Below are 111241 nucleotides of genomic sequence, written 5' to 3' on the forward strand. Positions count from 1 at the left end.
ACCGCGACGTGCGGCGGTGGCACCAGCGCGGTCGACACGACCTGCGTGAAGCTCGACTTGGCGGCGGTGGAAGCCACCGACTGCGCCATCGAGGGAACTGTATGTTGGGAACGGCGCGAAACGCGAGGCACGCGGGCGGGTGCAGGCAGGACGACAGGCGTCGCCGGAGCGGGTGTGGGGGCAGCAGCCGTTTTTTTCATGGGCGTCGTGACAGGAGCAAAAGGGTCGCGCATCCAGGTCCCGCCGCAGCCGTGCCGAGGTGTCAAGCAAGAAAGTGGCGAGCCAGGATGACTAACAGCGCCGAAGTCCAGAACGTCGCCATCGTAAACCTCATGACAGTAAAAAGTTCACCTTTGATTGTGCTCGCGAACCCTGCGCGGCAGCGCCGCGCGCTACTACGACTACAACTGACCGACTACCTCGGGTGCGGTCGGCCGGGCCCACCCTCGGCAGCGACGGTTGCCCAACACAACCCAGGGTCAGCCGCGGGGCGGGTTCTCTGCGAAAGAATCGCTGCAGCCCTGCCGTGCGATGCTCGGCGTGCAATCGGACGACGACAGCGCCTTCATGAGCCAGTACGTCGACTGCTGCAAGGAACACGGTCGTGAGCAACCCGCTGGCACGACTTCCGGCAATCTCCGTTCCGCTCAGTGTCCAACAGGCTCAATGCCCGGCCGCGCCAATGAGAAAGCCGCCCGAGGGCGGCCTATTTGTGACTGCGGCCCGGCGTGCGACTCACAGGCCGATCCAGCGATCGTTACTTCTTCTTCGCAGCCGCCTTCTTGGGCGCCGTCTTCTTCGCAGCGGGCTTCGCAGCCGCTTTCTCAGCCTTGCGCTTTGCGGCCTTCGGATCGACGGCCGCCTTGAATGCAGAGCCGGGCACGAACTTCGGCACCTTCGTTGCTGCGATCTTGATCTTTGCGCCTGCTTGCGGATTGAAGCCGGTGCGCGCCGCGCGTGCCACCTGCTTGAAGGTGCCAAAGCCAACGATTTGGACGGAATCGCCCTTTTTCACTGCGTTGATGATGGAGTCGGTGACGGTTTCGACGACTCGCGCGGCTTCCGCCTTGCTGAGGTTATGAGCGCTGGAGATTTTCTCGACCAATTCGATACGGTTCATCTGGTTTCCTTGGATTGATACTCACCGCGTTGCCTGCGGCGACCCCACTGAACACTGGGGCGTGCGAAGTGTACCGGGGCAGATACGGCCATGGATCGTCGTCAAAGGCCCGTGGTTCGATCGGCTCGTAGCAGTGGCGCGACGTGAAGGGCAGGGGCACGAACACGCAAGGATGTCCATACAGCCATGCGCCGCAACTTCGGGCCATGCTTTGGCCACCGTCCCGCCAACGAGGGTGCGGGCCCCCGAACAGACGGTCGTAGCACGGAATGCTCAGGGGCAATGGGGCTCTGGTCCCTTGAGCAGTGCCATGAAACTTGGCGCCTGTGCGAACATCCGGGCCAGGCGATCAGGCTTGCCCTGCGTTCGCGCGGGGGCCATGCGCAGGGTACTGCAGATGGAGAGGTCCGGATGTCGCGCAGATCAGGCGGCATCAACCTTCCTGGGGATTCGGAAGGTCAAGTCGAAGTTCGGTGACACGCCATCCGCCGCGAGGAAATTTGAAGGGTGGGGTGTTGCGCCAACCGCGGAGGGGCGGAGCACGCTTGACGGAAGGATCGTAATTCTTTCAGAAAGACCGGGTCTATCAGGCGGGCGACTCCAGTTGCGATCCAAGGGCTTGGTCCTTTGCCCCTCCCATCCGATGCTCACAAAAAATCAGTCGACCTTGACGTTCGCGCCCTTCACGATGGCGCCCCACTTCGGCACTTCCTTGGCCAGGTAGCTGCCGAAATCAGCCGGCTTCATCCACTCGGCGGCAAAGCCCTGCGCCGCCAGCTTGTCCTTGATTTCCGGCATCGCAAGGATCTTCTGCATGTCCGCGTTGATCTTGTCGATGACCGGCTTGGGCGTCGCGGCCGGCGCCATCATGCCGATGAACGCGACTGCTTCGAAGTTCGGGTAGCCCTGCTCGGCCACGGTCGGAACGTTGGGCAAGGCCGGTGAGCGCTTCTTACCGGTGACGGCCAGGGCCTTGAGCTTGCCCGACGTCACAAAAGGCGTGGCCGAGATCATGGTGTCGAGCATGTAGGTGGTCTGGCCGCCCATCACGTCGGTAAGGCCGGGGCCGCTGCCCTTGTAGGGGACGTGAATGGTCTTGATGCCGGCTGCGCTGTTGAGCATTTCGCCACCGAGATGCGTCGACGAACCGTTGCCCGAAGAGGCGAACGACAATTCACCGGGCTTTGCTTTGGCCGCTGCGACGAGTTCTTTCAGGTTGCTGGCCGGGAAGTCGGGCCGCGTCACCAACACCAGCGGACCGGTCATGATCATCGAGACCGGCGCCAGATCTTTCAGCAAGTCGTACTTCAATTGCTCCTTCGGGAACAAAGTCATGTTGATGGCATGCGAGGTCGCAGCGATCAGGAAGGTGTAGCCGTCGGCCGGCGCCTTGGCGACGAAATCGGCGCCGATGTTGGAACCTCCGCCCGGCTTGTTCTCGACGATGAAGGACTGCTTCTCGATCTCTCCGAGCCTGGCTGCGAGCAACCGGGCCACGATGTCGTTGGGACCGCCCGGCGCATAGGGCACGATGATCTTCACCGTCTTGGACGGGTATTTGTCTTCGGCGTGCGAAAGCAAAGGCGCGGCGAAAACGGCCGTGGCGGCCAGGGCGAGGGCGAGGGGCTTGAACATGGTTGTCTCCGGTTTATTGAATGGGGTGAGCGTTCAGCCGCTCAGGTCTTGTACGAAGGGTCTTCGCGATCGAGTTGGCGCAGCAGCGCAGGCCATTCCATCGGCGAAAAGTTGACCTTGCCTTGCGGGCCGTAGCGCTTCGCCATTTGTGCGGCCAGTTCGGCGCTGGGCATGCTGACTTCAGCGCCGCTGGCCAGCACGTCGACCTGCACCTGGCACGCGGTCTCCAGCCAGTACATCAGGTTCCAGGTGTCCTGCACGCTCGGGCCGCAGGCCACCAGGCCGTGGTTGCGCAGGATCAGCGTGCTGTGCGGGCCGAGGTCGTGCGCGATACGGTCGCGCTCGCTCATGTCCACCGTGGGCTGCTCGTAGTCGTGGAAGCCGATGGCGCCATAGAAGCGCATGGCCGATTGCGTAAGCGGCAGCAGTCCGTGCTTCATCGCGGAGACCGCCATGCCGGCACGAGTGTGGGTGTGCATCACGCACTTCAGGTCGGGACGTGCGCCATGGACAGCGCTGTGGATCATGAAGCCCGCGCGGTTCACCGGGAACTCGCCGAACTCGCCATCGGGCTTGTCGACGACGTTGCCGTCGAGGTCCAGCGTGTAGAAGCACGATGCGGTGATCTCCGTGTACAGCAGGCCGAACGGATTGATCAGGAAGTGCTTCGCATCGCCCGGCACCTTGGCCGTGATGTGGTTGTAGATGAGGTCGCTCATGCCGTACTTCGCCACCAGCCGGTAGCAGGCGGCAAGGTCGGTGCGGACCTTCCATTCCTCGTCGCTCAAGCGGTCGCGGACGGAAGCAGGGCGGGTCTGGACAGCAGCGTTCATGTGGATGGTGCCTCGGGATAATTGGTCAACGGGATTCGGGGCGACCGGCGAGCATGCGGCGCGCCGTGTAGCGCAGCACGGCTTCACCGCGCTGGTTGAAGACGTCGATGTTCGAATCGACGATGGCGCGGTTGCCTTTCGATGTGGGCTTGACGCCGGCGACCTCGACCACCGCGTGGATGGTGTCGTTGACGCGCACCGGGGCAAGCACCTTCTGCGTGCATTCGAGCATGGCCATGCCCGTGCCCTGGATCATCGTTTGCAGGATGAAGCCTTCGATGAGCGAGTAGGTGAGGGCGGCCGGCACCGGGCGTCCGCCGATGGCGCTGGCGGCGCCTTCGGCGTCGATGAAGATGATCTCCAGCATGCCGGTGCATGAGATGAAGTTGACCAGGTCGGTCTCGGTCACGGTGCGGTTGAAGGTCTGGAATTTCTGGCCGACCTCGAGGTCTTGCCAGAAGAAGCCGTGGCCCAGCAGCGGGTGTTTGGCTGTTGTGGGTGCGCTCATATCGGTGCTCCTTGCAATGCGGGTTGTTCGTTGCCAATGGGTGCGATGCCGGCTTCGCTCAATACCTGGTGGGTGTGTTCGCCGAGGCGCGGGGCCATGCGCACCGGCAGTTGTTGCCGATCGATGCGCACCGGCGCGCCGGGGAAGTGCAGCTTGCCCATCTTCGGGTCGTCGATGGTCTTGAAGAAGCCGGTCGCCTTGAGGTGTTCGTCGTCGGGCAGGTCTTCGAGGCGGTTCATGCGCGAGGCCGGCACTTCGAGGCGGGCGAACACTTCGAGCCATTCATCGGTGCCGCGCGTTTCGATGACCTGCGCGGCGAGCGTGTAGAGCGCATCGATGTGCCGCGTGCGCTCCGTGATGTTGGCAAAGCGCGGATCGGCCGCGGCCTCGGGCATGCCGCCTTCGGTGAAGAAGCGCTTCCAGTGCGCGTCGGTGTAGGGCATGGCGCAGAGGTAGCCATCGGCCGTGCGGTAGGGCCGGCGATGCTTGGCGAACAGGCGTGGGTAGCCGGTGTCGGCCAGCGGCGGCGAGAAGTGATGCCCGTAGAAGTGCTCGACCAGATTGAAGGACACCATCGATTCCAGCATCGGAACCTCGACATAGCTGCCCTTGCCGGTGCGCTCGCGCCGGAACAGCGCGGCCAGGATGGCATGGGTGGCGACCAGGCCGGAGGTCTTGTCGGCCGCGATCGTCGGGAAGTATTGCGGTGCGCCGGACTGGCGCTCCATCAAGGCCGCACAGCCCGACAGGCCCTGGATGATGTCGTCGTATGCCGGCATGCCGCCGTAGGGGCCGTCTTCCGCGAAGCCATGCAGGCCGACGTAGACCAGCCGGGGGTTGCGCGCCAGCAGGGTGTCGGGGTCCAGGCCGATGGCCGCAAGCTTCTGCGGACGGATGCTGTGCATCAGCACGTCGGCGGTGTCGACCAGGGCGAGCAGGGCGGCGCGGGCGTCGGCGCGCTTGAGATCCAGCACCACGCTGCGCTTGCCGCGGTTGACGCCAAGAAAGATGGCCCCCATGCCGGGTTCGGTGCTGGGGCCGGTGCGTCGCGTGGAATCGCCTTCGGGCGGCTCGATCTTGATGACGTCGGCGCCGAACTCGGCCAGGTTCTGGCTGGCGTAGGGGCCGAGCACGACCGCGCTCAGGTCGAGGATGCGGACGCCTTCGAGGGGCAGGTTCGACGCAGGAGTGGTCATGGTGGCTGGCGGTGTCTCGGGCCGCTCGTCTGTTGGGGTATGCACGGATCGTAGAACCGGCGCCCTAAGGCGTCCAATACCGTTCATGTCATTTGCCATACATACAAAGTAAGCCTCATGGAGCTACGCCAACTGCACCAGTTCATTGCTGTGGCCGAAACGCTCAACTTCAGTCGAGCTGCCCATCGCCTGCACATGGCGCAGCCGCCGCTGTCGGTGGCGATCCGCAAGCTGGAGGAAGAGGTGGGCGCGCCGCTGTTCGAGCGCCAGGCGCGCGGCGTTGCTTTGACGGCGGCCGGCATCGCTGCGCTCGTCCTGGCGCGCCGCTGCGTGAACGACGCGAAAGCCTTGCGCGATGCGGCGCTCGCTGCGGCCGGTGGCGAGCGGGGAACACTCCGTGTGGGCTTTGTCGGGTCTGCCACGTACGCGCTGCTGCCAAGCCTGCTGCCCGCTTATCGCGCCCGCTATCCGCAGGTCGAACTGGTGCTGCGCGAGTCAGCGAATCTCGAACTGCTGGCGATGGTCGAAAGCGGCGAACTGGATGTGGGCCTGGTCCGCTATCCGACGGGATCGGCCAGCACGCTGCTGATGGAGATCGTCGAGCGTGATGTGTTCTGCGCGGTGCTGCCTTCAACGCATGCGCTAGCCGCAAAGAAGCGCCTGACCTTGCGTGACCTCGCGCGGGAGCCTTTCGTGGACTACGCTTCGACCCACGTCCCGGGCCTGCACGCCATGGTGATGCTCGTGTTCCAGCAAGCCGGGCTAACGCCGCACGTCGCCCAGGAAGCGACCCAGGTACAAACCGTGATCAGCCTGGTGCAAAGCGGCATGGGGGTGGCGCTTGTGCCTTCGGTCAGTGCGCGACTGGCGGCGCGCGATGTGGTGTTTCGGCCGATCCAGCAGCTGCCGGCATCGGCGGGCATTTCATTGGCGATGGCCACGCGCACCGACACGCACAACCCGGCGGTGCTTCGGTTTCGTGAGTTGGCACTGTCTCAAGCTTCGCCGAAGCGAACCGCAGACGAACGGACCCTTGTGCGACAGCGCGCAATTCAAGGCCCCCGGAAAGGCGCGTAGGGTACCTTCAGCGAGTGGGCACGAGTCGACCCTGCAACCTGACCTTTTTCGTTACGCCGCTGCAGCTCGCCAAGTGTGCAGCCCTCCTACGACATTCCCCGCCTGTTGCCGCTGCACGTTCTGTTTTGGTCCATGTGTGTTTGTGCGAGGGGCTTGCCTTTTTTGTCGAGGGCACTCGCAAATATGTAAAACGCCGTTGGGTACGCGCGCGCTGCCGAGCGAGGAGGGGAGTCGGCTACTCCATCAGCGTTACGAGCGCCAGCTGTGCTGCTTGAGCCATAGTTCGATGTCGCGCTTGGATTTCGGCAGTCGGCCACAACCGGATGTTCATCCCGACGCTCTGAACGCTCGCTTTCGAGGCGAGCGGACTTTGGTATCGCCCGCAAACGGAATCTCCTGTGGCAGGCACGCCGTGTTCCGAGTACGCTCTGCGTCCACCAGAAAGCGGGCGGACCAAGGGGCGGGCGCGTCCGTGATGTGAATTTCGCTCCGTCGATTCACTCGAGGAGAAAAGCGTGAGCAATCAAGCGAAGCCGAAGAGTCAAGATTCGGATGATGGGAAGATTCGTACGCATCTCCCGATGCGCAACACGTCGAGGCCCGGCCTCATCACCTACGACGCGCGGGACCCCGACACCCGGTTTCCGCCAATCGATCAATTGCGCCCGCCCACGGGGGCGCCCAACGTGCTGATCATCCTCGTCGACGATGCCGGCTTCGGATCTTCAAGTGCGTTCGGCGGCCCTTGCCAGACGCCGAACGCGGAGAAGCTGGCAGCGGCCGGCCTGAAGTTCAACCGCTTTCACACCACCGCCCTTTGTTCGCCGACACGTCAGGCCTTGTTGACTGGCCGCAACCACCACTCCTGCGGCATGGGCGGCATCACCGAGATCGCCACGGGAGCCCCGGGCTACAGTTCGGTGCTCCCCAACTCCATGTCGCCCCTGGCCCGTACGCTGAAGCTCAATGGCTACTCCACCGCGCAGTTCGGCAAGTGCCACGAGGTGCCGGTGTGGGAGACGAGCTCGGTCGGCCCCTTTGACGCGTGGCCGACTGGCGGCGGCGGCTTCGAGTATTTCTACGGTTTCATCGGGGGCGAAGCCAACCAGTGGTATCCGAGCCTTTATGAAGGCACCAACCCGGTCGAGCCGAAGAAGACGCCCTCGGAGGGCTATCACTTGATGGAGGACATGACCGAAAAGGCGATGTCATGGATCGGGCAGCAGAAAGCCCTCGCACCCGACAAGCCGTTCTTCGCCTACTTCGCGCCGGGCGCCACGCACGCGCCCCATCACGTACCCAAGGAGTGGGCCGACAAGTACAAGGGCAAGTTCGACCAGGGATGGGACAAGCTTCGCGAGGAAACCTTTGCAAGGCAGAAAGCGTTGGGCGTGATCCCGGCCGATTGCGAACTCACCGCACGTCACGAGGAAATTCCCGCATGGGACGACATGCCGGAAGCGCTCAAGCCAATCCTGCGCCGGCAGATGGAGGTCTACGCAGGCTTTATGGAGTTCACCGACCATCATGTGGGCCGCCTGCTCGACAGCCTGGAGAAGCTCGGCATCCTCGACGACACACTCGTCTACTACATCGTCGGCGACAACGGGGCCTCCGCCGAGGGCACGCTGAACGGTGCCTACAACGAAATGGCCAATTTCAACGGACTCGCCGCACTTGAAACGCCCGAGTTTCTGATGGCACGCTACGACAAGCTCGGCGGACCGGAGTCTTACAACCACTATGCCGTGGGGTGGGCCCACGCGATGAACGCCCCTTACCAATGGACCAAACAGGTGGCCTCCCACTGGGGTGGCACACGCAACGGAACGATCGTCCATTGGCCGAAGGGGATTGAGGCCAAGGGGGAGATGCGTTCGCAGTTTCATCACGTGATCGACATCGCGCCGACGATTCTCGAGGCGGCGGGCTTGCCCGAACCGGTCGAGGTCAACGGCGTGGCGCAAGACCCGCTCGAGGGCGTCAGCATGCTGTACACGTTCAACGACGCGAACGCGGCAGAGCGGCACGAGACGCAATACTTCGAGATGTTCGGCAACCGTGGCATCTATCACAAGGGCTGGACCGCGGTCACCAAGCACGGGACGCCGTGGGTCCTCATGGGCCGCAAGACCGTGGCGCTCGACGACGATGTCTGGGAGCTCTACGACACAACCAAGGACTGGAGCCAGGCCCGGGACCTGTCGAAGCAGATGCCCGAAAAGCTGCACGAATTGCAGCGCCTGTGGCTGATCGAGGCCTCGCGCTACAAGGTGTTGCCCATCGACGATCGGGTGGTGGAAAAGATGAACCCCGACACCGCAGGCCGGCCCGTCCTGATCAGGGGAAAGACGCAGTTGCTGTTCGGTGGCATGAGCCGGCTGTCGGAGAATTGCGTGCTCAATCTCAAGAACAAGTCGCACTCCGTCACTGCCCAGATCGAGGTCCCGGGCTCCGGCGCGCGGGGCGTGATCATCGCGCAGGGGGCGAACATCGGCGGATGGTCCCTCTACGCGCACCAAGGCAAGCTCAAGTACTGCTACAACGTGGCAGGCGTGAACCACTATTTCGTCGAATCAGCGGATCCGCTGCCGACTGGCGAGCACCAAGTGCGTATGGAGTTTGCCTATGCGGGCGGCGGCCTCGGCAAAGGCGGCCAGGTCACGTTGTTCATCGACGGCAAGAAAGCCGGCGAGGGTTCTGTTCCGATGACCCAAGCCATGGTCTTCTCCGCGGACGACGGCTGCGATGTGGGCGAAGACAGCGGCGCGCCAGTTTCCCCCGACTACGGGCCCAAGGACAACGCGTTCAACGGGCGCGTCAAGGGCGTGCAGCTTGCCATATCCGACGCCGCAGAGAGCGTAGATCATCTGGTCTCGCCGGAAGATGCCATGCGAATTGCGATGGCGCGGCAGTAGGCGCATGGGCCCCCGGGCCTATGGCCGGGCCAACCAACGGCTTGGCTGCTCGAGAGGCTGCCTGTACTCGCGATGCGGTCGTACGCGAGCGCGCAGCGGAATGCCGCAACGGGCCCTGACCTCCAGTTGGGCGGCCAATAAAGCGGTCGTTCAACTCTGCGATAACGGGGTGGCCGTCGGGACGCAGCCGAGCTACGACTGCAATACCTTGGAAAGCACCATGCGTACTGCGTGCCTTCCGATGCTAAACCGCTGGTTTCGGCATCTGCCGGTACTTCGAAGGATAAGCAATGCACTTCCCCCTGCATAACCGTGTCCTCACTGGCTCTCTTCTATTGCTGCTGCTCCTGGGCGGCTGCGGCGGAGGTGGTGACAGCGCAGGGAGTTTCCCTGCCGCAGTCGCCCAGAGCACGAAGCCCGCGATAGCGGCGTCGCAGTCGGATCCTTCATGCACCGCGATCACTGCGAGCGGTTCCGTCGTCGTCGGCTCAGGCCTTCCTGGTGACCCGGCGGCGCCGGAACTCGCGTCGGGCTACCGCACCGGCATGCAGGCGGTTTCTGCCAAGAGCTTCATGGTGGTGGCGGCCAACCCACTCGCCAGCAAGGCCGGCTGCGACGTGCTCAAGTCCGGCGGCACCGCGGCCGATGCCGCCGTCGCGGTGCAGGCGGTGCTCGGTCTGGTCGAGCCGCAGTCCAGTGGCCTCGGGGGCGGTGCCTTCTTGCTGCACTATGACGCCCGGACCCAGGTTGTGCAGACCTACGACGGGCGCGAAACGGCACCGGCCGCTGCTACCGAGAACCACCTCCGCTGGATCGATGACGTGGCCGACCGCACCACGCCACGCCCGAGCGCGCGCGCGAGCGGCCGGTCCATCGGCACCCCCGGCGCGGTCCGGATGCTCGAGCTGGTGCACCAGGAGCACGGACGTAAACCCTGGAAGAACCTGTTCGATGCCGGCATCGACCTCGCGGACAACGGCTTCAAGATCCCGGGGCGGATGGCAGATGCCATCGCCGGGGCGCGAACCAACCTGACTAGAGACGCCGAAGCGGCAGCGACCTACCTGAATCCGGACGGCTCCGCCAAGGCACTGGGGACGGTGCTCACGATTCCCGCGTATGCGCAGACGCTGAGGGCGCTCGCGCAGGGTGGCGCAGACGCGCTCTACACCGGCCCGATCGCCCAGGACATCGTGGCCAAGATCAACATCACCACCAGCGTCGACGGCAGCACGCCGATCACGCCGGGCAAGACCACGCTGGCCGACCTGGCGAACTACCGGGCCAAGAAGCGCGATGCGGTCTGCACCACCTACCGTTCGTATTGGGTCTGCGGCATGGGCCCGCCGTCTTCCGGTGGCATCGCGGTTGCACAATCGCTGGGCATCCTGGAGAACTTCGACCTGCGCCGATACCCGCCTACAAACGTGGACAACGACGGTGGTCGGCCGCAGACGATGGCCGTGCACCTCGTCTCCGAAGCTCAGCGCCTGGCCTATGCGGACCGCGACAAGTACGTCGCCGACACCGACTACCAGCCGCTGCCTGGCAATGGCGTGCCCACCATGGTCGACAGGGACTACCTGCGCGGCCGCGCCGGCCTCATCAACCTTGCCACCAGCATGCACACGGCGCAGCCGGGCAACCTCGGCCCGATCCCTGCCGGCATCATGCCGCCCTCGCCCGAGAACGGCACCACGCACATGACGATCGTGGACCGGGACGGCAACGTCGTGTCGATGACCACCACGGTCGAGTCGGGCTTCGGCTCGTATCACATGGCGCGCGGCTTCATGCTCAACAACCAGCTGACCGACTTTTCCGCCGCGCCGACCGACGCCAGCGGACTGCCGATTGCCAACCGTGTTCAATCAGGCAAGCGCCCGCGCAGCTCGATGGCGCCCACGCTCGTGTTCCGCAAGGCGGCGGACGGCTCCCGCGGCGATTTCGTGATGGCCACCGGCTCGCCCGGCGGCTCCGCGATCATCCAGTACGTGACGAAGACCTTGGTAAGCGCGCTGGACTGGAACTTCGATGCGCAGCAGGCGGGCGCGATGGTGAACTTCGGCGCCTCCAACAGCCCGACCACCTCCATCGGCGGCGAGCATCCGAAAATCGATGCCACCAACAACGGCGCCAACGATCCATTGGTGACGGGACTGCGCGCGATGGGGCATACCGTGAACGTCGGTGCGCAGTCCAGCGGCGTCGCCACGATCATCCGGCTCCAGGATAGGAAAGGTACGTTGCAGGGCGGCGCCGACCCACGTCGTGAAGGCTTGGTCCTGGGGGACACGTTCACGCCTTAGACCGGTCTGCCGGGGGTGGTCAATCGGAGGGCCGTTGGGACTCTGCCGAAATCGGGTTCGCTTAACGCAAACAGGCAAGCGGTCACGCGAAGGAGTGGCCAATGTCGGCCGGGTAGCAGCTGACAGGAGCGGCCACTGACGCTCGTCGGGAAGATTTGGCCGACTCGATCGAGGTCGCTGACCAAGCTTGGTTACGGGAAGGCAATCCGTTCAAGCCCGCCAGGCACCGCGCGCTTGGCGACTTGCTCGACCTTCGGCTGTCTATGGCGATGCAGCCATCGTTGTCTGAAGAGCAAGGCAATGCAGTCGTGCTCGGGTGCCTGGTCGAACGTCGGCTCTCGCTGCGTAGCACTCCGCAGACGCAATTCAAGCTTGCCCCAGCCGCTCGGCGCGGCGACCTGCATGTCCACCAAATCACTGCCGGCGCCCTGGCTCGCCTGTAGAGTTCGAGACTGGCTCTGACGGCGGCTATGTGTCCAGGGGATCCGGAACGATTTCGATCTTGACCATATTCAATCGATGGCAGTACGGGGGTTCTGACAATGAAGGCCCGGACCAAGGGGGAGAGAGGAACGATCGTCGAACCTGATTCGGACGGTACAGAACTGAGGCTGGCGTGATGGAAACGGTCGCATCTTTCGCGGATCACCTCGCGCGGGAGATGATCCACAGCGAGCGCATGCGCATGGCCATCCTCGCCGGCATGCTAGGCACGCTGCTTGTTTTCTACGGCCTGGCTACGCGCTGTTCCGCAACGTCTCCATGCTTCGTTTCCTCCCGCCGGGCGTGTATCTTTACATCCTGGCGGTCATCGCCCTGCTGCTCTGCTACGAGCTTGCCATCCGCTACCTGCTCGGCCGCTGGTTGCGCCGGGGCAAGAGCGTGCCGGGCGCGCTCAGGTACCTGAACGCGTTCGTCGAAACGAGCGTTCCCAGCATTTTGATCATCCTCGTGTCGCGCGAAATCGACCTTCTCTACGTGCTGCAGAGCCCGCTGGGCCTTCTCTGCGCCATTCATCGTGCTCTCCACGCTGCAGCTGGACTTCAGGTTGTCCGCGTTCACCGGCCTGGTCGCGGCGGCGGAGTACGTGGCACTGTCGTTCGCCTACATCGGCGCGGGGAGCGGCCTGCTCGGCGATGCCGCGCGCGCCGCGGCGAGCACGCCGTTCGAGGCGCCGCCGTTCTACGTCGCTAAGGCGGCGATCCTGCTGCTCGCCGGACTCGCCGCGGGCTTCGTTGCCGACCAGTTGAAGCGCCGAGCCAGTAACGCATTCCGAGCGTGGGAGGAGCGGCAGCGCATCGTCAGCACCTTCGGCCAGCAGGTATCGCCGGCCATCGTCGAGGCGCTGCTCGGGGCCGGCACGGAAATCGCCAGCAAGTGCACGTTCGTGTGCGTGATGTTCATGGACATCCGCAACTTCACGCCGCTGGTCGAGAACAAGCCACCGGAGGAGATCGTCGCCTTCCAGAACGTCGTCTTCGCCGAGGCGGTCGAAATCGTCAACCGCAACCACGGCATCATCAACCAGTTCCTCGGGGACGGCTTCATGGCCACCTTCGGCGCGCCCCTTACCACCGGGCACGACTGCGCCAACGCGCTGGCCGCGGCGCGCGAACTTGTCGCCGGGATCCGGAGACTGTCGGAAGCCGGGCGGATTCCGCCGATCAGGATCGGGGTCGGCCTGCGCGCGGGCGAAGCGGTCTGCGGCAACGTCGGCTCGGCGCTGCGCAAGCAGTATTCGATCACCGGCAACGTCGTGATCCTCGCCTCGCGCATCGAGCAGCTGAACAAGGACCGCGGATCGCAGATCCTGGTGTCGGGCGAAGTGCTGGCCGCCGCCGGCCAACCGCCGGGCGGTGCGCAGGCGCTCGGGCCGGTGCATGTGAAGGGCCGGGAGGCGCCGATCGAGATCTACCGGCTGGCCTGAGGCCAGCCGGGAATCAGACGCCGGGTTCGGTGATCAGTCGCCGGATCTTCGGGAGAAGCCGCTAGCCGTCGAAGCAAAAACTGCGATTCAGCAATGTGCATCCTTGATCCATCCCCGTGCACCGTGCTCATGGGTGTTCGCAGCAGTGACCGGGCGTTTGAGGGGGCCGGCCGTACTTCCGCTTTCGCTGCCGTGCCGAAATTGACGTAAGGAAGTCGGAGTTCAGCAACGGGCCCAACAGAGACATACGTGGCGAGGCCGGCCGTGCTCTCGTCGCTGACAATCTGGCAATGAGGTCCAACGCTATTGGTTGTGGCGCGCCCGCCTTCAATTCATAGCGCCTTGGACTGCGGCAGACGACGCTAAACCGCCCCCATGTCGGCACGACGAGCCGCCATCTACAGGCCAGCAATAGATCTCAAACGCTGCGCCGCCTTCGAGTAGAAGTGCAACGCAAAGCCAACTTTGCTGGCGAGGAGTGCTTGCAAGTCCACGGGGCTGATCGACGTGAAAACCGCCCCATTGGCCGCCGGTTGCGCCTCGGCATTTTCGTAGGCGCGAATGACACCCCGGAGCCGCTCGCACTCGCGCTCGAGCGAGGCGACCCAAGCGCGCGCGTGCCGGGCTTCGTTGAAGGCCTGCTCGTGCAGCGCCGACATGCCCCAGCGGCTCTCGAACCAGAGCGCGAGCTGGACCGGGCGCGGCGCGTGGCCGGCGGCGATGTAGCGCTGCAGGGTGCGCAGGCTCACGCCAAGGTGGCGCGCGATGTTCTTGCGCGGCTCGACCTGGTCGGCCAACAAGAAGGCCAGCGGCGGCAGGCGCGCCCCCGACGGACAAAGAAATCCCATGGAAACCTCCTGGCGCAGAAGCCTCCTGAGGGGAGCGGCGGCCACCGCGCCGATCCGCAGATTCGCACGGGGCCGTGTCAACGTGTCGCGCGGCTGCGCAGCCCTCCCCTGCTCCTTGGCGGGTCTGGCTTTTCAGGGGGGTGGGAATGAAATGAACATAACCCCCAAAAATTCATTCGACAACAACAGGAAATCGACAACCACGGCACCAAGGTCCGTCGTTTGTGAACGGCTGAATCCGCATGTTGCGTTCTGGTGGTCAGGGCCCGTTCCCGTCGCTCGTTCTCCTGCGCTCAACGGCAGGTATGCGATTCGTAGCGGTCTTCGCGACGCCTAATCGAGCGCCCATATCGACTTGCGTCATCGGTCGTATCGAGACGAATTTGGAAGGCCGCGGCCGTGGTCGGTCCGTCGGATCAACGCAGCTTTGCGCCTTGGTTCAGCAAGTTCGCCCGCAGTTCGTCAATGGATACGGCGCGGATCGAGCCAGCGGCGCTCGCGCCAATCCGAGTGGCCAACGCGGCAGCGCACCCTGCCGCGTGGCCCACAGCCATCGAAATCGTCATCACGCGGATCGCGGCAAGCGCACTGTGGGTTGCCGAGATGCCGCGCCCCGCGACCAAGGCGTTGTCAAAGTCCAGCGGAATGAGGCTGCGGTACGGGATTTGGTAGGCGTGGTCGTCACCGAGCCCCTCATATCGCAGCTCGCCGCCCGCAGCTGGATGGATGTCGATGGGATAGGCACCAGCCGCGATGGCATCGGAGAACTGTTCGGGACGTCGCAACTCGTCCGCAGTCAACACATGATCGCCCGCGATCCGACGCGTCTCGCGCACGCCGACCTGCGTTGCGAAGGCGCGCAACTGCCCGTCTTCACAGCCTGGTACCGCTTTCCGCAAAAAGGCAGCTGCTTTCCAGGCCTGACGTCGTCCTTCGATCTCTGCCCTTCCGAGCGCCGTCGCGTCGGTCGCGTCGATGCCCAGGCGGCTGATGTTGAACCACCCATCGGACGACACCGGGTCCCGGCTCGAATGGAGCGCCGCTCGGGCGAGATGCCCCTCATCGTAGCCACGCCTGGCCAGTTCGGACAACTCGTGCACTGGTGTTTCCTCCAGGCGCTTGAAGTCGACCGGACCGAAGCGAAACATCATGGTCGCCGGTTGCAATGCCTCGCCGCGTTCCAGTTCAAGGAACCGTGCCCCGGCGCGTCGCAGCGCATCAATATCGCCGGATGCGTCGATCAGCACGTGGGGTCGCACCTCGACGATGCCGCTCTTGGTGAGAACCCGCACGCTTTCGATGATTCGGTCAGTGCGTGTGACGTCAAGCACATTGGCATGCAGCAGCGGTCGCACGCCTGCCTCGTCCAGCATGTCGTCCAGGACGAGCTTGAGCACCTCGGGCGAGTATTCGACACGGTCCATCCGATGACCGGTAGACATCACAAAGGTCGCATGCGGGCTCGCACCGCCATATGCGGCCAGCCGCGCAACGACTTCGTCGGCCACCCCGCCACGACCCGGCGGCCGTTGCCCGTCTGCCAGCTGTTGAACTGCGCCACGGCGCCTGCCGTCGCGTTGCCACCGAAGAAGCCGTAGCGCTCGATGATCACGACGGACGCGCCGCCGCGTGCCGCGGCCACCGCGGCCATGACGCCGGCGACGCCACCGCCGCAAACCACGACGTCCGTGGCAATGATCTTCTCGACGCGATAGGTGGCCGAAGGAGTAGTTGTGGTCGACATTGAATCTTTACCTTGTCCCGGGGGCCTTGAGGGTTCGCTACCAGCGCCCACCCTGTCCTGCCAGGAGTTGGTCGTGCAGCTGTTGGAAGTTCGAGAAACTGGGCCGCGAACCCGCACTGCTTACGCAGCGCTCGGTGCAGCGAGTGCGTCGGTCGTCTCGGCAGTGCGGCGCAACATGCCTGACAGGACGAATGCGCAGACCGAACCGATCACCGCAGGCGCCGCAGCGGCGATGAACAGGTCGCGTGTCGGCCAGCCGAGGCCTATGAGGAGGCCCCCAACGCTCGGGCCAAGAATCGCGCCGGTGCGCCCGATGCCCAGCGCCCAGCCGACGCCTGTCGAACGCAGGCTCGGCGGGTAGACGAACGCGCTGACGGCGTTCGCGCCCGTTTGCGTGCCCACGACGAAGAAGCCGGCCACGAACGAAACAAGCGTGAAGTACGCAACGGATCCCCCCGAGAACGCCAGCAGCACGAGCATCAGCGCCCCGCAGAGATAGCCGACCCCGATCACGGAGAACGTATCGAACCGCCGCACAAGGGCCGCCAGCGACAACGTGCCAAAGATGCTGCCCACATGGCTGATGGCAGCGGCGCGTACCGCGTCCTCCAGTTGCAGCCCGGACGCGTTTGCAAGCGTTGGCAGCCACGAGACCATGAAATACAGCGCCAGGATGTTCGTGAAGAACATGATCCAAAGGACGACCGTGCGTATCGCCCTGTGCTCGGTAAAGAGTCTGGCGACCGGGAAGCCAGCTTCGAGCTCGCCGAGCTTGACCTTGGCAGCTGAATCGACGGACACGTCGGGCGCAATCCGTTTGATTGTCGCGGCGACGAGATCGGAACGGCCTTGCCTCGCGAGATCGCCGATCGACTGCGGCAACAGGAAGTAGATGGCGACAAGCAGCGCCAGGGGTGCGACGGCGCCGAGCACGAAGACCGATGGCCATCCCAACGTCGGGATCATGTGGGCAGCGATAAACCCGCCGCCACCTGCGCCGACCGGAAAGCCGCAGGCAATGATCATCGTGGCCGTGCCGCGAATGCGGGCGGGACAGAATTCCGCGGCGTAGGCGACCGCAATCGGCGTCACGCCGCCGAGCCCAAGCCCACCCAGGAACCGCCATGCGATCAGACTGGTGATGCCGGAGGCTGTGATCGTTCCGAGGGAGCAGAGCGCGAACAGGAGGATGCATCCGCAAAGCGTGCGCTTGCGCCCGATTCGATCGCCCAATACTCCGAAGATGAGCGCGCCCAGCGTTGTGCCGACCAGTCCGCTGGAAAACACGGGGCCCAGCATCGACCGGTCGACGCCGAATTGCTTGGTAAGGACCGGCGCGACATAGGTGATCACCTGGATGTCATAGCCGTCGATGATCATTGCAAGGCCGCAGAGGATGAGCACGCAGATGCCGACTGCGCCAAGCTTGCTGCGATCGATCACCCCGGTGACGTCGAGCGTCCCGAGCGAGATGGATCGTGTGGGTGTCTGTTTCACGGAAGTCTCCTGTTTGTCGGCCGCTGCTGGCCATGGCTCCGCCCAACGTCTGCTCTGCGGCGACGCGCGGACAAGGTCACGTGGGACTGAAGAGGGGCGACTTGCGCAACCTTTCGAGTCATCCCCGACCGCGATCCGGGCGGATCGTGGTTCGCCGCGGCCGACCCGGCTTCGCGGTTGATTCCGAGGCGAACGTCGACGATCGCCTCAGCGGGGTGTCAGGCAGGCTCCCTCAAGGGAAGTTCAGGGCGGCTCCACCCTTCGCCTGCGCTACTTATTGAGGAACGTAACCGACCTGCTTGGTCACCTGCTCATACAGCGCTTTGTCGGCCTTCACAGCACTCAGCAACTCCGCAGGCGTCGATCCGATCGGATCCACGTTCGTCGATGCCTTGAACTTCGTGCGGAACGCGGGGTCGCGCGCTATCGCTGCGATGGCGCCGCTCATCTTGTTCACGATCTCGTCCGGTGTCGTCTTGGGCGCCCACATCGACAGCACCGAGGCGGCATTCAGTTTGTCGAGCCCCTTGACGTCCGCCGCCGTCGGCACGTCCGGCAAGGCCGAATACTTGACGTTGCTGGTGTTGAGCAGCGGGCGCACGGTCCCCGCCTGGATGTGCTGAACGTAGTTGGGAACCGTGTCCAGATTCATCTGGACCTCACCGGAGATGAGTGCCTGAAGCGACGGGCCGCTTCCCTTGTAGGGGATCGCCGTGAACTTGAGGCCGGTGCGGCTGGCAATCGCGTACATCACCATCGTGCTCAGCGGCGCCCCGTCCGCGAAGTTCACCGCATCCGGGTTCTTCTTCGAGTAGTCCACGAGCTCCTGGAACGTCTTTGCCGGCACCTTGCTGTTCACGACCACGAAGAACGGTGACGAGAGCACGAGCGACACGGGCTTGAGCTGCGTCGTGACGTCCACAGCATTGGTCTTCACGAACACGGGGGATGCTGACATCACGCCGCCATAGAAGAAGGTGTAGCCGTCACCGGGCGCCTGGACCACGGCGTTGGCGCCGATCGTGGTGTTGGCGCCGGGCCGGTTGTCCACGATCACCGGCTGGCCGAGCTTCGCGCCCAACTCGGTGGCCAGCTGGCGAGCCGACAGATCGATCAATCCGCCCGGGGCGACGCCCAGAATGAGTTTGATCGGCCGGGTCGGCCAGCTTTGCGCCTGCGCGCTTGCGAAAGTGAGCGTCGCGCCTGCCACGGCTGCGAGCTTCACCAACTTGCGAATGAACTTGGTCATTTGATGTCTCCTTGGGTATTGCCCGGGAATAGGTGTTGGAGGGCTGGCCGCGCTCAGGACAGCGCGATTTCGCGTTTCTCGCGGATCGACTGATAGCCTGCGGTGCTGACCTCCTGCACCAGGATGTTGAGGTCGAGGCTGCACAGGGGATCGACTTCACTTTCGCCGCGGATCACGGCCACGAAATGTTCGGCGCCATCCTTGAACTTGACCGGCACCTTGCTGCAATCGATTCGTTTGCCTTTGGGGAACTCGGCGTTGACGAGCACAACGTATCCCTTGCTGCTGCTGGTCCGAATCACGCCGTCGGTACCGTAGACGATGAGGCCACGGTTGGTCGGATCGACTTCTTCGTCAGCGCCTTCGTCCCATTGCGTCCAGCTGCCTTCGGCCTGGCCGAGCGCGCCCGGCCACTTCATCGTGACCACCGCGTTGTCTTCCATCTCGGCCGGAATGTGCACCTTGACGAAATGACCTGCCATCGCCGATACGCTCTCAGGCCGCCCGAAGATGTGGCACAGATAGCTGATGCCGTAGTAGCAGTAGTTGATGAGGATGCCGCCGCCGTTCTTCTCCATGTCCCAGAGCCAGTCGGTGAAGAAGTGCGACGCGCCAGCCTTCTCGGTGCCGGCGTTGGCGTTGCGCCATTTGGCCCAGAAGGGCTTGCCAATGGCGCCTCCCTCGATGAGCTCGAAGCCCTTGCGCAGCGCCGCCTTCCAGATCGACAGCGAATTGACCACCAGCTTCACGCCGGTCTCATCGACGATCTTCTTCATCTCCCAGGCATCGGCCATCGTGGTGCACAGCGGCTTGTCCATCAGGATGTGGAGGCCCTTCCTGGCAGCGGCACGCACGGGCTCGACTTTGGCGTTGCTTGGCAGGCCGATCAACACCGCATCGAGTTGCTCCTTCTCCAGCATCTCGTTGTAGTCCGTGTAGATGCGCTCGATGCCGAGGTCGGACCGCAGCCTGGCCTGCAGCTCGGGGTGTTCCTCCGTCGCAGCCACCAGCGTGACGCCGGGATGGTCCTTGAACTCATGGAAGACCCCTTTGCCCCAGACGGGCCAGAAGTGGTCGTGCACGGCGCCGATGATGCCGATGCGGATCTCTTTCTTCGCGTTCATGTTTGCCTCGTTCGATGGATGGTTACTTCGGGTCCGACGCGTACTTGCCTACCGGGGCCAACTGGGAGCCGCCGGCCACATAGAGCGTCTCGCCAGTCACGAAGCCGGCTTCCTCCGATGCGAAGTACGCCACCGCGCCGGCGATGTCCTCGCGGGTCGCCAGGCGCTGGATGGGCGTGCGGCTGATGGCCAGGCGATTGCTGGCCAGTTGCTGTTCCGGCGTCCGGTTCAGGATGTCGAGGCCCGGTGTCACCTTGATCGAGGCCGGCGCGACGGCGTTGGCCGTGATGTTCCACTCGCCCAGTTCGCGAGCCCAGGAGACGGTGAGGGCATCGAGCCCTGCCTTGCTGGCGCCATAGGCAGGCATGCCGCCGGCCAGGCTGTTTCGCGACGTGATCTGGACAAGGCGACCATGGCCCTGTGCCTTCATGGTGGGGATGACGGCGCGGCCGACGAGGAAGGGTCCTTTGAGGTTGATCCTGACGATGCGATCGAAGATCGCCTCGTCCATCTCCCAGTGGTCCTCCTTCACGAGCACGCCGGCGTTGTTCACCAGGATGTCGATCCGTCCCCAGCGCTCCAGGACACGGGCGACCGCTGCCTTCACGGACGCGTCCGAGGTCACGTCCATCTCGACGCCAAAGGTGTCGTTCCCAAGCTCCTTTGCCGCATCTTCACAGGCCGCAGCGTTGATGTCGGCCAGCACAATGCGGCAGCCATCTTTCATCAGTCGGGCGCCAATGCCTCTGCCAAGCGCTCCAGCGCCGCCAGTTACCAGTGCTACGCGTTTCAAATCCATTGCTATCTCCAAGTTGTGTTGATCGATGCAATGAATGATGCCGAGGGGAGCTCTACCTCGTAAGCCCATGTAGACTCATACGAACTGTGAGCGCGCGGATCAGATAGTCAGGGAAAACCATGAGTGCTGATCGATTCCGGGAGTTCGAAACCTTCGTTGCCGTCGTGGAGTCGGGCAGCTTTTCGGCTGCGTCGCGCAAGCTCGGGTGCACCCCTTCTGCGGTCAGCAAGCTGATCGAGCGCATGGAGAACCGCTTGGGCGTGCGGCTGCTGCAGCGGACCTCGCGCAGCCTGTCGTTGACGCAGGAAGGCCGGAACCTTCATCGATCGGCGATCCGCGTCCTGGAAGCGATCAGCGATGCCGAGTCGACGTTGTCGGAGGTGAATGCCCCGGCCACCGGGTTGCTTCGGGTGCACACGACACTGAACTTCGCGCAGACGCAACTGGCGCCCGTTCTCCCCGGGTTCCTGGCCCTCCATCCGCAGCTCCGGATCGAGTTCATCCTCAACAGCGAGCCCATCGACCTGGTCAACGCGGACATCGACCTTTCGCTGCAGGTCGGGCCCGTGACCAACCCGTCACTGATTGCCAGGCGGATCGCCACGACCCGCTGGTTGCTGTGTGCCGCCCCCGAATACTTGAAAACGGCTGGCGTACCGCGGGTGCCCGAGGACCTGCTCGATCACAACTGCTTGAATTTCCTGCCCCAGACGTATCGCAGCGTCTGGCCACTTCGGACCGACGAAGGCGAGCAGGGTTCCAGCGCGCCGACGCGCTATGAGGCCGTCGGCAACGTCGCCAGCAACTCGGACAACTTCCTGCGTGTGCTGGCGTGCCAGGGCATGGGCATCGCCAGGCTCGCTGCGTTTCACATCAGCCAGGACTTGAAGGACGGCCGTCTGCTGACCGTGCTGGGCGGCAGCATTCCCGACCTCCCTGAGCCAGTGTTCGCGGTTTATCAGAGTCGCCGCAATCTGAGCTCGCGCGTCAAGGTGTTCCTGAAGTTCCTGGAAGAGCGGTTGGCGGAATCGATGGATTGGAGAAGCAGCATGGATCCGCCGCTGCCGATCGAATCAGCGTCGCGTGGCTCCTAGCGATCCTGTTGCGATCCCTTCGTTCGTGACCGGATCTCCGTCACCAGGAAGTCGTGGAGCAGTCTGGTGGCATGCGGTGCTGCGCCGTCGGCCTTCGCGATCCACACCTCCGCGCGCGGAAGCAGTGGAAAGCCATCGTCTGGCCCCAGGATGCGCAGCCGGTCCGAGATGCTTTGGGCCATGAAGACCCCCACGCCGAGGCCGGCGCGGACGGAGTTTTCGAGCGCCGTGAGGTTCCCGCAGCAGCAAGCCTGGCGCCAGGGAATGCCCGCGCCATCGAGCGCGGTGATCGCCCACGCGCGCACGCCAGAGCCTTCTTGCTGAAGCGCGAGCGGCAGCGGCCGCTGGCGCCAGGTGTTGTGTTTGGGCGAACAGACCCAGACGGCATCCGAACGTGCCAAGACGGTCGTGCCTGGAACGCCACTGCTGGCAGCCACGCCCTGCGGCCCCATACCGATGACGAGGTCGTAGTCCATGCCCAGTCGAGGCCTCATCGTGGAGGGAATGCCGATCTGCAGATCGAATTGGACCTCCGGGTACTTGCCGCAGAACTGCGCCAGAAGCGCTGGTAGAACTACCGTGGCGTAGTGCTCGGCAGCGCCGATTCGCACGAGGCCGGCCACACGGGCCAGCTTTCTCTCGGCAAAGACGTCGTCGTTCAGCGCCAGCAGCTGCTGCGCCTTCGGAAGCAGCCACAGGCCGTCGGCCGTAGGAGTTACCCCCTCGCGCTTGCGAAGCAGCAAGGTGCAGCCAACCTGCTCCTCCAGACGCTGCATCTGCATGCTGATCGCCGACTGCGTCCTATGCAGCGCATTGGCGGCCGCGGTGATGCTGCCGTTGTGCACGACCGCAACGAAAGTCCTGAGCAGATCGAGATCAAGTAGTCGAGGCATTGGAACGGCCTGTTCAACGAGCGCTGCAGGGACAGCGCGAAAGTCTGACATCAAGGTTGTTGATGCCCAGCATAAACAAGTATCGATTGTCTGAATACCCGGTCAAACCTACATTGCCTCCATGCGCCGCCTGTCGCGGCAATTGCAAACAACTCAGGAGACAAGCATGAATCGATTTCTCGCTGCTACCGCGGCTCCGTGGAAGCTTTTGGCGTCACTCACCATCGGCATCGTGCCAATGGTCGCCGGGGCACAGGACAACTATCCCGCCCGACCTGTCAAGATCATCGTCGGCGTCGCGCCAGGTGGCTTGATCGACGCGACGGCGCGACTCACCGCCACGAACCTGGCGACGCGGCTCGGCCAGCCCATCATTGTGGAAAACCGTCCTGGCGCCAACACGACCATTGCCGCCAACGCCGTGCTCAAGGCGGCGCCGGATGGCTACACCTTCTTCTACGGCGGCGCGATGTCGGCCTCGCCCATCTTCGTGAAGAACGGCGCCGTCGATTTCGTCAAGCAGATGAAGCCGGTCTCGCTGCTTGTCTCCGCCCCGTTCTTCATGCTGGTCAACAACAAGGTGCCGGCCAAGACCATTCAGGAACTGATCGACTACTCCAGGAAGAACCCGGGCAAGTTGAACTTTGCCGATGGTGCACCTGCGAGCACCCTGGTGATGCACGCCATCGCCGAGCGCACGGGCATCACCTTCACCCCGGTCCCGTACAAGGGAAGCGCTCCTTCGTTGATGGCGGTCATTGCCGACGAGGTCGACATGACGATCGACACGGTTCCCAACTACCTGCCGCACATCAAGTCGGGCAAGGTGCGCGCCCTGATGAACACCGGCCAGGCCCGGGCCTTGGTTCTGCCTGACGTGCCGACCGGCACGGAAGCCAAGGTGATCGACTTCAACGCGGCATCGGTCCTCGGGTGGTGGGCACCGCCCGGCACGCCGGACGCCATCGTCCAGCGCGTGAGCAAGGAGATCGCGGCCATCTCGAAAACGCCGGAGTTCCGCGACAAGTTCCGGGTCACGACCCAAACCGATCCGGTCGGCTCCACGCCCGCCGAGCTGCTGAAAGTGATCGAGTCGGACAACGCGCTGTTCAGCGGCGTTGCAAAGCGCATCGGCTTTCAACCCCAATGACCGCAACAGAGTTCGATGCCGGAGATCGCAAATGACGAATCGTGACAATGAGCGCTACGACGTGGTGGTCGTGGGCGGGGGTGCGGCAGGCGTTGCCGCCGCACTGGGTTCGGCACGCCAAGGTGCGCGAACCCTGCTGGTGGAACGCTACGGCTTTCTGGGTGGCTGCGCAACCAACTCGCTGGTGCTGACGTACTGTGGTTTCTACGTGGCCGGTGAGCAGGCCAGGCGCGCCATCGGGGGCGTCGGCTGGGAATTGCTACTGGAACTGGAGCGCCTGGGCTGTGACCCTGCGCCGGTCCGCAGCAAGAGCGGCAACTGGCTGGTGATGCTCGACGTCGAGGCGGTCAAGTTCGCCTTCGACAACCTGATCTCGGCGCCGAACCTGGACCTGCGCTTTCACACGCGCATGATCTCGGCCGAGGTGGCGCAAGGGCGCATCACGAGCGTGCGACTGGCCGACCATGCGGGTTTGCGTGACATCGAAGCGGGTGCCTTCGTCGACGCAAGCGGTGACGCGAGCCTGTCGGCCTTCGCGGGCGCTCCCTTCTCGCAGCCTGGCGGCCCGGGAGCCCATGTGCAGCCAGCATCGCTGCCCGTGCACATCGGCGGGGTACCGCCCGACGTGCCGATCGACCGGGAGCAGCTCGCTGCCATCACGGCCCGCTACAACGCCACGGCGGCGACGCCCTTGGCACGCACCGACGGTGGCGTGCTGGTCCGGTTGCCGGTGTCCGAGGGTGTGTGGTGGATGGGGGTGGACCTGTCCACCCAAGGTCTGCATGGCAGCGACCTGGCTGCCGCGGAGATCGCAGCCCGACGCCAGGCATGGGATTTCCTTCCCTGCCTGCGCGAGTTGCCGGGCTTCGGGAAGGCGCACATCCTGACGACCGGCCCCCAACTGGGTATCCGCGAAACGCGGCGCCCCCGTTCAATGGGCGATGTGACCGCCGAAGACGGCCGCGAAGGCCGCCGCCGCGCGGACGGCGTCGGCCGCGGCTGCTGGCCCATGGAGGTGCACGAGGCACCGGGTCGCGCAACGTTCGTGCCCATCGGTGGCGAGGGGTTCTTCGACATCCCCTACGCGGCGATCCAGGCGGAGACCCTCGGCAACCTGCGTCTGGCCGGTCGCGTGACGGGTGCCGACCGGCAGGCCTATGGCTCGACACGGGTCATGGGTACGGCATTCGCGACCGGCCATGCGGCCGGCGTGTCTGCGGCGCTGCAATGCGAGCAAGGTTCGGTGCCTGGCGCAGAGGCAGTGCGGAGGGTTCTTGCCGCACAGGACGCCATCGTCTAGCCAGCCTGCACACGACTCAAAAGGGCCTTGGCGCGCGCATGCGGCTCGCAATGAGATCGCACAGTGCCTTGGCCAGCATCGGCGCAGGGCGTTCCTTGTTCAGGACCGCGTGCACGCCGAACTTGGTGCTCTCGCGTGCCGGCCTGAACACCAGCCCGAATGGCGCGAATGCCCTGGCCGTGACGTCATCGACGAAGGCAATTCCGCCACCGCTGGCCACGAGCGAACAGGCCATCTGACCTGCTCGGACTTCGATCCCGGAAGCGGGCTGGATGCCCTTGCGTTCAAACCACTCTCGAATCACGCGACCCTGCATCGTGTCCTTGTGGAAGGCGATGAGAGGTTCGCCCGCCACGTCGGCGATGTCGATCACGCGTCGCGCCGCAAGAGGATGGTCGGCGCGCATGATGCACACGAGCTTCCACTGTCCCACGATGCGCGCGGCAAGCAGCGGATGCTCGAGCGGCACCGCAGAAATCCCGATGTCAGCCTGCTCCGTGACCAGCAGATCACTCATCTGCACGGCGCGCTGCTGAACGTCCAGCCAGATCCGCGCTGCCGGGTAGCGCCGGGATAGCTCGACCACCGCGCCCGGTACGACATCCAGGCCCAGGTTCGGGCTGGTCACGATTCTCAGCACGGTCTTCGCGCCTTCGCGAAGCTGGCGTGCGAAGTCCTGCACTGTCTCCATGCCGCGGTAGGCGCGCTCCACTTCGACGTGCAGCGCATGCGCCTCCGGAGTGGCCGCGACCCTGCCGTGGTTCCTCTCGAAAAGCGTGACGCCCAGCTGCAATTCCAGGTGCCGCATCATGCGACTGATGCCCGGCTGAGACACATGCAGCAACTCGGCGGCACGCGTGAACGAGCCCGTGTTCATGACGGCGCGAAACACCTCGATCTGACGCAGGTTCATGGCGCTACCCCGGCTTCCAATGACATAACCTCATGTTACCGGCCTGGTGCGTCTTGGTATTTGATTGTTCGATCGTCCGTTTCTACGATTGCCTCACGTTCAATTGGCCGCGAGGCACGGAAAGAGACATATGAGAAATGAAGTCGTCGCAACGGACCTCACGGTCATCGGGGGTGGGCTCGCGGGGGTGTGCGCCGCGATCGCCGCAGCGCGCATGGGTCGCCGCGTGGCCCTTGTTCAGAACCGGCCGGTACTGGGTGGAACGTCCAGCAGCGAGATCCGGGTGTGGGTCGGCGGCGCAAACGGCCTGAGCCATAACCGTTACGCGCGTGAGTCGGGGATCATGGGCGAGCTGCACCTGGAGAACCAGTACCGCAATCAGGAAGGCAATCCCTACATCTGGGACCTGGTCATCCATGAAGCCGTCAAGGCCGAGCCGAACATCGAGTTGTTCCTCAACACGGACGTGCGTGAACTCGACGCGGTCGGCGAGGACAGCAGCCGTCGCATCCGTTCGGTGACCGGCTGGATGATGGGCTCCGAGCGACTGATCCGCTTCGAGAGCCCGCTGTTCATGGATTGCACCGGAGATGGCCTGGTCGGCTTCCTGGCCGGCGCGAAGTACCGAAGCGGCCGCGAGCCCCGGGCCGAGTTCAATGAGCCGTGGGCGCCCGCGAAGGCTGACGAGATCACGCTGGGCAGCACCATCTTCTTTCACACCAAGCGCTCGAACGTCCCGGTTCCGTTCGTGCGGCCATCCTTTGCCAGGGACATCACACAAACCTCGATTCCGGTCAGCCGCATCCTGTCAACCGGAGATTCCGGTGCCAAGTATTGGTGGATCGAGTTCGGCGGCGAGCTGGACACAATCCATGACGACGCGCGCATCCGCGACGAACTGTGGTCGGCCGTCTATGGAATCTGGGACTACATCAAGAACTCAGGAAAATTCGACGCGGATCACCTGACGCTCGAATGGGTCGGTGCGGTTCCGGGAAAGCGCGAATCGCGTCGCTTCGTCGGCGACTACATCTTCACGCAGAACGATGTGATCCAACAGAAGACCTTCGAGGACGCGGTCGCGTACGGCGGTTGGATGGTGGACCTGCACCCGCCGAAGGGCATGTATACCGAACAGGGCGCGGCGCAGAACATGTACGCCAATGGCGTGTTCCAGATCCCGTATCGCTCCCTCTACTCCGTCAACGTCGACAACCTGCTGTTTGCCGGCCGCAATATCAGCGCAAGCCATGCGGGCTTTGGTGCCACGCGGGTGATGGCCACCTGTGCGGTGATGGGTGAAGCGGCGGGGACCGCGGCGGCCATGTGCCTGGATCTCAAAGCATCGCCACGCACCTTGGCACAACAGCACATCCAGGCCTTGCAGCAGCAACTCCTGGCACAAGACGCAAGCATGATCGGCGTGCGCAACAGCGACGCCAGGGACCATGCGCGGAATGCCACGGTCAGGGCATCGTCCTCGTTGCAGCGCTTTGAAGTCGATCAATCCGATGCCGTGCGCAGCCTCGAGCGCGATCTCGCATTCCTCGTGCCGGTGGATCCGCGCCTGGACGGCATCGAACTCTTGATCGACGCCGAGATGGACACGGAACTCGAGATCGAGCTTTGGGCCGCGCAGCGCCCGGAGAACTACCTGCCGCACCAAAAAGTGTCGGAGCACAAGGTCGCCGTGAGCGCTGGCTCCCGTCAGTGGATCACTGCTCAGCTGTCCTGGAACCCCAAGGCTCCCGCCAACGCCTGCGTGATCGTCCGTGCGAAGCCGGGCGTGTCCGTCCACCTTCAGAGTCAAACGCGCACCGGCACGCTGACTTACGTGCACAAGCCAGAGCGCGTCCCCAATCAGTTTCACATCGACAACACGGATGCGTATCCGCCCGCAGCGCTCGAATGGGACATGAAAGAGCTGCCGCGTGCATCCGTGTGCTTCCGCTTGAAGTCCGAGACGGCCGCGTTTGATCCTGGCAAGGCGACGAACGGGTATGCGCGCCCTTACGGCGGTCCGAATTGCTGGAGTTCTGCGCCGATCGAGGGCGAGGAGTGGATCGCCCTCGAATGGCCGCAAGCTCTGGCGCTGTCGAAGGTCACCTTTACCTTCAATGACGACGTCAACGAGCACCTGAACAACCTGCACAAGTGGATCACGCCCTACCGAATCACACCCGAGATGGTGAAGGACTATCGAATCGAAGCCCGCGTGGATGGCGCATGGCTGGTCGTTGCACGCGAAACCGACAACCGGCGTCGCCATCGCGTTCACACCTTCGCCTCCTCGGTCAAGACCGACAGCATTCGCCTGGTGATCGAATCGACCCATGGTGCACCTTTTGCGGAGGTGTTCGAGATTCGCGCGTATTGACCTGACAAGACTCTTTTCGGCTGCAAGAACCCGGCGCGCGGAGCGCGTCAATCGGAGACATCATGAAACCCAACTTCAACATGCGCAAGGCTGCCAATGCCCTCATCCTGGTGACCCTCGCCGCGCTCTCAGTCAGCGCGATGGCACAAGGCTATCCCTCCAAGCCCATTCGGCTGTACGTCGGTTTCGCGCCGGGCGGCCCCGCCGACGGGTCCGCACGGATCATTGGCGACGTGATCGCCAAGACGCTCAAGCAACCCGTCGTGATCGACAACAAGCCGGGTGCGGGTGGCACGATCGCCGCGGCCGCGGTAGCGCAGGCGCCCGCTGACGGGTACACGCTGTTGATGGCATCGAGCGGACACGCGGGCAATGGGGCGTACTACGGCAACCTGAGTTTCGACACGGTCAAGAGTTTCAAGGCGGTAGCAGGCGTTTCAGCGACGCCGGTAGCGATCCTGGTAGCGGCCGACTCGCCCTACAAAACACTGGCCAATTTGCTCGACGATGCGCGTGCGAACCCCGACAAGATCAGTGTTGCGACAGGTGGAGGGGCGACCCTGACCAACCTGGCTGCCGAGGTCTTGAAGAACTCGGCGAAGGTCCGCATGGTCGCAGTCCCCTACAAGGGCACCGGCCCGGTGTTGACAGCTGTTATCGGTGGCGAAGTACCGGTCGGCATAGACACCGTCTCAGGTGCGATCGGGCTCATTCGATCAGGCAAACTTCGCGCGCTCGCCGTCACATCGGCAAAACGCTCCTCCGTGCTGCCGGATGTACCGACCGTGGCAGAGACGAAGGCGCTTTCAGACTTCGATGTCACCGGCTGGTACGGAGTCCTGGCGCCTTCGGGCACGCCGGCGGAAGTCGTGACGACGCTCAACCGGGAAATCAACAAGGCGCTTGCCACGTCCGCCGTCATAGAGAAGCTGGCCCTGCTCGGAGCGGATCCCCTGCCGGGCAGTCCAGAGCAGTTCAATAGCCTGTTGGTTTCGGAAACCTCGCGTTGGACGGCCGTTATCAAGAAGCTGGGGCTGAAGAGCGAGTGAGAGGGTAGCCCACCGCCCCACTTTTCGTCGCTCACGCCGATCACGGCGCACTCCTGCACGCCAGGAACTGCAGCGATCAGGCCCTCCACCTCGATCGGGGACACCCACTCGCCACCGGTCTTGATCACGTCCTTGATGCGATCGACGATCTGGACGAACCCGTCTGGCGTCATGACCGCGATGTCCTGCGTGTGCAGATAGCAGATAGCCTCCGGCCCACAGTTCCTCGGAGGCTTCGGGCCTCTTGAAGTAGCTTTGCGTGAGGAATGGCGCACGCAGGACGATCTCCTCTTGGCCCTTGCCGTCGCGCGGCATGTCGCGCATCTCTTCTTCGACCACACGAAAGTCCACCAGCGGCACGGGACGACCGGGCGAGCACCGCATGCGTACTTCTTCGAGCGGATCCGTGGCAGTGAATCCAGGCGGAAGCTGTGCCAGCGAGACGATGGGTCCGGTCTCCGACATGCCGTAGCCGGCGAAGACATCGATACCCCGTGCCAGCGCCGCCTCGCAAAGGACTGGCGAGAGCGCGGAGCCGCCGATGATCATTTTCCAGCCCCACGAGTCCTTTTGGCTATCCTGCGAGGCTTGCAACAGCATCTGCAGGATGGTCGGCACGCAGTGCGAGAAAGCGACCTTCTCGGACTCGCGCAACTTCAGGAGCAGGTCAGGGACATAGCGGCCCGGCAGCACGGTCTTTAGACCCAGCATCACCGCGACATAGGGCAGCAAGCCCCATGCGAGCATGTGGAACATCGGCGTGATGGGCATGTACACGTCTTCGCGGTGCAGGCGCTGGCACTCCTTTTGTGCACCGAGGCTTGTGGCCGCGACCAGCGTATGCAGCACGATGTCGCGATGACTGTAGCTCACGCCTTTCGGATCGCCGGTCGTCCCGGTCGTGTAGAAGGTCGCCGCCTTGGTCTGTTCGTCGAACGCGGAACTCGAAGTCGGGCGAGGCCTGGCCGAGCAGCGCCTCGTATTCGCCTGCCACTTGCAACTCCGTTGGCGGCATGGCTTGCCCACCTGCCACCACCACAATCTGGCGCACGCCCTTGAGGCCATCCTTGATCTGCTCGAGCACGGGGAGGAAGTCCGCATGCACCAGCACGATCTGCGCGTCCGAATCGTTGAGCGTGTAGAAGATCTGCTGCGGCGACAGGCGCACGTTCACCGTGAACAGCGTGGCGCCCATCATCGGAATACCGAAGTAGCTTTCAAGATAGCGATGGCTTTCCCAGTCCATGACGGCCACCGTCGTGACGTGGCGCGCGCCCAAGGTGTCGAGGGTTGATGCGAGTCGCCGCGATAGCTGATCTCCTGGTCGCCATGCAGGCTCAGCGAATTGATTAGCAGTTGCTTGATGAGCAGCGGGTAAGCGTAGGCGGAAGGGGTGGTGGTGATGAGGTTGGGTCCAACCTGACATCGATCGACCGCGTCCACCTCAAATTCGCCGCCTGATCAGACCTTCCCTAGCGCTCAGGTCCTCGCGCGATGATTCGCGATCCCGTATGAAGCGGGCGTGCCTTGGTGCGTTCAAGCCTTCAAGTCGGCCGCTTGAGGTGGTCGACGATTGGACCCTCTGTGCAGGGACGCAGTTGGTCGACCGTCAATCGGAAATGCATGCGTCGGACGGAATTCCTCGGAATCAATGCGATAGGGCCAGGCGTGCGACGCGCAGTGGGCACGCTGGATGCCCCGCATTGCGTCAGTCCTCTGCCTTCGTTCGTTCCGTTCTTCGAGTGGCCTCAAGGTCGGCGCTGTAGGTGCCTTGGAAATAGCCGTTGGTTCCCGTGGCAGTACCGGAGAAAACATCGTGCTCGACCTTGTATTTGGTCTTCGAAGTGTCGGTGGTAATGGTTCCCCTGCCGGTACTTGAATCTCTGTAAGTGCCGTTCGGCCCACCGGACAAGTTAATCACGATTGCGCTGTCCGATGTGCTGACGCAGCTTGGATCCTTTAACGGATCCACTGTCACGTTGAGCGTGAATTTGAGGGTCTTTTCGTCATACTTGAGCATGTCCGCGTACAGCACTCCAGAGCAACTTATCTGTTGGCCAAAATGACTTCCGTTGCTTAAGCTGGCCCGGATTCTCCCTTGGCGCTCGCCGCTGAGGAGGTCGTCAAAAATTTCGGCGGAGTAGGAGGCGCAATACACGCCGTCGCAGCCGGAGATCCCTTCCACCTTTACCGACTCCGTTTTGAATTTGACGGGTTTCATCCTGCGCACGTCTGGAGGTTCGGCGAAGACAGTCGCAGAAAACAGGGTCGCGGCGCATATGGACCAAGGCGCAAAAGTGCAAAGTCTCATGATGGGCTCCTGCAGAAATGCCGCTGGCTTTGGTTCATTGATGCACCAACCGAGTGCCAGAACGCCAAGGTAGCCAGCGCTTGGATCCTTGGGTGCTACCTTCTACGCGCCGGGCTTCAACGAGTCAATGATCTGGGCGCATCCAGCGAGGCCGAGCTTGATCGGTTCCAAAGCGCTGCAATTTTGAGTCCTTGCGGAAGTCCCCAATCGTCTTGAAATCAGGGGTTTTTTTGGCAGGGGCCAGCCACGTGGCCGCTATCGAGTCCGCACGCGCCCCGGAAACACAAACCAGCTAGAGGCATAAACAGTGCATTGCGATAACTCTTCCTATCCCGATAGCGACGTGTTCCTCCCAATCTGGAGGGCATGGAAGCAGCACTCGGAGGCACACGAAGTGACGGGGCAGGGGTTCAATGAATCCCGTCTATAGGGCGGACGTCGATGCCAGAGTGATGCGATGTCAATCCGGTTGCTGGCAGCGATGACGCCAAGTCCGAGCCATCGCGTGATGCAGGCCCCTTGTTTCGACATCGATTCACGCCGTGGCACTGAATGAGCGAGCTGATGTGCCCCTCGAACCGTCACGGCGCGCCCTGTCGAGGGCCTGATTGCCAACGCGGGCCATGGACACCCTGTACCTGCTGCACAAGATCGGCGCCAGCATGCGCGCCGACGGCCGGGGCAATGTCTTGGTGACAGATTCAATCGCGGCTTTCATGCGCGGCGTTTCCAAGTGGTCTACAACGGCACCAAGGCCTTCATCGACGTTTTCGTCGGATCGTGGGCTTCTGTTGGATGAAGTCGGTTTCCCTTGGAGGGCGTTCGGCTTAGAAAGCGACGTATGGCCCGGGGCCAGCCGATGTTCGGCCGCCTTCCACTGCGATGAAGACCTTGCGTCCGAAGAAGAATGGCAGCCCCCAGTTGAAAATGTCCGCGTCCGCTGTGCTCGCGCCAATGTTGTTGAACGCACTCGCACCGGGGTTGCTTGCGCGCTGGGCGGACACGTTCGCGATGCTGAAATCGACGATGCCTGTAGCGCCGTTGGCGCCCTGCACCAACGCGCCCAGCGCGCTCGGCGATGCAGGGCAATAAGAGCGGCCACCGCTCGCGTTGGGGCAGGTGGTCAACGCGGAGGACTGGAAGAACAGGTAGTTGGAACCGCTGTCGACAAAACTGTCCGTGTAGCGCCGACCATCGACCACGGTGGTGAAGCTCCCCCGTGAATCGAGCGCGTAGACCTTTGCACTTCCCAAGCCATTGTTGCCACGCGTCCCCACACCCAACACCAGCTGGCCGGCGACGTCGCGGGCTCCGCCGGCGTCGATCGCCGGAAGATCAATCAGCAACCCGTTGTTGTCATTGGCAAGAAGCGCCACGGGTTGGGTCACTTGCTGTGCAATCGGAATGGTCGACGATATGCATGTACCCTCCCGCGGGCATACGTAGTAGGTGCCAGCCATGGCGTTCTCGACGCAGGCGCTTCCACAGTCCTCGCGAAATGAATCGACACCCAGTAGGCCGTTGCCGCCAAAATTCTCGACCGTGTCCCACGCCATGGCGCCGTTCGGACAGGAATCAGGCACTTGCGAAAAGCGCGGATCGCCGATCACCTGGATCGGCACCGAAGAAGCACGTTCGCCCGCCAAGTAAACGTCGGCGACCTTGACGGGACCCCACGCGTAACCCCTGTTGAACTGCGCACATTCCACGTAGGGGTCGCCTGAAGCATCGGATTGCTGCTTCAGCGCCGGCATGTCCTGCAGCGCAGAGGCGACGAGGCGCAAGCCCGTGGAGCCGGTATCCAGGATGACGTGATCGATGACCCGACATGACGACGAGGCGTCGCCCGGCGCGCAAATCTTTACGCTGACGAAAGGTACGTTCGTCTTGGTGTTGGCGCCTGCCGGACCGTCACCAACTCGAATGACCATCGCGTTCGCTTCAAGTGTCGTCTCGACTCCGGCGGGGGCGATCCCGGCGGCGCGCGCCTGCACAGGCTCGTCCGAGGCGAGGTCCGCGCTCCCACCGCCGCAAGCGGCCATGGCCAAGGCGCTGAGGAACGCAGCAAGCCAACGCACACTGCAACGCACGCCTGCCGACTCAACGCGCATACAAATCCACCTTCTTCAACGAATCAAGCTCGGCATCGCACTTCTGGAGCGCAAACCGCCGCGCGCCATCCTCAAGCCCACCCTGCTGCTGACGATCGCCAGAGGCCCGATGACGCGAAGCGAAGGCGGAACGAATCCCGTCTTGCACGCCCGAACTGGAAAACACTCTGAGCCCGATAGATCGATCTGAACGGCCAATGCGGACACGCGAACCAGTTTGCTTCTTCATGCTTGAAGCCTAAAGAGGGCATCGCGATCGTCTTGTGAGCGGAATGCCCGTCGGGCAGTGGGAGAGGCTGCGCACATTGCCGCCCTGCGAACGAGGCGGTGCTCGGAATGCGCGTAGGCGCACAGGGCAAGTCGAGGGCAGCCAGCACCTGCAGAGGGGCGATCCGTCCGTACGAGAAATTCGTGCTGCCGCGGGCGCTGGACGGAAGTGCAACGGTTTCGCTTCCGCAGCAACCGACGAGACGGCCCGGCGGGTTTTTCAGAACTTTGAGCGCATGGCCGACGGCGCCGGCGAATCCGTGATGCGCCAGGGTCTTCCTGGCATTGCAGCTGGGTCTGACCGATCTGGCGTCTCGGGCGTGCCAGCGCGCATCCGACGCACAACCCGGGGTTCTGCCGCCAGACGATTGGCTGCGCGTGCGCTCATCGCGGCTTGATAATCATGGGGTACAACCAGAACATCACCGGTGCCATGACGGAGCACGCCCTGCGCCACGCTTTCAAACAGGAAGTCCACGGCTGCCGACGAAGGGTGCTTGCCGACAACGATGAGCTCAGCCCCGCTTCGTTGCTGCTGCACAACCACCTGCCTCGCCGGGTTTCCGTGCCCGATGGTGGACTGCACACGATTGCGGCGCGCATCGCAGGAGTCTGTCAGCCAGAACATGCGGTCCTGTGCGTACCGTCGGCACTCCTCGCGGTACGCCTTGATGGCCTGTTCCGCAACCTCTGCATAGCGAAGCTTGCCCTCATTGGCGGTGCTGACCGCATGGAACAGCTCGACCTGTGCATCCTTGCCGAGCGCGAACCCGAGCTCGACCAGGCAGCGCGACGCTTGCGAGAAGTCGACAGCGACGACCAGGCTGCGATACGGCCCGTTGGCTGCCTCCCGCACGACGAGAACCGGGCGCTGGCATTTCCGAAGCACGCCTGCCACCGGCTGACCCCGGAAGAATGGCCGAATCCCCCTGACCGGCGCAGTGCCCCAGACCAAGAGGTCGGCGCATCGAGCTGCCGGGAGGATGTCCTCGGGCGCGAACGCTGCTCGGCTCACTGAGTGCACGCGGATGGCATGACGCTGACCGAGCTGCAGCGCATGGTGCGCGAGCCGGCATTCCGCATCGGGGGGCGGAGGTTCACCGGGGTATGAGAAGTAGATGAGCTTGAGTGTCGCACCGTGCTCTGCGCATAGCTGAGCTGCGCGAGAGAGGGCGTTGTGGCCGCGTGCGGAGAAATCGGTGACAGCAAGGATGGAACGTGGGGTCATGGCAGAACGACTTTCGAACTGGTTTGCGCCACGCTTCGGCGCCGGGGGACGAAGCCTGGGAGCAGCGCGGTGAAGGGGAGCCTCGAATGCGAAGCGGGGGCATGGCCCAACTGCGTTGAGCAGTTGCCCGACTACTTTTGGTAGTCGCCCGTGGCCTCAGGCTGAAAGAGGATGGCCGTGACTTCAGCAGCGCAGTCGTTGCCATTCGGCGATTGCCACCTCGCGATGTCCCCGACCTTCAGGCCCAGCAGGCTGCTGCCAACCGGAGAGAGCACCGAAATGAAGCCGGCCGTGGGCTCGGCATCCCCTGGATAGCAGACAGTGAGCGTTTGACGCCGGAGGGTATGCACGTCGACGAGCTCGACTCGCGAGTACATGGTCACGACGTCGGAAGGCACCGCGCGGGAGCTCGTCACCTCTGCGCTTGCCAGCAGTTCGGCCAAGTGTGGTGGAAGCTCGCGCCCGAGCAGTTTTCCAAGACGGGCGAAGTCAAGGTCGGTGAGCGTGCGCTCGCCGTAAATCGTTGCATGCATTGACGCACTCCATCGAATGCGAGCGAAGTCCGGGCAGGACGGCGCTCGCTACCGCGCGAGGCTTTGTGCCCGGCGGTTGATGGTTGCGCTGAAAGGGGAGAAAGCGAACCGCCGGGCTCAGGAATGTGCTGGCGTCAGCTGGCGACGCACCTTCTTTGCGACCGCACGTGCGCAGGTCGCTGCAAGAAGCAGTGCGGCCAGGGCAACGTGGGTGCAAACAAGGGTGGTGGTCATGCAGCGAGTGTAGGCCGTAGCGTGTCGTCATGGCGATTGCACCGGCAATAGCCTCACGCCGTTTGCCAGATTGAAGCCGCCACCGAGCGGTAAGCGCAGATGCGGGCGCCGCGGGTTCGACGCAGGCGGACCTGCCCGGCTGCTTTTTGGAGGCATCTGTACAGCTGGCGTGGACCCCGAACGCCGGTTCGCGAAACGTCAAAGAGGCCGTTCGACGCCGTTGCGTTGGCCGCTGCATGCGACCTGCTGTCGGAGTCAGGTTCCGAGGGACACTGGTCATACGGCAACGGTGTCGAAGTCAGCTTGCAGCCTCCGCCGCCGTTCGGCTTCCAACCTTGAAGTGGGGTCAGTCTGGACTCGAAGCACGATTGGCGAATGCAGGGACGGTTCATCAACCGATTCGGGGTTCAGGGCCGCTCGCATTGAACAGCAACTGCAACTGGGTTGCAATTTGTTGCCAGCTACGCCCATGATCTTGCGCCAGGCATGCACCCTTGGGCGCGGTGGCGTGCGGCCTGCCCGTACGCTGCTGTTGGCACGCAAGCAAGCGCGCACAACGCACCCTGCACTTTGGACGCATCCACCATCGCCGTGTGCTGCCTCAACGTGGGCGCGGCGAACGGAAGCGGCCCGGGCGTGCGGCCGAGCTTGATCGCCGCGTGGTAAAGGTCGACTACGGCCCGTCTTTGCAGTTCGCGCGTGCGCGTGAAGACAACAACCAAGCCTGAACATGCGGTTCATTCAACACACATCCAAAGTCCAAGTGGGCTCAGGCGTTGCCAGGCCAGCCACGGCGTGGACACTCAGTACAACGACGCAAGACCCTTGCGAACGGCTTCGGGCACGTTGGGCTCGGCCGCAATGTGCTCCAGGAAGTTCGGGTCATCGGCCACCGTGAGGGGATCCAGTTCAAGGGGCACCAGGATGCTGGACAGCTTCGGCGCCGCGAGACCCACCGTTTGCATGGCCGGGCCGGTGAAGTCCTGCGGACCGTTGAACGGAAGGCGAGGGCGCTGGTCCATGCCCGTGTTGCTGATCTCGTCCAGAGCCAGTGTCCACACGAGTGGCCGCGGTGCATCCAGGGCACCCAGCGCGGCTCGTGCTGGCATGGCCTGAGGGTTCTCGATTTCGCGTGCGAGTTCCGGCAATCTGGCGAAGGCTTCTTTCAGCGCAGCTTTGGCGGAGCCGAGCGAAACCTTGGCGACGTCCGGATCGCCGCTCGCCTGTTCCAGAAAAATGGTGCGGTCGCGTCCACCCACCGTGAGTGACTCGCCACTGGCGCCCAGTGCCTTCATGGTCGCCGGCAGACCATAGCGCGCGATGCCGTTGATCATCACGAGGTTGATGGACGTCTCTTTGGCTTTGATGAGCGCCTCGTAGGGCTCGCCGCTGGTGCCGTTGACGACCACCAGGTCTGCGCGTTTGCCGGCTTCCAGCGAACCCAGCGCACCCTGCCATTTGAGGATGGCCGCAGCATCGCGCGTGGCCATGGCCACCAGGTCCCTGGCGCTGAAGGCGCCACTGAGCATGTGCTGTGAATACAGCCATGCAACCTTGAGTTCGCCGAGCAGGTTCTTGCTGCCCGAAGGCGACCAGTCGCTGCCGATGCCGATGCGCACGTTTGCAGCGCGCGCGGCATCCACCTGCGCCGTCCCGCCATACAGCAGCAGGTTGCTCAGGGGTGACCAGATCATCGAGCCGCCGAACTTGCCGAGCACCTTGAAGTCGTCAGCCGTCAGTCCCGCGGAATGAATGGCGGCCAGGCGATCGTTGATGGCCCACTCGTCCGGCGCGACCTCCAGTGCCAGAAAGTGCTTTCGTGCCTCGGAAGTCGTGGCGCCCGCTGGCGTGACGCCTTCGCTCATGTGCAGCAGAAAGCAACTGTCTTCCTTGCCCAGGCGTGCCATGAACGCGCGTGCATCCTTGGCGTCCACGTCGGCGATGCGCGCCTGTGCCTCGGACAACGCGGGGTCATCGGTCTTCTCCACGTTGCGCAGGATGCCCCGGTAGTAGCGCTGCACACCCGCGTTGCTGTTGAGCATGATCCCCTGGCTGGTCGTGACACCACCGAGAAGGCACTTGCATTCGACATAGCGCACCAGAGGTGCGAGCAGGGCGGCTTGGCCCTGTGGATCGCGGTACTGCCCGACGACGGTCATCGGTCCGCTGATGAGTTTGCGGTAGTCCGGATGCTGGGGCCACTGCCCGCGGTTGTTGAAGAGCTTCGGTACCGGACTCCACAAAGCCAATGCGTTGTAGCTCAGGTGGTTGTGCAGTTCGATCAGGCCCGGATAGATGGTTCCCCGCGTCGCGACGACGGGAACATTTTCAAAACCCGCCGGAGGCGCGTCGCCCTTGCTTTGGATGGCCACGATGGATCCATTGCCGATGTAGACGACGCCAGCCTTCTTGACGCTGAAGCTGTCGTCCATGGTCACCACCCGACCGCTGATGGCGATCCGGGGGCTCGTGAGCGGGTCGATGGGTACAGCAGCCTGGGCTGCGGCGGCACGCAAGGCAGACGAGGGCGCTACCGCCTTGCCGCCCTTGACCCTGCTTCCGGCGAGCGGAAACCAGCTTCGCTTTCTCTCGCTCATGCAAGCACCCCCCTGGTCACCGTGATCGTGATGTTGCGGCGCTTGGCCAACTCGTCCGCGCCTTTGCGCGTGGCCCAGCCATCGTTGTCGCGCATCCAGGCGGGAAGGCCGGCGGGATAGTCGATCTCCGGAATCGGCAGGCGATCGCCTTCTGCCCATGCGGCGCCGTAGGGCACAAGGGGCGTCGGCGCGTCCGGATGCGCCAGGCTCGAATGCACCGCCTGCAGCGCTGCGTTCCAGTTGCCCAGCATTTTGGTGGTGGCGAGCGCAAGCTTGGCCCGGTCGCCACCGGACGAACTCTCCGGCTGCGTGGGGTGCGTCACCGCGGCGTAGGCCACGTCAAGCGCCTGTCCCTGGGGTGTTGACTTCCAAGCGGTCCACGCAGCATCGGCCGCCTGCCCCAGCGCAACGACGACTTCGATTTCTTGCCCAACCAGCAGGGCCTGCAGCCAGCGGTTGCGGTAGTCGATCAGCGCGGGGTTCTTGCGCGTCGCGGCCTTGACGCTGCCGTACACGCTGTAGAGGTAGGTGTTGATGAACACGTAGCTCGCGGTGATGCCGAGCTTGGCCAGCAGGCCCTGCACCCTGCGCCCGGCCTCGCCGACGAGGATGCGCCGAATGATGGTCTCGTGCTGGGCAGGGTCCTGACCGATCACGAGCACGCGCGCCGAGCCATCGAGCCGGCCACGGTGGAAGATCGGACCCCACTCGACCCGGAACTGGTCGACCGGATAGACGGTGGCGTCGGGATAGTCCGAGCAGAGCGTGAGGAACGGCTCGGCAACGTATCCTGGATCAAACGGGTGTGACATGCGCTTCCCTCCTGACGACCGCGGCGGAACGCGCGCACCGCAAGGGTCGCGGGCGGGCGTCTGGCAAGCGTAGTCCGCAGGTCGGAACGCGGCAATACAACTTTCTGGGAGGGAAAGCATATGTCGTCCGGATCGCCGCCTGGGCGTCCGGTTTGTGGGTGCCGCTGGCGTCCCTCGCTGCGACAAGCAGTTTTGGCCGCCATGGTGAACCTTCTTGACAGGGCCGGGAAGTGACCATTCAGCGACCAATCCTCTCGCGCAATCCCGGCGGCGTCCTCGCTCGTTGGAAGGCTGCACCAGCCAGGCGCACGCCCGGGATGATCCCGGCTCGACGGCCGAGCACCTTGCGGCCAAACGCGCCTCAGCCAGTCACCAGTGAAGAACACCGGAAGATCGCGTGCTTCACGGCCACCCGGGACGACGAGAGCCGGCCCGATTCACGCCAATGTGAACCTGGAGCAACGCCTTCCCGATGCCTGTGTCATGACTCGCACGGAAGTTGTGGCGTGTCTCCTCCAGAGTGTTTGATCCCCACTGCTTTTCAAACGGTGAAAGCCAAGTATGGACATCCTCGTCGATTCGTTCCCCGTTCACATCATGGCGGTGACCGGCTTGACCGACGTGGCGCGCGGGTTCGAAGCCGGCGCGCGCGAGGTCCGTGCTGATCCATTGGCGCGGGCTGCGTGTGCACCTCCGATCGGGGCGCTTGCTGGCGTTCAAAGTTGCCCTGAAGAAGAGGTGGTCCGCCGACACTCCCGGCCGCTGGGATCGACGCGACCCGATGGCGCCCGCGCGATGCGCAGCCATCCCGCATTTGCCACGCGTGTCGGGCTGCCATACTCCGCGCTGGATTTTTCACGCGCCCAAGAAAGAGAGTATTCATGTCAGGTCACGGTTTTCATGTGCACGGTCCGCACGATCACGAGTTGGAGCACGCAGCGTCGGGTGCACATCACGCTTCGGCGCCAGAAGGCCAACCCGCCCATGCCGGCATGACGAGCCAGATTGCGGTGTGCACCGCGATCATCGCCACCGTCGGGGCGATCTTTTCGTACATGGGTGGGGCCACCCAGGCCAATGCGGGCCTGTACAAGAACAACGCCGCGATCAAGAAGACCGAGGCGTCCAACCAATGGAACTACTACCAATCCAAGAGCACGAAGCAATCGCTCGCCGAGTTCGCGCGCGATACCTCGAGCGACGACCGCAAGCAGGCCTGGCAGGAGAGGGCCGCGCGCTACGAACGGGAGAAGGCAGAAATCCAGAGCTCTGCCCAGAAGCTGGAAGGCGAGGCCGAAGACTGGGACCGCAAGTCCGAAGCCCAGATGCACGAACACCATCGCTGGGCCCAGGCCACCACAGTACTGCAAGTGTCGATTGCGCTCGCAGCGATCGCCTTGCTGACGCGCAAGAAATGGCTTGAGCGCAGCATGTTCGGTGTTGCCGCCGCCGGGCTGGTGGTTGGCCTGCTGGCCGCGCTGCACATCTGAGTTTCGGCCGTTCATTCGGCGCTGAACGCTACATTCATCGACGCCGCCGGACGTCCCCGGATTGGCCGTGCGACCGCTGGTGCCCAAGGGATGGCTGGTGGTTCAGGACATCGACCGCATCCTATCGGCTCTTCGGGCCCCCATTGGCAATACCGACATGCCGGATGGCAATCTGTCGTTCGGACCGGTCCATCAAAGCCAGGTCCATGTGCTGCAGCTGGCGCCCCTCTACGACATGCTGCCGATGGCATGCGCACCTGTGCGCGGCGGCGAATTGCCGCCTCGCCGCCATGCGCCACGACTGCCGCTGCCAGCCGAAGCATCCGCCTGGGCCGCGGCTTCGCGCGCAGCGCTCGCCTTCTGGAGGTTGGCGGGGCCTGACCGGCGCCTCGGTTCAGGGTTCCGTCAGGCCTGCAGGGACAACGCAGCGCTGCTCAGCGAGTTCGCCAAACGCTGAGTCGCTGCGCCTGCGGGGCAAAAGACAGCAGCTCGCGCCAGCGCCGGCCGCAGAAAAGGTTCATCCGTTCCAAACGGGCGGCAAAGTGGGACGTCCCATGTGCCTGGCGCACCTTGCGGTCAGGCCGCATGCAGCAAGGGATTGGCCCTTCCGGAAAGCAAACCTGATTCCGCTGGCGCGGTGCGACCAAGTTTCACCGATGGCGGCGGGTGTCGCGGCCGCGCCCGCTCCTGGCGCAACGCATCTGTAGACCGTTGGCCGCGCACAACCGCGCGAGGAACAGCAACTGGGGTGGTGCTTGCCGCGAAAGGGTACTCCAGCAACTGTGCGTCGAGCTGAAGTCCGATGATGACCGCAGCGCCGACGAACGGAAGCCCGTCGATAGTGACGTCGGAAGAGTCGATCCTGAAAGTTGGTGTCACGCTGGCAAAAGGGGCAGGGGCAAGGGCGCACCCCCTCCCACCCGCCCAATTGGGTATGCGCACCGCCGCGAGTCGAATTAGACTGATCACGCGTTCCCTGACCGTGCAATGCCGGTGAGGGTGCGCGATGGTAAAGGCCTGCCCTGCCCATGGAATGGAGTCGCAACTACACGCCATGGCAGCCGATAGCTAAGCTAGCACGCGCCGCTGTACGCGATGCACGGCGTCGACAGCGACGCAAGATCGGCATTGAACGCCGTCGGCCGCGGCCCGACCGCGTTCGCCGCGAGGCCGCGCGCCCCGACCTGAGCGGCCTGTTCGTGTGGCTCAACGAGATCATCTTCAAGCGAAACACGCGGACGGTGGAGGCGGCGATGCCCGCACAAGCCCGCACCCGGCTGACACGCTTCTCTTCAGGAAAAACCTGCTTCGCCCCCGTTCCGAAAGGAAGGACTTCATGTGGCAAATCCATTTCAACGCAACAAACCTGGTCGCGCGCCATCGAGGCACGCTGCCCGTGCTCATCACCTGTCCGCACGGCGGTGTGGCCGATGTTGCGGGCGTGCTGCCGCGCAGCGGCCGCCAGGGGTGCATCTTCGAGTCGTCGCGCGACGTCGACACCAACCTGGTCGCCGCAGGGGTGGCGCAGCGCGTGCTGGAGATCTTCGGCGAGGCGCCCTATGTCGTGATCGCCGAGTTCCATCGCAAGTTCATCGACGCCAACCGGTCGCGGGAATGCGGCTTCGAGGTCGACGCGGCAGCACCGTTCTACGACGAGTACCACGACACTGTGCGCGCCTTCGTCGACGAGATCCGCGCCGACAACGGCGGGCTGGGCCTTCTGTTCGACATCCACGGAACGCAAGGTATTGCGTCGGATCCGGCACAGATCTTCCTCGGAACGGCGCGAGATGAGGAGGACGGCATCGCGCGGTTGCGCGCTGCGGACCCGCAAGTGTTGGCGCGCAGGCGTAGCTTGCGCGGCTTCCTTGAGGCCGGTGGCTACCGCGTCTCGCCGCCGGACCCCAACGGCACCGAGGTGCCGCAGTTCAACGGCGGTTTCACAATCAGGACGTACGGCAGTTCCCATCCCGACGGGCTCGACGCGATGCAGCTGGAAATCACGAGGCCGTTGCGTATCGATCCCACCGAACGCGGGCGACTGATCGAAGTGCTGGCCTTCGCGTTCGGCAACCTCGTGGGCCGCTATGCCGATTCGCACACCTTGACCACGGCGCTCGTCTCGCGTTTCGGCGCTTTCGGTTCCTGACCCGCGACCCACGCACAGGAGCAGTGCAATACCACGGTTTCCATCACGTCGCATGACGCCGTCCAGCAGTCCGCCACCGCGGATCTGCAGGTGGTGCTCAGGCGAACGATTGTGCGGCCATCAGAATGGCACCGGTGCCAAGGCGGGCGGCCGCCGACGAACTACCTCGGGTACCTTGCCGTTTCAGCGCGCTGCCATCCAGGGAGGCCAGTTGATAGGCCTGGTGCAGAGCGGACTGCTGGTCATCAAGAAGCCGTGGCCCGCCATGATCCGCACCATCTGGGGCGACGATGCGCGCTACCGCGCGAGTTACTTCCCGCAGGAGCTGCGCGGCTACTACCTGGCCGGCGACGGCGCCGCACGCGACCGCGAAACGGGCTACTTCACCATCGGCGGACGCATCGACGACGTGCTCAACGTGAGCGGCCACCGCATGGGCACGATGGAGATCGAATCGGCGCTCGTGTCATGCACTGAGTTGGGGGCCGAGGCGGCCGTCGTCGGCCGGCCCGACGAGACGAGCGGTGAGGCCGTGTGCGCCTTTGTCGTGCTCAAGGGCCCGCGCCCGACGGGCGGGGCGGCCGACAAGCTCGCCGCGCAGTTGCGCAACTGGGTCGACAAGGAGATCGGTCCCATTGCCAAGCCCCGCGATGTGCGCTTTGCCGACAACCTGCCCAAGACGCGCAGCGGCAAGATCATGCGGCGCCTGCTGCGCCCGGTGGCCAAGGGTGAGGCGATCACGCAGGACATCTCCACGCTGGAGAACCCCGAGATCCTCAACCAGTTGTCAGAAGTGCACTGAGCGTTCTGTGCCCTCTCAAGGAGACTCGAGCATGAAAATCCTGCTGGCTGTGGACGGCAGAAAATTCACTCGGCGCATGTTGTCTTTCGTGACCACGCACAAGAGCTGGTTCGGCGAAGGGGCCAGCTGCACGTTCTTTCATGGCGTGTTCGCCGTGCCACGCCGCGCGGCGGCCCTGGCCGGGCCGGACCTGGTCCATGCCTACTACGAGGACGACGCGAAGGCGGTGCTCGACCCGGTGCGCGAGTTTCTGGTCGGGTGGCATCGAAGCGCAGTACCTTCACAAGGTAGGCCACCCCTCCGCCGCGATCGCAAAGCTGGCGCAAGAAGGCGGCTTCGACCTCGTCGTGATCGGTTCGCACGGCCAAGGTGCCTTCGCCAACCTGGTGCTCGGCTCGGTGGCCACCCAGGTTCTGGCCAGTTGCAGCGTCCCGGTGCTGGTGATTCGCTGAAGCCGGGCGCGCGCGCCCAGCGCTTGATGTGCATCAAGATCCCGCGCCCCGCGACGACCGACACTGGCACCACTTCATCCACGCCTCCGGAGTGCCCCATGTATCAACGCATTCTCGTTCCCATTGACGGCAGTTCGACGTCGCGGCAGGGCCTGGACGAGGCGTTGCGGCTGGCCCGGCTCAGCGGCGGCAGCGTGCGGCTCGTGCACATCGTCGACCAGCTCAAGTACGTGACGGGCTTCGAAACCTTCTCGGCCTACGACTCGGACCTGCTGCCCATCATGGAAGAGGCCGGCGAGCAGATCCTCCAGGAGGGCCGCGAAATTGCGAAGGCGGCCGGTATCCAGGCTGAGACTTTGCTGTTCACATCGCTGGCCGACCGTGTCTGCGATGTCGTCATCGAGCAGGCCAAGGTGTGGAAGGCCGACCTGATTGTCATCGGCACGCACGGCCGCCACGGCGTCGGCCGGCTCTTGCTCGGGAGCGATGCGGAACAGATCCTTCGCCTGTCCCCGGTGCCTGTGCTGCTGGTGAGGGCGCCCCAAGCGGATGCCGGGGCTGCGTCCGCCGCAGCAGGCGTCCCGGAACGTGTCACGGTGCTCATCTGAGGTCGGGGCCAAGATTGCCATGACGACTCAAACCATCCGCCAACTGATCGCCTTCGTTTTGCTCACGCTTTGCGCGACGGCGTTGCTCGTCGCGGCCGGCCTGAATAGCTCGTGACGGTGGCACGGACGCAAGCGATGCGCATACAGATCTGGAGCGCCTTCCTGTTGGGCTGCACGCTGATCAACTATTCGATGTTGATTGCATGGTTCGTCGCATTCAGCTTCGCGCATGAATGGATGTTCCGTCTGCACGGTAATTTCTTTCACATCTCCCGTGAGCGCTTCGATGGCATTCACTATGCGGGCATGGTGGCTTACAAGGTCGCGATACTTCTTTTCAATCTCGTGCCATTCGTGGCCCTGCGCCTCCTTTGACCGCATGCGCAGTGATGGGTCATGACACGAGGGTCAGCAACCGTTCGACAAACACCTGTTGCCCTTCGTGAATGCGGACGCGCGCCGCCTCGATCGTGAACCAGGCGGCGCGATCGACTTCGGGAAATGTCCTGAGCTGCCCCGAGCGTGGCGGCCATTCGATGTCGAAGGTGTTCGAGACGATCCTGGACGGGTCGGCATCGCCTTCGAAGGCCCAGGCATGGATCAACTTGCCGCTGCGCAGCCGCGCTTCGCCGAGGCTTGCGCAATGGGTGCCGGGTGCGAACCCCGTCTCTTCAAAGAACTCGCGCCTGGCGGCGTCCAGCCCGGCTTCGGCGCCGGCAACGAACTCACCCTTGGGAATGGACCACGCGCCCAGGTCACGCCTGACCCAGAGGGGGCCGCCCGGATGCACCAGAAAAACCTCGACGGCAGAACCCGTGCGCCGGTACATGAGCAGACCGGCGCTCTGGGTGGCGGATCGCCGGGGCGTTGCTGGTATGCGAAGGATCGTCCGCCGCGTGGCGGCTGGCGCAAGACCGGCATTCGGCATGGCGCCGGATGGCTTGCTCATTCCATTGCAAGCGCAGCCGATGGGAGACTGACCCGCAGCGCTGCCTGCTCGGCCTCGATCACCGAGACGGCCCCGGGCGTGCGCACCAGTAGCACCGGCACCGGTGCGGTGCGAAGAACGTTTTCCGCGCCGCTGCCCATCACGAATCGCCCGATGCCGCGGCGGCCGTGCGTGCCGAGCACGATCAGGTCGGCGGCCCACTGCACTGCTTCCGACGCGACCGAGTCGGCCAGCTTCCCGTTGAACTTGTCGTGCAGCACTGTCTCCGCAGGAACGCCGGCCTTTTGGGCCGTGGCGCTGGCCTGTTCGAGCAGCCGCATGCCATTGGAGCGAAGCGTGTTGAGCCAGTCGCCGGCGTAGCCCGCGTAGGCATCCATCGACATCGCAAAGGAGAGTTCGTCGATCACGTAGAGCAGGCGCAGTTGGCCCTTTGTCATCTGCGCGAGGCGAATGGCTTCGGCAAGGCCGAGGTTCGACGTTTCGCTGCCGTCGACCGGAACGAGGATGCGTTGGTACATGGAGGGCTCCGGGGGGTGTGGATGCCGCCAGTATGTAAATGCCGCCGGGCTTTCGACTTGATCTGGCGCAATCCAGAGCGATGTCGCGGGGCAGTCGCTTGCCTTGATCTGCAACAAGGCCGCCGCCGGGCGGATGCGCGACGCTGGAGCCCTGAACAGGAGCACATCAAATGCACGAGACAACCCGCATAATTCGCGACGAGCACGCAGCGCTGTCGGCCATGCTGCGTTCCATCCTCATGTTGCTGGCCGAGCACCGCCGCAAAGGCACCATGCCGGATTTCGCATCGCTTCGGGCGATGCTCTTCTACGTGGACGAGTTTCCGGAGAAGCGCCATCACCGCAAGGAGTCGGAATTGCTCTTTCCCAGGCTGCGGGCGCGCACCCCAATCTCGCGCGAACTGCTCGACCGGCTGGACGACGACCACGAACGCGGCGAGCGAAAGATCCGCAACGTGGAGCACGCCCTGCTGGCCTTCGAGATGCTGGGTGAATCGCGGCGTGACCAGTTCGAAACAGCGGTGGAGCGCTACGCCGACTTCTACCTCGCGCACATGGCGCTGGAAGAACGGGAGATCCTCCCGCTGGCCGAACGCGTGTTGACCGAGGAGGACTGGGCCGAACTCGACGACGCTTTCCGCAAGAACTGCGACCCGCTCACGGGCTGCGAGCCGGAAGAGGAATACCGGGCCTTGTTCACGCGCATCGTCAACCGGGTTCCCGCGCCCATCGGGCTGGGGTCGCAAGCCTGAGGGCTTTCAACCGCCATTCAGGCTCAACACCACGCGCCGCTGGTCGGACGCCGCAGCCTCGCTGCGGTCGTCTTCAAAACCAGCGCTGCGCGAGAGCTTCAGCATGCGCGTGTTCTCCCGCAGCACATTGCCGACCAGCCGCTCGATGCCGCGGCTGCGCGCATGCTCGATCAACTGGTTCAACAGGAGCTTGCCGAGCCCTTGTCCCTTGAGGTCCGAGCGCACGAGAAGGGCGAACTCGGCCTCTACCCCATCCGGGTCGCTCACGGCGCGGCCAACCCCCAGCGTTTCCTGTTGCCCCTGCGTGTTGACGCCCACTCCATTGCCGGCGCGGCCGGCTTTCACCACGATCACCGGTTTGTTGCGGGCTGCGGCGCGCGCGGCCGACATGAACTTGCGCGGTGACTGGATGGATTCGATGTACAGCAGGATGGCGCGGGTCTTCGCGTCGCTGGCCAGGTAGTCCAGGAGGTCGCCGAAATCGACGTCGCAATGGTCGCCGAGGGAGACGAGATGCGACAGGCCGATGCCGCGGCCCTTCGCCCAGTCCAGCGTGGCCGTGGCCAACGCGCCGGACTGCGACACGAAGGCCACCTCACCGGCCAGCGCATCGGCCTGTGCAAAGCTCGCATTGAGGCCAATGTGCGGGCTCAACAGCCCGATGCAGTTGGGCCCCAGCAGCCGCACGAGCCCCGGCCGTGCCGCATCCAGCGTGGCCTGCTTCTGGCGCGCGTCCAGTCCCGCGGTCACGATGAGCACCGCGCGGGTGCCGAGTGCGCCCAGTTCCACCACAAGATGCGTAATGGTGTGTGCCGGCGTGCACAGGATCGCCAGGTCCGGCGGGGCGGGCAAGTCGGCGGCCTTGGCGAATGTGCGCACCCCTGCGACCTGCGCATGCTTCGGATTGACCGGGTAGATGGCACCGGTGAAGCGCCCCGCGCGCACGTTGCGCCAGACGGTGGCGCCCACGCTGCCGGGGCGCTCCGAAGCGCCAAATATCGCGACGGATGCGGGCGACAAAAGTTGATCGAGATGGCGAATGCTCAAGGCAAGCCCCCGGAGGATTGTTGAGCGTCATCATCCGTGCTCTCTCCGGGCGTCACTTGACGAAGATCAACCCGGATGGCCGGCGAGGTGTCACGCTGCACTCATCAAGGAGACAGGTCCATGCGCATCCAGTTCATCGGCGGCACCGGCACCGTCACCGGCTCCAAATACCTGCTGGAACACGGCGGCAAGCGACTGTTGGTGGACTGTGGGCTGTTCCAGGGCCTGAAGCAATTGCGCTTGCGCAACCGGGAGCCGCTGCCGTTCGACGCCGCCAGCGTCGACGCGGTGCTGCTCACGCACGCCCACATGGACCACAGCGGCTTCATCCCCCGGCTCGTCCAGATGGGTTTCAACGGACCGGTGTATTGCACACAGGCCACGCATGCACTGTGCGAACTCCTGTTGCCCGACTCTGGCCGCCTGCAGGAGGAGGAAGCCGACTTCGCGAATCGCCATGGCCATTCGAAGCACCAGCCCGCGCTGCCGCTCTACACCGAAGACGATGCGCGCAAGGCGTTGAAGCACTTCGAGCCCATCGGCTTCGACACCGTGCACGTGCCGTGGCCCGGCTGGAAATGGCGGTTGCGCCGCGCCGGTCACATCCTGGGCGCGGCCAGCGCACGCATCGTCTGGCCGGGCGGCAGCATCCTCTTTTCAGGCGATCTCGGCCGCAGCGACGACCTCGTGATGCGCGCGCCGCAGCAGCCCGAGCCTGCCGACTACGTGGTGATCGAGTCCACCTACGGCGACCGCATCCACCGAGACGTCGACGTGCTCGCTGCGCTGGCGGCGGTCATCAACCGCACGGCCGCGCGGGGTGGTGTCATCGTGGTTCCCTCCTTCGCGGTGGGGCGCGCGCAAACCATCCTTTATTGCATCCACCTGCTCAAGGAGGCGCGGCGCATCCCGGATGTTCCGGTTTACCTCAACAGTCCCATGGCGGCGGATGCCACGCGCATCTTCCGGCATCACTTGGACGAACTGCGCCTGGACGCCGCGCAATGCGCGGCGATGAGCCAGGGCATCACCTTCGTCAACACGCAGGAAGAGTCGAGGCGGCTCAACGCGCTCGATTACCCGTCGATCATCGTGTCGGCCAGTGGCATGGCGACCGGCGGGCGGGTGCTCCACCACATCAAGGCCTATGCGCCCGATGCGCGCAACGCCATCCTCTTCGTCGGGTTCCAGGCGGCGGCCACCCGTGGCGCGGCCATGGTGGCCGGCGCCGCCTCGGTCAAGATCCATGGCGAGTACGTGCCCATCCGCGCCGAGGTGGCCAACCTCGACAGCCTGTCGGCGCACGCGGACCGCGAGCAGCTCCTGGCCTGGATCGGCGCCCTGCCTGCGCCGAAGCGCGTGTTCGTGACGCATGGCGAGCCCGTGGCGGCCGATGCACTGCGCCTGGCGATCGAGGAGCGCCACGGCTGGGCGGTGACTGTGCCTGAGTACCTGGAGTCGCGCGAACTCTGAAGGGCCGCATGTCCAGGCCCGCCAATCATCTGCTGGCGCGCCGCGCCGGCATCGACACCTACCAGCAGCCGGTGGTGTACATGCGCAGCGACTGTCCGGTCTGCCGTGCCGAGGGCTTCCAGTCGCAGGCACAGGTGGAACTGGTGTCCGGCGGCCGCCATCTGCTGGCCATCCTGCACCACGTAGATCGCGAGTGGCTCGGCCGTGACGAGATCGCGCTGTCGGAAGTGGGCTGGACGCTGCTGGGCGCCTGCGACGGTGATCCGGTCGTGGTGCGCCATCCGCCCTTGCTGGAGTCGCTGGCACACCTGCGCGCGAAGGTACATGGCACCCGTTTTGGCTACGAGGGCTTGCGGCCGTTGATGGATGACGTGAGCCATGGCCGTGTGTCCGACATCCACCTCGCGTCCATCGTGACGGTGTGCGCCGGAGGCGGACTGGACATGGGCGAAACGGTGGCCCTCACGCGCGCCATGGTGGACGTGGGCGAGCGCATCGACTGGGGCGTGTCGCCGGTGGTGGACAAGCATTGCATCGGCGGGCTGCCCGGCAACCGGACCCCGCTCATCGTGGTGCCCATCGTGGCCGCCTGCGGCGTGACCATGCCCAAGACCTCGTCGCGCGCGATCACCTCGGCGGCCGGCACGGCCGACGCCATGGAAACGCTCGCGCCATTGAACCTGGACGTGGCCGCCATGCGCCGCGTCGTGGAACGCGAAGGTGGCTGCATCGCGTGGGGTGGCGCCACGCGCATCAGTCCCGCAGACGACATGCTGATCCGGGTGGAGCGGCCCCTCAACATCGACAGCGAAGGCCTGCTGGTGGCCTCCATCCTGTCCAAGAAGGTCGCGGTGGGATCGCAGCGCGTGCTGATCGATATTCCTGTGGGACCGCTGGCCAAGGTGCGCGGCGTGGCGGCAGCAGGGCAACTGTCGCAAAGCCTCGTGGCGGTGGGCGCCGCGCTGGGCCTGCTTGTCGTCACGGCCTTCACGGACGGCCGGCAGCCGGTGGGCCGCGGCATCGGCCCGGCGCTGGAGGCGGCGGACGTGCTGGCCGTGCTGGAACGCCGCGCCGACGCGCCCGCCGACCTGCGCGAGCCGCCGAAGGCGGCCCATCGCTTCAGCGTGGAGGCGCGGCACGCGGGCGTCGTGCGCGGCATCGACACGCGCCTGGTCACACGCGCGGCCAAGCTCGCCGGCGCCCCGCGCGACCCCGCCGCCGGCGCCACGCTTCAGGTGCGCGTAGAGGACTCACAGGCGCCTGCGTTTCAGATCGACATTGAAAGACAGCGATGAGCCCTGTGCCGCTTGCTCCCCTCGACCCCTGGATGTCGGGTTCCATCGCACTCGACGTCGCGATGGCGTCGCATGCCTCCCCCGAAGCACTGGCTTCCCGGCGCACCACGCGACTGGCCGAATTGCTGTCGTCTGCAGCCCGGAATTCACCGATGTACCGCGAACTGCTGGGAGGCCGCGACCCGGCATCGCTGCGCCTGCAGGACCTGCCCGTCATGCACAAGGCGCACCTGATGCGCCACTTCGATGACTGGGTGGCCGACCCGCATCTGAAACTGGACGCGCTTCGGCGCTTCACGGACGACCGGGCACGCCTGGCCGAGCCGCACCTGGGCCGCTATGTGGTGTGGGAGAGTTCGGGCAGCACCGGCGAGCCGGGCATCTTTGTGCAGGACGCGCAGGCCATGGCGGTCTACGATGCGCTGGAGGCGCTGCGCCGCCCGGTGCTTCGCCCCCTGCAGCGCCTGCTGGACCCGTGGAGCCTGGCGGAGCGAATTGCCTTCGTGGGCGCGATCGGCGGTCATTTTGCGAGCACGGTGTCGATCGAGCGGCTGCGGCGCCTGAACCCTGCCATGTCGGGCCAGTTGCACAGCATTTCCTTCTTGCAGCCCGTGGGCGAGCTGGTGGCGCAACTCAATGCACTCGCGCCCACCGTGATCGCCACCTATCCCAGCGCGGCCGTGCTGCTCGCGCAGGAGCGCGCCGAAGGCCGTCTCGAAGCCTCGCCGCACGAGGTGTGGACCGGTGGCGAGGATTTCTCGCCCGCGAAACGTCGATTCGTGCAGTGCGCCTTCGGATGCGCGGTGGCCAACAGCTATGGCGCCTCCGAGTTCCTGGCGCTGGCGTCTGAATGCACGCGGGGGCGACTGCACCTGAACAGCGACTGGGCCATCCTGGAATCGGTCGACCGGCACGGCCATCCCGTGCCAGCGGGACAGGCGGGCGCGACGGCGCTGTTGACCAACCTGGCCAACCATGTGCAACCACTGATTCGCTACGACATCGGCGATCGCGTGACGCAGCATGCGGCGCCGTGCGAATGCGGCTCGTCTTTGCCGGTGATCGAGGTCCAAGGCCGTAGCGAAGAAACACTGGACCTGGGCGCGGCTGGCTCCAAAACCGTGAGCCTGCTGCCCCTGGCGCTGAGCACCGTGCTCGAAGAAGAGGCCTCGCTGTTCGATTTCCAGCTCGTGCAGCGGGGCGCCACGGATCTGCTGTTGCGCACCGGGCTGCAGGGCTCAACGGGCGAACTCGCGCTGCGGCGCGCCCGCCGTGCGCTCGGGTCTTTCCTGGAGGCCCAGGGGGCGCACGGCGTGCAGATCCACTGCCAGTTCGGGGAGCCCATTCACTGCAGTCGCGGCGGCAAGATCCAGCGGGTGGTCGTGGCCCTTCACTGACTTTCAGGCGCGCGAGAGGGTGTCCACCAGCACCGCCTGCATCACGCTGCGGTGGTTGTCTGCGCGTCGCCCTTCGTCGAGCGGGGCGCCACGCGCATGCATCGGCCAGGTGAGCGGGTGCGTGGCGTCGACCACGAAGGTGGCGTCGTTGCAGGCGGAGGGGTGCGCCTCGCCGGCCAGCACGTCGAAGCCGATCTGGTGCGCCGCGGACATGAAAGCGCGGCCCCGTGATGCATCCGGGTCGCCCAGCAAGCGGATGGACAGGGGTGTGGCGGGTGGCAGGGGATGCTCGTACAGCGTCATCAGGTCGGCGATGGCGTGTACCGGATGGTCGTCCTGATCCAGGCCGTCAAAAACGGGGACGCCCGCCGAGTGCGCGATCTCGCGTACCGTCGGTGCAGGCAATGACTCGCAATCGATGGCGTCATACATGCGCCCCAGCGCCCGGCCCAGTGCCCTGATGTCCAGCGGCATGCCGGTATCAAGAAAGCGCACCCACGCCACGCGGACGCCGAGTTCCTGCGCGGCCCGCTGCAAGGGGGTCGGCCTGGACGGCGGGTCGGCGGCAGACATGAGCGCCATGTTCTTGCCCGCCAGGGGCTTGAACGAAGCGCTCGCGCGAAAACTCGCACCGATGCGACGCGCCGCGGCGAAGAGCTCCAGAATGCCTGCGGCCGCAAGCGGCTGGCTTGACGAAACAAGAACGGGGGCAAGGGACGGCGTCGTGATCACAGGGGCAACCTTAGGGCCTGCGCCGCGGGCAACGGCGGGCGATGGCAAAGCCGTCTTCGCCCGGCAATCCAAGATCGAGCAGCACGAGCTTGGAAGGGTCGCACGCCATCAGGTCCATCAGGGCCGCGCCGAAGTGGACCTGGCTGACGCGAAAGCCGTTGCTTCCAAGATAGGCTGCCAATAGTTGTGTTATGTCCGGCTCGTCATCGAGCACGGCAAGGTGGGTCGTCGTGTTCACGGGCGAAATCGCAGCCCTGCGCTTGCGCCACAACAACAAGGCAATACGAGGAGCACGATGCCCGCCCGGGCCGGTCACCGGTGCTGCTTTTCGGACACTCTTTGGCACGCTGCGCAACGCGTGGCGATGGGCTGTGCGAGCAGTCGCTCACGCCCTATCTCTTCTCCACATTCGTCGCACAGGCCGTAGCGCCCCGTGGCAAGGCGCTGTTCGGCCTGCTCGATGTCATGAAGGCGCTGTCTGTCGATCTCGATCTCCGCCTGGAGCATTTCGCTTTCGCGCTCGATTTCTGCGTCATCCGGGCGGGAGTGGACTTCGCGGTCGGCGACGAAGGTGCTGGTGTGGGCCATCGGGGCGCTCTCGCGCAGTTCGTCCAGCACTTCGCGTTTCATGGTTCCAAGACGCGTTGCCAATGCGGTTCTGTCTGCGGTCGTCAGGTGTTTCATGGCTTGCGGCCGGGAGTGGATGGGATGGTTGATGATCTCCGGTTCACTGCAGCGCGCCTTGCGCTGCGTCAATGGATGCCGCGCGCATCCTCCCAGTCTTCCCACGCCACTGGATGGCGGGCCAGGCAGGCGTGCACCGCCTCCGCCCGGCGTGGGATGGAAGTTGTCGGCTCCGAGGCGCGCAAAGAGCCCGAAACGCTTGATCTTGTCCATGACCGGGTCCTTCATCTCCGCGAACCACAACCCGATGCTTTCGGCATGCAGGCGTTCGTCCAGTTCACCGATGATGTCCGCAGCCGTCACGTCGACGCTGGTCGCGGGCTCTGCGGCCACGGCGACCGTGCGATCCGGCGTGGGCGAACACGCCACGGCAGCCTGCACGCGTTCGCTGAAGAGTTCCGCATTCGCAAGGAACAGGGGCGCATCCCAGCGGAAGAGCACCAGGCCGTCGATGCGTTGGGCTTGGGGATAGCGGCTCAGGACGTGGTTAGCCCTTGACGTAGTCCACCCGCCCCCGTACGGGCGAATGCGGGCGCCAGCCGTCCCGGAGGAACTCGATGACGGCGAAGACGACCGCCAGGCCCATACCGGGGATCGCACCGAGCAGCGCAACACCGGCCAGACAGATGATCGACAGCCAGAACTCCCAGCGCTGGATGCGGTAGATGCCGCGCAGGTCCTTGACTTCGATGAGGCTGGCGGCCGCGATCACCACCGCCGCGAGTGCCGCGGCCGGCATGAACAGCAGGAGGTCGGGCGTCAGCAGCAGGAGCGCAATGATGGCGAGGGCCGCGACAACGCCGGTAAGTTGCGTGCGTGCGCCGGCGGCCTGCGCAACGGGCGTGCGCGAAGCGCTGCTGCTGACCGGAATGCCCTGGAAGAGCCCCGTGGCCCGATTGGCGATGCCCAGCCTGGTCATTTCCTGGTTTGGCGCCACGGGCAATCGCATCCCTGGCCACGTCAACGCGCGAGAGCACGCTGGTGTCGGCAAAAGACATCAGCGCCACCGCAAGACCACCCAGCAACGCCGGGGTGATGTCATCCACGCCGATGAGCGGGAGCGTGGGCACCGGCAGGCCTTGAGGCAGCGGACCGAGCACCGACACGCTGGCGCGCGAGGGCAGGTCGAACAGGCCCGCGGCCAATGTGGCCCCCACCATCCCGATAAGAACGGCCGGCACGCGCGGGTGGCGCTGCAACAGGAAAACTGCGCGAGCATTCCCGCGCCGACAAGACGCGCAGCGAGATTGGTCCGTCCTGCGAGCAAGCCTTGGGCAAAGTCCCAGGCCTGGCCTTGCACGCCATACGCATCCACGGAAAGGCCGAAGAGCCTGGGCAACCGGCTCACGATCACCGTGAGCGCGATGCCATTCATGAAACCATATCGAATGGGTTTGGAGAGCAGTTCAGTGACGAAGCCCAGTTTCGCGAGCCCTGCGGCGATGCAGATGACCCCCGGGACGACGGCATGGCGCTCGCCAGCGTGATCGCCCTCCTGGGATCGCCGGCCGCAAGCGGTGCGACAACGGTGAGGATCAACGCCGAGAGAGCGGAATCGGGGCCCAGCACGAGAACGCGGCTGGGGCCGAACACGGCGCAGGCCAGCAGCGGCACGATGGTCGCATAACGACCATGGATGCCTTTGACGCCGGATGCCTCGGCATAAGCGATGCCCATCGGCACCAGCATGGCGTCAGTGCAAGCCCTGCGGCCACGATGTTGCGCAGCCACGCGCGCCCGTAGGTGCGCAGGGTGCGCGAGCCTGGCAGGCGCTGGCGTGACGCCCCGCGCATGGCGTTGCGCTATGCGTGCGTCTCCGCGGCCATGTGCCTGCGAAGTTCGCGATAGTCCTGGCCCTGGCCTTCACCGAACAGGGGACCGGCCGAGCTGGGCGCTGCTTTCGCAATCTCCCGCCAGTCCTTGGGCGTCAGCAATTGCGCAGCGCGCGGCAGGATCTGTCGCTCCTCGGTGGCCAGGTGGTGCCGGTAATACACCAGATAGAGCGCTGCGGCGGCCTCCACGCTCGAGCGCAAGACCACCCCGTCCGAAATGATGTCCTGCAGGCGATGGACGAGTTCTTCGCCGGCCACCGCCATCGCCCGGTGCTCCTGCTTGAGGCGGTTGATCGCCAAGCGCAGAGCGGGATCATGCTGCAGCAGCCGTGCGAAGGCCGCGTCCTCGAAGCGGTGGTGCGAGCGGTCGCCAAAATCACGCAGGTACGTGACGACGTCGAGCATCAGGTCGTAGTCCGGGCAGCCATCGTCGTGGAAGCGGGTCAGTTGCTCGTCCAGAACGTTCAGGAGCCGCGAGAAGTTGACATGCTCTGCATGCCATCGGGGAATGAGGCTGGTGGTCATGGCGCCCCTGGATGGAGTGCCAGTCATGGGTCGACATCGCGTCGTTCCGGTGATGTCGCGGGCCAGTAAAAGGTGGCGTCGGTGGCGCCGCGCCCCACATTGACCGTGCGCACTTGGGTCGCACCGTTATACGTCGCGCTCACGGCCCAGGCGCCCGGATCCAGGGCGATGAAAAAGAAGGGACCGCTGTCGGCGAAGGGGCCGAACATGCCCACGCCATCCACGCGCCGGACGACGACGTAGACGCCGGCCGCATAGGCCCCATTGGCTTCGGCAAAGGTCAGGTGCAGGTTGTAGAGGCCGCGGTCCGCACGCATGGCTTCCTGCCCTTCCTTGCTGATGCCGCCGCTCAGGGCGCTCCCATGTGGAAGCGATTGGGACCAGGCCGTCAGGGCAAGGGCGCGGCTTGCGCAGCGCGCCGCATGCATGAGAAAGCAACCTTTGCCTTCATGATTGCAATGCCTTTCCGTCCGTCCGCCATCAAACCGACTGCGGCGACAGCGTGGTGGGGCGGACGGCTTCCTGCGAGGTGATGGCGCTGCCCACTGAGGTGCCAAAGGCCTGCAGGCGCGCCGCAAAGCTGCCGTCCCCGACTTCACGAGCCGTGAACTCGGTGCTCAGGATCGGCGCGCGATCCGCCATGCGCGCGATCTCGGCCACCGCGTTGGGCGCGCCGCTGCCGCCCATGATGGAGATCACGGCCACGGCGGGCAACTTGTCGCGGTGCATCGCCACGAAACTGCGCATCGGGCCGGCCAGTTGAAGAGCCCAGATGGGGGAGATCAGCACCACAGCGTCGAAGCCGGCCGGCGGCGGCCCGATGTAGCGTATGGCCGGGCGAAGCCGCAGCAGTGAATCGACGATGCAGCGCACAACGCCGAGCGCGCCGCCGGCCGTTCGGGGACTTGCTTCCCTGATCTCGGCCATTTCCCAGCCCTGCTGGCTGCACAGCAGTTGCGCGACGTTTCGCGAGGTGCCGGTCAGGGAATAGAGGACCACGAGAACCTTGCTCATCACAGCCTCCGCCTTGTTCATGAAATTTCAATGTAGTGGCGCCGTGGCAGTTCAACCTTGCGTTGCATCAAGGACTTGACGGGATCACCGGATGACCTTGCGCCAGCGCAAGCGGCGCGCCATATGTCGTGGACGAACATCGCCGCATGGTCCAGACTGCGTCCATGGAAGAGCACGCATCAATTGCGCCGGATGCCGATCGCACGCTCGTCGACGCACTGCGCCTTCGCCTGGAAGCCGACAGCGGCCAACCGGTGCGACTGGTCGAGACGCACATCTCCTGGGTGCTGTTGACGGCGACACGGGCGTACAAGCTCAAGAAGCCGGTGCGGCTTTCCTTCGTCGACTTCACAACGCTCGCGGCGCGCAAGCATTTCTGCGATGAAGAGGTGCGGCTCAACCGGGTTCTGGCACCGGACCTCTATCTGGGCGTCGAGCCGGTCTGCGGCAGCCGGGACGTGCCGCACATCCGTGGCGTAGGCGAGCCCATCGACCATGTGGTCTGCATGAAGCGCTTTCCCGATGGCGCGCTGTTGGGGGAGCTTCTTGCGGCAGGGCAACTGGCGGCGGCGGAACTCGACGCACTTGCGCGCAGGCTGGCCTCTTTCCATGCCAACGCGCCCGTGGCGGATTCTTTGTCCTTGCATGGTGCGCCAGAGCAGGTCGGCCAGTCCGTCATGAACGCGCTCGATCAGCTCGACCTGCACGGCAACATCGCGCGCATCGCTCCGCTGCGCTGCTGGGTCGTCCAAGAGGCGCAGCGGCTGCACATGGCCTGGCTGCAACGGCAACGCAACGGCGCAGTGCGCGAATGCCACGGCGACCTTCATCTGGCCAACGTGGTTCGCGTGGACGGCGAGTGGTTGCCCTTCGACCGCATCGAGTTCGATCCGGCACTGCGCTGGATCGACGTGATGAGCGATGTCGCCTTTCTCGTGATGGACCTGAAGGCGCATGGCCGGGCGGACCTCGCTTTCCGCTTTCTCGATGTGTACCTGCAGCACAGGGGCGACCACGGGGGCCTGACCGTGCTGCGCTTCTACGAGGTCTACCGTGCCCTGGTGCGTGCGCTGGTCGCCAGCCTGCGCAAAGGGCCACCCGCTGGCTGCGAAGCGCCGATGGTGCCCGACTATCTGGCGTGCGCCGAGGGACTCGTGCGCAGTGCCGGCGCGCCAAGGCTGCTGATCACGCATGGCTTCTCGGGCTCGGGGAAGTCCACCGTGGCGGGCCAGTTGCTGGAAGTGGCGGGCGCCATCCGCATCCGGTCCGACGTGGAGCGCAAGCGCCTGTTTGGCCTGGGGGTGCTGGAGCGGTCGGCCGCGCGGGGACTGGACATCTACACGCCCGAGGCCACGCGGCGCACCTTTGCGCGCCTGTGCGAGGTGGCGCGCATTGCCTTGCAGGCCGGCTATCCGGTGATCCTCGATGCCGCATTCTTGCGCCATGCCGAGCGCGTGGCCTTTCGCGCACTGGCGGCTTCGCTACGGGTGCCCTTTGCCATCCTCGACGTGCGTGCCCAGGGGCCGCAACTGCGCCATCGCCTGGCCGCGCGTCAGGCGGATGCGTCCGAAGCCGACCTTGAGGTGCTGGAGCGTCAGCTGGCCTTTCACGAAGCGCTCGATGCCGATGAACTGGCGGTGACCATCGCGGTGGACACGCAGGAGCGCGTCGATGCTGAACAGTTGCTGGCGCGCTGGCTGGCGGTGCGCTGAGGCGTGCCTCAGGTCAGGGCAGCAAGACCGCTGCGCCCTGCACGCGTCCTGCCCGCAGATCGGCCAGCGCTTCGTTGGCTTGCGCCAGTGGGTAGGTCGTAACGTGCACCTGCAGGGGATGCGCCTGCACGTGCCCGATGAATTCGGTCCCGTCGTTTCGCGTGAGGTTGGCGACCGAGACGATCTGGCGCTCTTCCCACAGCAGCCGGTAGGCAAAGGACGGAATGTCGCTCATGTGGATGCCGCCGCACACCACGCGCCCGCCTTTGCGCACGGCGCGCAGCGCTGCCGGCACAAGGGCGCCCACGGGCGCGAAGATGATCGCTGCGTCCAGCGGCTGCGGCGGCGCTTCACTGGACCCGCCGGCCCACACGGCGCCGAGGCGGCGTGCGAAGTCCTGACCCGCCATGTCACCGTCTCGCGTGAAAGCGTGCACCTGCCGTCCCTGCGCGCAGGCCACCTGCGCGATCAGATGCGCCGCCGCGCCGAAGCCGTAGAGGCCCAGCCGCTGCGCATCGGCGCCGGCGGCTCTCAGGCAACGCCAGCCGATCAGCCCGGCGCACATCAACGGCGCCGCATGGGCCGGATCCTGCGCCAGCGAACCCAGCGGCAGGCAGAAACCCGCCTCGGCCACCACGTGGCTGCCGAAGCCGCCGTCACGGTGATAACCGGTAAAGCGCGGCGTGTCGCAAAGGTTTTCGAAGCCGGTGGCGCAATAGGCACAGTGGCCGCAGGTGTGGCCAAGCCACGGGACGCCGACGATCTCGCCCAGGCGATGGGACGGCACCCCGGTGCCGAGCGCCTCGATGACGCCCACGATCTCGTGGCCGGGCACGATGGGCAGCACGGGCAGCGGCAGGTCGCCGTCGACCACGTGCAGGTCGGTGCGGCACACCGCGCAGGCCAGCACGCGCAAGCGCACCTCGCCGGTCGCGGGCTGGGCCATGGGGTGCTGCTCCATCTTCAGCGGCTGACCTGCTGCCGCAAGGACCATCGCGTGCATCGTTCCGGCCGTCATGGGGCACGCGCATGAAGTCCTGCCGGCATCACGCTCTCCTTGAAAGATGGAAGTGGGTGCCGAGCTTACGCCGCCGCCGAACCGGTCTGTTGACCGACGTCAAGCCGTGGCGCTGCCGGTCCTGCGACGCTGTCGTGCATGACAGACATGCGTTGCGAAGACCCCACTCCCGATCCGGCGGGCTTGACGCACGCGCAGGCAGTGGAGCGCCTGCGCGCCGTCGGTCCCAATGTGCTACCCGCCGCCGGCCGAAAGGGGCTCCTTCGCATCGGCTGGGACGCGTTGACGCAACCCATGTTCCTCCTGTTGCTGGCCACGGCCGGCGTGTACGCGGTGCTCGGCGACATGCGCGATGCGGCGATGCTGCTCCTTTCGGTGCTGCTGGTGGGCGCGCTGTCCATCTACCAGGAGCACCGCACCGAGCGCGTGCTGCACGCCCTGAAGGATCTTTCAAGCCCGCGATGCATGGTGGTGCGCGAGGGCCGCACGGTGCGCATCGCCAGCCGCGAGCTGGTGCCCGGCGACCGGCTCGTGGTGAACGAAGGCGATCGCCTCGCCGCCGATGCACGGCTGCTGCAAGCCAACGGCGTTCTGGTGGATGAATCCCAACTCACCGGCGAATCGGTGCCGGTCGCCAAGTCCGCGGGCGCGGCGGATGGGCTGCGGATGCTGCACGCCGGCAGCCTTGTGGTCCAGGGCGACGGCGTCGCGCTCGTCACCGCCACCGGCGCCAGTACGGCGCTCGGGCGCATCGGCGGCTCGCTCGCGCACATCAAGGTGCGGCGAAGCCGCCTGCAGGACGAACTCAAGTGGCTGGTGCAGCGGGTGGCCATGCTGGCGATGATGACCTGCATGTTCGCCGCCACCATCTTCGCGTGGCGCGAAGGCTCGTGGACCGCGGGGTTGCTGGTGGGCCTCACGCTGGCGATGTCGCTGATACCGGAAGAGTTCGCCGTCGTGTGGACGGTGATGCTCGCCCTCGGTGCATGGCGGCTTGCACGCACGCAGGTGCTCACCCGCCAGCCGCAGGCCATCGAGGCGCTGGGCACGACCACGGTGCTGTGCGTCGACAAGACCGGCACCCTCACGCGCAACCAGATGGCGCTCGTGGCGCTCAATGACGGCGAAGCTTCCGCACGCCTGGCACCGGGCAGCGTGGCGCCCGAGCGCTTTCATGGCCTGCTGGCCGGCGCGATGCAGGCGAGCATGGCAGATGGCATCGAGCCGATGGACCGGGCCATCTTCGAATCGGCCGGGACGGCGCGGTTTGCGCCTGGTGACGAATGGACCGCACAGGACCGCCGGGGCGTGCGCGAAGGCCATCCCTGGGTCGTGCACTGGTGGCGCCAGGCGCACGGCACAGTTCTGCGCGTGTCGGTCAAGGGCGCGCCGGAAGCGGTCCTCGCCCGCTGCGATGCCGACGCGGCGTTGTTGCAGCAACTCGGGGAGGTGGCGGGACAGTGGAGCGCGGCGGGCCTGCGCGTGCTCGCTGTCGCCGAAGCTTTCACCGATGCCAAGGGCGCAGAAGCGGCGTTGCCCGAAGGCCTTCGCCTTGCGCCGCTCGGCTTGCTGGGCTTCATGGACCCGCTGCGCGATGAGGTGCCCCAGGCCATTGAGGAGTGCCGGCAGGCCGGTGTGCGCGTGATCATGATCACGGGCGATTCACCGCGAACGGCGCAAGCCATTGCCCGCCAGGCGGGGCTCGTCGCTGGCGTTGCCGCACCGGTCGTCGTGACGGGTGCCGAACTCGCCCCCATGGGCGACGCGCCCTTGCGGGAGTGTTTGCAACGTGTGTCGGTGTTCGCACGCATGGACCCCGCGCAGAAACTGCGCATCGTGCATGCCTTGCAGGATGCGGGCGAGGTCGTGGCCATGACCGGCGACGGCGTCAACGACGCGCCCGCGCTGCGCGCTGCGGACATCGGCGTGGCGATGGGCCTGCGCGGCACCGACGTGGCGCGCGAGGCGGCATCGCTGGTGCTGCTGGATGACAACTTCGCCTCGCTGGTCGAAGCCGTGCGTGCCGGGCGGCGCATCTTCATCAATCTGCGCAAGGCATTGGGCTACCTGTTTGCGGTGCACGTTCCCATCGTGGGCGTGGCGCTGATCCCGGTCGTGATGGGCGGGCCGGCGTTGCTCCTGCCGCTGCACGTGGTCCTGCTGGAGCTGCTGATCGACCCGGCGTGCTCGCTGGTTTTCGAGGCGCAAAGCGCGCCGCCGGACTCCATGCGCGCGCCGCCGCGGTCGAAGGACACGCGACTCTTCACGGTGGCCGCTGCCCTGCGCGCCTTTGCGCTCGGCGGCGTTGCGTTCGCCGGGGTGGCGCTGGTCCAGTGGCTGCTGCACCTGCAGGATGCCTCGGCGCAGAACTTGCGGCTGGCCAGCCTGTCGTCGATCGTGGTCGGCAACCTGTTGCTGCTCGCATGGTTTCGTGGCGGATGGCGGGGCGACGCGAATGAGAACAGGCCCTTTCACGGCTTACTGCTGGGCGTATGCACATTCGCGGCGCTGGTGCTCGGCGTTCCGGGGCTTGGAACGCCGTTGGGCTTTCCTTCGCTGCACGGCACATGGATGCTGGCCGTTGTCTTGCCGGGGATGTGGGCCGGATGGCGCCTCCTGCGAAGCCGCGGCCATCCAGGTTAGGGAGCGGGTCAATCGCGGGTCACCAGCACGACGAAGGCGTTCAGCAGGAGCCAGCCGACGGCGCCCGCCGCCAGCGCCCCGCCGAGCGCACCAAGCGTCCGTCGCTTCCACGTCGCATTCCGCGCCCTGGATCGGTCGGTGTGAATCAGGGAGTTCATGTTGTCACGCCTTCGGGTGGCCTCAACGCGGGTCGCGCCGCGCCGCGCGGTCGGGAAGCGCCAGGGGCACGTAGGCACGCTGTCCGGAGCGCTGCACCAGCAAGGCCGCAGTGCTGCCCGATGGCATGCGCGAGAGGATGCGGGTGAAGTCCACCACCCGGCCGACCGAGATGTCGTTGACGGCCAGGATCAGGTCGCCTGCGCGAATGCCTTCGCTGCGGGCGACACCGGCGGCCGCGCGAACCATCAGTCCATCGTCGATGCGCAATTGCTGGCGCTGGGGGGGCGACAGCTCACCCAGGCTCAGGCCCAGCCCATCGTTCCAGTCCGGCGGCAGAATCTGCGCCGGCCGCAGGTCGCCGCGCGCATCTTCCGTGAGCACCGCCCAGATGGCCGCCGGTTTGCCGTGCCGCCAGACGTCCAGCCGGACCTTCGAGCCGGGCTCCTTCAGCGCGACGTCTCGCAACAGTTGCGTGAAATGCACCACCGGCACCCCGTCGATGGCGCGCACGACGTCGCCGCGCAGCAACCCGGCCGCTTCAGCGGGGCCGGCGCGGTTGACGCGCACCACCAGCGCACCGACCGCCTCGCTCATCCCGAAGGACTGGGCCAATGCGGGGCTGACCTCCTGCACCTGTGCGCCCAGGTGCGCGCGCCGAACCGACCCACGGTCGCGCAACTGCCGGAAAACCGCCATGGCGAGATTGATGGGGACGGCAAACGACAGGCCCATGTAGCCGCCGCTGCCGCTGTAGATCATGGCGTTGATCGCCACCACGTCACCGCGCGCGTTGAACAGGGGGCTGCCGGAACTGCCCGGGTTGATCGCCACATCGGTCTGGATGAAGGGGACCTCGCCAACGCCGGCCATGTAGCGGTTGGTGGCGCTCACCACGCCGGTGGTCACGCTTCCGTGAAAGCCGAAGGGCGCGCTGATGGCGGCCACCCAGTCGCCGGGTGCAAGGGTCGCGGAATCGCCGATCACCGCCACGGGCAGCCCGGTGGCCTCGATCTTGAGAACGCCGACGTCGGTGCGCCGGTCGGCGCCGACGAGACGGGCGCTGAATTTGCGTCCGTCACCCAGGCGCACCTGGGTGTCATCGGCTCCCGCCACCACGTGGGCGCTCGTGAGGATGAAGCCGTCACTGCTGAGGATCACGCCGGACCCGAGGTCGCGGATCTGCCCCAGTGCCAGGCCCGTGGGCAGTGGCATGGCGAAGCGATCGGCGAAATCGTTCTCGGGCACGAGTTCGGGAAAATCATCGTCGCCCGCATCGGATTCGCGCTCGGTACGCAGCGTGACGACGTCCACCACCGAGGCGCCCCGGCTTGCCACCAGGGCAGCGAACGCCGAAGTTTCGGAAGCCGGCGCAGCGGTTTGCCCCAAGCTCGCGCCACCCAGTGCCCACGCGAGCACCAGGACCAGCGAGCAGGCGATCTGCTTCATGTCCGCAGCGCTTCGCTCAGTGTGTGGGGCGGGAATCGACCGCCGGCCATGCGAGCTCTCTTCCCAACGTGGCGCGTGCATGGAGGTCGTTGGCGTAGACGCGTTCGCTGAGCGAATCCAGGTCCACATGCCCCTGGACATCACAGGGAAATGCGTAGCCGCGGTGGTTGGCGTAGAGCGGACGAAGGTGCAGTTCGTAGCCGCTGGAAACATGCAAGTCGTTCATGGTGAACTCCTTCTTGCACGCCCGCTCCCGGTGTGAGATCCCCGGGAATGCTGTTGCGTTGATTCAATGTAGGCGCGTCGTGCAACCGGCATGTCAACGTCGCTTGCCAGTGCGCAACCGTGCGTCAATGAAGAGCGTCACTTGTGTGGCAATGCCGGGTCGGGCGCTTGCAGGCGCTCTGGCTGAGCTGCCGTGGATTGGGTGTCGGCGTGCGTGCGATCAACGCGTGGCCGCGAGGACGGTGGCTTGGTGGCCGAACGCACGGTACGGCGCAAAACGGGTCGCGAGGGCATCCGGAAGACGGGAGTGAGCAGCATGATCGGCTTTCGTGGGGCCGGAAGAATCCAGCACATCCAGTGTGGGGGTTCCATGGATGGGTGAATTGATCCACGTCAAATTGCGTGCGAGCAGTACGTGAGACCCTGAGCCCATGAAGCACGCACCCCAATCGTTTTTCCGGGCTTCGACCGCTCGCCCGCGTTTGGACGGCTGGCACGCGACAGGGCATTGCGGCTCGACCATTTCTGCGCCGACATGAGCACCTGCCGCGTCAGCCTGGAAATGGAGGACCGGCACCGCCAACAGGGCCGTTCCTTCACGGTGCGGCCGGAACTGACCTTGCCCGGCCATGAACTGAACGTCAGTCATGTGCACGACGAAGACATCCATATTGCCCTGCGGGACGCCTTTGACGCGATGCAGCGGCAGCTCGAGGATGCGGTGCGGCGCATGCGCCAGCGCCGCGCCTGAACATGCACAGGAGACTCGCACCATGTACGAAGAAATGAACAACTTGTGGGTGAGGGCGACGCTCGATTGGCAACGCGCCGCTGTCGGCCTGGCGCTGCAGACGCAGCAAAGCCAGTTCCAGGCGCTCAACGACTGGCAGGCGTCGCTCAACGCCATCTACCGCGACATGTGGGATCGCTGGATCTGTCGCTTCGGCGGCGGCGTTCCCATCGACTGAGCCTGCCGTTGCCCGCGCCGGGTCACTTGACGACCACGACCGGTTGCTTGGCCAAGGCCATCACCCGCTGCACCACAGAGCCGATCAAAAGATCGGCGATCGCGCCGCGGCCCTTGGAGCCCAGCACGATCATGTCGAACTTGCCCTCGTTGGCGCAGGCGACGATCTCCTGGGCGACATGGCCCGTGCGGATCTCCATGTCGTAACCGATGCCATCGGCCTTCAACAGCTTTCTGGCCGGCTGCAGTTCCTTTTCGCTGAGTTCGCGCAGGTAGTCCGCAATTTCCGCCTTGCCCACAAGGGCCTTGGCATGGCGCAGGCCGACGTCGTCGTGCACGCTGACCAGGGTGATCTTGTTGGATTGGGTGCGCAGCAGGTGCGCGAGCCGGGCGGCGTACTTGACGGCGCGAAGAGCATGCTTGGAGCCGTCGGTGGCAACGAGGATCTTCATGGCTTGGCTTCTTTGTGTTGGAGGAGGATGGATGTTGGACGACCGCCAGTCATGCCGCTTGCGGGCTGAGTGCGCCGGGCGGCGCGGGCCCCTTCGAGTCTTGCGCACCCGCTATCGCCGCGCCGAAGGACTGCAGGCGCTGCGCACAGCTGCCGTCTTCCACTTCCCGCTGCGTGAAGGCGGCATGCAGGATGGGGGTTCGGCCAATCATCTGCGAAACCTCGTGCAACGCGTTCAGGGCACTGCTTGCGCCCATCACGCTGATGACTGCGACGTCCGGCAAGCGATCTGGCCTGTGCATGATGAAGCTGCGCATGGGGCTGGCAATCTGGAAGGCCCATATCGGCGAGACCAGGACCACGGCATCGTATTCGTGCGGCGGTGGTCCGGAGTATCGGATGGCCGGCCGCCGGCGCAGCACCGAGTCGATCAGGCACTGGCCGTAGCCGACGATGCCCCTGCGGGGCCGCTCTTCCACAATTTCCGCGAGCGTCCAGCCCTGTTGCCTGCACAGCAGCGCGGCCAGTTGGCGCGAGGTGCCGGTATGGGAATAGACCACCACGAGTACCTTGCTCATGATCGGCTCCTAGTGTGCGAGGCTGATGCGTTCATGCCATGTACTTGCCGCCGTTGACCGGCAGCGTCACGCCCGTGATGAAGCCCGCCTCGTCGGCGGCCAGGAAAACCACACAGCGCGCGATTTCTTCCGCGCTGGCAAGCCGGCCCACCGGCACGCCCTTCAGGATCGTGGCGAGCGTCTCGGACGGCACCGCTGCGACCATGGCGGTATCGGTGTAGCCCGGCGCCACCACGTTGACCGTGATGTTGCGCGCGGCGCCTTCGAGGGCCAGCGCCTTGCTCAGGCCCATCAGCCCCGCCTTCGCCGCCGCATAGTTGACCTGGCCCATCTGGCACGACTGGCCGTTGACCGAGCCCATGTTCACGATGCGCCCGAAGCGCCGCTCGCGCATGCCTTCGATCACCGCGCGGCACATGTTGAAGCAGCCGCCCAGGTTGACGTCGAGCACTTCGCGCCATTGCACGTCGCTCATCTTGTGCAGCATCGCGTCGCGCGTGATGCCGGCGTTGTTGACCAGCACGTCCACCGGTCCGAGTTGCGCCTGGACGCGGGCCACGCCCTCGCGGCAGGCCTGCGCGTCCGCAACGTTCCATTGAAAGCACGCAATGCCGGTGCGGGCGGAGAAGGCCGCCGCGGCGGCCTCGTTGCGCCCGTAGTTGGCGGCGACCCGGTAGCCGGCCGCCTGCAACGCGAGCGCCGTCGCAGCGCCGATGCCCGCCGTGCCGCCGGTGACCAGCGCGGTGCGCATGCTCAGCCCTGTACGAGCAGGTGGTTGACGACGTTGGCCACGCCGGGCGCCGACCAGGCCGCGCCTTGGGCGGCCCTGCGTTCGGCCCAGGAGTGGACCTTGCCGCTGAGCGTCACCTCGCCGTTGTTGACGATGATCTGGATGTGCCGCGCATCGCGCGTGGCCTGGCGCTCGAGCGCCTGCTCGATCTTCGTGGCGATGTCGGCAGTCTTGACTTTGGGCTTGACCACCACTTGGTTGGTGACGCCGACAACTCCCAGCAAACTGTGCACGGCGACATAGGCCGCCTGGCGCTGGTATTCCCATTCGGTCTGTCCTGTCAGCGTGACGTGGCCGTTCTCGACCATCACCTTGATTTTTCCGTCGGGAACCAGGACATTCCACTCGAGGGCACGCTCGGCAGCCTGGGCGATGTCGGCATCGGTGCGCTCGTAGCCGGCCGCCAGCTTGACCTCCATCTCCACCGCCAGCGCTTTGACGCCGTCCACGCGCTGCGCCGCGCGTTCGATGGCGTGCTTTTCGGCCAGGCTCGGGGGATGGCCCATGAGCGTCACGACGCCGTCCTTGACGATGACACCGACCTGCGAGGCTGGCATGGTCACCTCAGGGTCCCAGGTCAGTTCTTCGACGATGTCAGTCTTGAGTTGGGAATCAGACTTCATGATGCTTCCTTTCGTGGATGGACTGTGGCGGTCAAGCGCAAGCAATGGCCGTCGATTGACTATAGGAACGGCAGCGCTCGCGGCGGTTGCGCTGGATCAAGGATGCTCAGGAATCGGTGGCACCGCGCACCAGCAGGACCGGTGTCGTGCTGTTGCGAAGGACATGTTCAGCATCGCTGCCGAGCGCCATGCGTTGGAGTCCCTTGCGCCCGTGCGTGCCCATCACGATCAGGTCGCAACCAGCGCGCGCGGATTCTTCGAGGATGACGTCGGCAACGCGTTGCCCCGTGATCTCTCGCAGGGCGGTGTCGGCCTGTACATCGCTGGCGGCCGCCAACGTGCTGGCCCGATCGAGCACAGCCTTCGCATGCTCGCATGCTCGCATGCTCGCATGCTCGCGTGCCTGCTGCATTGCGCTGTCGAAGTTCGCGACGGAAGCCAGTTCCGCGAGCAAGGGAAAGTCGTCGATGACGGTGAGCAGGTGCAACCGGCTCCTGATCAGCGCCGCCAGACGAATCGCCTCCGTCGGGCCCCGCCGCGCCGTCGGGCTGTCGTCCAGGGGAACGAGGATTTCTTGATACATGGCATGTCCTTCAGGCCAATGGATCTGGAATGCCCTGCGTCGGCCTCGCACGGTCGGCGCTATCGTGAATCCGTGGCCGGCGCCGGCCCTTGAGCCACATCAAATGCAATGCTGGCAAAGACCGGGAGGGCGAACCGGCGTGGCCGTCATCGCACCAGCACATAGGTTCCCGGCGCGTCGCACAGAGGCCCACAGCCGCCGCGGACATTGCCCATGCGCGGTGGTTTGCGGCGCGGCCCGGAATGCGCCGCGAGCCAAGCTTGCAGGGCTGGCCACCATGAGCCATCCACCTGCCTTGCGCTGGCCAGGTATTCCTCGGGTGAAACGCCGGGTGCACCGCGCTCGCGGTCGAGGACCCGGTAGTGCCGCCGGCCATGCCCCGGCTCGCTCACGATGCCCGCGTTGTGGCCCCCGTCGGTCAGCACGAAGCGGATCGGCGCATCGCTCAGTCGATGGAACTTGTAGACCGATCGCCAGGGCGCCACGTGGTCCGTGACGGTGCCGATCAGAAAGACCGGCACGTCGATGTCGCGCAGCGAGACCGGATGCCCATTGACCCGATAGCGGCCCTGCGCCAGTGCGTTGTCCAGGAAGAGGCTGCGCAGGTAATCGGCATGCATGCGCCAAGGCATGCGCGTGCCATCGGCGTTCCATGCCATCAGGTCGTTCATCGGCGCGCGCTCGCCCAGGAGGTAGCTGCGGACCATGGGCGACCAGATGAGGTCTGCCGGCCGCAGCAGGCTGAAGGCGCCGGCCATCTGGCTGGCGTCGAGAAAGCCCTGGCGCGACATCAGGTCGTCGAGAAAGCTCAACTGGCTCTCGTCGATAAAGAGCTCCAGTTCGCCCGGCTCGCTGAAATCGGTTTGCGCCGCGAGCAGCGTCACCGTGGCCAGGCGCTCGTCATGATCGCGTGCCATGGGCGCCGCGCCGATGGCCAGCAGCGTGCCGCCGAGGCAATAGCCCAGGGCGTGGATGCGTTGCCCCGGCACGATCGACCCGAGGCCCGCCATCAGGCCCAGTTGCAGATCGTCGTTGATGCCGAAGTCCTTGTCCTTTTCGTCGGGGTTCTTCCAGGAGATCGCAAAGACCGTGTGGCCCTGGTCGACCAGATAGCGGATCAGCGAGTTGTGCGGCGACAGGTGTGGGCGTGGTCGCGAATACTGGATCAGTTCCATCAGGCGGTTGCGCGGCACGACCTTGCCGGGCGTGACGGCGACCTGCCTGCCTGGCGCTTGAGCTTCGGCACCCCGGGGCGGCAGGTGCTGCTGGCTGCATTGGAAGTCTTCCGCCCAGTTCCGAGCACCGCGCAGGAGGTTGAGCCCAGCTTCGGCCAGCGGCATGCGCAGGACCTGCGGATGCATCGCCGGCACGTTGGCGGGGGGAGCAGGCGCACAGGAGTTGGCGCGCCGCGAAGGCGACGATCTGCTCATGGGGGCGCTCCACGCCTGGCACGCCGGTCACAAGGTCTTCGATCCAGCTGGCACCCACTCGCCATGCGTCGCGATACACACAAAAAGGGCCACACGTCCCACGAGGCATCCTGCAGGCGCCGGTCAGGCTCGTGCGGGTCCGGTGTGGGCGTGTTGCGTGCGTTATCGCCGGCTGCAAGCGCTGTGCGGCCGCTTGCGCCGCACGCATCCACGGATGAATGACGCCTGCGCGCATCGGCCGCATCGGCTGCGCCGCCAGGTGAGTGGCCCAATCGGACCAGGCCAGCATCAGGGAGGCCGGTGACAGGCCCTTGGTGAACTGCGCCAGCCCGGCGCGCAGCGTGCGGTCCAGTTCGTCGACTTCGCGCTCCATCCTCGTACCTCCAGCAGGAATCAGACGGCATCGGAAACGGCCACTCGCGAGAAATCCTTGCGCCAGCGCAAGCCCCGGACGTGCGCCTTCAGTGAACATGGCAGTGCGCTCCATCGCGCCATCCCACTCATGTATGCGAGGTGCTCCATGTATCAGCGAATCCTGGTGCCCATCGACGGCAGTGAAACGGCCCTGAAGGGGCTGGACGAGGCTTTGAAAGTGGCGAAACTGACCGGCGCCAGCGTGCGGCTCATCCACATCGTCGACCAGTTGAGCTACGTGACGGGCTTCGAGACGTTCGTCACCTACGACAAGGACTTGCTTCCGGCGCTGGAGCGGGCGGGCGAGCAGATCTTGCAGGAGGGCCGCGTGCGGGCGGAAAGTACCGGGGTGAAAACCGAGACGCTGCTGTTCACGTCGCTGGCCGACCCCGTCTGCGACCTCGTCGTCAGCCAGGCCCGTTCGTGGAAGGCCGACCTGATCGTGATCGGCACGCATGGCCGGCGGGGCGTGAGCCGCGCGATGATGGGCAGCGATGCAGAGCAGATCGTGCGCATCTCGCCCGTTCCCGTTCTGCTGGTGAGAGCTGCGCAAGCGCAAGGCAACCCGGCCGCCGAAGCGGTGGCGCAAGCCGGCCATGCTGCGGACTGAGCCGGATCACAGGCCTGATGCACCTTTTCCGGGCCTCTCGCCCGAAGGTCCAGCGCGACCGCCCTTGTCGGGCGCAGTGGCCAGCGGCGAGCCTGCGCTGCGCAAGACCCCGGCCGTCGCACCGGCGATGGGGCGGACAGGCCAGTTGCTCAGGCGCTACGGGTGGATGGGCGCGGGCGTGTTGGCCCTCATCGGCGCAGGTTTGGGGCTGGCGCCACGGTTGTTCCTCGGCCCTCGGGTCGATGTTTACACCGTCTCGCAGCACGACTTCGTGCAGTCGGTCGTTGCCAGCGGGCACGTGGAGGCACCGCACCGCGTCAGCATCGGCACGCAGATCGTCGGCACGGTGCTGCACATTCCGGTGGTCGAAGGCCAGGGCGTGGTGCGCGACCAGTTGCTCGTCGAACTCGAGAGTTCCGAACTGGCTGCTGTGGCTGCGCAGGCGGATGCCGCCGTGCTGCAAGCGCAGGCCCGCTTGCGCCAGTTGCGCGAGGTGCAGGCGCCCGTGGCGGAACTGGGGGTTCGGCAGGCGCAGATCAACCTGGACAACGCGCGCGCGCAACGGCAGCGCAACGCCGATCTGGCCAAGCAGGGCTTCGTTGCCCAGTCCGCGCTGGACGATGCCACCAAGGCAGTCGACCTCGCGCAAGCCCAATGGCGCTCGGCCATGCGTCAACTCGACAGCACGCGGGCCGGGGGCAGCGTCGACGCGTTGGCCACCACTGCGCTCGAGCAGGCGCGCGCCGCGGCACTCGCAGCGCACGCCCGGCTGATGTATGGGCGCATCCTCGCACCCGTGGCCGGCACGCTGATCAGCCGCAACGTGGAGCCCGGCGACGTGGTGCAGCCGGGCAAGGTCCTGATGGCGCTTTCGCCCGCCGGGGACACGCAACTGGTGGTGCAGATCGATGAAAAGAATCTCCAGTTGCTGGCCACGGGCCAGAAAGCAAAGGCCTCTGCCGATGCCTATCCCGAACAGCGCTTTGCCGCGGAACTGGTCTACATCAACCCCGCCATCGACGTGCAGCGTGGCTCGGTCGAAGTCAAGCTCGACGTGCCGCAGCCGCCCGCGTAGCTGCGGCAAGACATGACGGTGTCGGTGGACATCCAGGTGGCCTCGCGTGCGCAGGCCGTGCTGGTGCCGACCGATGCCATCCACGACGCCGACCCCGCGCGGCCCTGGGTGCTCAAGGTTGCCGGCCATCGTGCCCGGCGCCAGAGCGTGCGCATCGGACTGCATGGTGGTGGCGTGAGCGAGGTGCTCGAAGGACTGCGTCCCGGCGATCTCGTCGTGCCCCAGCGCGCCACTTTCATCGCCGACGGATCACGGCTGCGCGCGGTCGTCGCAAGTGGCAGACGCGGCGAACCATGAACCCGTGGCTGCCCTTCGAATGGATCGTGGCATGGCGATTCCTGCGCGAAGGGCGCATGCAGACGCTCTTCATCGTCGCGGGCATCACCGTCGGCGTGGCGGTGATCATCTTCATGTCGGCGCTGCTGACGGGGCTGCAGGCGAACATCATCCACCGCGTGCTCACGGCACAGTCGCACATCCAGCTGTTGCCGCCCAAAGAGGTGGCACGGGTGCTCGGACCGGCCGACAGGCCGGTGGCCGGCGTGCGCCAGCTTGCGCGCGTGCAGGCACCGCTGCAGCGGCTGAAATCCATCGATCAATGGCAAAGCCTGATGGCGCAGCTGCGCGCCATGCCCGAAGTGGCGCTGGTATCGCCCGTGGCGGGCGGCTCCGCACTGGCGGTGCGCGGCGACGCGAGCCGCGCCATCTCCATCGTGGGCGTTGTGCCCGACCTGTACTTCCAGGTGGTGGATGTGCCGTCGAAAGTGGTGGCCGGCACCACGCGGCTGACCAACGCCGACATGCTCATCGGCATTGACCTGGCGAGCGACCTGGGCGTGGGCGTCGGCGACAAGCTCCAAGTGACCGCGGCCAGCGGCGGCGACAACACGCTCACCGTGACCGGGCTTTTCGACCTGGGGAACAAGGGTGCGAACCAGCGCACGGCCTATGTGGCGCTGCGCACCGCGCAGGCACTGCTGGGCCTGATCGGCGGCGTGTCGAGCATCGACGTGAACGTCAGGGACATCTATGCCGCGGAAGCCGTCGTTGATGCCGTCGCCCAGGTAGCCGACCACATGCCCGCGCACCTTGAAGGCCAGCACGATGCGATTCTTCTGCGCCGGGTTGACGCGGCAAAACAGCGTGGTGCGGCTCACCCGCGCGCGCAGTGCCGCTTCGTCCGTACGGGCGATCTCCTTGCCCGTGAGAACGCCCTGGACTGGAATCTTGAGCAGCGCGCAGAGGTGGAGGGTGACGAGTTCGCTGTCGCCGCTCACGATCTTCACGGCCACGCCACTGCGCGCGAGCGCATGCAGCGCCTGGGCCGCGCCGGCCTTGGGCGGATCGATGAAGGTGGCGAAGCCCGCGAACACCAGATCGCATTCGTCCCTGACGTCGGCATGCGTGTGATCGCGGCCCACCGCGCGCGAGGCGACGGCCAACACGCGCAATCCCTCGCGTTCCAGTGACTGGCAGCGCTCATGGAGTTGGGCGCGCGCGGCATCGTCCAGCGGCTCACTCGCCTGGCCGTTGTCTCGCTCCTGGCGGCTGCATTGGGCCAACACGTCGTCCGGTGCGCCCTTGACGATCAGCCAGCGTTCCTCGCCGCGATCGAGCAGCACCGAGACGCGCCTGCGCTCGAAGTCGAATGGCACTTCGTCGATCTTGCTCCAGCCTTCCACGCTGGGGCCGTGCGCCAGGATGGCATCGTCCAGCGGGCTCTTGAGGCCGCTTTCAAACGCGCTGTTGAGGTGGGCGAGCATCAGGGTGCGCGGGCTGTCGAGCCCCTGTGCGTCCGAACAGCCCGCCAGGCTGATGCTTGCCTCGGTGAGCGTGCCGGTCTTGTCGGTGCACAGGATGTCCATCGAGCCCAGGTTCTGGATGGCGGCCAGGCGCTTGACGATGACGCGCCGCGCCGCCATGCGCATCGCCCCGCGCGACAAGGTGACCGACACCACCATCGGCAGCAGTTCCGGCGTGAGTCCCACCGCCAGGGCCACGGCAAAAAGAAAGGAATCCAGCAAGGGCCGGTGCAGCCACACGTTGACCAGCAGCACGAACAGCACGAGCAGGATCGTCAGGCGCATGATCATCAGTCCGAAGCGATGCGTGCCCGCTTCGAAGGCCGTGGGCGGCGGGCGCCAGCAGGCTGTGCGCGCCTTCGCCGAGCGCCGTCGCGCGGCCTGTGGCCATCACCACGACACGCGCGCTCCCGCTGACCACCGTGCTGCCGGCAAAGACGGCATTGACCGCCTGCTGCAGTTCGCTCGCGTCCGCTTCCACGGTGCACGCATGCTTTTCGACCGGATAGGACTCACCGGTCAGGAGCCCCTGGTTGACGAAGAAGTCGCGGGCCTCGAGCACACGGCCATCTGCCGGCACGCGATCGCCGGCGGACAGCAGCACCAGATCGCCCGGCACGAGCTTGTCCACGGGCACCGCCTGCGCCTTCGCGTCGCGCACCACGCTCGCACGCAGCGCCACCGAGCCACGCAGCTTTTGCGCGGCGTTGCCCGCGCGGTGCTCCTGCACGAAGTCGAGCGTGACGCTGAGCAGCACCATCGCCAGGATGATGAGGAAGTTGGCGATGTCGCCCGTGAGGGCCGAGATCGCGCTGGCCACGAGCAGGATGAGCACCAGCGGGTTGCCCAGGCGCTCGATGAACTGGAGTAACAGCGGGCGGCTCGCGCGCTCCTCGAAGCTGTTGGCGCCGTGTTCTGCCAGCGCTTGACGAGCCTCTTGCTGCGTCAATCCGGCGGTGCCGGGTCGGCGCGCCACCAGGCTGCGGCGGCCGGTGGGTGCGCACTGACCTCCAGAGGGACTCGCATCACTCCATGGACAGGGCGGCCGATGGAAGCGTCACATGTTCAGCCACTTGTGGCGCGTCGTCCGTGGCTGCCTGTTCCTTTGCGCGCACGAGCAGCACGGGCACGGGCGCACTGCGAAGGATGCTTTCCGCGCCGCTTCCCAGCATGAGCCGCCGCACGCCACGCCGCCCATGCGTGCCCAGCACGATGAGATCGGCCGGCCATTCGCGCGCCTGCCGCGTCACAAAGTCGACCATCCTGCCGTTGAAGCTGTCATAGAGCACCGAGTCGGATTCGACTCCCGCCTTGCGGGCGCTGGACTTGGCGCTTTCCAGCAGCTCTTCGCCGTTTTCACGCAAGGCGGCGAGCAAGTCGTTCGTGAAGCCTGCGTAACTGTCGACGGCGAGGGCGAAGGACAGTTCGTCGATCACATGCAGGAAGCGCAGTTTGCCCCCTGTCAACCGGGCCAGGCGAATGGCCTCGTCCACGCCCCTTGTGGACGTTTCGCTTCCGTCGAGCGGAACAAGAATTCGCTGGTACATGGACGGACTCCTTGTGGCGTTGTGTGGCACCCAGTATCAAAGGCGCCAGCCCGCGTGGCCTTGATGTGGCGCAAGCGCGCGATCAGCGCTGCCCGGCTCAGGCAATGGCGATGGCTGCCGCGCCAGTGGGGCGTTCGAACTTGCTCTGCGGGAACGCTTCGGTTTCAGGGCGCTTTTCAGCGTCTTGCGCGCGAACCAGAAGCACTGGAACCGGAGCCATCCGCAGAACCTGTTCAGCACTGCTGCCCATGAACACCCGCCCGACGCCGCGCCTGCCGTGCGTTCCGATCACGATCAGGTCTGCATTCCAGGACGCTGCCTCCTTGATCACCATGTCCGCCACAGAACCGCCGAAGCCGTCGAACAACACGGTTTCCGCCTCCAGGCCTGCGGCAGCGACCTTGTTGTCCGCCGCTTCAAGAAGGGCGGCCCCGTTCCTGCGAAGGTCCTCCAGGCAACCGCCGGAGACTCCCGCGTACGCGTCCATGGCGTACGCAAATGACAGGCCGTCGATGCAATGCATCACGCGAACATGACCATGTGTGAGCGTGGCCATGCGAATGGCCTCGTCAAGCCCATGGTTCGATGTTGCGCTGCCGTCGACCGGGACAAGTATTCGCTGGTACATGGGGACACTTCTTTCAGTAGGCATGAGGTGGCGCCAGTATCTGGACTTCACCGTGCCGGGCGTTGATCTTCATCAAGGCGCGCTGCATGGGGCGACCGGGTCTCGCACGAATGTTGCGCCAGCGCAAGCCCGGGGTTGGTGGCGGCGCGACGATCGCATCGTGTTTGGATCGGTGCAATGTTCAGAAGGAGGTGGTGCCCATGCATTGCAAGACCATTCTTGTTCACCTCGATCATCTCGATCACTGCGAAGCGCGCATCGCACTCGCTGCGCAACTGTCCAGAGCATTCGCCAGCCACCTGATCGGCCTCGTCCCCACCGGTCTTTACGACGGCGTTGTTCCTCCGGGCGTGGCCCTGCAAGGTACCACCGAGTTCATCGCGCAAACAGAGGACTTCCTGCGTCGGCGCGCACAGGCGGTCGATGAAACGTTCAGGGCGATGGCATCGGATTTGTCAGTGGCATCCTGGGAAACCAGGCAGGTGGGCGGTGCGGTCGCCGACGCAATCATTGCGCACGGTCAAGCGAGCGATCTGATCGTTCTGGAGCAGGACGATCCGGCCGAAAGCAAGGAGATGCTCGCGCCGAAGCTGGTCGCACGCGTGCTGATCGAAGCGGGACGCCCCGTGCTCGTCGTGCCGCGCGCGGGTCGGTTCGTCGAAGTGGGAACCCGCGTGCTGGTGGGCTGGGACGGCTCCCGCGAATCGGCGGTTGCGCTGCGCGATGCCATTGCGTTCATGCGCAAGGCCAATGGCGTGACGCTGCTGACCGTTCGCAAACCCGGCGAAGCGCGCGAGCAATATCAGCTGCCCGCCTCGAAGTTGATTCGCTGGCTTCTGCGCCATGGCATCGAGGCAACGGCTTGCGAGGAGGAGCGCAGGGACCGCGTCGCAGACGTCCTCCTGGAGCGCGCAACCGGGATCGATGCGAATCTGATCGTGATGGGCGGATACGGCCACTCCTATCTGCGCGAACGCATCCTCGGCGGTGTCACGCGCCAGGTCCTCGCGCAGATGACCGTCCCCGTGTTGCTGGCGCATTGACAAGCGCGCGTCGTGGGCAACGTGCCGCCTCGTCGGCGACGCACGGGCGGCAGGACATTTCCAGCCACGGACCCATGCACGCAACGGCCTTGATTTGCGCCAGCGCAAGGTCTTCAGTGGCCATGCGTGTGATGATGGCCGCATGGCCAAGCACCTGAGCCCACGTTCAATTGCAGGGGTCATTGCCACCGCGGCGCTGGGCGCGTGGCCTGCCTTGGTCCTCCCCGCAGCGCCGGGGCCTTCCTGCGCGGATCGAGGGGTCTGGACCAGCCCTTACCCTGATTTCGTGGCTGCGGTCGCGCGCGAGGCCCCCACGGTGGTCAGTCTCGTCGTCACGCGCGACGACGCATGGGACGTCGCCGGCGACGTCGGGCAGGCACCACTTGTGGGTGGCGCGCATCTGCGGGACGCTCAATGGGCGCCCAGCCCAGGCCGCAGCATGGCGTCCGGATTCATCGTTCGCCAGGACGGCGAGATCCTGACCAATGCCCATGCCGTTGCGGGTGCCCGTGATGTTTGGGTGCGGCTTGAAGATGAGCGCCGTTTCAAGGCCGAAGTCATCGGCCTGGACAAGCGCACCGACATCGCCTTGCTGAAGATCGCGGCGACGGGCTTGCCGGTCGCTGCCATTGCCGAGAGCGCCTTGCTGTGTGCTGGTGAATGGGTGGCCGCGCTGGGCTCGCCGCTCGGACTCGAGCAGAGCGTCTCCGCGGGTGTGGTCAGTGCAAGCCTGCGCTACATCGCCGGTGAAAGCGGAACGCCGCTCATCCAGACGGATGTGGCGTTGAGTCCGGGCAGCTCGGGCGGCCCGCTGTTCAACCGGCGCGGGGAAGTCGTCGGCATGAACTCGATGCTTCACTCGACCGCGGGCAACTACGCGGGCGTGTCCTTGAGCTTGCCGATCGACCTGGTCCTGCGCATCGCCGCAGAATTGCGCGCCAACGGCCATGTGTCCCGCTCGATGATCGGTGCGCACTCCCAAGCGTTGAGCCCCGAACTGGCCCAGGCCTTTGGAACGGACAGGCGTGGTGCGCTGGTGGGCTCCGTGGATCCGCGCGGTCCGGCCGCGCTCGCCGGCGTGCGTACCGGGGATGTGCTGACGGCCGTCAACGGCGTCTATGTCAAGTCCTATGCCGAGCTCCAGGAACGCATCGCGTCCACGCGGCCGGGCACCGCACTGGTGCTGGGGGGTGTGGAGGCGTCGCGCTGAAATGCAGGTAAAAGTGACCACCGTGGAAGTGCCACCTGACGTGTCGCAACGTCCTGCAGACGCGGCAGCTGACCCGCAGGATTTCCGGCTGGGGCTGGCGGTCGTCGAACGGTCGGCGGCACAAGGCACAGGAATGTTGCCAGCGGGCATCTATGTGCGGGCAGTGAGCGGAGCGGCGCGGCGAGCCGGAATTCGCGCCGGTGATCGCATCCTCGCCATCGACGATATGGCCGTCTCGAACCCTGACGAGCTGGAGGCCGCCTTGAAGACGGTCAGGGATGACGAACAGGTCGCTGTGCTGGTCGTGCGCGGGCAGATCACGAGCTATGTGGCTATCCAGCGGTACTGACAGCACGATCCGCAGGCGGGCGATTCCAAGGATGAATGAGCTGCTGTCCGGTTTCCAACTGCTGTTGTTGCTCAGCGTGGCGAACACCGCGCCCATCGCCAAGAAGCGATGGATGGGCCGCCGCTGGGGTTTCCCACTCGATGCAGGCCTGCACCTTTGCGACGGGCGGCTGCGCAGCACTTGGGCGTATCGCGCCCGTCAGTGCGTGACGCGCTGATCGCGCTCGAGATCGACGGCAGCGTCGAAGTGCGCATGGGTGCCGGCGTGTATGTCTGCGCGGCGACGGCGCGCACCCCGCAAGCGACCGCATCGTTGGGCGAGAGTCCGATCGAGTTGATGCAGGCGCGTTCGGCGTTTGAAGGTTCCGTCGTGGCGCTGGCGTGCGGCATGTCAACGCCCGAAGGAATTGCGACGGTATCGAATGCGTTGGGGGAGATGCGGGCGGCGATCGAAGGAAATCGACCGCCTTTGAAGGAGAACCGCGCGTTTCACCTGGCCATTGCCGCAATGACGGGCAACTCCGTCATGGAGCGTCTGGTCAGGGAGTTGTTCGACGAACGCCACAGAAGCCCGCTCTCGTCCCAGCTCAGGGTGCGCTCGGAAAGCACCGAAACGTGGATGGAGGCGCTGCGCGAGCATGAGGCGATCCTGCGAGCGATTGAAAGCCGGGATGTGATTGCCGCGCAGACGGCCATGCGTTCGCACCTTCAGGCTTCCCAGGATCGTTGGGTGGCATCGCGTCGGGAATGGACTTGACGCGCCAGCTCGACGCTCTACGCAATCGTGATGCGGCTATCGTGATGCCGATCACTACGCCTGCAAACTTGGCGCGTTGACCCAGCGTTCCCAGTACGCGATCTGCCGCTTATTCCTTATGGAAGGCGGAGAGGCGGACTTCCGGCGTCGAGGCCCGTGGCGCGACGACTCGTACAGCCGCGCCAGGGCCTTCGTAGCTTCGCGACCGCTCAGGCGGCCATGGCGTCGGCCTTCTCGTCGGTGGTTTCGCGTGCCTTGTGCTCTGTCATGGATTCTCCTGGGTCATGGCCCCAGCTTGGCGCAACCGTCGAGATATTCCTGTTAGACGTTGGCAGTGATGCTCGAAGCAAGCCTATGCGAAAGGCGAGCGCCGCACCTCTTCCAGCAGCCAGCGCTGGAACGCGGCCAGCTTGGCGCCCACCGGTTTTCCCTTGGGACGCACGAAGTAGTAGGCGGCGCCGGGGTCGACCTTCACGGCGAGCATCTGCACAAGTTGGCCCGATGCCAGGTCCTCCTGCAACAGGCCGCGGAAGAAAAGCGCCACGCCGTGGCCGTCCAGCGCGGCCCGGCGCAGCGCGTGCGAATCGTCGATCACGATCACATCGAGCTTGCGGGAGACGACGGCATGGCCTGCATTGCGAAACCAGGCATCCCAATGCTGCCGGTCGAATTCGCACATCAGTCGTTGCCGCGCCAGCGCTTCCAATGCCGAACCCCGCGCGAGTGCATGGGCCAAGGCGGGGCTGCAGACCGCGACGAGTTCGCCGGGGAGCACCTTTCGCACTTCCGCTTCATCCCAGTTGCCATGGCCCCAGCTGATGCCGCCATCGACCCGGTCATGCAGGAAGTCCGCGGGCTGATAGGCATGGCGCAGCTGGAGGTCGATGTTGGGATGTCGTTCCCACCAGCGTCCCAGCCTCGGCGTGAGCCAGCGGGCTGAAAAGTACGGCGCCACGCTGATGGTCAGCGTGTGCTGCGCATCGGCGAGCGTGAGTTGGCCCACCGCGCGCTCGAGGGCCTGGAGCCCTGCTGTGCACTCCATGCTGAGGCGCTGGCCCTCTTGCGTCACTTCGATGCGGCGGTGCAGGCGCCGCAGCAATGCAATGCCCAGGTGTTCTTCGAGGTGCCTGACGTGATGGCTCAGCGCCGACTCCGTCACGTTCAGTTCGCTCGCCGCGCGCTTGAAGCTGCCTTGTCGGGCGACCGCCTCGAAGGCGCGCAATTGGTTCAGCAAAGTGGCCGACAGGCTCATGCCGGGCCATCTTACGCCTGAGTCTGGCTCATGTGAACGCCCTACAAAGCGTTTGAGCTTCAGTACGGTAGCAAGCAATATTTGCACACGACGAGCCCGAGCAAGACTCATCTCATCCCAATACGGTCTTGCCACTTGGACGTGCCGACCGGTCGCCTCTCCCGCAGCGTGGCCGCAGGTTCCTTTTCTTGCTGCGGGCACTTTTGCAAGGAGCAAGCAATGAAGCGCTATCTGATCGAACGAAACCTGCCCGGCGTGGGGAAATTGGACGGCCAGCAACTCAAGGCGGCCTCGGCGGTCTCCAATGCGGCGCTGGCCACGCTGTCGGGCAAAGTGCAGTGGGTGCACTCCTATGTGGTCGACGACAAGACCTTCTGCGTCTACCTGGCCGACGACGAGTCGCTGGTGCACGAGCACGCCACGCTCAGCGGCTTCCCGGCCAGCAAGGTCACCGAAGTGCGCCAGATCATCGAGCCGATGACGGCCTACTAAGCACCGCCGGGTCCGGTGTCAATCGCTTGGCGCCGTGTCCGCAGCGGCCGCTGCTCGAGCAGGGCCGTTTCGGCCTGCAAGCCCGCGTTGGCCGCCACCTCGCGGCCTTTTGCCAGCAATTGCTCACCGGCCACCCGGGCCTCGGCCATCAGGTTCCCGAAGTTGAAGGCCGACGACATTTGCACCAGCAAGGGAAAGTCGTCGATCACGTGCAGCAGCCGCACCTTGGCCTTCTGTTCGCTTGCAAGCTGGACGGCTTCGCGCAGGCCGCGCTCGGAGGTCGCACTGCCATCGAGCGGGACGAGAATATGTCCGTACATAGTCACTCCTATTGGGGTTCCGGGAAGAGGGAAGGCCACCATCGCGGCGTAGACGGACTTCATTCTTGGCGGGCGGCCTGAGCGGGGGGGTTGCGCCAAATCAACCAGGGCGCTGCTGGCGGGGATGCACTTGCCTCCAGCGCGCAATACACCACGTCCGCGCATTCAGCCCGCAAGCAGCGTCTGCGAAGCGGGCTCATTTTTTCGGGGGCTGCTGCGCAGAAGGTTTGGGTGCCATTGCCGCTTCGATGGCCTTTGCGGCCGCTTCCTTCGCCGCCTGGGCTGCCTGGCGGGTGGCTTCTTCGGCCCTTTGCAGGGCAGAGCGCGCCGCCTCTGCCGCCCGTTCGGCTTCCTCCTTGCTGGACGCCATCGCGCTTCTCAGCGCTTCGTCGGCGCGATCGAGTGCTTCCCGCGTGGCGGCGGTAGCCTTCGTGCTTTCTTCTTCGGCCTTGCGCGCGGCATCCTTGCCGGCGTCGAGCGCTTGTTTCGCGGATTCGGCGGCCTTCGCCTGGAACCGTGTCGCCGACTCGGCGGCCTTCTGCGCTGCACGCCGGATGCCTTCGGCGATCGCCCTGGAGATCTTGCCGGCACTCAGCGCGCTCTGGTCGGCGGCGGCTTTGGCTGCATCGGCGGCCTTCTGCGCGGCGATCTGCGCGTCTTGGGCAGCTCTTCTTGCTGTGTCCCCGGCCTTCTGGCGCGGCGTTGACGCGGGGCTCAACTGACCGGGCGCGGTGTTGTCTGTGTACTGCGCCGACGCGCCCAAGGCGGTCAGCAGCACAAGAGGGAGAAGAGTCGTCCAGCGCATGACACGCCTCCTGGTTTCAATGCATGCGGGACATTGTCAATTTGGCAACGGCTGGCGCTATTGCGTTGCATCAAGGCCTGCAGTGCCGAAGCGTCAGGCATTCAGATCCGCGCGAAGGGATTTGTTGATCTGACGCAAGACCCCTTCGTCCACACGGTGCGACGCTTCTTACCGGTGAGCCTTGCGCACCACGGCGTGTGCGCAATACAGGAGACGAGCCATGAACTGCGATGCGATCCATTGCTTCGACCGGGCGAGCGTTCTGTTCGCGATCTATCCGGAGGGCAGCAACGGCCCCCGTGTCGTCGCCCAGATCTCCGAAGACGCGCTGCGCGACATCTTTGGCGCGCACGGCGGCGCAGACAGCCTGGTGGAGGCATGCTGCGACCACTTTGAACAGATCGGCGAAACGGCCATGCAGCGTTATCGACGAGAGCCCGGCAAGCCCGTGGTGCTGGAGAACGCCGACTTCGCTCTTGGGTTCTTGCTTGAGGCGGACGGCGTGAATTGAATCACCGCCGTATCGCAGGCACGACGACGGCCAGCGCTGCATCGCTGGCTGCGCGGGCGAGAAAGGCCGACACCGTGCGGGCATGCGGCTGAGGCGAGTCTGCATCGCCTTCGAGAACGTAGGCATGCTCCTCTGTTCGCAGGGGGCGGGGAGGGCGATCCATTGTCCAGAGCGACAGTCGCACGGCAGCGTAAAGTCGCCGCTCACTGCGAACAAAGTCGATGCGCATCACCTGCAGAGCCAGGACCGGCCCGCGCTCGCCACAGTTGGCCTCGCAGACTTGCCATCCGGGCAGGCGCTGGCGCAAGGCGTTTTTGAACTCGCGCGTGATGCCGACCTCGATGCGCTCAGCCCACATGGCATGGGGCCATTCGGCCAGCGTGCTGTCGTCCGTGCTGCGGTATCGCATGCGCTGCACCATCAGGTATTCCGGAATATCCAGCCGCCGCACCAGCAGCAGGCCGGGCGGCGCTGCAGTGCTCGCCGCTGAAGCCGCGGGGGACTCGATGGAGGGCAGCGTGACCAACAGGAGCGCCGGCCCCGAGGCGCAGCCCGCGAGCACGCATGCGGCAATGCACGACGCCACCAGCCCAGGATCTTCATTCGCGCCTCGTTCCCGGCGTTGGGCTTTTCTTCGAGGATTTCCTCGAAGGAGCGAAGGCTGCGCGCCGCCCGCGACAGATCAGCGACGGCGGCTTCGAGGTCTGTGCGCAGCGACGCATCCGGCGCGGCGATCCCGGCCAGACGCTAAGGTGCTCTTGCCGCAGCCGCTGCCTCCGATGGCCGCGAAGATGCAACCCTTCTCCACCTGGAAGGACACATGCTTATGGATGAGCCGGTCGCCAAAGCGCATTTCCAGACCGCCGACAAGCAGAACGGCCATGTCAGAGGTCCAGCGCGTTGGCACACAGGGCGAACACGGCGCCCAGCAGGATGATGCCGACGATGCTGGTCACCACCGCCTGGGTCGTGGCGATGCCGACGCCCTCGGCGTCGCGGTTGGCGCGCAGGCCGTGGTAGCAGCTCACCATGGCGATCAGCACGCCGAATGCAAATGACTTGGCGATGCCCAGCCCCAGATGCGTTGCCGCCAGCGTCATTGGTGCGCAACAGGTAGGCCGTGGGCGATACATCGAGCATGATGGTCGAAACGACCATGCCGCCGAACAGGCCTGCAACGCAGGCGAAGACATGGAGCATCGGCATCATCAGCAGCAGCGCGGCAACCCGGGGCAGCACGAGGAAATCGATGGACCTCAGGCCAAGCACTTTGAGTGCATCGATCTCCTCGTTCGCCTGCATGGTGGCCAGTTCCGCTGCGAAGGCCGCGCCGGTCGACCGGCGATCACCACAGCGGTGATGATGGCCGCCATCTCGCGGGCGACCGCAATGCCCACCAGGTCGGCCACGAAAATGCCCGTGCCGAATTTGGCAAGTTGCACCGCGCCGACAAAAGTCAGGATGGCGCCGACCAGCGAATTGACCACCACGACGATCACCCGCGCCTTGGCGCTGCAATCCGCCAGAATGCGCACGAAGTCCCTGGCGCGGAACTGCCATTGGCCGCCCAGCGCGGCGCTCCCCGAGATGAGCAGATTCCCGAGAAATGCCGCGGGGCGGGCGAGACTTCGATCGGACGGCCACTTGGCGATGCTTTCACTCCGGAGAGACGATTCGAACAGTCGCACCCCTCCAGCGACGTCGGACGAGCGCGGGCGGTCGTCGGATAAAGGCGTCAATCCAGGGGCAAAGCACGAGGGCTGTCTTGCGCGCGATCAAGCCGTGGCCATCGCGTGCATCGGCAGATGCCTTCCGCCTGTCCGAAGCGGTCTTTCGTTCGGTGCCACGGATGCCGGGAGTCGAGCTTGACTGCAGCGCAAGACGACTACCTGCATCGCCTGGTCGACCTGGCAACGAAAACGGACCACGAACGCATCTGCGTGGCCGACATGCTGGCAGCGCTCGGCAGTGCGAGCGGCCACCTGCTGATGCTGCTGTTCGCGTTGCCGAACGCGCTGCCGTCCTTGCCGGGCACCTCTACCGTGCTGGGGCTGCCGCTGCTGTTTTTCAGTACGCAGCTGGCCATCGGCGCGAAGCCCTGGTTGCCCCGCTGGGTGGCTGCGCGCTCGCTGGCGCGCTCGGACTTCACCGCCATCGTGACGCGGATGCAGGCCTTCCACGCGCGTCGGCTGGCAGGCATGCATGTGCGATGGCCGGCGCTTGCGACGGGTGCGGCCACGCGCATTGCGAGCGCCTTCGGCGTGTTGATCGCCATCGTGCTGGTGCTGCCGCTTCCGCTGGTCAACATCCCGGCGGCGCTCACGCTGGTTCTGTTGTCTTTCGGCGCACTGCGCGGCGATGGCCGCTTCGTGCTCGCGGGCTATGCGCTCGGCCTTGCCACGTTGCTGCTGGCGGCTGCGGTGGTGTTCGGGCTTTCGGAAGCCGCGCTTGCCGCACTACGACTGCGGTGGACGTGAAGGCCAGCGCCAGTTCGCCACCTCCGGCATGTCGGTGCCGTGGCGCCGGATGTAGGCATCGTGCTCCAGCAGGCGGTCGCGCAGACGTTGCTGCACATGGCCGGCCACGTCGCGGATGCGTGGCACGCGATGGATGGCGTCGGCCGCCAGGTGAAAGCGGTCCAGCCGGTTGAGCACCGTCATGTCGAAGGGCGTCGTGGTCGTGCCTTCTTCCTGGTAGCCGTGCACGTGGAAGTTCACGTGGTTCGTGCGCTGGTAAGTCAACCGGTGGATCAGCGCCGGATAGCCGTGAAAAGCGAAAATCACCGGGGCATGGGTGGTGAACATCGAATCGAAGCTCGCGTCGCTCAGCCCGTGCGGATGCGCCAGCGGCGCCTGCAGCGCCATCAAGTCCACCACGTTCACCACGCGCACCTTCAGGTCGGGCACTTCCCTGTGCAGGATGTCGATGGCCGCCAGCGTCTCCACCGTGGGCACGTCGCCGGCGCAGGCCATCACCACATCGGGCGCCACGCCTTCGTCATTGCTCGCCCACTCCCACACCCCCACGCCCACACTGCAGTGCCGCTCGGCCGCGGCCATGTCCAGCCATTGCGGGGCCGGCGCCTTGCCGGCGACGATCACGTTCACGTAGTCGCGGCTGCGCAGGCAGTGGTCGACCACCGACAGCAATGTGTTCGCATCGGGCGGCAGGTACACCCGCACGATCTGCGCCTTCTTGTTCGCCACGTGGTCGATGAAACCGGGGTCCTGGTGGCTGAAGCCGTTGTGGTCCTGCTGCCAGACGTGGCTGGTGAGCAGGTAGTTGAGCGATGCGACGGGCCGCCGCCACGCAATGTCGCGCGTGGTCTTGAGCCACTTGGCGTGCTGGTTGAGCATCGAATCGATGATGTGGATGAAGGCCTCGTAGCACGAGAAGAAGCCGTGCCGGCCGGTGAGCAGGTAGCCTTCGAGCCAGCCCTGGCACAGGTGTTCGCTGAGCACTTCCATCACGCGGCCGGCGGGCGAGACGTGGTCGTCGCCGGGCTCGATCTGCGCGGTCGACGTGCGGTCGCTCACCTCGAACACGGCGCCCAGCCGATTCGACGCCGTTTCGTCCGGGCCCATGATGCGGAAGTTGGCGGCGGCTTCGTTCATGCGCATCACATCGCGCAGGAAGTTGCCGGTGACGCGCGTCGCTTCGGCGCGCACGGCGCCCGGCGTGGGCACGTCCACCGCATGGTCGCGAAAGTCGGGCAGGGCGAGGTCCCGCAGCAGCAGCCCGCCGTTGGCGTGCGGGTTGGCGCTCATGCGGCGCGTGCCGCGCGGCGCGAGATCGGCGATTTCCGCGCGCAGGGCGCCGCTCGCGTCGAACAGTTCGTCGGGGCGGTAGCTGTGCATCCAGTCTTCGAGCAGGCGGATGTGGGTTTCATCTTCCGCAAAGCCGGTGAGCGGAACCTGATGCGCGCGAAATGTGCCTTCCACGGCCACGCCGTCGACGACCTTCGGTCCCGTCCAGCCCTTGGGCGAACGCAGCACGATCATGGGCCAGCGCCGGCGTGCGGTGAAGCCGTCCTCGCGCGCCTCATTCTGGATGGCGCGAATGGCATCGACCGATGCATCGAGCGCGTCGGCCATCGCGGCATGCATCGCAAAGGGCTCGCCACCCGACACGAAGCGCGGCTCGTAGCCATGGCCACGCATCAGTTGCGCCAATTGCTCGTCGCCGATGCGCGCCAGCACCGTGGGGCCCGCGATCTTGTAGCCATTGAGGTGGAGGATGGGCAGCACGGCGCCATCGCGTGCCGGGTTGAGGAACTTGTTGGAGTGCCAGCTTGCGGCGAGCGCGCCCGTTTCGGCCTCGCCATCGCCGATCACGCAGCAGGCCAGCAGGTCGGGGTTGTCGAACACGGCGCCGTAAGCGTGCAGCAGCGCATAGCCCAGTTCGCCGCCTTCGTGGATGGAGCCGGGAGTTTCAGGTGCCACGTGGCTCGGGATGCCGCCCGGAAAGGAGAACTGGGTGAACAGGCGCTTGAGCCCCGCAGCGTCGCGCGTGATGGCAGGGTAGACCTCGCTGTACGTGCCTTCCAGGTACACATTGGCCACGACCCCCGGTCCCCCGTGCCCGGGGCCGGCAATGTAGATGGCGTTGAGGTCGCGCGCATTGATGGCGCGGTTCATGTGGGCGTAGATGAAATTCAGGCCCGGTGTGGTGCCCCAGTGGCCGAGCAGGCGCGGCTTGATGTGCTCGAGCGTCAGGGGCTCGCGCAGCAACGGGTTGTCCATCAGGTAGATCTGTCCGACGGAAAGGTAGTTGGCCGCGCGCCACCACGCGTCGAGGCGCTTGAAATCGTCACCGTGCCGGTTGTTCATCGAAAGCCTTTCTCAGTGTGGGTGGCCTGACTGCGGATGATGGGATCCGCCTTCGCGACATGTGTTGACGCAGCGCAAGACGCCTCGCATCGCCCAGGAACACCATCGCCCGGTGAGCCAAATTCGGCTGAGAACGGGAGTCGAACATGCAGCATATGGACACGGTGCATCAACGTCGCAGGGCAAGTCGGATCAGCTTCAGAAACACCTGCCTGGTCATGGCGGCGACGGCCCTTGCCGGCTGCAATTCGTTTCCCGGCGGCGTGTTTTCCCAAGGGAGCGACTACAAGGTCGCGCAAGCTGGACCTGCGGACGCGACCCAGGCCAGCGCCCCCATGGCCGACCGCCAGATGCGGGCGATGCGCGAAATGCATCAGAAGCTGATGGCCGCCACCACGCCCGCGCAACGCTGCGCGCTCATGGACGAGCAGCGCAAGATCATGCAGGACGGCATGGCCATGATGGCACCGATGGACGGCGCCATGCCGATGGACCACAGCGGCATGACGGGTCATTCGACGCCGCGGAACATGGATTCGGTGGAGCGCCGCATGGGCATGATGGAAATGATGATGCAGATGATGCTGGACCGCGAAAGCGCGATGCCGGGTGGGCCGGGGCACCGTCATGGTGGGTGTGACTGAGCATCAGTGCGGCGATCAGCGGGGCGACGAGAATTGCGGTTGAGCGGTGCCTGCCAGGGCTTCGAGCACCGAGGCGAAATTGCCGGAGTGCTGCAGCGCCGAGAGGATGGTCATATACAGAGGCCGGTACGCCTCGTCCGCTTCGTAGCCGGCCAGCGGGTCGCGGTTCTGCAGGAATGCCTTGTCGATCTCCGCCCAGTCTTCGCGCTGCAGGACGCCCTGCGCAAACGGCAGGACCTCGGCTTCCTCGACGGCCATGTGTCCGAGGTAGAACGAAACATAGTCCTTGACCGCTGATTCGAAGGCATCGCGGCGCGACGCCTCCTGTACGGTGCCTCGCATGACCCGGAAGGCGATCAGCGCGTGTTCGAGTTCGCGAATGGCCAGTCCACCTTTCTCGTGCTCCCGATCCAGCCGTTCGAGGACTTCATCCATGTGTTGCGTACGTCCCCGCAGCTTTGGAAACAGCAGGCTCGTCTCCTTGGGGTGGTGGAGCTTTTCAGGAAACTCATCGACGTAGAAGAGCATGGCCTGAAGCGCATCGAGATCGGGCACCGTGCCGCGTTTCCGGTGGAAATCGAGCATCAGGACGATGGAGCGCAGCATGGCCGACAAGGCCCGGTGCTCATGCCGGATGACGTTCAGGCTGGCAGGTGTCATGGTGGTGCTCCCAAAAATGCGGTCGACAACCCCAGCCTGCATTGTCCGGCGTGTTGGGGGTTGAGACAGGTCAAGGAAAGACGATCTTTCAGGGCGTATCGGTGCGCCCGGCCTGCCTGTCCCGCGGATGACGGAACGCGCATTGGGCGCAGGTATTGATGCAGCGCAAGACCTCTGGTGCCGCGCAGGGCCACCATCGCCCGGTGAGCCAAATTCGGCTGAAACCGGGAGTCAGACATGCAGCATATGGTGACGGCGGATCAACGCCGACTCAGGGCGCGAGCCATGCAAATGGCGATCGGCGTGCTGGCCGCCCTGTCGCTATGGAGCGGCCAGGCAAGCGCGCAGGCGCGAGGCTACCTGCTCTACAACGATCACTGCCTCGAATGCCATTCGACGTCGGTTCACTGGCGCGAGCGGCGGCTGGCAACCGACTGGAACAGCCTGCAGTTCCAGGTCAGGCGCTGGCAGGGTGTGGCGGCATTGAACTGGAACGAGGAAGACATCCAGAACGTGACGCGTTACCTCAACACACGCTTCTACGACTTCCAGGCTCCGAGCATGGTGGGTGCCGTGGTTCCTGTCACGGTGCCTGCGAGCCGGGCGCGTCGCCCTGCGTCGTCACCATGATGGCGACGCGGAGCCTTCATTATTCACGCTTACGGCGGGATACCGACGGCGCCGGGTGGATCGCCCGTGGCAGCGGCGACCAGAGCGGACGCTCGCTGGCGCTCGAATCGATCACGACGACATGGCAACCGGCATCTGCGACGGGCACCTGGCCTGCGGCAACACCCACAGGTGCAGGCCCTCGGTCGCCGCCAGGTGGTGGGCATCGAGGATGCGTAGCGGTCCAGCAGGCGGTTGAGTCTGGTGGGCATCGGATGCAGCCTTCGGACTGCACGGTGCCCAGACACTGCTCCAGACGGTCCGGATCGGTGGGCGTGCACCTGGAGGCGCATCTTTCCCATGCCGCCGGCGCCCCAAAGCCGCATGGCCTGCTGCCAGCCAAGATCGAACACGCGCATGCCTCTGACGCCATAGCCGCGAATGCCGTTCTCGTTGAATGGCCCCCCGGCCGAAAATCCGGATCGTCCAGTGAATGCGAACACGCCCACGGGGGTCTCGAAGTGATCCAACTCGTCGCCGCGCCCCGTCGACACGGGCGAGGCGCCGATGTGCAAGTGCGTCATGCTGCGGTCGACAGTGCAAGGTACTGGGGCGATGGCATGGCGATGCCGGCCGGTTCGAGCAGGCTGCCGCAGCGGACTGCCACATCAGCCGGTACGGGCAGTCGACGATCGACTTGCTGGCTGTACGCCTCGATCATTGCGTCCGGCCCGGCATCGGTGTCGCGCGCCGGGAAGGCAATGGCCGTCGTCAGCAGCATGAGGAAAGCGGAGACGGAGGCGTCGCCTGGCACAGTTTGAAGTGCCCGTCGCGCTTTGCCTTGATCCTCGTCAAGGCTCCCCGATGTGGCGCATTCCATCATGGGCGCACACGAATCGAGCGCCTAGGCGCCCTTGCTTGAAGGGTCAATCCATGAGCTATCGAACCATTCTCGTGCACTTGGACCATTGGGACCGGTGCCGGGCACGCGCAACGCTTGCCACCGCATGGGCGCGGAGCCACGAGAGCCACCTCGTGGGCGTCGTGCCGACGGGCCTGTATGACGGCGTGATCCCAGCAGGTGCCATTGCCACGGGCACCACCGATTTCATCGCGCAGTCCGCACAATTCCTGCGTGAGCGGGCTGAACACATCGCCCGGGAATTCAGGGAAAGCATCAGCGGGCCGGGCGCGCTCTCGTACGAGGTGCGCTTGGTGGATGCGCCGGCCATCGACTCCGTCGTGCGCCACGGCCGCACAGCCGACCTGATCGTGCTCGGGCAACATGATCCATCCGCCCAGTCAGACGCCAGGGCGGTCGGCTTGGCCGAGCGCGTGCTGATGGAAGCCGGCGGCCCGGTGCTGTTCCTGCCTTACGCGGGCCGCTTCGACGCCATTCCCGGAAGCGCGCTCGTCGCATGGGATGGTTCGCGGCAGGCCGCCGTGGCGGTCCGTGCCGCAGTGCCGGCACTGCAACGCTGCGGCAAGGTAACGCTCGTGAGCTACCTGGACGTGGACGACGTCGACGCCGACCAGCGCCTGCTGCTGTCCGACGTGATCCACTTCCTGCGCCGCCACGGGATCGCTGCGAGCGCAGAACGCGACGTCAATGCCGTGGACATCGACATGGCCAACGCAATGCTGTCGCGCATCGCCGACACGGGCGCGGACCTGCTCGTCATGGGCGGCTATGGCCACTCGCGCTTTCGCGAACTGATGCTCGGCGGTGTCACGCGGCAGATCCTGGCGCAGATGACCGTACCCGTGCTGATGGCGCATTGAGGGCGCCTGGATGGCAAGCCGCATCGTCATCATCCAGGGGCACCCGGATGGCCGTGCGCCGCACTTCTGCCATGCGCTGGCCCAAGCGTACGCCGACGGTGCACGCAGCGCGGGCCATGAGGTTTCATCGATCGACGTCGGCTCCCTGGAGTTCGAATTCTTGCGGAGCAAGGCCGAATGGGAGGCCGGCACGCTGCCGCCGCAGTTGTCGGCCGCGCAGGAAGCCATCGGCCATGCACAGCACCTGCTCATAGTCTTTCCGCTATGGCTGGGCGACATGCCCGCGGCGCTTTGCTGGAGCAGATCTTGCGGCCGGGCTTCGCCGTGCCGCGGGATCGCCCGAGCATGCGCGTGAAGCCGCTCGCCGGACGAAGTGCGCGCGTGGTCATCACCATGGGCATGCCGGCGCCGATCTACCGCTGGTACTTCTTCGCGCACGGCTTGCGCCTGCTCAAACGAAGCATCCTCGGCTTCGTTGGCATCGCGCCGGTGCGCGACGCCATCGTGGGTTCGGTGGAGGGTCTCAGCGAGAAGCAAAGGCTCATCTGGCTCGAAAGGTTGACCCATTGGGGCAGGGCTGGGATTTGAGCGCTGCTCTCCACGCGATCCGCCGATGAAAAGCGTGGCGCATTGCGGGTGAAATCAACGAGGTCACAGTGCGTGCAGCTTGCCGTGAATTTCCAGGTTGAAGAAAGCAGGCTCGCCGACCGGCTTTCCAATTGAAGGTGCACCGGAGACTGCCAGTCATTTTCAAGCAAGCTCTACCGTGTGACCCAGCCGCGCCGCAAAGTTCGCCAGATGGACCAAACAGCCAAGCGATGATGCTGTTGCCGACGAACGACCAGCCGGCAGGCGAGCAAGATCGGCTCGCAGTGCGCTGGGGCCGAGATCAGGGCGCGAATGAGCTCAAGAGTGAACTGCGAGGCACGGTCATGTCTTGCCTGCAAGGGCAGCGCGGGCGTTGATGGATTGCCGCTTGACATCGATCGACTCGAGGCGCGAATGGCGGCTTCGCGACAACTTCTGGCCGTCGACGTCAAGCGTGTGTGATGGCTGCAAGTGGTCGGGGCGCCGTGAAGGCGGATAGCGACGCAACCGATACGGCTACGCAGCCGCCCGGCGCAACCCGGAAAGGTAGCTGGCCGGCTCTTCTGCGCAATGCGACGTCGTGCAGCGGCGTGCCGACTCCGTCAATGGCTGCGCCGAGGTTGATCTGGCGCAAGGCCCCATGTCGCCGGTTGCGCGAATCTTGGGTAGCCCGACAGGAGGCACCAGATGGCAAGAATCATCTCCCACATTGATCTGGAACGAGCACGATGCGCTGTCGGCGATGCTGCAGTCCATTTGCCTGCTGCTCGCGCAGCACCGGCGAGGCGCCATCATGCCGGGCACGGCGCTGCCACCAAGCGTTCCCGCAAAGCACCATCACCGCAAGCAGGCACGGATGCTGTTACCGAAGGTACGCGCAAGGACACCGGTCTGGCGCGAGCTGTTCAACGGGTTGGCGAACTTGGGGATCTGCCTCGGTCGGGACCGCACTGCACCCTGACCGCGAGAAGCGTCGAACGGGGATGTTGACGAGCTCCATTGCAGCGTTATGCGGCATTCACCATTGCTCGATGATTCTTGGGGCAAAACCTATGGAGGTGTTCTTTCATGGACAGTCTGCTAAGACAAAAAATTCTTGAGTTGCTCCACAGCCACCGGATCATGACTGTTGCAACAGTGCGTGATGACGGATGGCCGCAGGCAACGACAGTTGGCTATGTGAACGAGGAACTCACGCTTTGGTTTCTTTGCGGCCTGGAGAGCCAGAAGGCCAAAAATCTGGCGCGGGACAATCGCATCTCCATCACGATCGACCACGACACGCCGGACCTCATGTCGATCACCGGCTTGTCAATGTCTGCCCGAGCGCTCAGGGTGTCAGATCTTGGGGAGGCAAGGAAAGTGATCGCGATGATGCCGTTGAAGTATCCGGACGCACCTCCAGACATGGCACAAATGAAAATGCCGGCGCCGGAGGATATTGCGATCTTTCGCGTCGTCCCGGAGATTGTCTCGGTGCTCGACTATACGAAAGGATTTGGGCACGCGGACCTTGTGAACTGCGAAGGCGGCAAGCCCTAGACATTATGGTCGCGGTCCCTCGGCAAGCCTGACGCACCGCACATGGACCTCGTCATCACCGTGTGCGACAACGCCGCAGGCGAGGTCTGCCCGTATTGGCCCGGGCAACCGGCGACGGCGCACTGGGGCTACGCGGATCCTTCGGAAATGCAAGGGTCGCCCGAACAGAAGCTGGAAGCCTTTCGCCAGACGCTGCACGCCATTCGGCGCCGGCTCGAGTTGTTGGTGAACCTGCCGCTCGCCAGCGTGGACAAGTTGATGCTCCAATCGCAGGCGCGAGAGCTGGCCGGCAAGCCATGAACCTCTGGCGCAAGGCGCTGGCCGAGCTTCTGGGCACGGCTGGTTTGCTGTGCGCGGTGGTGGGCTCGGGCATCATGGCCGAGCGTCTCGCAGGGGGCAATGTGGCCATCGCACTGCTGGCCAATACCCTCGCGACCGTGTTCGCGCTCTACGTGCTGATCGAGGTCTTCGGTCCCGTCAGTGGTGCGCAATTCAATCCGGCTGTCAGCGTCGTCATGGCGCTGCGCCGCGAACTGCCGGCGGCGACCTTGGCCGCCTACGTAGCGGCCCAGTTGACGGGTGCGATGCTGGGCGCGTGGCTGGCAAACGCCATGTTCGACATGAGCGTCCTTCAATGGAGTACGAAGATGCGCAGCGGCTTGGGGCAATGGCTTGGTGAACTGGTGGCCACTGCGGGGTTGGTGCTGGTGATCCTGCGTGCGCCAGCGGGGAAGGCTGCACAGTTGGTGGCCCTCTACATCGGCGCGGTCTACTGGTTCACGTCCAGCACATCTTTCGCCAACCCGGCGGCGGTGTCGGGCGCATGTTCAGTGACAGCCTTTCCGGAATCGCCCCAGGAAGTGCGACCGGCTTTGTGGTGGCCGAGTTGATCGGCGTCGCAATCGGTATCGCGGTAAATCGATTCGTGCGCTGAAGGCCCAGTCCCTAGCCCAACTTTGAGCACTGAATGAACGCAGCCCTTTGATCCTGCTGTGTTTTGCCGGTAACTGGAGCAGCGCGTCAGCGAGTGCCCCTACGACATCCTGGTGCGGGTTGACAAGCCGGCGCCGGCCGTGCAGCCTCTTGCACCGTCAACATGGGCGGCCCGAGCATGGTGGGGCTGAACGTCTACTTCTATGCCGATCAGGCAGCCGCCACTGCCGCCCGCGAGACGCCGCTTTGGCAGGCGTGGATTCAAGCGCGATTTCCGATGCTGTCGGAGGCGGGGTTGATTTAAGCACGTGATGCAGGCGGCCATTTTCATGATCACCCGATTGCGCAGTTTGCCGCAGACGCAGCTCGGGACTTCGGCGCTGGTGCGTGCGTCGGTTGATCCAGTCCAGTCTCCCCGGCTGTAGAGCTCCTGGCCGCACTCCGGATCTGCGACCGGCCCGGTAGAGATAGCACCACTTGCCGCTAATCTTCACGTACGTTTCGTCGAAGCGCCACGATCGCCCCGTCTTGCGAGCGAATCGGTCCCAGCACTTCTCAACTCGGGCACGAACCGCTGTACCGGGCGCATGATCGTCGTGTGGGCCATCGACAAGCCGCGCTCGGCCATCATCTCCACCAGGTCGCGCAAGCCCAACTTGAAGCGCTGGTATCCGCCGAACGCACAGAACGATGATCTCGCGCTCGAGACGCGGACCTTTGAACAGTTCGTCCGTGCACTGCAGCCTCTTCGCCATCGATACGCCTTCAATTCAAAAGCCGTCGCCGATCGGAGGCGCGGTTTGCACCAAAGCCGGATTTCCTACTTTTGGCGGTCAGGTCTACTGGGTCAGGGGCCAGCCCATCGGGCTACTTGACCGCTGCTTTTCGCCTGCCGCGGTTTAGCTCACACTCCCTCCGCCCGCCAAAGACGATTCCAAATTCTCGATACGACGCGAAACTGCTCAGGCCGAGTGGCTCCACCTTATCCCGCATTCTTGCCAAACGTCGTCTGTGAGTGCGGCCGCAACCAAGGTACGCAGCCGAGGACGCAATGCGACCGCCCGTTTCATTCGCACGCCGTCAATACAAACTCCCGTCTGTCGGCTTCATCTTCAACACGAACCAGTTGACCCGGTCGATCGATCGGCCCGGCGTGCCGAAGGTGCCGATGGTCGAGCCGGCGATGAACAGGTCGCCGTGCAGGTCCATCGCGATGCCGAAGGCGCGGTCGTTCCTGACGCCCGTCGCAGGCAGGCCCGCGCCGTATTGCCGGATCCAGGTGCGCGTGCCGTCGGCCTCAAAGCGCGCCGCGAACATGTCTTCGTCGCCCTTGGAGGTTTCGCCTGGCATCACGCCATTGGTGTAGCCGGTGATGAAGGCTGCGGATCCGGCGGCGTCGGTCGTGATGCCGAAGGCCTCTTCGTCGAAGTAGCGGGGGCCACTCAGCGTTTGCGACGACAGGTTGTGCGCCCATTGGAGCGTGCCCGAGCCGTCGAATCGCGCAATGAGGGCGTCGCCTGCGGTGCAGCAGAAGGGGTTGACCGTCGGATTGCCCGCAACGTCGAAATTCGCATAGGTGCGGCCCGAGATGAACACACGGCTGCCATCGGCGGAGACGGCAATGCTGTTGGCCGTCACCGGCAGCGCGTTGTTTGGCGCGGCCGGGCCCAGCAGCGTCTCCCAGATCTGGGCGCCCGTGCTGCCGTTGAACTTGGCGACGTATGCGCCGCTGGCGTTGAACTGGCTGCCGGATGCCCATCCCGTGAGGTAGGCGTTGCCCGCCGCGTCGACTGCCACGCCGTGCCCCTCGTTGTACGGCGCCGGCTGGTTGGGGTGGAACATGTCTTCCTTGATCCACTGCCGATTGCCCGCCGTGTCGTACTTGGCAAGGAACCACATGATGGTGCCACCCGGCGGGTTGGTCAGCGGCAACTGGCCGAAGCTGCGACCGGCAATGAAGGCGTTGCCGTTGGTGTCGACCGCGATGCCCAAGCCGCTGTCGTATGCGTTGGAGCCGAACTGGTGGGCCCACAGCCGCGTGCCGTCGGGGCTGAATTTGGCCACGAAGACATCGGTATTGCCCGCCGCGATTTCCCCCGCCAACGTCGTGAGCGTCTGCCCGGTGACGTAGATGTTGCCAGTGCTGTCCACTGCGACGCCGTTGACCGCTTCCGCCACGCCGAAGCCGTTGTACGCGTCCAGCACCAGCCGCTGCCACAGCACGTTGCCAGCAGGGCCGTACTTGGCGATGAAGGGCTTGGACGCGCCGGGGTCGGTGCCGGCCGTGAAGATACCGGTCGTGTAGCCGCCGATGACCACGTTGCCCTGCGCATCCGCCGCAACGCTGTAGGCGACGTTGGACGGAGCGAGAGGCGAAGGGAACTGCGCGCCATCCTGCTTCACGCCGGTCCATACCGAGACCACCGTGAGCGTCGCGGGGGCGGAGGTGATGCTGCCTGCGACGTTGGTCACGGTCACGGTGAAGGTGGCGCCGTTGTCGGCGATCGGCGTCGCGTTCGTGGTGTAGCTGGCCGCCGTGGCGCCGGGAATCGGGCTGCCGCCGCGATTCCACTGGAAGGTCTGCGGCGCTGTCCCGCCTGCCAGTACGGTGAATGTGGCCATCGCACCGGCAGTCACCGTGACATTGGCAGGCGCCGTCGTGATGAAGGGTGCCACCGGTGCCGCGACGACGCTCAGGGTGGCCGACGCACTCGTCGCACTTCCCGCCGAATTGCTGACGACAACGCGGTAGGCCGCGCCGTTGTCGGCCAGACCGGTCACGGGCGTCGTGTAGCTCGCGCTGGTCGCACCCGCGATATTGGCGTTGTTGCGCTGCCATTGATAGCCCAGCGGCGCCGTGCCGGAGGCGACGACGCTGAAGGTCGCCGTCTGGCCGGCGGTGACGCTGGCGTTGGCCGGCGGCGTGGTGACGGCCGGCGCGACCGCGGCAGCACCCACCGTGAGGGTGGCTGCACTGCTGGTCACCGCACCGGCTGCATTGCTCACGACGACCGATAACTGCGCGCCGTTGTCGGCCGCGACGGCGTTCTGCACCGCGTAGCTGGCTGCCGTGGCGCCAGGGATCGCCGTGCCGTTTCGCCGCCATTGATAGCCCAGGGGCGCAGTGCCGGCCGCGGTGACACTGAAGTTGGCGGTCTGTCCGGCCACCACGCTCACGCTCGCCGGCTGGGTCGAGATCGAAGGCGCAACAGCCGCCGGGCTGACAGTCAGCACGGCTGTGCCGCTCGTGGCACTGCCGGCGACGTTCGTCACCGTCACGGCAAAGGTTGCGCCGTTGTCGGCGGCCGTGGTGGCCGGCGTGGTGTAGCTGGCGCCCATCGCGCCGGCGATGGTGGCGCCATTGCGGCTCCATTGGTAGCTCAGCGGCGCCGTGCCCATCGCGGTGACCGAGAAGGTGGCCTGCTGGCCCAGGCCCACCGTGGCGCTGCCCGGCCCGGCGGTGACGGTGGGCGCCACGACCCCGGCCGTGACGGTGAGGAGGGCATCGTTGCTGGTGGCGCTGCCCGCCGTGTTGGTCACCACCACGGAGAAGAGCGCGCCATCGTCCGCGGCCACGGTCGCAGCGATGTCGTAGCTGGCCGACGTGGCGCCGGAGATGGGCACGCCGTTGCGGCGCCATTGGTAGCTCAAAGGGGCGGTGCCCGTCGCGCCGGCGCTGAAACTCGCCGTTTGCCCGGCGAGCACGCTGCTGGCGGCGGGCTGCGTGGTGACGACTGGCGCAATGGCGAAGGGGCCGACCGTGAGCATGGCCGGACTGCTGGTTGCCGACCCGGCCGCATTGCTCACGATCACCGTGATGATCGCCCCGTTGTCGGTGGCCGTTGCGGCTGCGATGGTGTAGCCGGCGGCCGTCGCGCCGGGAATGGCCGTGCCGTCGCGCCGCCACTGGTAAGTCAGGGGTGCGGTGCCGCTGGCGCCCACGCCGAACCTGGCCGCCTGGCCCTCGGCGACCGTAACGCTCACCGGCTGCGTGGTGATCAAAGGCGCCACGACGGGCGTTGGCGTCGGGTGCGAATGCCCGCCGCCGCCGCAGGCGACCAGGAAGGCCGCGAGGGCGAACAGGCACCAGCGGCATCCCCCGGCGAGGGGGCCGCGTTCAATGGCCGCAACAAGCAACAGCAACTTCGACATGACTTCTCCTGCGTCGGAATCCGGTCGCTCGGCCAAAGAGGAACTCCGCGTTTGGCGCGCCGTGATGGCTGCAAGATAGCGAGAAGCAATGCTTTATTCCTCTATCAAATGACAGAGAAACGGATCGGGTGAAATCGGCGTGACGCGCCAAATCGCAAAGAGAGCGGCGATCCGGTTCTCCGGCCGAGGGTGCGTGCGCGTCGAGGCAGCCATGCCTGCTCGCCATCGTGCGCAGCGCCGCCAGCCGGTTGCGCGTCACGCGGTCTTTCGTTCGCAGCCACCTTCACGCATCTGCACGGAGACGACTTGGCCCTTCGGTATCCCGGTCTCCGTTCGACTCATCGCTGCCCCGTGCACTTCATCAAATCGCAGGGACTTCATTGCGGCGGAAGCCCACGCACTCAGTGACGCCGGAAGCGAACCGGCTTCAATGCCAGAAGGTGGCGGCATGACGGCATGCCGCAACGGCGATGCGAAACCCACGGCTGTGTTCGGCGCGTAGCGTCGACAGGCACATTCATCGTGTGCGCCGCGTGCCTGGGCCGACCGCCGGCGCCACGGCGTCGCCCAGCGCGTTCCATGCCCGCACACCCCCAACGACTGGCGCGCCGGGCATGAACTCCCGTGAAGTGTGAAGTCACGACCGGGCTTGGGGCTTTTTCCACAAAGTGGGTGAGAAAGCCGGCGCGCGTTGCCTTTGGGCTGTTGCGCCGGTTCTTCGAACTACGAAAAATGTATTACCTCCCGCGGAATCTTGTTTGCCCTGCATGAACGTCCAGGACCTCTACGAATTGGCCAGTGCCGCTGCGCTCGATTCCGCGCGCTGGGTGGATGTATTGCGCGCCGCCTGCGCGGCTACTGGCGCCATGGGCGGCGCGATGTTTTCGCCGGGCGTCGACGTGAACGGACCGCACCTGGGCGCGATCACCGACGGCTATGGAGACATCTCGGGCTACAAGGCCCATTGGGCGGCGCAAGACCCCTGGCTGGTGGCGGTCGCCGGCAAGCGCTTTTTCGAGACGGCTGGCGACGTGCACCTTGGACGCGAATTCCTGCCAGACGCCCAAGTCAAGCGCACGGCCTACTACAACGACTTTGGCCGCTTCTCCGGCGGCGGCGCCGGTCACAAGATTTCGCTCAAGGTGTGCGACGCCAATGATCCGGTAGCGCCGGTCACGCACTTCATCGTGGGTCGCCCCTTCTCGTCGCGCGAGTTCGACGAGGAAGACAAGCGCACCCTCGCCCGTTTCTGGCGGCCGGTCCAGCATGCCGTTCGCCTGCACTGGAAACTCGCGCGCGGAATCGTGCCCGGGCATTCGCCCGCCGTTGGGCTGAACCTGCTGCCCATGCCAACGTTCATCCTGCGCGAAGACGCCTTCGTCGAGTTCTGCAACGCGTCCGCGCTGGAGATGCTGCGCACGGGGCGGCTCGTGAAGGAGGCCAACGGCTACCTGCGCGGCGCCGGCAATCTGGACTGCGCTGCGCTCAAGACACTGGTCGCCGGCGCCGGCCGGATCTGCTGCAAGACGGTGGCGCTGACCGTCGAAGGCGATCGCGTGCGACGCCTGACCCTCAGCGCCTCGCCCATCCGCCAGGTGCCGCACTACGCCTGTGCGTGGCCGCGAGCCAGCGTGATGCTGGTGCTGCTGGACGGCTATTCGCGCGAAGGCGATGAGGAAAGCTGGCAGCGCTGCCTGGCCCGGCACTTCGCGCTCACGCCGAGCGAGCAATACGTGCTTCGGCGCATTGCGGCGGGGCGCACCGTGGAGGAGATCTCGCTTGAGAAGGACGTGATCCCCGCCACGATACGCACGCATCTGAATTCGCTGTTCGACAAGACAGGAAGGCGCCGGCAGAGCGAGCTTGTGCGGCTGGTGGCAGGTCGCTAGCCCCGCCAGCAGAACGCTGTGCAGTGACAGGGCCGGCCCGGATGGCGTGTGCCAGAAAACTCCCCCTCGACCGGCGAGCGCACACCGCTCCTTCACGATCGCGCGCGGCCGCGCGTGCCAAGGGCTCGCCCAGGTGCCCGCCCTTGCGGATGCGCCGGAAGGGGGCGCCGTCAGGGATCCCGCTTGCTTCTTCTAAGCATCAGCAGGCCCAACAACAGCACGAAATCGGTCATGGACGGCGGTGATCGAAAGGAAGCGTCAGGAACCTGCCCAAAGTATCCGTCACACGTCAGTTCGCGCACTGATCTCGGGGTAGCCCTGTGTGCTGCTGCGCGATGGACCCGCGCGTTCTGCGTTGCATCACCCTTGGAGACAAAGGCAACACGAAGGCATGCGCTGGACCCCGGTAGCCCACCAGCGCACAGCGCCCTGGCACGTGGTCGCGCCTGGCGGTGGGGCGAACGGAGTGATCATGTAAAATCCAGAATTTCTGGATAATGGCTACAATCCAGAAACTCCATCTCGCAGGATCGCCATGACTGCCAATACCGCTGTGCGTATCCCCTCCGTCGAGCGGCTGACGCGAGAGCTTTCCTCTTTTTCCGCGACCCATCTGGCTGCGGGCATGCAGCGGGTGACGCGCACGGTGATGTCCGAAGGAGCGGTCGTCATCACGCGGCACGACCAGCCCTCGATGGTCCTGATGTCGGTAGAACGCTACCTCGCGCTGGAAAAGGCCGCCGAGCCGGATCTGGAGGATTTGACGCGGCGCTTTGACGACATGTTCGAGCGAATGCAGGGCGACGAGGCGGCGCAGGCCATGGCGGATGCCTTTGCCATGGAGCCGGCGGAGCTGGGCAAGGCCGCCGTGAAGGCCGCACGCGTTTCGCGCCGCTGATGCCCGCCAGAATCTACCTGCTGGCCGGCGTGAATGGCGCGGGCAAGAGCAGCGTGGGCGGTGCAGCGCTGCTGCGCAACAAAGTCGACTACTTCAATCCAGACGAGGCGGCTCGTGCGCTGATGGCGCAGCACCCGGGCATGACGGCCGATGTGGCGAACGGGCATGCCTGGGAGCTGGGGCGCCAAGGTCTTGAACGCGCGCTCGCCCATGGGCTGAATTTCGCCTTCGAAAGCACGCTGGGCGCGCAAACCATCCCCCGGATGCTGCTGGAGGGCGCGCGCCAGGGTGCGCAGATCCATGTCTGGTATGCAGGACTGGCCTCACCCGAGCTGAACATCCAGCGCGTCAAGGCACGGGCTGCGGCCGGAGGCCACGATATTCCGGAGTCCAGGATCCGCGAGCGCTACGAGAGCAGCCGTGCCAACCTCGTGCGCCTCCTGCCCCACCTGGCCAGCCTTCGCCTCTATGACAACAGCGCCGAGGGTGACCCCAAGGCGGGAAAGCATCCGCACCCCGTGCTTTTGCTGCACATGGAAGGCGGGCGCGTCCTCTCGCATATCGCACTTGGCAAAGTGCCGCAGTGGGCCAAGCCCATCCTGGCAGCTGCGCTGGCTTACGCCCCGCCAGGCGGCAGCACAGTACCGGGCGCATAGCGCCTGATCTCGTTGAAGCCCTTGAGGTCGACGTTCGCGGTGTCCTCCGGTCGCAGAACGCGCGGCTCGGGTCGGTGTGGATGTAGCCGGCGGCCACCGCCACGCTGCGAATGCCCAGTGGGTGGCAGGCGTCGGCGGTGTCCATCGCGTACCCGGCAAATATCACCCGGTCGTTGCAGGTGAACCACGCCGTCGGCGCCGCCATCCTTCGCGCCCGGGCGATGCGCGCGGGGGATGCTGCATCATGAGCCGGTCAAGTTCCCGGCCCTTCGAGATTCCCCAGCTCTGGCAGAACTTGCACCTGTCTTCCAGGCAATGCCACCAGCGGGCGGGTGCGTCGGTCACACGCACGCCTCGAACGCGATCGCTGTGCAGCCGACCACGCGGTCATGGCCACCGCCGGTGCGCCCGGAGTTGCGCAGGTCGCGCGCAGGCACGGGTTCAGGCGGTGATGGCGTGCAGCGCGCAGGGCACCGTTTGATCGCCTCGCAGCCGCAGGCTTCATGCGGCGTGAGTCCGGCGTCGAACCGCAGGATGCGCTGCACGGTGGCGTGGTCAACCGACTTCGCCCTGCCGTACGGCAGGTAGTGCGAGATATCTGAGCTGAGACGATCACTGTCTCGTCGCCGCCCCAGGGCCGTTCGCAGCCACGGCCTGCGCACCCGTGTCGCCGACCACCAGCGGCATGAGCGCGAACCGTCCGAGCGGCGCCTGCAGCGAATCGTCGATGTCAACGCGATGATGTATTGTCAACGGCCGATCACGCACCCCAGCACCCGCGTGAATGCGTCATGTCGCGCAAGGCGACCCCCATTCGCGCAACGCGGGCGACGCGCCGCGCCCGACGGGGGCGGCACGTCGATCCGCTCTGTGCGATGCCGACGTGTGCTGCCTCGGTGTGCACGCGCAGGCCTGAAAGGAACGCCGCCTGGTCGTCATTGGCGACGCCCTGCCAGACAAGGTGCGCCTGCACAACAGACCATAGGCCAAACCGCTTGTAACTGAAAGTATTCATTGGCAGAATGCCTTGAATGAAATGCATCCAAGGCCTCCCTGTGCACTGGACCGAGCCGCAATTGGCCGTGACTGTTCAGCAACGCTCGCCCGCGGAATTTTCCTGGAGGCTCGTGCAACGACGCAATGGCCACGCGGCTGAGTGTGTTGCCGAGGCATTGGCGCCCTTTGCGAACTTTGACGAAGCCCTCGACGACGGTTTTGTCGCGCTCAAGGCGTGGCGCGAGCCATAACGCCAGGCGCGTACATCGTCCTGGCGCTGCGAGGTGCCTGTTCGCGAGCGCGCGCAGATCTCGACGGCGCGTCAATGGCCAGGATGCGAACATCGGGGCTCTTGCCGCACCAAGGAAATTTCGCCCGGGGCCTTGCGCCATGGGCAGGTGAACTTGTTGGGCTCTGGACGCTACCGGCAGTGGTCAATATCTGCCGAATTTTCTTATCTGCAACAGAACCCAGGTGCTGGGCATCACCGGGGCGCTGTACCGCACGCTGCGCACCACCAGTCCGATCGGGAACCTGAACGACTCGATCGCCCACGTCATGCGCAACGTCAAGCGCTGGAAGGATGGGCAAATGACGCTGCGCTGGAGCGCTGGCGCGTTGAGCGATGCCAAGGGACGCTTCCGAAAGCTTTGCGGGCACCGCGACATGAAGACGCTGTTGGCTGCATTGCAAAGCCAAGTCCGCCAAGGTCACCGGTGCACCAACGCCAGGCGGCATCGCATCACGAATGAGAACCGTCATCCGGCCGCGTTCGACATGATTCGGGATATCGTCATCTGGCGAAAGTTTGCGTTGTGGCGTGCCTACTGCAGCGACCATTCAAACTATGAATGGTGGTTCTTTCTTCGCGTGGGGGGAGCGCGGCGAAGCGGGATTCATTGCGATGGGCGCGCCGGGCGCGAAACGCAATTTTCGTAACGAAGTCGAAACTGGGGTCGCGCTGCTGATTCACCGGGCATCCTGTTGGATGCCAAGGTACAGCGCGGCTCCGGCGCGTCGAAGTGGCGGTTATCCACAGAGTCATGCACCGGCCGCGGGGACAACTGAAGGTTGACTTCCCGAAAAACGGCGCCCTCAAACCGGCCCGGTTTGTGAGTGAAGCGCCAATTCCGTTGCCACTCGGCCCTCGCGACCGGGGAGTCAACCATGTCGTTGAAAGGTTCGCCGCTTGTCCACAGCGCACGTCCGACGTGTCGCTCGCCCAGCTGTGACATGTTGGCGAGCGAGCCAACGCCCATGCGGTCATACTCCCGACATGGCATCTGTTTGAAAGGCGTTGGCTGCGGGCGCGTCGAAGAGAGCCGTGAGCACAGCTATCCGGCCCAGGACTCAATGCGCACCGAACGCTGCCAAGTTCAACTGGAGCGCCGCCTGGAGAAGGCGTCGATCGCGTGTCCAGAGCCTCGTGCCGACGGCGAGGCGGGTCGCGGCAAGCAGGTGACGACATAGCCGATCCCGATGCCAAGCAGCCGCTCGTTGTTGAGAAAAGTCATCACCTCGACATGCTATGCCAGCGGTATCTCGGGCAGCGTCTGAGCGCGCCGACCGTTTCATCTCGCTGATTCAGGCTGCCCAGCGCGATCTCCGCGACGATGTACGGGTGCACGAGGACTTCATCGTCTTCGAGGAGCGATTGCAGTTCTGAATCGCCTCGGGCAAGGTGGTCGATCCACACTGACGTGTCAACGAGGATCATCGGCGACCTCTCCCTGCCGTCGCGGTGCAGTCTGGAGGTTCGGCGAACTGCCTGCCAGGCGCGCCAACCGTCGCGCGGCCTCCCTTTGAACGAGGGATTTGAGCGCGTGCTGGATCAGCACGGAATTCTCCTGGATACCCGTGAATGTTCGGGCCTGCGAAAGCAACTCGTCGTCCAGGGTTACGGTGGGACGCTTGGCGTCCTCCCAGGAATCAAATATTGCATCGCACGACGCCACATTTGATGTAGCAGGCGACCGCCCGAAGCCACAGAACTGCAACGCTGCCCACGACTGCTCCACGCACCGGCGCCCGGTCGCCGCCAATCTTGCGTGGGACTGTATTGTCGCGAGCGCAGGTGACAGTGCGCGGTTCAGCGCTTGGCTGCGCATAGCAATTGCGCTACAGTAGTGTCCATGAAGACCGCCCAGTTGCCTCCCGTGCGCGTTGAGCAATCCGTGCGCGATGAGATCGAAAGCGTGCTGCGCCAAGGTGAAACGCTATCGCAGTTTGTGGAGAATGCGACTGTGCAGGCCGCCCAGCGCCGCAAATCACAGGACGAATTCCTTGCGCGTGGCCGAGCTTCACTCAAGCGTGCAAAGAAGAGTGGCGAATACTACTCGGCCAAGGACGCGCTCGACGCGATGCAGGCACGCCTGGATGCGCGCCTTTCGCAACTCGGCAAAGAGCAACGCAAGTCAAGCGCTGATTCGTGACTTACACGGTCACCTTGACGCACGAAGCCCTTGAAGATCTCCTGCGTCTTGAGGACTTCCTCGTCGAGTCCGCTTTGCAGTATGGAGACTTCGATTTGCCGCGCCGGGCAATTCAGGCGATCCGCGCGGAGGTTCGAGTTCTAGAGACGAACCCGTTCACTTGCCGGATCGCAGATGCTGACCGCCTTGAACGCGAACTGGTTATCCCCTTCGGTGCTTCCGGATATGTTGCGTTGTTTCGCATCATTGACGACCAATCGGTCGTGGTTGCCGCGATCCGCCACCAGCGCGAAGATGACTGCCACTAAGCAACTCCTGGTGGGCACCTCCCGTACTTTCCTTAGAACTTATCCGTAAATAGTTAAACTGTCGATCCGAGCCGCATTGGGCGCGGCGATGGATCAAGATCTTGGCGAAACGTATCGAGTCGTGGGTGGTAAGCGATGAGTTCTGGCAGCGGGTGGAGCCGCTGATTCCCGCGCGCTTGGCGGCACAGAAAATCTACGTGCGCAAGCCAGGGGCCGGCCGACCACCAAAGCCGGCTCGACTGGTGTTCGAGGCGATCGTCTACGTGCTGCGTACGGGCTGCCAGTGGAAGGCGCTGCCCAAGGAGCGCTTCGGCAGCGCAAGCGCCATCCACAAGCGATTTCTTGAGTGGGAGGCCGCGGGATTCTTCGAGGCTCTGTGGAAGGCGGGCTTGGCCGAATACGACCAGATGCAGGGCATTGCCTGGCGCTGGCAGAGCATCGACGGCGCGATGATGAAGGCGCCACTGGCACAGGAAGCCGTGGGCCCCAACCCGACGGATCGGGGAAAAAAAAGGAAGCAAGCGCCACCTGTTGGTGGACGGCCGTGGCGTCCCGTTGTCGCTCGTCGTGACAGGGGCCAACGTCCATGACTGCAGGCGGCTTGGCGACGTGCTCGCAGCCATCGTCGTCAGGCGCAAGGATCCGCCATATCGGCGACACAAACATCTGTGCGCCGACGCGGGCTACCGTGGAGTCGAGCACCTTCGCACCATCGAGCGCAACGGCTACATCCCTCACGTCGTTGGTCGACGTACCGAGGCCGACATCAAGCAGCGCGATCCGACCAAGAAGGCACGGCGCTGGGTCGTCGAGGTCTGCCATAGCTGGTTCAACCGCTTCCGCAAGCTGCTCGTGCGCTACGAGAAACTCGAGCGCAGCTTCGTCGCCCTCAACCACCTTGCCGCCGCCATCATCGCCTTCCGCAAGGTACCTGCCGACGTCAACATAAGTTACGGATAAGCTCTTAGTCGGGCCTCCGATCGGCTGCGCCGCGCGCTTGCTCGTGTTGGCGCCTCCGCCCATGCGTGCACACGCGCAGACCTGGCGCCAGATCCTCACGCGCGGCGTAGCCGCCGGGCATTTGCGCAATCTTCCCGGCCTAGTCAATCAGGTCATTGACAAGCTTTCGGCTCGGCGCGGGGTGTACTGGGCGACGTAGTCGCCGATTTCCTGCAAATCGCGCCCGCACCCCGCCAAGCGAAGCCTGCGCAGGGCGCGAGCCCTCCCCACAGTCGCCCATGCCGCTCACCAATGAATGCGCCAATACGGTACGCTTCGGGGCGAAAAGCCACCTTCCTGCCCATCATGAAGAAACCCATCATTGCGGCTGCGCTGACTGCCGCCTGCCTGTTCGCCCAAGCCGGCATCGTGGGGGTCACTCTGCAATCCCACGCAATAGGCGACTACATGGCTTTCTGTCCTCAGGGCTGGGGTGGCACGACAGCCGGCGACCAGCAGCGCGTCACGTGCGTGCTGTCATTGCCAAGTCTCGAGCTCGCATTCATGCATCTCACGGGGAACAAGGTCAGCGATATTGACTTCTACCTGCCTGACCGCACGACCTTTGATGCGGCGCTGGAGGACGTGAACCGGCAATTCGGACAGGCCACCATCAACCCGAACAAGAACGGCGTGTTCTGGCGGCCTGGTGATGTATTGATCGAGGCCGAACAGGTCCGCCAGCGCTACCAGATCAGCGTAAAGCGAGGGCGTTGACTCCAGCCGCCTTTCGGTCGCGGGCTGACGGGCGACGGGGGAAGAGAGGTGATTGCCAACCCGATGGCCATCACCACGCCACCAACGCCACACAAGACAATCATTCCAGGCTCAACGTGTCCACGACGAGAACCCCTTCGGCTGATCTGAGTCTACCCGGCTCGCTGCACGCTCTCGAATCACAACGCCACCAAACACCCCACGAAATCGCAGTCCCACGGAAACCCACGAGATCGAAAGCGTCCGCCGATGGATCCCTTGCTGCGCGATGCTGGACGCAACGGCTCTCCGGTTCAAGGGAATGACACCAACGAATGCCGACCCGAACGACGTCCGACTCGTGCGCGAAGGCTCGCCGATGGGCACATCTACATTCTGTGAGTCCATCCGGACCGGCCGGGCGGCCCGCCCTTCGTCATCGACAAACGCCGAGCCGCACTGGCTGCCGAAATCGTTCCAGCCTTGGGCGCACGCCCTGGCCCATTCGCGCTGCGCTTGCTGGGTGGCACCGCTGCGCGCCGCCTGCAGGGCGTGCATTTTCTCGGGAGATATCACGTACGCGGCGGTGCGCCCGTGGCGCGTGATGAGCACCGGCTCACGCTGCGCCTTGTCCAATAACTGGCCGAATTTTTCTGGGTGGAAATCACTTTGGGCCCCAATGTAGCTAGCCTGTCCCCAGGTTAGCCGATTACACAGGTTGTCCCAAAGCTGCATTCCCCGTGTCTCCAAGGTCATGATCTTCAACGGACCTCAGTGGTCCTCTCCACGCCGATGTCGAACGGCCACACCTTCATTTTCTGGCCCGGAAGGATTTCGTAGAGCGCTACATGGCCTGTGGAACCGAGGCCTACGATCAACTCCCGGCGCGTCGTACGCCTGTCGTCTCCCGCTTTCCGACAGGCCCAAGGGTTCTGGGCTAGTCGCTTCTTGATGCCGGTGCGAAGCTCGTGCAACACATGCTGAGCCAGGTCCAACTCCTCCAAAGATTCTGACCGCGCGACAAGGAATTCGGACAACCGCTCCAGGTCATCCTCGGCTTGCGGAGTCATCTCGACGCCAAACAATTCCGTCACGTACTGACGCGACTTTGCAGTTCGCGACGTCTTGCGTCAATGCGCTCCTGGACGTGGTCAAACACTTCGTCCACAGGGTGCGAAACACCGGTTCGCAGGTATTCCTTCGAAACCGGTCTCGCCACGTGCATGGAAGTCCGCCTGGACACGACGGAAATCAACGGCCCGGCGCACGGCATCCGCTACAAAGGTGCTGATTCACACAGATGCCCGCCCTTGCGGATGCGCCCTAAAAGAGGGCGCCTTCCCGGATGCCGCTGGGAGCCAGGCAGGCCCGCATGGCCAGCGCCGCGCTGCCACCGTCCAGAAGATGCGAAGCCGCTCGTGCCTTCGATTGCAGGGAGGCGGGCCCCATTCCGAAGAGCGAGCATCGGGAGATGCTGCGCGAACTTGCGAGGCCCTCAGCGAGCATCGCCGCGACCTCGAACGAAATCTGGTTCTAGTGGGGGAGGGGGCGGCACAACCTATGTCCCTGACCGACCGGACACCGCCCGGATTCTCACGCAGAGAAAATTCCCTGTGGGAATCAGTAAGCAAACGAGCCCTTGCCTCCCCACAAGCCGCCACGCCGTTTTCTTGCACTCAGATATCCTGCCTGTAAGTGTTTTCAACAAAGGCGCTGTCCTACCACCAGCCTCGTCTGAAGTTGTGAAACTTTCACATTTCAACGGACGGGCACTAATGGAACAACTCCAGCAGAGCGCCGCGAATGAAGAGTTCGAAATCAAAGCGGTCCTGCACGATGGCTGGACCATAAGCGTCCGGGCCAAGGTCGTGAAGGGGGGTGCGGGGTTGCTCGGTTCTGCCGACATATCGCGCGGCGGTGTTTCGCATTACCGACTCACGTCGCCGGGGGTTTTCGACACTCATCAGCAACTGATCGCAGTCATGGTCGCCAAGGCGGACAAGTGGGTCGCTTTGCAGGCTCCCTTTGCGCCAACAGGCGTATAAAAAAAGCAGTCTTGCGATGGCGCATGCAACCACCAACGCGTTTCCGCCAGCCCATCTCCCATGAACACAGGGAGCTGACCCCAGAAAACTGAACAGATCGACAGGGGTGGAAACTTCTCCTGAAGGCGAGGACCTCGCTGGTTGCTTGGAGCGAACATGAGCAGAAGCCGTATCGAGGATCGATGCTGTGCTGCGTACAAGGGCCGGCGCGGGAATTGCCTGTTTCCCGCTGTCATGGGAACCCGCGGATCAAGCGGTATGTACATGAGTATTTCGAGAAGGCAGCGCGTCGGGGATTCGCTGCCTGGATGACTATTGCGCAATTTGCATCGGCGCGCAGGTTTTCCAACGTCGGCGCACCACACACCTCGGAAGAGGATCAAAGGAAGAGCTATGACGAGCGTCCGGTTGGTGCGAGGCTTGCGTCGGCTTGGCTTCGCGGCCCTGCTGATCCTCGCCTGGAGCGGCGGTAACGACGGAGTCGGCGGCAGAGCGCAGGGGGCCGACCCTCCGCTCAGGGATACGTCCGTATCGTCCAAAAAGGCGCCGCCACCGGATGGACTTGCAGCTGTCCTGACCAGTCCGACCCTTGGCATCAAATTCGCCAGCCGGATTGCGACCTTTGTCTGGACCGACACTGGCGCCAACCAGTACGGTTTCACGATCGAGTCGCCCTCCTTGGCGACACCTGTGGTCGACACTGTGACCCGCGCAACCACGCTTACGGTGACAAACCTCCCCGCGGACGGCGCACAACTGGTGGTCCGGCTGAGCTCCCGAATCAAGGGAAAGTGGCAGCCACCCAACGAATACCGCTTCACGGCGGCTGGTTACACGGCGGCGCAGTCCACCGCCGCCACCAAGCCCTGGTCCGATCCGATTGCGCTACCCCTCGTGCCCGCCTCGGCCGCCAACCTCCCGGACGGCAAGCTGCTGCTGTGGGCGGCCCGTTCGCCCCAAAGCTTCAGCACGAGCAGTTCTGAGGCCTACACCTACACCTCGGTGTTCAACCCCACCACGCAATCAGCGAGCCCGATAACGGTCACGGCCACGGGTCATCAGATGTTCTGCCCCGGTCTCAGCATGTTGGCCGATGGCAGCGTTCTGGTCAGCGGCGGCAGCGATGCGGTGAAGACTTCGATATACGACCCGGCGTTGGGCGGCTGGGTGACGGGTGCGCAGCTCGGGATCGCACGTGCCTACCAGTCCAGCACGACCATGTCCGACGGCTCGGTATTCACAGTCGGGGGGTCGTGGAACGGCGGGATGGGTGGCAAGTATGGCGAGGTGTGGTCGGCCAGCACTCGGGCTTGGCGCACGCTCTCCGGCGTACCGGCCGACATGCCGGACGCGAGCAATGTTTCGAAGCCACCGCTGGCCGGCCCGGACGCGGCCGGGGTCTACCGAGGCGACAACCACATGTGGCTCTTCGGCTCAGCCGCCGGGTGGGTGTTCCACGCCGGTCCTGCCGCCGCGATGCATTGGATCGATACGCGCGGCACTGGTGCGATCCATCAGGCCGGTCAGCGTGGCGATGACCCCTACGCCATGACCGCCAGCGCCGTGATGTACGACATCGGCAAGATTCTCAAGCTCGGCGGCGCGCCGAACCACGACAGCGGCACCGCCTTCAATACCGCTTACATCATCGACATCAATGCGGGCGCCCCGAAGCCTCCAACCGTGCGCAAGCTCTCCCCCATGGCCTACGGCCGAACTTTCGTCAACAGCGTGGCGCTGCCCAATGGCGAGGTGCTCGTGGTGGGCGGTCA

General features: G+C 65.1%; 107 protein-coding genes and 15 pseudogenes (1 of these 122 cut by a window edge). 57 read left to right on the forward strand and 65 right to left on the reverse strand.

What is annotated here, in order from left to right; translation table 11 throughout:
- The 6 genes and pseudogenes from QTI66_RS29480 to QTI66_RS29505 form a co-directional block, all read right to left on the reverse strand.
- Positions 1-200 (reverse strand): annotated as a pseudogene (locus QTI66_RS29480) (RNA polymerase-binding protein DksA); the annotation flags it as partial.
- A 557-nt stretch (positions 201-757) separates the two neighbouring features.
- Complete coding sequence (locus QTI66_RS29485) at positions 758-1120, reverse strand: HU family DNA-binding protein (protein WP_286563833.1); 363 nt, start codon at positions 1118-1120, stop codon at positions 758-760.
- Between the two features lie 657 nt (positions 1121-1777).
- The gene (locus QTI66_RS29490) at positions 1778-2755 is read right to left on the reverse strand and encodes a tripartite tricarboxylate transporter substrate binding protein (RefSeq protein ID WP_286563834.1); all 978 of its coding nucleotides are present in this window, start codon (positions 2753-2755) and stop codon (positions 1778-1780) included.
- A gap of 41 nt (positions 2756-2796) precedes the next feature.
- Complete coding sequence (locus tag QTI66_RS29495) at positions 2797-3588, reverse strand: class II aldolase/adducin family protein (protein WP_286563835.1); 792 nt, start codon at positions 3586-3588, stop codon at positions 2797-2799.
- A gap of 25 nt (positions 3589-3613) precedes the next feature.
- On the reverse strand, positions 3614-4096 hold the full coding sequence (locus QTI66_RS29500; protein ID WP_286563836.1) for a MaoC family dehydratase: 483 nt from the start codon (positions 4094-4096) through the stop codon (positions 3614-3616).
- Complete coding sequence (locus QTI66_RS29505; RefSeq protein WP_286563837.1) at positions 4093-5292, reverse strand: CaiB/BaiF CoA transferase family protein; 1200 nt, start codon at positions 5290-5292, stop codon at positions 4093-4095. Before QTI66_RS29505 ends, QTI66_RS29500 begins: the two co-directional genes overlap by 4 nt.
- A 117-nt stretch (positions 5293-5409) precedes the next feature.
- Between QTI66_RS29505 and QTI66_RS29510 the strand changes: the two genes are divergently transcribed.
- The 4 genes from QTI66_RS29510 (at position 5410) to QTI66_RS29525 (ending at position 13523) form a co-directional block, all read left to right on the forward strand.
- Positions 5410-6369, forward strand: coding sequence for a LysR family transcriptional regulator (locus QTI66_RS29510; protein ID WP_286563838.1), 960 nt, complete (start codon positions 5410-5412; stop codon positions 6367-6369).
- A 581-nt stretch (positions 6370-6950) separates the two neighbouring features.
- Positions 6951-9287, forward strand: a complete 2337-nt coding sequence (locus QTI66_RS29515; RefSeq protein WP_286563839.1) for an arylsulfatase — start codon at positions 6951-6953, stop codon at positions 9285-9287.
- Between the two features lie 290 nt (positions 9288-9577).
- Complete coding sequence (locus tag QTI66_RS29520) at positions 9578-11596, forward strand: gamma-glutamyltransferase family protein (RefSeq protein ID WP_286563840.1); 2019 nt, start codon at positions 9578-9580, stop codon at positions 11594-11596.
- 1018 nt (positions 11597-12614) lie between these two features.
- Positions 12615-13523: an adenylate/guanylate cyclase domain-containing protein gene (locus QTI66_RS29525; protein ID WP_286563841.1), complete on the forward strand. Its 909-nt coding sequence runs from the start codon at positions 12615-12617 to the stop codon at positions 13521-13523.
- Positions 13524-13921: 398 nt separating this feature from the next.
- On the opposite strand, the gene QTI66_RS29530 is transcribed toward QTI66_RS29525, so the two are convergent.
- The 6 genes and pseudogenes from QTI66_RS29530 to QTI66_RS29560 all read right to left on the reverse strand — a co-directional run bounded on the left by QTI66_RS29530 (position 13922) and on the right by QTI66_RS29560 (position 20853).
- On the reverse strand, positions 13922-14416 hold the full coding sequence (locus QTI66_RS29530) for a hypothetical protein (RefSeq protein WP_286563842.1): 495 nt from the start codon (positions 14414-14416) through the stop codon (positions 13922-13924).
- Between the two features lie 371 nt (positions 14417-14787).
- Positions 14788-16115 (reverse strand): annotated as a pseudogene (locus tag QTI66_RS29535) (FAD-dependent oxidoreductase).
- A 120-nt stretch (positions 16116-16235) separates the two neighbouring features.
- On the reverse strand, positions 16236-17612 hold the full coding sequence (locus tag QTI66_RS29545; RefSeq protein WP_286563845.1) for an MFS transporter: 1377 nt from the start codon (positions 17610-17612) through the stop codon (positions 16236-16238).
- A gap of 274 nt (positions 17613-17886) precedes the next feature.
- The gene (locus QTI66_RS29550) at positions 17887-18861 is read right to left on the reverse strand and encodes a Bug family tripartite tricarboxylate transporter substrate binding protein (RefSeq protein WP_286563846.1); all 975 of its coding nucleotides are present in this window, start codon (positions 18859-18861) and stop codon (positions 17887-17889) included.
- Between the two features lie 53 nt (positions 18862-18914).
- A complete protein-coding gene (locus tag QTI66_RS29555) occupies positions 18915-19985 on the reverse strand; it encodes a Gfo/Idh/MocA family protein (RefSeq protein WP_286563847.1) in 1071 nt (356 codons plus the stop codon).
- A gap of 22 nt (positions 19986-20007) precedes the next feature.
- Entirely contained in the window at positions 20008-20853 is an 846-nt protein-coding gene (locus tag QTI66_RS29560; protein WP_353506233.1) for an SDR family NAD(P)-dependent oxidoreductase, read from the reverse strand.
- 50 nt (positions 20854-20903) lie between these two features.
- On the opposite strand from QTI66_RS29560, the gene QTI66_RS29565 reads away from it, so the two are divergent.
- Positions 20904-21878 (forward strand): LysR family transcriptional regulator, encoded by a 975-nt coding sequence (locus QTI66_RS29565; protein ID WP_286563849.1) that lies wholly within the window; start codon positions 20904-20906, stop codon positions 21876-21878.
- On the opposite strand, the gene QTI66_RS29570 is transcribed toward QTI66_RS29565, so the two are convergent.
- Positions 21875-22771 (reverse strand): LysR substrate-binding domain-containing protein, encoded by an 897-nt coding sequence (locus tag QTI66_RS29570; RefSeq protein ID WP_286563850.1) that lies wholly within the window; start codon positions 22769-22771, stop codon positions 21875-21877. The two genes, QTI66_RS29565 and QTI66_RS29570, sit on opposite strands and share 4 nt — an antisense overlap.
- 166 nt (positions 22772-22937) lie before the next feature.
- Between QTI66_RS29570 and QTI66_RS29575 the strand changes: the two genes are divergently transcribed.
- Both QTI66_RS29575 and QTI66_RS29580 read left to right on the forward strand, forming a co-directional pair.
- A complete protein-coding gene (locus QTI66_RS29575) occupies positions 22938-23921 on the forward strand; it encodes a Bug family tripartite tricarboxylate transporter substrate binding protein (RefSeq protein WP_286563851.1) in 984 nt (327 codons plus the stop codon).
- A 31-nt stretch (positions 23922-23952) separates the two neighbouring features.
- On the forward strand, positions 23953-25221 hold the full coding sequence (locus QTI66_RS29580; RefSeq protein ID WP_286563852.1) for an FAD-dependent oxidoreductase: 1269 nt from the start codon (positions 23953-23955) through the stop codon (positions 25219-25221).
- 16 nt (positions 25222-25237) lie between these two features.
- Here the strand turns inward: QTI66_RS29580 and QTI66_RS29585 are convergent, their stop codons facing one another.
- On the reverse strand, positions 25238-26134 hold the full coding sequence (locus QTI66_RS29585; RefSeq protein ID WP_286563853.1) for a LysR family transcriptional regulator: 897 nt from the start codon (positions 26132-26134) through the stop codon (positions 25238-25240).
- A 130-nt stretch (positions 26135-26264) separates the two neighbouring features.
- Here QTI66_RS29585 and QTI66_RS29590 point away from each other — a divergent pair, with 130 nt between their 5' ends.
- Both QTI66_RS29590 and QTI66_RS29595 read left to right on the forward strand, forming a co-directional pair.
- Positions 26265-28511, forward strand: coding sequence for an FAD-dependent oxidoreductase (locus tag QTI66_RS29590; protein ID WP_286563854.1), 2247 nt, complete (start codon positions 26265-26267; stop codon positions 28509-28511).
- Positions 28512-28573: 62 nt separating this feature from the next.
- Positions 28574-29560 (forward strand): Bug family tripartite tricarboxylate transporter substrate binding protein, encoded by a 987-nt coding sequence (locus tag QTI66_RS29595; protein WP_286563855.1) that lies wholly within the window; start codon positions 28574-28576, stop codon positions 29558-29560.
- A 14-nt stretch (positions 29561-29574) separates the two neighbouring features.
- Here QTI66_RS29595 and QTI66_RS29600 read toward each other — a convergent pair.
- The 8 genes and pseudogenes from QTI66_RS29600 to QTI66_RS29635 all read right to left on the reverse strand — a co-directional run.
- Positions 29575-31003 (reverse strand): annotated as a pseudogene (locus tag QTI66_RS29600) (AMP-binding protein); the annotation flags it as partial.
- 265 nt (positions 31004-31268) lie between these two features.
- A complete protein-coding gene (locus QTI66_RS29605; RefSeq protein WP_286563856.1) occupies positions 31269-31871 on the reverse strand; it encodes a hypothetical protein in 603 nt (200 codons plus the stop codon).
- Positions 31872-32698: 827 nt separating this feature from the next.
- Complete coding sequence (locus QTI66_RS29610; protein WP_286563857.1) at positions 32699-33913, reverse strand: DUF3443 domain-containing protein; 1215 nt, start codon at positions 33911-33913, stop codon at positions 32699-32701.
- A 58-nt stretch (positions 33914-33971) separates the two neighbouring features.
- Positions 33972-34211: a hypothetical protein gene (locus QTI66_RS29615; RefSeq protein WP_286563859.1), complete on the reverse strand. Its 240-nt coding sequence runs from the start codon at positions 34209-34211 to the stop codon at positions 33972-33974.
- 258 nt (positions 34212-34469) lie between these two features.
- Positions 34470-35477, reverse strand: a complete 1008-nt coding sequence (locus tag QTI66_RS29620) for a universal stress protein (protein ID WP_286563860.1) — start codon at positions 35475-35477, stop codon at positions 34470-34472.
- Positions 35478-35608: 131 nt separating this feature from the next.
- A complete protein-coding gene (locus QTI66_RS29625; protein ID WP_286563861.1) occupies positions 35609-36010 on the reverse strand; it encodes a GreA/GreB family elongation factor in 402 nt (133 codons plus the stop codon).
- A gap of 1037 nt (positions 36011-37047) precedes the next feature.
- Positions 37048-38841, reverse strand: a complete 1794-nt coding sequence (locus QTI66_RS29630) for an amidohydrolase family protein (RefSeq protein WP_286563862.1) — start codon at positions 38839-38841, stop codon at positions 37048-37050.
- Complete coding sequence (locus tag QTI66_RS29635) at positions 38838-39653, reverse strand: uracil-DNA glycosylase family protein (RefSeq protein WP_286563863.1); 816 nt, start codon at positions 39651-39653, stop codon at positions 38838-38840. Before QTI66_RS29635 ends, QTI66_RS29630 begins: the two co-directional genes overlap by 4 nt.
- Positions 39654-40214: 561 nt before the next feature.
- Between QTI66_RS29635 and QTI66_RS29640 the strand changes: the two genes are divergently transcribed.
- The 8 genes and pseudogenes from QTI66_RS29640 (at position 40215) to QTI66_RS29675 (ending at position 45529) form a co-directional block, all read left to right on the forward strand.
- Entirely contained in the window at positions 40215-40649 is a 435-nt protein-coding gene (locus QTI66_RS29640) for a hypothetical protein (protein WP_286564012.1), read from the forward strand.
- Entirely contained in the window at positions 40535-41143 is a 609-nt protein-coding gene (locus QTI66_RS29645; RefSeq protein WP_286563864.1) for a DUF4337 domain-containing protein, read from the forward strand. The genes QTI66_RS29640 and QTI66_RS29645 overlap by 115 nt, the downstream gene beginning before the upstream one ends.
- 97 nt (positions 41144-41240) lie before the next feature.
- The gene (locus QTI66_RS29650; protein ID WP_286563865.1) at positions 41241-41600 is read left to right on the forward strand and encodes a hypothetical protein; all 360 of its coding nucleotides are present in this window, start codon (positions 41241-41243) and stop codon (positions 41598-41600) included.
- Between the two features lie 879 nt (positions 41601-42479).
- Positions 42480-43292 carry an N-formylglutamate amidohydrolase gene (locus tag QTI66_RS29655; protein WP_286563866.1) on the forward strand — a complete coding sequence of 271 codons (813 nt, stop codon included), beginning with the start codon at positions 42480-42482 and terminating at the stop codon, positions 43290-43292.
- Between the two features lie 166 nt (positions 43293-43458).
- A pseudogene (locus tag QTI66_RS29660) lies at positions 43459-44094 on the forward strand (AMP-binding enzyme); the annotation flags it as partial.
- 197 nt (positions 44095-44291) lie between these two features.
- Positions 44292-44546, forward strand: a complete 255-nt coding sequence (locus QTI66_RS29665) for a universal stress protein (RefSeq protein ID WP_286563867.1) — start codon at positions 44292-44294, stop codon at positions 44544-44546.
- Positions 44547-44644: 98 nt separating this feature from the next.
- Positions 44645-45154 carry a universal stress protein gene (locus tag QTI66_RS29670; protein WP_286563868.1) on the forward strand — a complete coding sequence of 170 codons (510 nt, stop codon included), beginning with the start codon at positions 44645-44647 and terminating at the stop codon, positions 45152-45154.
- A gap of 135 nt (positions 45155-45289) precedes the next feature.
- Positions 45290-45529 (forward strand): DUF6868 family protein, encoded by a 240-nt coding sequence (locus QTI66_RS29675; protein WP_286563869.1) that lies wholly within the window; start codon positions 45290-45292, stop codon positions 45527-45529.
- A 19-nt stretch (positions 45530-45548) separates the two neighbouring features.
- Here QTI66_RS29675 and QTI66_RS29680 read toward each other — a convergent pair whose 3' ends face one another.
- Together QTI66_RS29680 and QTI66_RS29685 are read right to left on the reverse strand one after the other, a co-directional pair.
- Complete coding sequence (locus tag QTI66_RS29680) at positions 45549-46103, reverse strand: NUDIX hydrolase (RefSeq protein WP_286563870.1); 555 nt, start codon at positions 46101-46103, stop codon at positions 45549-45551.
- Positions 46100-46621, reverse strand: a complete 522-nt coding sequence (locus QTI66_RS29685) for a universal stress protein (RefSeq protein WP_286563871.1) — start codon at positions 46619-46621, stop codon at positions 46100-46102. The genes QTI66_RS29680 and QTI66_RS29685 overlap by 4 nt, the downstream gene beginning before the upstream one ends.
- Positions 46622-46791: 170 nt before the next feature.
- Between QTI66_RS29685 and QTI66_RS29690 the strand changes: the two genes are divergently transcribed.
- Positions 46792-47373, forward strand: coding sequence for a hemerythrin domain-containing protein (locus QTI66_RS29690; protein ID WP_286563873.1), 582 nt, complete (start codon positions 46792-46794; stop codon positions 47371-47373).
- 6 nt (positions 47374-47379) lie between these two features.
- On the opposite strand, the gene QTI66_RS29695 is transcribed toward QTI66_RS29690, so the two are convergent.
- Positions 47380-48420, reverse strand: coding sequence for a bifunctional acetate--CoA ligase family protein/GNAT family N-acetyltransferase (locus tag QTI66_RS29695; protein ID WP_353506234.1), 1041 nt, complete (start codon positions 48418-48420; stop codon positions 47380-47382).
- Between the two features lie 120 nt (positions 48421-48540).
- On the opposite strand from QTI66_RS29695, the gene QTI66_RS29700 reads away from it, so the two are divergent.
- Genes QTI66_RS29700 through QTI66_RS29710 form a run of 3 tightly spaced genes read left to right on the forward strand, consistent with a single transcriptional unit; the run spans position 48541 to position 52585 of the window.
- Positions 48541-49893 carry an MBL fold metallo-hydrolase RNA specificity domain-containing protein gene (locus QTI66_RS29700; protein WP_286563874.1) on the forward strand — a complete coding sequence of 451 codons (1353 nt, stop codon included), beginning with the start codon at positions 48541-48543 and terminating at the stop codon, positions 49891-49893.
- 8 nt (positions 49894-49901) lie between these two features.
- Complete coding sequence (locus tag QTI66_RS29705; RefSeq protein ID WP_286563875.1) at positions 49902-51188, forward strand: thymidine phosphorylase; 1287 nt, start codon at positions 49902-49904, stop codon at positions 51186-51188.
- Between the two features lie 32 nt (positions 51189-51220).
- Positions 51221-52585: a phenylacetate--CoA ligase family protein gene (locus QTI66_RS29710; RefSeq protein WP_286563876.1), complete on the forward strand. Its 1365-nt coding sequence runs from the start codon at positions 51221-51223 to the stop codon at positions 52583-52585.
- Between the two features lie 3 nt (positions 52586-52588).
- On the opposite strand, the gene QTI66_RS29715 is transcribed toward QTI66_RS29710, so the two are convergent.
- From QTI66_RS29715 to QTI66_RS29745, 7 genes and pseudogenes are all read right to left on the reverse strand, one after another.
- On the reverse strand, positions 52589-53317 hold the full coding sequence (locus QTI66_RS29715) for a Rossmann-fold NAD(P)-binding domain-containing protein (protein ID WP_286563877.1): 729 nt from the start codon (positions 53315-53317) through the stop codon (positions 52589-52591).
- Positions 53318-53327: 10 nt separating this feature from the next.
- A complete protein-coding gene (locus QTI66_RS29720) occupies positions 53328-53555 on the reverse strand; it encodes a response regulator (protein ID WP_286563878.1) in 228 nt (75 codons plus the stop codon).
- A gap of 74 nt (positions 53556-53629) precedes the next feature.
- Entirely contained in the window at positions 53630-54001 is a 372-nt protein-coding gene (locus QTI66_RS39645) for a TraR/DksA family transcriptional regulator (protein ID WP_353506244.1), read from the reverse strand.
- Positions 54002-54151: 150 nt separating this feature from the next.
- A pseudogene (locus tag QTI66_RS29730) lies at positions 54152-55794 on the reverse strand (SulP family inorganic anion transporter); the annotation flags it as partial.
- A 9-nt stretch (positions 55795-55803) separates the two neighbouring features.
- On the reverse strand, positions 55804-56358 hold the full coding sequence (locus tag QTI66_RS29735; protein ID WP_286563880.1) for a hemerythrin domain-containing protein: 555 nt from the start codon (positions 56356-56358) through the stop codon (positions 55804-55806).
- Positions 56359-56381: 23 nt separating this feature from the next.
- Positions 56382-56675, reverse strand: a complete 294-nt coding sequence (locus QTI66_RS29740) for a hypothetical protein (protein ID WP_286563881.1) — start codon at positions 56673-56675, stop codon at positions 56382-56384.
- A gap of 163 nt (positions 56676-56838) precedes the next feature.
- On the reverse strand, positions 56839-57372 hold the full coding sequence (locus QTI66_RS29745) for a flavodoxin family protein (RefSeq protein WP_286563882.1): 534 nt from the start codon (positions 57370-57372) through the stop codon (positions 56839-56841).
- Positions 57373-57518: 146 nt separating this feature from the next.
- On the opposite strand from QTI66_RS29745, the gene QTI66_RS29750 reads away from it, so the two are divergent.
- Positions 57519-59084: a bifunctional aminoglycoside phosphotransferase/ATP-binding protein gene (locus QTI66_RS29750; RefSeq protein ID WP_286563883.1), complete on the forward strand. Its 1566-nt coding sequence runs from the start codon at positions 57519-57521 to the stop codon at positions 59082-59084.
- Between the two features lie 13 nt (positions 59085-59097).
- Here QTI66_RS29750 and QTI66_RS29755 read toward each other — a convergent pair whose 3' ends face one another.
- Positions 59098-60087 carry a zinc-dependent alcohol dehydrogenase family protein gene (locus tag QTI66_RS29755; protein ID WP_444815069.1) on the reverse strand — a complete coding sequence of 330 codons (990 nt, stop codon included), beginning with the start codon at positions 60085-60087 and terminating at the stop codon, positions 59098-59100.
- A 153-nt stretch (positions 60088-60240) separates the two neighbouring features.
- Here QTI66_RS29755 and QTI66_RS29760 point away from each other — a divergent pair, with 153 nt between their 5' ends.
- Complete coding sequence (locus QTI66_RS29760; protein ID WP_286563884.1) at positions 60241-62745, forward strand: cation-translocating P-type ATPase; 2505 nt, start codon at positions 60241-60243, stop codon at positions 62743-62745.
- Between the two features lie 8 nt (positions 62746-62753).
- Here QTI66_RS29760 and QTI66_RS29765 read toward each other — a convergent pair whose 3' ends face one another.
- The 3 genes from QTI66_RS29765 to QTI66_RS29775 are packed head-to-tail and all read right to left on the reverse strand — an operon-like array spanning position 62754 to position 64576.
- Positions 62754-62903 (reverse strand): hypothetical protein, encoded by a 150-nt coding sequence (locus QTI66_RS29765; RefSeq protein ID WP_286563885.1) that lies wholly within the window; start codon positions 62901-62903, stop codon positions 62754-62756.
- Positions 62904-62925: 22 nt separating this feature from the next.
- Complete coding sequence (locus QTI66_RS29770) at positions 62926-64350, reverse strand: trypsin-like peptidase domain-containing protein (protein ID WP_286563886.1); 1425 nt, start codon at positions 64348-64350, stop codon at positions 62926-62928.
- Positions 64351-64366: 16 nt separating this feature from the next.
- A complete protein-coding gene (locus QTI66_RS29775; RefSeq protein WP_286563888.1) occupies positions 64367-64576 on the reverse strand; it encodes a hypothetical protein in 210 nt (69 codons plus the stop codon).
- Positions 64577-65023: 447 nt separating this feature from the next.
- On the opposite strand from QTI66_RS29775, the gene QTI66_RS29780 reads away from it, so the two are divergent.
- Complete coding sequence (locus tag QTI66_RS29780; RefSeq protein ID WP_286564004.1) at positions 65024-65326, forward strand: HPF/RaiA family ribosome-associated protein; 303 nt, start codon at positions 65024-65026, stop codon at positions 65324-65326.
- A gap of 22 nt (positions 65327-65348) precedes the next feature.
- On the forward strand, positions 65349-65543 hold the full coding sequence (locus QTI66_RS29785; RefSeq protein ID WP_286563889.1) for a hypothetical protein: 195 nt from the start codon (positions 65349-65351) through the stop codon (positions 65541-65543).
- A gap of 22 nt (positions 65544-65565) precedes the next feature.
- Here the strand turns inward: QTI66_RS29785 and QTI66_RS29790 are convergent, their stop codons facing one another.
- From QTI66_RS29790 to QTI66_RS39650, 7 genes and pseudogenes are all read right to left on the reverse strand, one after another.
- Positions 65566-65994: a universal stress protein gene (locus QTI66_RS29790; RefSeq protein ID WP_286563890.1), complete on the reverse strand. Its 429-nt coding sequence runs from the start codon at positions 65992-65994 to the stop codon at positions 65566-65568.
- A gap of 49 nt (positions 65995-66043) precedes the next feature.
- Positions 66044-66571, reverse strand: a complete 528-nt coding sequence (locus QTI66_RS29795) for a flavodoxin family protein (protein ID WP_286563892.1) — start codon at positions 66569-66571, stop codon at positions 66044-66046.
- 31 nt (positions 66572-66602) lie between these two features.
- Positions 66603-67322, reverse strand: a complete 720-nt coding sequence (gene phbB, locus QTI66_RS29800; RefSeq protein ID WP_286563894.1) for an acetoacetyl-CoA reductase — start codon at positions 67320-67322, stop codon at positions 66603-66605.
- 2 nt (positions 67323-67324) lie between these two features.
- Positions 67325-67984, reverse strand: a complete 660-nt coding sequence (locus QTI66_RS29805) for a BON domain-containing protein (RefSeq protein ID WP_286563895.1) — start codon at positions 67982-67984, stop codon at positions 67325-67327.
- A 106-nt stretch (positions 67985-68090) separates the two neighbouring features.
- Positions 68091-68567, reverse strand: a complete 477-nt coding sequence (locus QTI66_RS29810) for a universal stress protein (protein ID WP_286563896.1) — start codon at positions 68565-68567, stop codon at positions 68091-68093.
- 146 nt (positions 68568-68713) lie between these two features.
- Complete coding sequence (locus QTI66_RS29815; RefSeq protein WP_286563897.1) at positions 68714-69997, reverse strand: PHA/PHB synthase family protein; 1284 nt, start codon at positions 69995-69997, stop codon at positions 68714-68716.
- Between the two features lie 298 nt (positions 69998-70295).
- Positions 70296-70484 (reverse strand): annotated as a pseudogene (locus QTI66_RS39650) (hypothetical protein); the annotation flags it as partial.
- A gap of 33 nt (positions 70485-70517) precedes the next feature.
- On the opposite strand from QTI66_RS39650, the gene QTI66_RS29825 reads away from it, so the two are divergent.
- From QTI66_RS29825 to QTI66_RS39655, 4 genes are all read left to right on the forward strand, one after another.
- Complete coding sequence (locus QTI66_RS29825; RefSeq protein ID WP_286563898.1) at positions 70518-71021, forward strand: universal stress protein; 504 nt, start codon at positions 70518-70520, stop codon at positions 71019-71021.
- 64 nt (positions 71022-71085) lie between these two features.
- On the forward strand, positions 71086-72096 hold the full coding sequence (locus QTI66_RS29830; protein ID WP_286563899.1) for an efflux RND transporter periplasmic adaptor subunit: 1011 nt from the start codon (positions 71086-71088) through the stop codon (positions 72094-72096).
- A gap of 12 nt (positions 72097-72108) precedes the next feature.
- Positions 72109-72393, forward strand: a complete 285-nt coding sequence (locus tag QTI66_RS29835; RefSeq protein ID WP_286563900.1) for an efflux RND transporter periplasmic adaptor subunit — start codon at positions 72109-72111, stop codon at positions 72391-72393.
- Positions 72390-73565, forward strand: a complete 1176-nt coding sequence (locus tag QTI66_RS39655) for an ABC transporter permease (RefSeq protein ID WP_353506235.1) — start codon at positions 72390-72392, stop codon at positions 73563-73565. The genes QTI66_RS29835 and QTI66_RS39655 overlap by 4 nt, the downstream gene beginning before the upstream one ends.
- On the opposite strand, the pseudogene QTI66_RS39660 reads toward QTI66_RS39655, so the two are convergent.
- The 4 genes and pseudogenes from QTI66_RS39660 to QTI66_RS29860 all read right to left on the reverse strand — a co-directional run.
- Positions 73488-74189, reverse strand: a pseudogene (locus QTI66_RS39660) (HAD-IC family P-type ATPase); the annotation flags it as partial. The gene QTI66_RS39655 and the pseudogene QTI66_RS39660 overlap by 78 nt on opposite strands.
- Before the next feature lie 118 nt (positions 74190-74307).
- A pseudogene (locus QTI66_RS29850) lies at positions 74308-74874 on the reverse strand (HAD-IC family P-type ATPase); the annotation flags it as partial.
- Positions 74875-74923: 49 nt separating this feature from the next.
- A complete protein-coding gene (locus tag QTI66_RS29855) occupies positions 74924-75445 on the reverse strand; it encodes a universal stress protein (RefSeq protein WP_286563901.1) in 522 nt (173 codons plus the stop codon).
- A gap of 97 nt (positions 75446-75542) precedes the next feature.
- Positions 75543-76097, reverse strand: a complete 555-nt coding sequence (locus QTI66_RS29860; protein ID WP_353506236.1) for a universal stress protein — start codon at positions 76095-76097, stop codon at positions 75543-75545.
- 38 nt (positions 76098-76135) lie between these two features.
- Between QTI66_RS29860 and QTI66_RS29865 the strand changes: the two genes are divergently transcribed.
- The 5 genes from QTI66_RS29865 to QTI66_RS29885 all read left to right on the forward strand — a co-directional run bounded on the left by QTI66_RS29865 (position 76136) and on the right by QTI66_RS29885 (position 79431).
- On the forward strand, positions 76136-77116 hold the full coding sequence (locus QTI66_RS29865) for a universal stress protein (RefSeq protein ID WP_286563904.1): 981 nt from the start codon (positions 76136-76138) through the stop codon (positions 77114-77116).
- A 142-nt stretch (positions 77117-77258) separates the two neighbouring features.
- A complete protein-coding gene (locus tag QTI66_RS29870; protein WP_286563906.1) occupies positions 77259-78326 on the forward strand; it encodes a S1C family serine protease in 1068 nt (355 codons plus the stop codon).
- A 1-nt stretch (position 78327) separates the two neighbouring features.
- On the forward strand, positions 78328-78675 hold the full coding sequence (locus QTI66_RS29875; protein ID WP_286563907.1) for a PDZ domain-containing protein: 348 nt from the start codon (positions 78328-78330) through the stop codon (positions 78673-78675).
- Positions 78676-78706: 31 nt separating this feature from the next.
- Positions 78707-78892 (forward strand): hypothetical protein, encoded by a 186-nt coding sequence (locus tag QTI66_RS29880; protein ID WP_286563908.1) that lies wholly within the window; start codon positions 78707-78709, stop codon positions 78890-78892.
- The gene (locus QTI66_RS29885) at positions 78877-79431 is read left to right on the forward strand and encodes a FadR/GntR family transcriptional regulator (protein ID WP_286563909.1); all 555 of its coding nucleotides are present in this window, start codon (positions 78877-78879) and stop codon (positions 79429-79431) included. The genes QTI66_RS29880 and QTI66_RS29885 overlap by 16 nt, the downstream gene beginning before the upstream one ends.
- A 352-nt stretch (positions 79432-79783) precedes the next feature.
- Here the strand turns inward: QTI66_RS29885 and QTI66_RS29890 are convergent, their stop codons facing one another.
- On the reverse strand, positions 79784-80683 hold the full coding sequence (locus QTI66_RS29890) for a LysR substrate-binding domain-containing protein (RefSeq protein ID WP_286563910.1): 900 nt from the start codon (positions 80681-80683) through the stop codon (positions 79784-79786).
- Positions 80684-80902: 219 nt separating this feature from the next.
- Here QTI66_RS29890 and QTI66_RS29895 point away from each other — a divergent pair, with 219 nt between their 5' ends.
- Positions 80903-81175 (forward strand): DUF4242 domain-containing protein, encoded by a 273-nt coding sequence (locus QTI66_RS29895; protein ID WP_286563911.1) that lies wholly within the window; start codon positions 80903-80905, stop codon positions 81173-81175.
- Here the strand turns inward: QTI66_RS29895 and QTI66_RS29900 are convergent.
- Both QTI66_RS29900 and QTI66_RS29905 read right to left on the reverse strand, forming a co-directional pair.
- On the reverse strand, positions 81172-81558 hold the full coding sequence (locus QTI66_RS29900) for a universal stress protein (RefSeq protein ID WP_286563912.1): 387 nt from the start codon (positions 81556-81558) through the stop codon (positions 81172-81174). The genes QTI66_RS29895 and QTI66_RS29900 overlap by 4 nt on opposite strands.
- Before the next feature lie 133 nt (positions 81559-81691).
- On the reverse strand, positions 81692-82273 hold the full coding sequence (locus tag QTI66_RS29905) for a hypothetical protein (protein WP_286563913.1): 582 nt from the start codon (positions 82271-82273) through the stop codon (positions 81692-81694).
- A 247-nt stretch (positions 82274-82520) separates the two neighbouring features.
- On the opposite strand from QTI66_RS29905, the gene QTI66_RS29910 reads away from it, so the two are divergent.
- Complete coding sequence (locus QTI66_RS29910) at positions 82521-82811, forward strand: hypothetical protein (RefSeq protein ID WP_286563914.1); 291 nt, start codon at positions 82521-82523, stop codon at positions 82809-82811.
- A 1-nt stretch (position 82812) separates the two neighbouring features.
- Here QTI66_RS29910 and QTI66_RS29915 read toward each other — a convergent pair whose 3' ends face one another.
- From QTI66_RS29915 to QTI66_RS29925, 3 genes and pseudogenes are all read right to left on the reverse strand, one after another.
- A complete protein-coding gene (locus QTI66_RS29915; RefSeq protein ID WP_286563915.1) occupies positions 82813-83397 on the reverse strand; it encodes an ABC-type transport auxiliary lipoprotein family protein in 585 nt (194 codons plus the stop codon).
- A gap of 298 nt (positions 83398-83695) precedes the next feature.
- The gene (locus QTI66_RS29920; RefSeq protein ID WP_286563916.1) at positions 83696-83911 is read right to left on the reverse strand and encodes an ABC transporter permease; all 216 of its coding nucleotides are present in this window, start codon (positions 83909-83911) and stop codon (positions 83696-83698) included.
- A gap of 55 nt (positions 83912-83966) precedes the next feature.
- Positions 83967-84499, reverse strand: a pseudogene (locus QTI66_RS29925) (MlaE family ABC transporter permease); the annotation flags it as partial.
- Between the two features lie 177 nt (positions 84500-84676).
- Here QTI66_RS29925 and QTI66_RS29930 point away from each other — a divergent pair.
- On the forward strand, positions 84677-85288 hold the full coding sequence (locus QTI66_RS29930; protein ID WP_286563918.1) for an exopolysaccharide biosynthesis protein: 612 nt from the start codon (positions 84677-84679) through the stop codon (positions 85286-85288).
- On the opposite strand, the gene QTI66_RS29935 is transcribed toward QTI66_RS29930, so the two are convergent.
- Positions 85268-87640 carry a phosphoketolase family protein gene (locus QTI66_RS29935; protein ID WP_286563919.1) on the reverse strand — a complete coding sequence of 791 codons (2373 nt, stop codon included), beginning with the start codon at positions 87638-87640 and terminating at the stop codon, positions 85268-85270. The two genes, QTI66_RS29930 and QTI66_RS29935, sit on opposite strands and share 21 nt — an antisense overlap.
- Before the next feature lie 146 nt (positions 87641-87786).
- Between QTI66_RS29935 and QTI66_RS29940 the strand changes: the two genes are divergently transcribed.
- Positions 87787-88284 (forward strand): hypothetical protein, encoded by a 498-nt coding sequence (locus tag QTI66_RS29940; protein ID WP_286563920.1) that lies wholly within the window; start codon positions 87787-87789, stop codon positions 88282-88284.
- Positions 88285-88299: 15 nt separating this feature from the next.
- Here QTI66_RS29940 and QTI66_RS29945 read toward each other — a convergent pair whose 3' ends face one another.
- Positions 88300-88986, reverse strand: coding sequence for a hemerythrin domain-containing protein (locus tag QTI66_RS29945; RefSeq protein ID WP_353506237.1), 687 nt, complete (start codon positions 88984-88986; stop codon positions 88300-88302).
- A gap of 243 nt (positions 88987-89229) precedes the next feature.
- On the opposite strand from QTI66_RS29945, the gene QTI66_RS29950 reads away from it, so the two are divergent.
- Complete coding sequence (locus QTI66_RS29950; protein WP_286563922.1) at positions 89230-89574, forward strand: cytochrome C; 345 nt, start codon at positions 89230-89232, stop codon at positions 89572-89574.
- A gap of 559 nt (positions 89575-90133) precedes the next feature.
- Here QTI66_RS29950 and QTI66_RS29955 read toward each other — a convergent pair.
- On the reverse strand, positions 90134-90334 hold the full coding sequence (locus QTI66_RS29955) for a hypothetical protein (protein WP_286563924.1): 201 nt from the start codon (positions 90332-90334) through the stop codon (positions 90134-90136).
- A gap of 152 nt (positions 90335-90486) precedes the next feature.
- Here QTI66_RS29955 and QTI66_RS29960 point away from each other — a divergent pair, with 152 nt between their 5' ends.
- The 8 genes and pseudogenes from QTI66_RS29960 (at position 90487) to QTI66_RS29990 (ending at position 94702) form a co-directional block, all read left to right on the forward strand.
- A complete protein-coding gene (locus tag QTI66_RS29960) occupies positions 90487-91335 on the forward strand; it encodes a universal stress protein (protein WP_286563926.1) in 849 nt (282 codons plus the stop codon).
- A 10-nt stretch (positions 91336-91345) separates the two neighbouring features.
- The gene (locus QTI66_RS39665; protein WP_353506238.1) at positions 91346-91690 is read left to right on the forward strand and encodes an NAD(P)H-dependent oxidoreductase; all 345 of its coding nucleotides are present in this window, start codon (positions 91346-91348) and stop codon (positions 91688-91690) included.
- Positions 91687-91923 (forward strand): hypothetical protein, encoded by a 237-nt coding sequence (locus tag QTI66_RS39670; RefSeq protein ID WP_353506239.1) that lies wholly within the window; start codon positions 91687-91689, stop codon positions 91921-91923. Before QTI66_RS39665 ends, QTI66_RS39670 begins: the two co-directional genes overlap by 4 nt.
- A gap of 709 nt (positions 91924-92632) precedes the next feature.
- Positions 92633-92884: a hypothetical protein gene (locus QTI66_RS29970; RefSeq protein WP_286563927.1), complete on the forward strand. Its 252-nt coding sequence runs from the start codon at positions 92633-92635 to the stop codon at positions 92882-92884.
- Between the two features lie 107 nt (positions 92885-92991).
- Positions 92992-93465: a pyridoxamine 5'-phosphate oxidase family protein gene (locus QTI66_RS29975; RefSeq protein WP_286563928.1), complete on the forward strand. Its 474-nt coding sequence runs from the start codon at positions 92992-92994 to the stop codon at positions 93463-93465.
- A gap of 27 nt (positions 93466-93492) precedes the next feature.
- A pseudogene (locus tag QTI66_RS29980) lies at positions 93493-93765 on the forward strand (low molecular weight phosphatase family protein); the annotation flags it as partial.
- Positions 93762-94399: pseudogene (locus QTI66_RS29985) on the forward strand (aquaporin). The pseudogenes QTI66_RS29980 and QTI66_RS29985, both read left to right, overlap by 4 nt.
- A gap of 177 nt (positions 94400-94576) precedes the next feature.
- A complete protein-coding gene (locus QTI66_RS29990) occupies positions 94577-94702 on the forward strand; it encodes a hypothetical protein (protein WP_286564013.1) in 126 nt (41 codons plus the stop codon).
- 136 nt (positions 94703-94838) lie between these two features.
- Here the strand turns inward: QTI66_RS29990 and QTI66_RS29995 are convergent.
- Positions 94839-95153, reverse strand: a pseudogene (locus QTI66_RS29995) (DDE-type integrase/transposase/recombinase); the annotation flags it as partial.
- Positions 95154-95478: 325 nt separating this feature from the next.
- Positions 95479-98550, reverse strand: a complete 3072-nt coding sequence (locus QTI66_RS30000; protein WP_286563929.1) for a beta strand repeat-containing protein — start codon at positions 98548-98550, stop codon at positions 95479-95481.
- 767 nt (positions 98551-99317) lie between these two features.
- On the opposite strand from QTI66_RS30000, the gene QTI66_RS30005 reads away from it, so the two are divergent.
- Complete coding sequence (locus tag QTI66_RS30005; protein ID WP_286563930.1) at positions 99318-100439, forward strand: helix-turn-helix transcriptional regulator; 1122 nt, start codon at positions 99318-99320, stop codon at positions 100437-100439.
- Between the two features lie 22 nt (positions 100440-100461).
- Here QTI66_RS30005 and QTI66_RS39965 read toward each other — a convergent pair.
- Positions 100462-100626: pseudogene (locus tag QTI66_RS39965) on the reverse strand (integrase); the annotation flags it as partial.
- Positions 100627-100974: 348 nt separating this feature from the next.
- Here QTI66_RS39965 and QTI66_RS30010 point away from each other — a divergent pair.
- Positions 100975-101337, forward strand: coding sequence for a hypothetical protein (locus QTI66_RS30010; RefSeq protein WP_286563931.1), 363 nt, complete (start codon positions 100975-100977; stop codon positions 101335-101337).
- On the forward strand, positions 101337-101993 hold the full coding sequence (locus QTI66_RS30015; protein ID WP_286563932.1) for an ATPase: 657 nt from the start codon (positions 101337-101339) through the stop codon (positions 101991-101993). The genes QTI66_RS30010 and QTI66_RS30015 overlap by 1 nt, the downstream gene beginning before the upstream one ends.
- A 341-nt stretch (positions 101994-102334) precedes the next feature.
- Here QTI66_RS30015 and amrB read toward each other — a convergent pair whose 3' ends face one another.
- Together amrB and QTI66_RS30025 are read right to left on the reverse strand one after the other, a co-directional pair.
- Complete coding sequence (gene amrB / locus QTI66_RS30020) at positions 102335-102655, reverse strand: AmmeMemoRadiSam system protein B (protein ID WP_286564006.1); 321 nt, start codon at positions 102653-102655, stop codon at positions 102335-102337.
- Between the two features lie 98 nt (positions 102656-102753).
- A complete protein-coding gene (locus QTI66_RS30025; RefSeq protein WP_286563933.1) occupies positions 102754-103035 on the reverse strand; it encodes a hypothetical protein in 282 nt (93 codons plus the stop codon).
- A gap of 425 nt (positions 103036-103460) precedes the next feature.
- Here QTI66_RS30025 and QTI66_RS39970 point away from each other — a divergent pair.
- Positions 103461-103691 (forward strand): annotated as a pseudogene (locus QTI66_RS39970) (IS256 family transposase); the annotation flags it as partial.
- Positions 103692-104502: 811 nt separating this feature from the next.
- Here the strand turns inward: QTI66_RS39970 and QTI66_RS39675 are convergent.
- Together QTI66_RS39675 and QTI66_RS39680 are read right to left on the reverse strand one after the other, a co-directional pair.
- A complete protein-coding gene (locus tag QTI66_RS39675; protein WP_353506240.1) occupies positions 104503-104706 on the reverse strand; it encodes a PIN domain-containing protein in 204 nt (67 codons plus the stop codon).
- Complete coding sequence (locus QTI66_RS39680) at positions 104693-105097, reverse strand: type II toxin-antitoxin system VapB family antitoxin (protein WP_353506241.1); 405 nt, start codon at positions 105095-105097, stop codon at positions 104693-104695. The genes QTI66_RS39675 and QTI66_RS39680 overlap by 14 nt, the downstream gene beginning before the upstream one ends.
- A 24-nt stretch (positions 105098-105121) precedes the next feature.
- Here QTI66_RS39680 and QTI66_RS30045 point away from each other — a divergent pair, with 24 nt between their 5' ends.
- From QTI66_RS30045 to QTI66_RS30060, 4 genes and pseudogenes are all read left to right on the forward strand, one after another.
- Positions 105122-105421: a YlcI/YnfO family protein gene (locus tag QTI66_RS30045; protein WP_286563935.1), complete on the forward strand. Its 300-nt coding sequence runs from the start codon at positions 105122-105124 to the stop codon at positions 105419-105421.
- Positions 105418-105729, forward strand: coding sequence for a type II toxin-antitoxin system RelE/ParE family toxin (locus tag QTI66_RS30050; RefSeq protein WP_286563936.1), 312 nt, complete (start codon positions 105418-105420; stop codon positions 105727-105729). Before QTI66_RS30045 ends, QTI66_RS30050 begins: the two co-directional genes overlap by 4 nt.
- Positions 105730-105881: 152 nt before the next feature.
- Positions 105882-106689: pseudogene (locus QTI66_RS30055) on the forward strand (IS5 family transposase).
- Between the two features lie 345 nt (positions 106690-107034).
- Positions 107035-107445 (forward strand): hypothetical protein, encoded by a 411-nt coding sequence (locus QTI66_RS30060; RefSeq protein WP_286563937.1) that lies wholly within the window; start codon positions 107035-107037, stop codon positions 107443-107445.
- Between the two features lie 111 nt (positions 107446-107556).
- Here QTI66_RS30060 and QTI66_RS30065 read toward each other — a convergent pair whose 3' ends face one another.
- Together QTI66_RS30065 and QTI66_RS30070 are read right to left on the reverse strand one after the other, a co-directional pair.
- Positions 107557-108159, reverse strand: coding sequence for a type II toxin-antitoxin system Phd/YefM family antitoxin (locus QTI66_RS30065; protein ID WP_286563938.1), 603 nt, complete (start codon positions 108157-108159; stop codon positions 107557-107559).
- Between the two features lie 26 nt (positions 108160-108185).
- A complete protein-coding gene (locus QTI66_RS30070) occupies positions 108186-108518 on the reverse strand; it encodes a type II toxin-antitoxin system RelE/ParE family toxin (RefSeq protein ID WP_286563939.1) in 333 nt (110 codons plus the stop codon).
- A gap of 681 nt (positions 108519-109199) precedes the next feature.
- On the opposite strand from QTI66_RS30070, the gene QTI66_RS30075 reads away from it, so the two are divergent.
- A complete protein-coding gene (locus QTI66_RS30075; protein WP_286563940.1) occupies positions 109200-109469 on the forward strand; it encodes a hypothetical protein in 270 nt (89 codons plus the stop codon).
- 726 nt (positions 109470-110195) lie between these two features.
- Positions 110196-111241 carry the 5' portion of a galactose oxidase-like domain-containing protein gene (locus tag QTI66_RS30080; RefSeq protein ID WP_286563941.1) on the forward strand. The gene runs 535 nt beyond the window's last position, so only the first 1046 of its 1581 coding nucleotides appear in the window; its start codon is at positions 110196-110198; the stop codon falls past the right edge of the window.

This window comes from Variovorax brevis (assembly GCF_030317105.1).
Taxonomy (GTDB): Bacteria; Pseudomonadota; Gammaproteobacteria; order Burkholderiales; family Burkholderiaceae_C; genus Variovorax; species Variovorax brevis.

Bases quoted from the DNA above. Each gene is read 5' to 3' on its own strand.
- QTI66_RS29595 (WP_286563855.1), top strand. From the start codon at position 28,574: ATGAAACCCAACTTCAACATGCGCAAGGCTGCCAATGCCCTCATCCTG.
- QTI66_RS29750 (WP_286563883.1), top strand. From the start codon at position 57,519: ATGGTCCAGACTGCGTCCATGGAAGAGCACGCATCAATTGCGCCGGAT.
- QTI66_RS29735 (WP_286563880.1), bottom strand. From the start codon at position 56,358: ATGACCACCAGCCTCATTCCCCGATGGCATGCAGAGCATGTCAACTTC.
- QTI66_RS29910 (WP_286563914.1), top strand. From the start codon at position 82,521: ATGAACTGCGATGCGATCCATTGCTTCGACCGGGCGAGCGTTCTGTTC.
- QTI66_RS29690 (WP_286563873.1), top strand. From the start codon at position 46,792: ATGCACGAGACAACCCGCATAATTCGCGACGAGCACGCAGCGCTGTCG.
- QTI66_RS29920 (WP_286563916.1), bottom strand. From the start codon at position 83,911: ATGACGCTGGCGGCAACGCATCTGGGGCTGGGCATCGCCAAGTCATTT.
- QTI66_RS29765 (WP_286563885.1), bottom strand. From the start codon at position 62,903: ATGAACTCCCTGATTCACACCGACCGATCCAGGGCGCGGAATGCGACG.
- QTI66_RS29740 (WP_286563881.1), bottom strand. From the start codon at position 56,675: ATGCGTGCGGACCGCGGCCTCTACAACCTGCACCTGACCTTTGCCGAA.
- QTI66_RS29960 (WP_286563926.1), top strand. From the start codon at position 90,487: ATGAGCTATCGAACCATTCTCGTGCACTTGGACCATTGGGACCGGTGC.
- QTI66_RS29670 (WP_286563868.1), top strand. From the start codon at position 44,645: ATGTATCAACGCATTCTCGTTCCCATTGACGGCAGTTCGACGTCGCGG.
- QTI66_RS30045 (WP_286563935.1), top strand. From the start codon at position 105,122: ATGAAGACCGCCCAGTTGCCTCCCGTGCGCGTTGAGCAATCCGTGCGC.
- QTI66_RS29625 (WP_286563861.1), bottom strand. From the start codon at position 36,010: ATGCATGCAACGATTTACGGCGAGCGCACGCTCACCGACCTTGACTTC.
- QTI66_RS29565 (WP_286563849.1), top strand. From the start codon at position 20,904: ATGAGTGCTGATCGATTCCGGGAGTTCGAAACCTTCGTTGCCGTCGTG.
- QTI66_RS30010 (WP_286563931.1), top strand. From the start codon at position 100,975: ATGACTGCCAATACCGCTGTGCGTATCCCCTCCGTCGAGCGGCTGACG.
- QTI66_RS29975 (WP_286563928.1), top strand. From the start codon at position 92,992: ATGGACAGTCTGCTAAGACAAAAAATTCTTGAGTTGCTCCACAGCCAC.
- QTI66_RS29710 (WP_286563876.1), top strand. From the start codon at position 51,221: ATGTCGGGTTCCATCGCACTCGACGTCGCGATGGCGTCGCATGCCTCC.
- QTI66_RS29900 (WP_286563912.1), bottom strand. From the start codon at position 81,558: ATGAAGTCCGTCTACGCCGCGATGGTGGCCTTCCCTCTTCCCGGAACC.
- QTI66_RS29640 (WP_286564012.1), top strand. From the start codon at position 40,215: ATGGACATCCTCGTCGATTCGTTCCCCGTTCACATCATGGCGGTGACC.
- QTI66_RS29490 (WP_286563834.1), bottom strand. From the start codon at position 2,755: ATGTTCAAGCCCCTCGCCCTCGCCCTGGCCGCCACGGCCGTTTTCGCC.
- QTI66_RS29870 (WP_286563906.1), top strand. From the start codon at position 77,259: ATGGCCAAGCACCTGAGCCCACGTTCAATTGCAGGGGTCATTGCCACC.
- QTI66_RS29665 (WP_286563867.1), top strand. From the start codon at position 44,292: ATGCCTACTACGAGGACGACGCGAAGGCGGTGCTCGACCCGGTGCGCG.
- QTI66_RS39645 (WP_353506244.1), bottom strand. From the start codon at position 54,001: ATGAAACACCTGACGACCGCAGACAGAACCGCATTGGCAACGCGTCTT.
- QTI66_RS29620 (WP_286563860.1), bottom strand. From the start codon at position 35,477: ATGACCCCACGTTCCATCCTTGCTGTCACCGATTTCTCCGCACGCGGC.
- QTI66_RS29935 (WP_286563919.1), bottom strand. From the start codon at position 87,640: ATGAACAACCGGCACGGTGACGATTTCAAGCGCCTCGACGCGTGGTGG.
- QTI66_RS29775 (WP_286563888.1), bottom strand. From the start codon at position 64,576: ATGAACGACTTGCATGTTTCCAGCGGCTACGAACTGCACCTTCGTCCG.
- QTI66_RS29485 (WP_286563833.1), bottom strand. From the start codon at position 1,120: ATGAACCGTATCGAATTGGTCGAGAAAATCTCCAGCGCTCATAACCTC.
- QTI66_RS29955 (WP_286563924.1), bottom strand. From the start codon at position 90,334: ATGCTGCTGACGACGGCCATTGCCTTCCCGGCGCGCGACACCGATGCC.
- QTI66_RS29520 (WP_286563840.1), top strand. From the start codon at position 9,578: ATGCACTTCCCCCTGCATAACCGTGTCCTCACTGGCTCTCTTCTATTG.
- QTI66_RS29510 (WP_286563838.1), top strand. From the start codon at position 5,410: ATGGAGCTACGCCAACTGCACCAGTTCATTGCTGTGGCCGAAACGCTC.
- QTI66_RS29835 (WP_286563900.1), top strand. From the start codon at position 72,109: ATGACGGTGTCGGTGGACATCCAGGTGGCCTCGCGTGCGCAGGCCGTG.
- QTI66_RS29555 (WP_286563847.1), bottom strand. From the start codon at position 19,985: ATGAACGCGAAGAAAGAGATCCGCATCGGCATCATCGGCGCCGTGCAC.
- QTI66_RS29500 (WP_286563836.1), bottom strand. From the start codon at position 4,096: ATGAGCGCACCCACAACAGCCAAACACCCGCTGCTGGGCCACGGCTTC.
- QTI66_RS29610 (WP_286563857.1), bottom strand. From the start codon at position 33,913: ATGGCCGCTTGCGGCGGTGGGAGCGCGGACCTCGCCTCGGACGAGCCT.
- QTI66_RS29580 (WP_286563852.1), top strand. From the start codon at position 23,953: ATGACGAATCGTGACAATGAGCGCTACGACGTGGTGGTCGTGGGCGGG.
- QTI66_RS30075 (WP_286563940.1), top strand. From the start codon at position 109,200: ATGGAACAACTCCAGCAGAGCGCCGCGAATGAAGAGTTCGAAATCAAA.
- QTI66_RS29745 (WP_286563882.1), bottom strand. From the start codon at position 57,372: ATGAGCAAGGTTCTCGTGGTCCTCTATTCCCTGACCGGCACCTCGCGA.
- QTI66_RS39675 (WP_353506240.1), bottom strand. From the start codon at position 104,706: ATGATCCTCGTTGACACGTCAGTGTGGATCGACCACCTTGCCCGAGGC.
- QTI66_RS29895 (WP_286563911.1), top strand. From the start codon at position 80,903: ATGAAGCGCTATCTGATCGAACGAAACCTGCCCGGCGTGGGGAAATTG.
- QTI66_RS29680 (WP_286563870.1), bottom strand. From the start codon at position 46,103: ATGAGCAAGCCATCCGGCGCCATGCCGAATGCCGGTCTTGCGCCAGCC.
- QTI66_RS29705 (WP_286563875.1), top strand. From the start codon at position 49,902: ATGTCCAGGCCCGCCAATCATCTGCTGGCGCGCCGCGCCGGCATCGAC.
- QTI66_RS29860 (WP_353506236.1), bottom strand. From the start codon at position 76,097: ATGCCTACTGAAAGAAGTGTCCCCATGTACCAGCGAATACTTGTCCCG.
- QTI66_RS29880 (WP_286563908.1), top strand. From the start codon at position 78,707: ATGAATGAGCTGCTGTCCGGTTTCCAACTGCTGTTGTTGCTCAGCGTG.
- QTI66_RS29675 (WP_286563869.1), top strand. From the start codon at position 45,290: ATGCGCATACAGATCTGGAGCGCCTTCCTGTTGGGCTGCACGCTGATC.
- QTI66_RS39680 (WP_353506241.1), bottom strand. From the start codon at position 105,097: ATGCGCAGCCAAGCGCTGAACCGCGCACTGTCACCTGCGCTCGCGACA.
- QTI66_RS29605 (WP_286563856.1), bottom strand. From the start codon at position 31,871: ATGAGACTTTGCACTTTTGCGCCTTGGTCCATATGCGCCGCGACCCTG.
- QTI66_RS39665 (WP_353506238.1), top strand. From the start codon at position 91,346: ATGGCAAGCCGCATCGTCATCATCCAGGGGCACCCGGATGGCCGTGCG.
- QTI66_RS29515 (WP_286563839.1), top strand. From the start codon at position 6,951: ATGCGCAACACGTCGAGGCCCGGCCTCATCACCTACGACGCGCGGGAC.
- QTI66_RS29760 (WP_286563884.1), top strand. From the start codon at position 60,241: ATGACAGACATGCGTTGCGAAGACCCCACTCCCGATCCGGCGGGCTTG.
- QTI66_RS30060 (WP_286563937.1), top strand. From the start codon at position 107,035: ATGAAGAAACCCATCATTGCGGCTGCGCTGACTGCCGCCTGCCTGTTC.
- QTI66_RS29505 (WP_286563837.1), bottom strand. From the start codon at position 5,292: ATGACCACTCCTGCGTCGAACCTGCCCCTCGAAGGCGTCCGCATCCTC.
- QTI66_RS29770 (WP_286563886.1), bottom strand. From the start codon at position 64,350: ATGAAGCAGATCGCCTGCTCGCTGGTCCTGGTGCTCGCGTGGGCACTG.
- QTI66_RS30065 (WP_286563938.1), bottom strand. From the start codon at position 108,159: ATGCAGCTTTGGGACAACCTGTGTAATCGGCTAACCTGGGGACAGGCT.
- QTI66_RS30015 (WP_286563932.1), top strand. From the start codon at position 101,337: ATGCCCGCCAGAATCTACCTGCTGGCCGGCGTGAATGGCGCGGGCAAG.
- QTI66_RS29795 (WP_286563892.1), bottom strand. From the start codon at position 66,571: ATGAGCAAGGTACTCGTGGTGGTCTATTCCCATACCGGCACCTCGCGC.
- QTI66_RS29785 (WP_286563889.1), top strand. From the start codon at position 65,349: ATGTACGAAGAAATGAACAACTTGTGGGTGAGGGCGACGCTCGATTGG.
- QTI66_RS29585 (WP_286563853.1), bottom strand. From the start codon at position 26,134: ATGAACCTGCGTCAGATCGAGGTGTTTCGCGCCGTCATGAACACGGGC.
- QTI66_RS29790 (WP_286563890.1), bottom strand. From the start codon at position 65,994: ATGAAGATCCTCGTTGCCACCGACGGCTCCAAGCATGCTCTTCGCGCC.
- QTI66_RS29825 (WP_286563898.1), top strand. From the start codon at position 70,518: ATGTATCAGCGAATCCTGGTGCCCATCGACGGCAGTGAAACGGCCCTG.
- QTI66_RS30005 (WP_286563930.1), top strand. From the start codon at position 99,318: ATGAACGTCCAGGACCTCTACGAATTGGCCAGTGCCGCTGCGCTCGAT.
- QTI66_RS29950 (WP_286563922.1), top strand. From the start codon at position 89,230: ATGCAAATGGCGATCGGCGTGCTGGCCGCCCTGTCGCTATGGAGCGGC.
- QTI66_RS29570 (WP_286563850.1), bottom strand. From the start codon at position 22,771: ATGCCTCGACTACTTGATCTCGATCTGCTCAGGACTTTCGTTGCGGTC.
- QTI66_RS29645 (WP_286563864.1), top strand. From the start codon at position 40,535: ATGTCAGGTCACGGTTTTCATGTGCACGGTCCGCACGATCACGAGTTG.
- QTI66_RS29875 (WP_286563907.1), top strand. From the start codon at position 78,328: ATGCAGGTAAAAGTGACCACCGTGGAAGTGCCACCTGACGTGTCGCAA.
- QTI66_RS29550 (WP_286563846.1), bottom strand. From the start codon at position 18,861: ATGACCAAGTTCATTCGCAAGTTGGTGAAGCTCGCAGCCGTGGCAGGC.
- QTI66_RS30000 (WP_286563929.1), bottom strand. From the start codon at position 98,550: ATGTCGAAGTTGCTGTTGCTTGTTGCGGCCATTGAACGCGGCCCCCTC.
- QTI66_RS30025 (WP_286563933.1), bottom strand. From the start codon at position 103,035: ATGCATTTCATTCAAGGCATTCTGCCAATGAATACTTTCAGTTACAAG.
- QTI66_RS29810 (WP_286563896.1), bottom strand. From the start codon at position 68,567: ATGTATCAAGAAATCCTCGTTCCCCTGGACGACAGCCCGACGGCGCGG.
- QTI66_RS29890 (WP_286563910.1), bottom strand. From the start codon at position 80,683: ATGAGCCTGTCGGCCACTTTGCTGAACCAATTGCGCGCCTTCGAGGCG.
- QTI66_RS29615 (WP_286563859.1), bottom strand. From the start codon at position 34,211: ATGAAGAAGCAAACTGGTTCGCGTGTCCGCATTGGCCGTTCAGATCGA.
- QTI66_RS29685 (WP_286563871.1), bottom strand. From the start codon at position 46,621: ATGTACCAACGCATCCTCGTTCCGGTCGACGGCAGCGAAACGTCGAAC.
- QTI66_RS29855 (WP_286563901.1), bottom strand. From the start codon at position 75,445: ATGTACCAGCGAATTCTTGTTCCGCTCGACGGAAGCGAAACGTCCACA.
- QTI66_RS29755 (WP_444815069.1), bottom strand. From the start codon at position 60,087: ATGCACGCGATGGTCCTTGCGGCAGCAGGTCAGCCGCTGAAGATGGAG.
- phbB (WP_286563894.1), bottom strand. From the start codon at position 67,322: ATGCGCACCGCGCTGGTCACCGGCGGCACGGCGGGCATCGGCGCTGCG.
- QTI66_RS29815 (WP_286563897.1), bottom strand. From the start codon at position 69,997: ATGAGCAGATCGTCGCCTTCGCGGCGCGCCAACTCCTGTGCGCCTGCT.
- QTI66_RS29630 (WP_286563862.1), bottom strand. From the start codon at position 38,841: ATGAGCGAGAGAAAGCGAAGCTGGTTTCCGCTCGCCGGAAGCAGGGTC.
- QTI66_RS39655 (WP_353506235.1), top strand. From the start codon at position 72,390: ATGAACCCGTGGCTGCCCTTCGAATGGATCGTGGCATGGCGATTCCTG.
- QTI66_RS29945 (WP_353506237.1), bottom strand. From the start codon at position 88,986: ATGCAGGCTGGGGTTGTCGACCGCATTTTTGGGAGCACCACCATGACA.
- QTI66_RS29635 (WP_286563863.1), bottom strand. From the start codon at position 39,653: ATGTCACACCCGTTTGATCCAGGATACGTTGCCGAGCCGTTCCTCACG.
- QTI66_RS29495 (WP_286563835.1), bottom strand. From the start codon at position 3,588: ATGAACGCTGCTGTCCAGACCCGCCCTGCTTCCGTCCGCGACCGCTTG.
- QTI66_RS29560 (WP_353506233.1), bottom strand. From the start codon at position 20,853: ATGGGCTTACGAGGTAGAGCTCCCCTCGGCATCATTCATTGCATCGAT.
- QTI66_RS29655 (WP_286563866.1), top strand. From the start codon at position 42,480: ATGTGGCAAATCCATTTCAACGCAACAAACCTGGTCGCGCGCCATCGA.
- QTI66_RS29940 (WP_286563920.1), top strand. From the start codon at position 87,787: ATGCAGCATATGGACACGGTGCATCAACGTCGCAGGGCAAGTCGGATC.
- QTI66_RS29575 (WP_286563851.1), top strand. From the start codon at position 22,938: ATGAATCGATTTCTCGCTGCTACCGCGGCTCCGTGGAAGCTTTTGGCG.
- QTI66_RS29805 (WP_286563895.1), bottom strand. From the start codon at position 67,984: ATGAAGTCTGATTCCCAACTCAAGACTGACATCGTCGAAGAACTGACC.
- QTI66_RS29700 (WP_286563874.1), top strand. From the start codon at position 48,541: ATGCGCATCCAGTTCATCGGCGGCACCGGCACCGTCACCGGCTCCAAA.
- QTI66_RS29590 (WP_286563854.1), top strand. From the start codon at position 26,265: ATGAGAAATGAAGTCGTCGCAACGGACCTCACGGTCATCGGGGGTGGG.
- QTI66_RS29990 (WP_286564013.1), top strand. From the start codon at position 94,577: ATGGTGGGGCTGAACGTCTACTTCTATGCCGATCAGGCAGCCGCCACT.